Annotated in this window: 98 protein-coding genes and 4 pseudogenes (1 of these 102 running past the window's edge); 53 read left to right on the top strand and 49 right to left on the bottom strand. The window is 62.6% G+C overall.

All coding sequences use genetic code 11. From position 1 onward, the window contains the following. Positions 1-35: 35 nt before the first annotated feature. A pseudogene (locus APH36_RS14345) lies at positions 36-299 on the bottom strand (DUF3077 domain-containing protein). 197 nt (positions 300-496) lie between these two features. Here APH36_RS14345 and APH36_RS14350 point away from each other — a divergent pair. From APH36_RS14350 to dsdC, 3 genes are read left to right on the top strand one after another with little or no spacing between them, the layout of a single operon-like run. Continuing rightward, positions 497-1,840 (top strand): gluconate:H+ symporter, encoded by a 1,344-nt coding sequence (locus APH36_RS14350; protein ID WP_060499171.1) that lies wholly within the window; start codon positions 497-499, stop codon positions 1,838-1,840. A 34-nt stretch (positions 1,841-1,874) separates the two neighbouring features. Next, the gene (locus APH36_RS14355; RefSeq protein WP_060499172.1) at positions 1,875-3,224 is read left to right on the top strand and encodes a D-serine ammonia-lyase; all 1,350 of its coding nucleotides are present in this window, start codon (positions 1,875-1,877) and stop codon (positions 3,222-3,224) included. Between the two features lie 34 nt (positions 3,225-3,258). Next, positions 3,259-4,206 (top strand): DNA-binding transcriptional regulator DsdC, encoded by a 948-nt coding sequence (dsdC, locus tag APH36_RS14360; protein ID WP_060499173.1) that lies wholly within the window; start codon positions 3,259-3,261, stop codon positions 4,204-4,206. Positions 4,207-4,430: 224 nt separating this feature from the next. On the opposite strand, the gene APH36_RS32690 is transcribed toward dsdC, so the two are convergent. After that, the gene (locus APH36_RS32690; RefSeq protein ID WP_256219240.1) at positions 4,431-4,562 is read right to left on the bottom strand and encodes a hypothetical protein; all 132 of its coding nucleotides are present in this window, start codon (positions 4,560-4,562) and stop codon (positions 4,431-4,433) included. On the opposite strand from APH36_RS32690, the pseudogene APH36_RS14365 reads away from it, so the two are divergent. Next, positions 4,545-4,798 (top strand): annotated as a pseudogene (locus APH36_RS14365) (hypothetical protein); the annotation flags it as partial. The gene APH36_RS32690 and the pseudogene APH36_RS14365 sit on opposite strands and share 18 nt — an antisense overlap. Before the next feature lie 168 nt (positions 4,799-4,966). On the opposite strand, the gene APH36_RS14370 reads toward APH36_RS14365, so the two are convergent. The 9 genes from APH36_RS14370 to pedF form a co-directional block, all read right to left on the bottom strand. After that, complete coding sequence (locus APH36_RS14370) at positions 4,967-6,631, bottom strand: NahK/ErcS family hybrid sensor histidine kinase/response regulator (RefSeq protein ID WP_060499175.1); 1,665 nt, start codon at positions 6,629-6,631, stop codon at positions 4,967-4,969. Further along, entirely contained in the window at positions 6,615-7,778 is a 1,164-nt protein-coding gene (gene ercA / locus APH36_RS14375) for an alcohol dehydrogenase-like regulatory protein ErcA (RefSeq protein ID WP_014591380.1), read from the bottom strand. The genes APH36_RS14370 and ercA overlap by 17 nt, the downstream gene beginning before the upstream one ends. Positions 7,779-7,922: 144 nt before the next feature. Continuing rightward, entirely contained in the window at positions 7,923-7,994 is a 72-nt protein-coding gene (gene pqqA / locus APH36_RS30820) for a pyrroloquinoline quinone precursor peptide PqqA (protein WP_010455123.1), read from the bottom strand. Between the two features lie 229 nt (positions 7,995-8,223). Beyond that, positions 8,224-9,744: an aldehyde dehydrogenase family protein gene (locus tag APH36_RS14380; RefSeq protein WP_060499176.1), complete on the bottom strand. Its 1,521-nt coding sequence runs from the start codon at positions 9,742-9,744 to the stop codon at positions 8,224-8,226. Between the two features lie 133 nt (positions 9,745-9,877). Next, complete coding sequence (gene pedH, locus APH36_RS14385) at positions 9,878-11,665, bottom strand: PQQ-dependent alcohol dehydrogenase PedH (RefSeq protein ID WP_060499177.1); 1,788 nt, start codon at positions 11,663-11,665, stop codon at positions 9,878-9,880. A 105-nt stretch (positions 11,666-11,770) separates the two neighbouring features. After that, positions 11,771-12,727: a quinoprotein relay system zinc metallohydrolase 1 gene (locus APH36_RS14390; protein WP_060499178.1), complete on the bottom strand. Its 957-nt coding sequence runs from the start codon at positions 12,725-12,727 to the stop codon at positions 11,771-11,773. Positions 12,728-12,766: 39 nt separating this feature from the next. Beyond that, positions 12,767-13,528, bottom strand: coding sequence for a quinoprotein dehydrogenase-associated SoxYZ-like carrier (locus APH36_RS14395; RefSeq protein WP_016714299.1), 762 nt, complete (start codon positions 13,526-13,528; stop codon positions 12,767-12,769). A gap of 9 nt (positions 13,529-13,537) precedes the next feature. After that, complete coding sequence (locus APH36_RS14400; RefSeq protein WP_060499179.1) at positions 13,538-14,413, bottom strand: ABC transporter substrate-binding protein; 876 nt, start codon at positions 14,411-14,413, stop codon at positions 13,538-13,540. 5 nt (positions 14,414-14,418) lie between these two features. Next, entirely contained in the window at positions 14,419-14,880 is a 462-nt protein-coding gene (gene pedF, locus APH36_RS14405; RefSeq protein ID WP_016714301.1) for a cytochrome c-550 PedF, read from the bottom strand. A 254-nt stretch (positions 14,881-15,134) separates the two neighbouring features. Here pedF and exaA point away from each other — a divergent pair, with 254 nt between their 5' ends. Continuing rightward, positions 15,135-17,030 carry a quinoprotein ethanol dehydrogenase gene (gene exaA, locus APH36_RS14410; protein WP_060499180.1) on the top strand — a complete coding sequence of 632 codons (1,896 nt, stop codon included), beginning with the start codon at positions 15,135-15,137 and terminating at the stop codon, positions 17,028-17,030. Between the two features lie 66 nt (positions 17,031-17,096). Continuing rightward, positions 17,097-17,756: a pentapeptide repeat-containing protein gene (locus tag APH36_RS14415; protein ID WP_060499181.1), complete on the top strand. Its 660-nt coding sequence runs from the start codon at positions 17,097-17,099 to the stop codon at positions 17,754-17,756. A 94-nt stretch (positions 17,757-17,850) separates the two neighbouring features. Here the strand turns inward: APH36_RS14415 and APH36_RS14420 are convergent, their stop codons facing one another. Next, positions 17,851-18,489, bottom strand: coding sequence for a response regulator transcription factor (locus APH36_RS14420; RefSeq protein ID WP_060499182.1), 639 nt, complete (start codon positions 18,487-18,489; stop codon positions 17,851-17,853). Further along, positions 18,489-19,763, bottom strand: coding sequence for a histidine kinase (locus APH36_RS14425; RefSeq protein WP_060499183.1), 1,275 nt, complete (start codon positions 19,761-19,763; stop codon positions 18,489-18,491). The genes APH36_RS14420 and APH36_RS14425 overlap by 1 nt, the downstream gene beginning before the upstream one ends. A 161-nt stretch (positions 19,764-19,924) precedes the next feature. On the opposite strand from APH36_RS14425, the gene APH36_RS14430 reads away from it, so the two are divergent. From APH36_RS14430 to APH36_RS14455, 6 genes are all read left to right on the top strand, one after another. Beyond that, positions 19,925-21,103, top strand: coding sequence for an ABC transporter substrate-binding protein (locus APH36_RS14430; protein WP_060499184.1), 1,179 nt, complete (start codon positions 19,925-19,927; stop codon positions 21,101-21,103). A 30-nt stretch (positions 21,104-21,133) separates the two neighbouring features. Then, a complete protein-coding gene (locus APH36_RS14435) occupies positions 21,134-22,120 on the top strand; it encodes a YVTN family beta-propeller repeat protein (RefSeq protein ID WP_060499185.1) in 987 nt (328 codons plus the stop codon). Further along, entirely contained in the window at positions 22,117-22,857 is a 741-nt protein-coding gene (locus tag APH36_RS14440; protein ID WP_060499186.1) for an ABC transporter ATP-binding protein, read from the top strand. Before APH36_RS14435 ends, APH36_RS14440 begins: the two co-directional genes overlap by 4 nt. Beyond that, the gene (locus APH36_RS14445) at positions 22,854-23,645 is read left to right on the top strand and encodes an ABC transporter permease (protein ID WP_060499187.1); all 792 of its coding nucleotides are present in this window, start codon (positions 22,854-22,856) and stop codon (positions 23,643-23,645) included. Before APH36_RS14440 ends, APH36_RS14445 begins: the two co-directional genes overlap by 4 nt. A gap of 123 nt (positions 23,646-23,768) precedes the next feature. Continuing rightward, the gene (locus APH36_RS14450) at positions 23,769-24,317 is read left to right on the top strand and encodes a PQQ-dependent catabolism-associated CXXCW motif protein (protein ID WP_060499188.1); all 549 of its coding nucleotides are present in this window, start codon (positions 23,769-23,771) and stop codon (positions 24,315-24,317) included. Between the two features lie 54 nt (positions 24,318-24,371). Continuing rightward, positions 24,372-25,037 carry a response regulator transcription factor gene (locus APH36_RS14455; protein WP_019096518.1) on the top strand — a complete coding sequence of 222 codons (666 nt, stop codon included), beginning with the start codon at positions 24,372-24,374 and terminating at the stop codon, positions 25,035-25,037. Between the two features lie 106 nt (positions 25,038-25,143). Here APH36_RS14455 and APH36_RS14460 read toward each other — a convergent pair whose 3' ends face one another. The 11 genes from APH36_RS14460 to APH36_RS14510 form a co-directional block, all read right to left on the bottom strand. Continuing rightward, positions 25,144-27,081: a NahK/ErcS family hybrid sensor histidine kinase/response regulator gene (locus APH36_RS14460; protein WP_374754798.1), complete on the bottom strand. Its 1,938-nt coding sequence runs from the start codon at positions 27,079-27,081 to the stop codon at positions 25,144-25,146. Then, positions 27,011-28,174, bottom strand: coding sequence for a nitric oxide-sensing protein NosP (gene nosP / locus APH36_RS14465; protein WP_060499190.1), 1,164 nt, complete (start codon positions 28,172-28,174; stop codon positions 27,011-27,013). Before nosP ends, APH36_RS14460 begins: the two co-directional genes overlap by 71 nt. A 130-nt stretch (positions 28,175-28,304) precedes the next feature. Further along, complete coding sequence (locus tag APH36_RS14470; protein ID WP_016714314.1) at positions 28,305-29,492, bottom strand: porin; 1,188 nt, start codon at positions 29,490-29,492, stop codon at positions 28,305-28,307. A 258-nt stretch (positions 29,493-29,750) separates the two neighbouring features. Then, positions 29,751-30,350, bottom strand: a complete 600-nt coding sequence (locus APH36_RS14475; RefSeq protein WP_060499191.1) for a hypothetical protein — start codon at positions 30,348-30,350, stop codon at positions 29,751-29,753. Continuing rightward, complete coding sequence (locus APH36_RS14480) at positions 30,350-31,048, bottom strand: hypothetical protein (protein WP_060499192.1); 699 nt, start codon at positions 31,046-31,048, stop codon at positions 30,350-30,352. The genes APH36_RS14475 and APH36_RS14480 overlap by 1 nt, the downstream gene beginning before the upstream one ends. A gap of 90 nt (positions 31,049-31,138) precedes the next feature. After that, positions 31,139-31,924, bottom strand: a complete 786-nt coding sequence (gene pstB / locus APH36_RS14485) for a phosphate ABC transporter ATP-binding protein PstB (RefSeq protein WP_060499193.1) — start codon at positions 31,922-31,924, stop codon at positions 31,139-31,141. 51 nt (positions 31,925-31,975) lie between these two features. Beyond that, positions 31,976-32,869 (bottom strand): phosphate ABC transporter permease PstA, encoded by an 894-nt coding sequence (gene pstA, locus APH36_RS14490; protein WP_016714318.1) that lies wholly within the window; start codon positions 32,867-32,869, stop codon positions 31,976-31,978. Then, positions 32,869-33,834 carry a phosphate ABC transporter permease subunit PstC gene (pstC, locus tag APH36_RS14495; protein WP_060499194.1) on the bottom strand — a complete coding sequence of 322 codons (966 nt, stop codon included), beginning with the start codon at positions 33,832-33,834 and terminating at the stop codon, positions 32,869-32,871. The genes pstA and pstC overlap by 1 nt, the downstream gene beginning before the upstream one ends. Positions 33,835-33,904: 70 nt before the next feature. Continuing rightward, a complete protein-coding gene (pstS, locus tag APH36_RS14500) occupies positions 33,905-34,936 on the bottom strand; it encodes a phosphate ABC transporter substrate-binding protein PstS (protein ID WP_016714320.1) in 1,032 nt (343 codons plus the stop codon). 140 nt (positions 34,937-35,076) lie between these two features. Continuing rightward, positions 35,077-35,310, bottom strand: a complete 234-nt coding sequence (locus APH36_RS14505; protein ID WP_016714321.1) for a hypothetical protein — start codon at positions 35,308-35,310, stop codon at positions 35,077-35,079. 80 nt (positions 35,311-35,390) lie between these two features. Beyond that, positions 35,391-35,822, bottom strand: a complete 432-nt coding sequence (locus APH36_RS14510; protein ID WP_060499195.1) for an MAPEG family protein — start codon at positions 35,820-35,822, stop codon at positions 35,391-35,393. Positions 35,823-35,928: 106 nt separating this feature from the next. On the opposite strand from APH36_RS14510, the gene APH36_RS14515 reads away from it, so the two are divergent. After that, entirely contained in the window at positions 35,929-36,747 is an 819-nt protein-coding gene (locus APH36_RS14515; RefSeq protein ID WP_025753189.1) for a helix-turn-helix domain-containing protein, read from the top strand. On the opposite strand, the gene APH36_RS14520 is transcribed toward APH36_RS14515, so the two are convergent. Further along, positions 36,737-37,522, bottom strand: coding sequence for a 2-keto-4-pentenoate hydratase (locus APH36_RS14520; protein ID WP_060499196.1), 786 nt, complete (start codon positions 37,520-37,522; stop codon positions 36,737-36,739). The two genes, APH36_RS14515 and APH36_RS14520, sit on opposite strands and share 11 nt — an antisense overlap. A 544-nt stretch (positions 37,523-38,066) precedes the next feature. Here APH36_RS14520 and APH36_RS14525 point away from each other — a divergent pair. Together APH36_RS14525 and APH36_RS14530 are read left to right on the top strand one after the other, a co-directional pair. Next, entirely contained in the window at positions 38,067-38,942 is an 876-nt protein-coding gene (locus APH36_RS14525) for a universal stress protein (RefSeq protein WP_060499197.1), read from the top strand. A gap of 252 nt (positions 38,943-39,194) precedes the next feature. Further along, positions 39,195-40,421, top strand: coding sequence for an MFS transporter (locus tag APH36_RS14530; protein ID WP_060499291.1), 1,227 nt, complete (start codon positions 39,195-39,197; stop codon positions 40,419-40,421). A gap of 77 nt (positions 40,422-40,498) precedes the next feature. Here APH36_RS14530 and APH36_RS14535 read toward each other — a convergent pair whose 3' ends face one another. Both APH36_RS14535 and APH36_RS14540 read right to left on the bottom strand, forming a co-directional pair. After that, the gene (locus APH36_RS14535) at positions 40,499-42,124 is read right to left on the bottom strand and encodes a methyl-accepting chemotaxis protein (protein ID WP_060499198.1); all 1,626 of its coding nucleotides are present in this window, start codon (positions 42,122-42,124) and stop codon (positions 40,499-40,501) included. Between the two features lie 140 nt (positions 42,125-42,264). After that, positions 42,265-43,155, bottom strand: a complete 891-nt coding sequence (locus APH36_RS14540; protein WP_060499199.1) for an alpha/beta fold hydrolase — start codon at positions 43,153-43,155, stop codon at positions 42,265-42,267. A gap of 226 nt (positions 43,156-43,381) precedes the next feature. On the opposite strand from APH36_RS14540, the gene APH36_RS14545 reads away from it, so the two are divergent. Beyond that, positions 43,382-44,626, top strand: a complete 1,245-nt coding sequence (locus tag APH36_RS14545) for a DUF1835 domain-containing protein (protein WP_060499200.1) — start codon at positions 43,382-43,384, stop codon at positions 44,624-44,626. A 4-nt stretch (positions 44,627-44,630) separates the two neighbouring features. Here the strand turns inward: APH36_RS14545 and APH36_RS14550 are convergent, their stop codons facing one another. Next, positions 44,631-46,115, bottom strand: a complete 1,485-nt coding sequence (locus tag APH36_RS14550) for a PLP-dependent aminotransferase family protein (protein WP_060499201.1) — start codon at positions 46,113-46,115, stop codon at positions 44,631-44,633. Between the two features lie 78 nt (positions 46,116-46,193). On the opposite strand from APH36_RS14550, the gene APH36_RS14555 reads away from it, so the two are divergent. After that, positions 46,194-47,882, top strand: a complete 1,689-nt coding sequence (locus APH36_RS14555) for an NAD(P)H dependent flavin oxidoreductase family protein (RefSeq protein WP_060499292.1) — start codon at positions 46,194-46,196, stop codon at positions 47,880-47,882. A gap of 291 nt (positions 47,883-48,173) precedes the next feature. After that, a pseudogene (locus tag APH36_RS14560) lies at positions 48,174-48,575 on the top strand (transposase); the annotation flags it as partial. A gap of 333 nt (positions 48,576-48,908) precedes the next feature. Here APH36_RS14560 and arsH read toward each other — a convergent pair. The 10 genes from arsH to dapA form a co-directional block, all read right to left on the bottom strand. Further along, positions 48,909-49,622, bottom strand: a complete 714-nt coding sequence (gene arsH / locus APH36_RS14565; protein WP_023048559.1) for an arsenical resistance protein ArsH — start codon at positions 49,620-49,622, stop codon at positions 48,909-48,911. 23 nt (positions 49,623-49,645) lie between these two features. Then, positions 49,646-50,116: an arsenate reductase ArsC gene (locus APH36_RS14570; protein ID WP_023048558.1), complete on the bottom strand. Its 471-nt coding sequence runs from the start codon at positions 50,114-50,116 to the stop codon at positions 49,646-49,648. A 14-nt stretch (positions 50,117-50,130) separates the two neighbouring features. Then, complete coding sequence (locus APH36_RS14575) at positions 50,131-51,414, bottom strand: arsenic transporter (RefSeq protein ID WP_019099351.1); 1,284 nt, start codon at positions 51,412-51,414, stop codon at positions 50,131-50,133. A gap of 29 nt (positions 51,415-51,443) precedes the next feature. Continuing rightward, positions 51,444-51,800 carry a metalloregulator ArsR/SmtB family transcription factor gene (locus tag APH36_RS14580; protein WP_025753212.1) on the bottom strand — a complete coding sequence of 119 codons (357 nt, stop codon included), beginning with the start codon at positions 51,798-51,800 and terminating at the stop codon, positions 51,444-51,446. A gap of 474 nt (positions 51,801-52,274) precedes the next feature. Next, on the bottom strand, positions 52,275-52,787 hold the full coding sequence (locus APH36_RS14585; RefSeq protein ID WP_060499203.1) for an AmiS/UreI family transporter: 513 nt from the start codon (positions 52,785-52,787) through the stop codon (positions 52,275-52,277). Positions 52,788-52,799: 12 nt separating this feature from the next. Continuing rightward, positions 52,800-53,384 (bottom strand): ANTAR domain-containing response regulator, encoded by a 585-nt coding sequence (locus APH36_RS14590; RefSeq protein ID WP_060499204.1) that lies wholly within the window; start codon positions 53,382-53,384, stop codon positions 52,800-52,802. Continuing rightward, a complete protein-coding gene (locus APH36_RS14595) occupies positions 53,381-54,538 on the bottom strand; it encodes a transporter substrate-binding domain-containing protein (RefSeq protein ID WP_060499205.1) in 1,158 nt (385 codons plus the stop codon). Before APH36_RS14595 ends, APH36_RS14590 begins: the two co-directional genes overlap by 4 nt. Positions 54,539-54,559: 21 nt before the next feature. Then, positions 54,560-55,681: an AAA family ATPase gene (locus APH36_RS14600; protein WP_060499206.1), complete on the bottom strand. Its 1,122-nt coding sequence runs from the start codon at positions 55,679-55,681 to the stop codon at positions 54,560-54,562. A gap of 54 nt (positions 55,682-55,735) precedes the next feature. Then, positions 55,736-56,779 carry an aliphatic amidase gene (locus APH36_RS14605; protein ID WP_060499207.1) on the bottom strand — a complete coding sequence of 348 codons (1,044 nt, stop codon included), beginning with the start codon at positions 56,777-56,779 and terminating at the stop codon, positions 55,736-55,738. A 186-nt stretch (positions 56,780-56,965) separates the two neighbouring features. Then, entirely contained in the window at positions 56,966-57,832 is an 867-nt protein-coding gene (dapA, locus tag APH36_RS14610) for a 4-hydroxy-tetrahydrodipicolinate synthase (protein ID WP_060499208.1), read from the bottom strand. 469 nt (positions 57,833-58,301) lie between these two features. Between dapA and APH36_RS14620 the strand changes: the two genes are divergently transcribed. After that, positions 58,302-60,155, top strand: a complete 1,854-nt coding sequence (locus APH36_RS14620; RefSeq protein ID WP_060499209.1) for an ABC transporter ATP-binding protein — start codon at positions 58,302-58,304, stop codon at positions 60,153-60,155. 3 nt (positions 60,156-60,158) lie between these two features. Here the strand turns inward: APH36_RS14620 and APH36_RS14625 are convergent, their stop codons facing one another. Next, positions 60,159-60,986: an IclR family transcriptional regulator gene (locus tag APH36_RS14625; RefSeq protein WP_025753220.1), complete on the bottom strand. Its 828-nt coding sequence runs from the start codon at positions 60,984-60,986 to the stop codon at positions 60,159-60,161. Between the two features lie 249 nt (positions 60,987-61,235). Between APH36_RS14625 and APH36_RS14630 the strand changes: the two genes are divergently transcribed. The 8 genes from APH36_RS14630 to APH36_RS14665 all read left to right on the top strand — a co-directional run bounded on the left by APH36_RS14630 (position 61,236) and on the right by APH36_RS14665 (position 69,192). Further along, positions 61,236-62,255 carry an ABC transporter ATP-binding protein gene (locus APH36_RS14630; RefSeq protein ID WP_060499210.1) on the top strand — a complete coding sequence of 340 codons (1,020 nt, stop codon included), beginning with the start codon at positions 61,236-61,238 and terminating at the stop codon, positions 62,253-62,255. Further along, complete coding sequence (locus APH36_RS14635; protein WP_060499211.1) at positions 62,252-63,121, top strand: ABC transporter permease; 870 nt, start codon at positions 62,252-62,254, stop codon at positions 63,119-63,121. Before APH36_RS14630 ends, APH36_RS14635 begins: the two co-directional genes overlap by 4 nt. A gap of 4 nt (positions 63,122-63,125) precedes the next feature. Further along, on the top strand, positions 63,126-63,920 hold the full coding sequence (locus tag APH36_RS14640) for an ABC transporter permease (protein WP_016714351.1): 795 nt from the start codon (positions 63,126-63,128) through the stop codon (positions 63,918-63,920). 14 nt (positions 63,921-63,934) lie between these two features. Then, positions 63,935-64,225, top strand: a complete 291-nt coding sequence (locus tag APH36_RS14645; RefSeq protein WP_060499212.1) for a (2Fe-2S)-binding protein — start codon at positions 63,935-63,937, stop codon at positions 64,223-64,225. Further along, the gene (locus APH36_RS14650; RefSeq protein WP_060499213.1) at positions 64,222-65,580 is read left to right on the top strand and encodes an NAD(P)/FAD-dependent oxidoreductase; all 1,359 of its coding nucleotides are present in this window, start codon (positions 64,222-64,224) and stop codon (positions 65,578-65,580) included. The genes APH36_RS14645 and APH36_RS14650 overlap by 4 nt, the downstream gene beginning before the upstream one ends. Further along, positions 65,577-66,713, top strand: coding sequence for an FAD-binding oxidoreductase (locus APH36_RS14655; protein ID WP_060499214.1), 1,137 nt, complete (start codon positions 65,577-65,579; stop codon positions 66,711-66,713). The genes APH36_RS14650 and APH36_RS14655 overlap by 4 nt, the downstream gene beginning before the upstream one ends. Next, the gene (locus APH36_RS14660) at positions 66,710-67,753 is read left to right on the top strand and encodes a polyamine ABC transporter substrate-binding protein (RefSeq protein ID WP_019099336.1); all 1,044 of its coding nucleotides are present in this window, start codon (positions 66,710-66,712) and stop codon (positions 67,751-67,753) included. The genes APH36_RS14655 and APH36_RS14660 overlap by 4 nt, the downstream gene beginning before the upstream one ends. A 194-nt stretch (positions 67,754-67,947) precedes the next feature. Beyond that, a complete protein-coding gene (locus tag APH36_RS14665) occupies positions 67,948-69,192 on the top strand; it encodes an OprD family porin (protein ID WP_060499215.1) in 1,245 nt (414 codons plus the stop codon). A gap of 112 nt (positions 69,193-69,304) precedes the next feature. Here APH36_RS14665 and APH36_RS14670 read toward each other — a convergent pair whose 3' ends face one another. Then, entirely contained in the window at positions 69,305-70,075 is a 771-nt protein-coding gene (locus APH36_RS14670; RefSeq protein WP_060499216.1) for an IclR family transcriptional regulator C-terminal domain-containing protein, read from the bottom strand. 154 nt (positions 70,076-70,229) lie between these two features. Between APH36_RS14670 and APH36_RS14675 the strand changes: the two genes are divergently transcribed. From APH36_RS14675 to APH36_RS14690, 4 genes are read left to right on the top strand one after another with little or no spacing between them, the layout of a single operon-like run. Then, entirely contained in the window at positions 70,230-71,039 is an 810-nt protein-coding gene (locus APH36_RS14675; RefSeq protein WP_060499217.1) for a shikimate dehydrogenase, read from the top strand. A gap of 4 nt (positions 71,040-71,043) precedes the next feature. Further along, positions 71,044-72,777: an FAD-dependent oxidoreductase gene (locus APH36_RS14680; protein ID WP_060499218.1), complete on the top strand. Its 1,734-nt coding sequence runs from the start codon at positions 71,044-71,046 to the stop codon at positions 72,775-72,777. Continuing rightward, a complete protein-coding gene (locus tag APH36_RS14685) occupies positions 72,762-73,082 on the top strand; it encodes an NIPSNAP family protein (protein WP_025753224.1) in 321 nt (106 codons plus the stop codon). The genes APH36_RS14680 and APH36_RS14685 overlap by 16 nt, the downstream gene beginning before the upstream one ends. 39 nt (positions 73,083-73,121) lie before the next feature. Beyond that, positions 73,122-74,804, top strand: a complete 1,683-nt coding sequence (locus tag APH36_RS14690) for an FAD-dependent oxidoreductase (RefSeq protein ID WP_060499219.1) — start codon at positions 73,122-73,124, stop codon at positions 74,802-74,804. A gap of 18 nt (positions 74,805-74,822) precedes the next feature. Here the strand turns inward: APH36_RS14690 and tssM are convergent, their stop codons facing one another. The 3 genes from tssM to vasI are packed head-to-tail and all read right to left on the bottom strand — an operon-like array spanning position 74,823 to position 80,547. Further along, positions 74,823-78,449: a type VI secretion system membrane subunit TssM gene (tssM, locus tag APH36_RS14695; RefSeq protein WP_060499220.1), complete on the bottom strand. Its 3,627-nt coding sequence runs from the start codon at positions 78,447-78,449 to the stop codon at positions 74,823-74,825. Beyond that, a complete protein-coding gene (gene tssA, locus APH36_RS14700; RefSeq protein WP_060499221.1) occupies positions 78,446-79,909 on the bottom strand; it encodes a type VI secretion system protein TssA in 1,464 nt (487 codons plus the stop codon). The genes tssM and tssA overlap by 4 nt, the downstream gene beginning before the upstream one ends. Next, positions 79,897-80,547, bottom strand: coding sequence for a type VI secretion system-associated protein VasI (gene vasI / locus APH36_RS14705; RefSeq protein WP_082426398.1), 651 nt, complete (start codon positions 80,545-80,547; stop codon positions 79,897-79,899). The genes tssA and vasI overlap by 13 nt, the downstream gene beginning before the upstream one ends. A 327-nt stretch (positions 80,548-80,874) precedes the next feature. Between vasI and tssB the strand changes: the two genes are divergently transcribed. From tssB to APH36_RS14785, 16 genes are all read left to right on the top strand, one after another. Then, positions 80,875-81,378 (top strand): type VI secretion system contractile sheath small subunit, encoded by a 504-nt coding sequence (tssB, locus tag APH36_RS14710; protein ID WP_060499222.1) that lies wholly within the window; start codon positions 80,875-80,877, stop codon positions 81,376-81,378. A gap of 17 nt (positions 81,379-81,395) precedes the next feature. Next, the gene (tssC, locus tag APH36_RS14715) at positions 81,396-82,886 is read left to right on the top strand and encodes a type VI secretion system contractile sheath large subunit (RefSeq protein ID WP_060499223.1); all 1,491 of its coding nucleotides are present in this window, start codon (positions 81,396-81,398) and stop codon (positions 82,884-82,886) included. Continuing rightward, entirely contained in the window at positions 82,883-83,293 is a 411-nt protein-coding gene (gene tssE, locus APH36_RS14720) for a type VI secretion system baseplate subunit TssE (RefSeq protein WP_060499224.1), read from the top strand. Before tssC ends, tssE begins: the two co-directional genes overlap by 4 nt. A 3-nt stretch (positions 83,294-83,296) precedes the next feature. Next, positions 83,297-85,063 carry a type VI secretion system baseplate subunit TssF gene (gene tssF, locus APH36_RS14725; RefSeq protein ID WP_060499225.1) on the top strand — a complete coding sequence of 589 codons (1,767 nt, stop codon included), beginning with the start codon at positions 83,297-83,299 and terminating at the stop codon, positions 85,061-85,063. After that, positions 85,027-86,043, top strand: a complete 1,017-nt coding sequence (gene tssG / locus APH36_RS14730) for a type VI secretion system baseplate subunit TssG (protein WP_060499226.1) — start codon at positions 85,027-85,029, stop codon at positions 86,041-86,043. The genes tssF and tssG overlap by 37 nt, the downstream gene beginning before the upstream one ends. Next, complete coding sequence (locus APH36_RS14735; protein WP_060499227.1) at positions 86,040-86,609, top strand: FHA domain-containing protein; 570 nt, start codon at positions 86,040-86,042, stop codon at positions 86,607-86,609. Before tssG ends, APH36_RS14735 begins: the two co-directional genes overlap by 4 nt. Then, the gene (gene tssJ / locus APH36_RS14740; protein WP_060499228.1) at positions 86,606-87,406 is read left to right on the top strand and encodes a type VI secretion system lipoprotein TssJ; all 801 of its coding nucleotides are present in this window, start codon (positions 86,606-86,608) and stop codon (positions 87,404-87,406) included. Before APH36_RS14735 ends, tssJ begins: the two co-directional genes overlap by 4 nt. A 56-nt stretch (positions 87,407-87,462) precedes the next feature. Further along, on the top strand, positions 87,463-88,800 hold the full coding sequence (tssK, locus tag APH36_RS14745) for a type VI secretion system baseplate subunit TssK (RefSeq protein WP_060499229.1): 1,338 nt from the start codon (positions 87,463-87,465) through the stop codon (positions 88,798-88,800). Position 88,801: 1 nt separating this feature from the next. Continuing rightward, the gene (gene icmH / locus APH36_RS14750; protein ID WP_060499230.1) at positions 88,802-89,665 is read left to right on the top strand and encodes a type IVB secretion system protein IcmH/DotU; all 864 of its coding nucleotides are present in this window, start codon (positions 88,802-88,804) and stop codon (positions 89,663-89,665) included. 132 nt (positions 89,666-89,797) lie between these two features. Further along, positions 89,798-90,313 carry an Hcp family type VI secretion system effector gene (locus APH36_RS14755; RefSeq protein WP_060499231.1) on the top strand — a complete coding sequence of 172 codons (516 nt, stop codon included), beginning with the start codon at positions 89,798-89,800 and terminating at the stop codon, positions 90,311-90,313. Positions 90,314-90,387: 74 nt separating this feature from the next. Next, positions 90,388-92,556: a type VI secretion system Vgr family protein gene (locus tag APH36_RS14760; RefSeq protein WP_060499232.1), complete on the top strand. Its 2,169-nt coding sequence runs from the start codon at positions 90,388-90,390 to the stop codon at positions 92,554-92,556. Further along, on the top strand, positions 92,553-93,485 hold the full coding sequence (locus APH36_RS14765; protein ID WP_060499233.1) for a DUF4123 domain-containing protein: 933 nt from the start codon (positions 92,553-92,555) through the stop codon (positions 93,483-93,485). Before APH36_RS14760 ends, APH36_RS14765 begins: the two co-directional genes overlap by 4 nt. After that, positions 93,478-96,468, top strand: coding sequence for a T6SS effector BTH_I2691 family protein (locus tag APH36_RS14770; RefSeq protein WP_060499234.1), 2,991 nt, complete (start codon positions 93,478-93,480; stop codon positions 96,466-96,468). The genes APH36_RS14765 and APH36_RS14770 overlap by 8 nt, the downstream gene beginning before the upstream one ends. Positions 96,469-96,470: 2 nt before the next feature. Then, a complete protein-coding gene (locus APH36_RS14775; protein ID WP_060499235.1) occupies positions 96,471-97,364 on the top strand; it encodes a DUF6708 domain-containing protein in 894 nt (297 codons plus the stop codon). Beyond that, the gene (locus APH36_RS14780) at positions 97,361-97,618 is read left to right on the top strand and encodes a PAAR domain-containing protein (RefSeq protein WP_060499236.1); all 258 of its coding nucleotides are present in this window, start codon (positions 97,361-97,363) and stop codon (positions 97,616-97,618) included. Before APH36_RS14775 ends, APH36_RS14780 begins: the two co-directional genes overlap by 4 nt. 196 nt (positions 97,619-97,814) lie before the next feature. Continuing rightward, on the top strand, positions 97,815-99,143 hold the full coding sequence (locus tag APH36_RS14785) for an MFS transporter (RefSeq protein WP_060499237.1): 1,329 nt from the start codon (positions 97,815-97,817) through the stop codon (positions 99,141-99,143). A gap of 106 nt (positions 99,144-99,249) precedes the next feature. Here the strand turns inward: APH36_RS14785 and APH36_RS14790 are convergent, their stop codons facing one another. The 3 genes from APH36_RS14790 to APH36_RS14800 form a co-directional block, all read right to left on the bottom strand. Next, complete coding sequence (locus APH36_RS14790; RefSeq protein ID WP_060499238.1) at positions 99,250-100,065, bottom strand: sugar phosphate isomerase/epimerase; 816 nt, start codon at positions 100,063-100,065, stop codon at positions 99,250-99,252. Between the two features lie 29 nt (positions 100,066-100,094). Beyond that, positions 100,095-101,147: a Gfo/Idh/MocA family protein gene (locus APH36_RS14795; protein WP_082426399.1), complete on the bottom strand. Its 1,053-nt coding sequence runs from the start codon at positions 101,145-101,147 to the stop codon at positions 100,095-100,097. Between the two features lie 139 nt (positions 101,148-101,286). Then, entirely contained in the window at positions 101,287-102,063 is a 777-nt protein-coding gene (locus APH36_RS14800; RefSeq protein ID WP_060499239.1) for an IclR family transcriptional regulator, read from the bottom strand. Between the two features lie 195 nt (positions 102,064-102,258). On the opposite strand from APH36_RS14800, the gene APH36_RS14805 reads away from it, so the two are divergent. The 6 genes and pseudogenes from APH36_RS14805 (at position 102,259) to APH36_RS33215 (ending at position 109,836) form a co-directional block, all read left to right on the top strand. After that, positions 102,259-103,971 carry an FAD-dependent oxidoreductase gene (locus APH36_RS14805; RefSeq protein ID WP_060499240.1) on the top strand — a complete coding sequence of 571 codons (1,713 nt, stop codon included), beginning with the start codon at positions 102,259-102,261 and terminating at the stop codon, positions 103,969-103,971. Between the two features lie 424 nt (positions 103,972-104,395). Beyond that, entirely contained in the window at positions 104,396-105,865 is a 1,470-nt protein-coding gene (locus tag APH36_RS14810) for a benzaldehyde dehydrogenase (protein WP_156866776.1), read from the top strand. An 18-nt stretch (positions 105,866-105,883) separates the two neighbouring features. Next, positions 105,884-107,008 (top strand): NAD(P)-dependent alcohol dehydrogenase, encoded by a 1,125-nt coding sequence (locus APH36_RS14815; protein ID WP_060499242.1) that lies wholly within the window; start codon positions 105,884-105,886, stop codon positions 107,006-107,008. Between the two features lie 61 nt (positions 107,009-107,069). Beyond that, the gene (locus tag APH36_RS14820; protein ID WP_060499243.1) at positions 107,070-107,960 is read left to right on the top strand and encodes a transporter; all 891 of its coding nucleotides are present in this window, start codon (positions 107,070-107,072) and stop codon (positions 107,958-107,960) included. Positions 107,961-108,597: 637 nt separating this feature from the next. Next, positions 108,598-109,464 (top strand): annotated as a pseudogene (locus APH36_RS33210) (sigma-54-dependent Fis family transcriptional regulator); the annotation flags it as partial. Positions 109,465-109,749: 285 nt separating this feature from the next. Further along, the gene (locus APH36_RS33215) at positions 109,750-109,836 is read left to right on the top strand and encodes a helix-turn-helix domain-containing protein (protein WP_371920925.1); all 87 of its coding nucleotides are present in this window, start codon (positions 109,750-109,752) and stop codon (positions 109,834-109,836) included. Between the two features lie 3 nt (positions 109,837-109,839). On the opposite strand, the gene APH36_RS14830 is transcribed toward APH36_RS33215, so the two are convergent. The 3 genes from APH36_RS14830 to APH36_RS14840 all read right to left on the bottom strand — a co-directional run. Beyond that, positions 109,840-112,728 carry an HD domain-containing phosphohydrolase gene (locus tag APH36_RS14830; RefSeq protein ID WP_060499244.1) on the bottom strand — a complete coding sequence of 963 codons (2,889 nt, stop codon included), beginning with the start codon at positions 112,726-112,728 and terminating at the stop codon, positions 109,840-109,842. A 315-nt stretch (positions 112,729-113,043) separates the two neighbouring features. Continuing rightward, entirely contained in the window at positions 113,044-114,492 is a 1,449-nt protein-coding gene (locus APH36_RS14835; RefSeq protein ID WP_060499245.1) for an NAD-dependent succinate-semialdehyde dehydrogenase, read from the bottom strand. 62 nt (positions 114,493-114,554) lie between these two features. Further along, positions 114,555-115,343: the final stretch of a thiamine pyrophosphate-binding protein gene (locus APH36_RS14840; RefSeq protein WP_060499246.1), read on the bottom strand. It continues 897 nt past the right edge of the window; only the last 789 of its 1,686 coding nucleotides appear in the window; its start codon lies beyond the right edge, outside the window — the gene reads right to left on this strand; it ends in the stop codon at positions 114,555-114,557.

The following is a 115,343-nucleotide window of genomic DNA, read 5'->3' on the forward strand; positions in this document are numbered from 1 at the left end:
CTAGTGCCAGTGAGCCTCAGCACAAAGCCGGTGACTCACTTCATCATGCCCAACTCGGCATCATCCATGAGTGCCTTGGCCAAGGCACACAGGTAATGCGAGGCCCAAATCAGCTACGGTTTGTCTTCCATCAAGCCATCCAGGGTCATGTCCCGTGCGTAGCCCATCAACTCTGAAGCCTGCTCGCGAGCGCTCTGGCAAGGAATGCCGGCCTCGATACGGAACAGGGGATGGGTCTGGTTTTCACCTTGGTAGAAGGTGGTTTTGCCGACGGTGAATTTGTTTTTCTGTGTGTACATCGCACTGTGTTCTCGGGAGGGCCACCGCCAACCCGCTGTCAAACGGAAAGGTGGCAGCTGTGTATCAGCATGCATGACATGCATTCATCCATGCTGTGAGGAGCCATCGTTTGAGTCGATCAAATCGCTGAAATCTAATGGGTGCAAACCAACAAGAAGCTCGCACGGAAGCGATCAGCGATAGAGATAACTACACGATGACTCCAACGTTCTCATTATTCGTCCTGGGTACTGCAATACTCCTGATCGTAGCCATGATCAGCAAATTCAAAGTCCACCCTTTTCTCGCGTTGATGGCCGCAAGCCTGGTGGTAGGTGTCGGCACCGGCATGGCGCCCACGGCAATTGTGGCCGCATTCGAGAAAGGCATGGGCGGCACGCTGGGCTTTCTCGCCGGTATCATCGGCCTGGGCAGTATCCTCGGCAAATTGCTGGAAGAGTCTGGAGGTGCCAAACGCATCGCCACCACGCTTTTGAACACGCTGGGTGAACGCAATGCCTCCTGGGCAATGATGCTCGTTGGCTTCATCGCCGGCATCCCGGTGTTCTTCGAGGTTGGCTTCGTCCTGTTGATTCCGCTGATCTACGTGGTCGCACGTCAAACCCGCATCAGCATGCTGTACCTCGGTGTGCCACTGGCCACCTCGCTGATGGTGGTGCACTGCATTCTTCCACCACACCCCGCTGCCACGGCCATCACCGGCATGCTCAATGCGGATATCGGCACTGTCATCCTGTACGGGCTGATCGTTGGCCTCCCGACCGCCATCGTCGCGGGCCCGCTGTGGGTGCGTTTCACCTGCCGACGTGAAGCCAGCGAATCCCAACAGGCCTTCCTGTCTGCACGCACGGTGACTCAAGCAGAAGAACAGCCAATGCCCGCCTTCGGCATCACACTCGCCACCGTACTGCTGCCGCTTCTGTTGATGGTTGGCAAAACTCTGGCAGTCACTGTTCTGGACAAGGGGTCTGCGCTGTATGAGTGGGTGGCGTTTTTCGGCAGCCCATTGATTGCCCTGACGCTGTCGGTGGTGTTCGCCTACTGGGCGCTTGGCTTGCGTCGCGGCCTGCACATGGCTGGCCTGCTGAGCCTGACCCAGCGCTGCTTCCCTCCCCTGGCCGGCATTCTGCTGATCATCGGTGCCGGTGGCGCCTTCAATGACATGCTCGTGGGCAGCGGTATCGGCAAGGCACTGGCCGATGTGCTCAACCATACGCAACTCAATCCGATCATCCTTGCCTGGTTGATTGCCGGGATCATGCACTTTGCCGTCGGCTCGGCCACCGTTGCAATGATCAGCGCGGCCGGCATGGTCATGCCGATGCTTGGCCAGCATCCGGAATACAACCGGGAAATCCTGGTGATCGCTATCGGCGCCGGGGCCATCGGCTGGACCCACATCACCGACTCGGCGTTCTGGGTGGTGAAGGAATACCTGGGCCTTTCCCTGAGCGACGCACTGAAGAAGTTCACGGCCGCTACAGTACTGGCCTCGGTAGTTGCCTTGTGCCTGACCCTGCTCCTTTCGAAGATTGTCTGATCTACTCTGCACATACTGCGCAACAGGTGAAATCATGATTCACGGAAAAACCCTTGAAGCCTGGCAACAAAGCCACCCGATCATCGCCGACCTGGTTGCCCTGAAAGAGACCAGCTGGTTCAACCCTGGTATCGCCGGAGCTGCCGAGGCCCTGCACGACGTAGGCCTGACGGCTGCTGACGTGCTAGCGACAAGCGTACGGTTGCAGCGATTTGCACCTTACCTCGCCACCGTGTTCCCCGAGACAGCCGCTACCGGTGGTGTCATCGAATCGCACATCACGCCGCTGGCGCAGCTTCGCGAACTTCTAATCGAGGAAGGATCACTGCAAAACGTGGGCAGCCTGTGGCTCAAGGCGGACAGTGACTTGCCTATTTCCGGCTCGATCAAAGCCCGGGGCGGTATTCATGAAGTGCTCAAGCACGCCGAAGACCTGGCCTTGGCGGCCGGCTTGATCACGCCAACGGATGACTACAGCAAACTGGCCAGCGACCAGGCCCGCGCATTCTTCAGCCAGTACAAGATCGCCGTAGGTTCAACCGGCAACCTCGGGCTGTCGATTGGCATCATGAGCGCCAAGCTGGGCTTCCAGGTAAGCGTGCACATGTCGTCTGACGCAAGGCAATGGAAGAAGGACAAGCTGCGTGCCAACGGCGTAACGGTGGTAGAGCATGCCTCCGACTACAGCGTGGCGGTCGAGCAAGGGCGCCAGCAGGCGGCTTCTGACTCCAGCTGTTACTTTGTCGACGACGAAAACTCCCCGCAGCTGTTCCTCGGCTATGCCGTTGCCGCCGAGCGCTTGGCACGCCAATTCGACCAGGCCGGCATCCAGGTGAACGCAGATCATCCGCTGTTCGTGTACCTGCCGTGCGGCGTCGGGGGCGGCCCCGGTGGTGTCGCATTCGGGCTGAAGCTGGTGTTCGGCGATGCGGTGCACTGTATCTTTGCCGAGCCCACCCACTCCCCCTGCATGCTGCTGGGTGTCTATACCGGCCTGCACGATGAAACCAGTGTGCAAGACTTCGGCATCGACAACATCACCGCCGCCGACGGCCTAGCGGTCGGTCGCCCCTCCGGATTTGTCGGCAAGGCCATGCAGCGGCTGATCGATGGTTACTACACGGTGACCGACGAAGCGCTGTACCGCTTGATGGTCATCGCCTATGAGCAGGACAAGGTCAAACTGGAACCCTCTGCCCTGGCCGGCGTACCCGGTATGGTACGGGTACTGCAAGCAGGTGAGTACCTGGCGCGCCAGGGCTTCACCCCCGCTCAGCTTCAGCAGGCCACTCACCTCGTCTGGGGCACGGGTGGCAGCATGGTACCGGACGATGAGTTTAACGCCTACCTGGCGAAGGGGTACAGCTTGCAGGCAAACGTGTAACCGCAGTCAGTACATTGTGCGAAAGGATTGATAGATGAAAAAAACCGGCGCCGCCGCCGTGAAACTCAATGGCTCGCACCTGGGCAGCCTGCATGTTTTTCTGGTGGCCGCACGGCACTTGAGCTTTTCTCGGGCCGCGGATGAGCTGTGCCTGACGGCCAGCGCGGTAAGCCATCGCATCAATCGCCTCGAAGATGAACTGGCGCTCAAGCTGTTCCATCGCATGCCGCGCAAGGTCAGCCTCACCGAAGACGGCGAGCGCCTGTTCGCGGTCATGCAGCGGACCATGGATGAGCTCAGCGAGGCCGTGCAGGAACGCGCTCACGCCGAGATCGCCGGCCAACTGACATTGTATGTACGCCCGTCAGTAGCACAATGCTGGCTGGTGCCGCGGCTTGCGCAGTTCACTTCCCGCTACCCTGATATCCAGCTGGATATCAGGGTGGGCAATGAGAGCATCGACTACCGCACACGCAAGATCGACCTGGTCCTCTGTTACTCGGATGGCCATCACCCCGGGCTCAAGACCCTTCACTTGATGAACGAGCGGATCGCCCCCGTGTGCTCCCCCCATTACGCAGAAATCCATGCATTGACCGGCGACCTGCACCGGCTGGACCACTGCACCGCCTTGCATGACGTAGCAGCCTGGGACAATGCTGCATTCGATGCAGAGTGGCAGCTGTGGGCCAGCACCACAGGCGCCGGTATCACCCCTCCACACCGGTTTCTAACATTCGATCGCTCCGACCTTTGCACACTCGCAGCGCTGAACCATGCCGGCATCGCCATCGGCCGGGAACAACTGGTCAGAGAGCGCATTGCACGCGGTGAGCTGGTCCTGCCGTTGGGTGGTTTCGTCGAGACCCCCAGCTATGGCTACTACCTGGTCTACCCGCCTCATGACCCGATGCCCAGACGGTTGCAGGTGTTGATCGACTGGCTTGTGGAATGCGCCCAAGCGCCCGACTCAAGCCATTGACTTGCTCAACCACGGATGCACTGCGCAAAAACCAGTTCCAGCAAATAGGCCACATTGAACCGGGTCCAGGGCGTCACGGCCTTCTGGTTGGTCCGGAAGATCGCCCCCGGCGGTAGCTTCCCGCACCCGGTTCTGGAGGCGCATCGGGTGCCGCAGGTAATGCCCTTCGCTGAGGATCACATCCGCCGTGCGTTCGCACTGTTCCGAACAACTGGTGTGCAACCTCATCTGCAAGTCGGCCAACTCGTCGATGACGGGTAGTAGCCCGGGTTTTCCACCAGCACCGCATCGCCCGGTACCACGAAGCGGCGAATGATCAGGTCCAGCGCATGGTTGGCGCCAAGCACATGACCCACGCCGTCCCCACGGCATTGCTCGGCATCCCCGGCGACACCATGGCACCCCCCTGATGCGCGAAGCCAACTTCCTGCGCAACCTGGGCGTACCGCATATCGCCCTGCGCAAGATGATCTCCGGTGCGGTCATCGCTGCCCTGGTGGCAGAGCCGTTGGCAGTGCTGTGGGCCTCGGTGCTGGCGCTGCTGCCCTTCGTGCTGGCGATCATCGCCTTGCAGACCCTGACCGGCCAGCACTGCCTGAACACCACCACCGACCAGCGTTATTTAAAGTCACGTTAGTGAGTAGACTAACATTCTACAATGCTGACCGAAGAGCAAGATTTTACTCACAACTGGATCCAAAGTTAACGGTGTGCCCTGATTGCTCTAGTTCGCTGTAGGTCGTTAACGGGCGATGATGAATTACCCCAACAACTGGCTCAATACCGCGCGCAGTTTCCCCGGTTTAACCGGCTTGTTCAGCAGCGGCGCCCCCAACTTCTGCAAGCCCCGACGGCACTGGTCGCTGCGGTCGGCGGTAATGATCACCGCTGGTATCGCAACCGCAAAATGCTCACGCAAGTGCTTGACCACCTGGCAGCCCACCACCCCATGGTCGAGGTGGTAGTCGGCCAGGATCAATTCCGGAGCCCGCCCCTGCAACGCCAGCAAAGCTGCCTCCTGATCGGTTGCAGTGACCACTTCACAGCCCCACTGCTCCAGCAACGCGCCCATGCTCTCGAGGATGCTCACTTCGTTGTCCAGCACCAGCAAGCGGCGGCCCGGCAGCGGGTTGCCGGCACTTGGCAGCGGCACAGCCTGGTGAACGGCCAGCGGCACTTCTTTGCCAATCGGTACCTCGATACTGAACATCGAGCCGCGCCCCGGCCATGAACGTACCTCGATCCGGTAACCGAGAATCTTGGCAATCCGTTCAACGATAGCCAGCCCCAGCCCCACCCCTTTGCGATCCGCAGCACGGCCGACGTCCAATTGGTTGAATTCGAGGAAAATGGCATCCAGCCGATCCGCAGCAATGCCCCGGCCAGTGTCCCACACCTCAAGCCGCAGATGCTCGCCACGGCGCCTGGCACCTAGCAGTATCCGGCCTTCGTCGGTGTAGCGGCAGGCATTGCTGAGGAAGTTGCGCAGAATGCGCGTCAGCAACCGCAGGTCGGTGCTGATGGCATGGTCAGCGATACGTGCGTGCAGCGTCAGGCCTGCCGCATCAGCCACTGTGCGAAACTCCGAGACCAGCGGCGCGAAGACTTCGTCGAGACGGTACACGGCCACGTCCGGTTTGACCGCTGCCTGGTCGAGCCGGGAAATGTCCAGCAGGTCGGTCAGCAGGTCTTCGGCGCCTTCCAGGGCCTGGTGGGTGCGCTCCACCAGCACATGCTCGGCCTCTGGCAATGGCCGTTCGCGCAAGGTAGAGATCAGCAAGCGGGCGGCGTTCAGCGGTTGCAGCAAGTCATGGCTGGCGGCGGCAAGGTATTTGTCCTTGCTGCGGTTGGCGGCCTCTGCGGCATCCCGGGCCTCCAGCAATTCATCGGTACGCGCAGCAACCCGTTGTTCCAGTTCGTCGTTGAGCTGTTGCAAACGCTGCTGGGCCTGCTTGCGTTCGGTGATGTCGGCGACAAAACCTTCCACCAGCCCTTCCTGCCCTGGCTTTAGCAGCAGGTTCATCAGCACATCCAGGTGGCTGCCATCCTTGCGGCGCAGGCGGGTTTCGTAGCCGTGCAGGCTGCGCTCACGGGCGAGGATCGCGGTAATCGCCTGCAGTTCTTCGGCGCCGCCGTCAAACAGGTGAGTGGCCAGGTCAGTCAGGGAAAACAGCACCGCTTGCGGGTCGTCGTAGCCAAGCATGCGCGCCAACGCCGGGTTGGCGGCACGCATGCCGTCCTGCAGGCTGGCCTGGAAAATGCCGTGCACGGCGTTTTCGAACAGCCATTTATAGCGGTTGCGTTCGGCTTCCAGTTCGTCCAGGCGGGCAGAAAGCTCCGGATAATGGCTTTTGCGCGCCGAGTGGTCGCCGAGCCCCAGCAGCCCGGCCAGCGCCCGCTGCTGCTCGTCAGAGGGCCTCGCCATAGACCACCTCGACATCACGCTGGCTCGACGCGCGGGGGTTGGTGAGAATGCACGGATCATCCATCGCATGCTGCGACAGGAACGGAATATCGGACGTGCGCACGCCGTGCAGGCCCAGGGTTTCGTGGAAGCCGATGGCGTGCTTCAGGGCGATCAGGTGTTCCACCAGGCGCCCGCAAATCTGCCGGTGGTTGAGGCCACGGCAATCAATGCCGAACACCTCGGCAATCACCTTGAAGCGCTCCGGCGCCGAGCTGTAGTTGAACGCCACCACGTGCTCCACCAGCACCGCGTTGCACAAGCCATGTGGCAGGTCCAGAAACCCGCCAAGGCTGTGCGACATCGCGTGCACTGCACCCAGGATCGCGTTGGAAAACGCAAGCCCCGCCTGCATGCTGCCCAGCATGATCTTCTCGCGCAGGGCGATATCGGTGGGGTTGGCGATCATCTCCACCAGGTTGCCATTGATCAGGCGCATGGCTTCCAGCGCGTGGGGGTCGGTCAGCGGGCCATGGCCGGTGGACACGAAGGCCTCGATGGCATGCACCAGCGCATCGATACCAGTACAGGCCGACAGGAACGGGTCCATGCTCAGGGTGGTTTGCGGGTCGATCAGCGACACATCCGGCACCACCGCCTTGCTGACGATGGAGAACTTCATGCGTTCCTGCTGGTTGGAAATGATCACGAACTGCGACACGTCCGCCGAGGTGCCGGCGGTGGTGGGGATCAGGATCAGCGGCGGGCTGGGCACGCGGATCATGTCCACGCCTTCGAATTCGAGGATGCTGCGCCCATGGGCAACCACGATGCCGATGGCCTTGCCGCAATCCATCGGGCTGCCGCCGCCCACGGCGACGATCACGTCGCAGTGGTTTTGCCGGTAGATTTCGGCGCCGAGCATCACCTCTTCCACCCGTGGGTTGGGCGATACAGCCGTATACAGGCAGTAGTCGATGCCCTGCGCCTGCAGGCTGGCTTCCACATCCGCCACCCAGCCGGCGGCAATCACGCCGGGGTCGCTGACCACCAGCACCTTGCGGGCGCCGAAGGTTTTGGCGTAATTGGCAACGTTATGCCGGCAACCGGCACCGAAGATGATTTCAGGCGATACAAACTTGCGAAGCGGGCTGAAACTCTGGCTCATCGTGAAGCCTGTTCTTATTGTTCTGGAAGGTAACTGCCAGCGTAAAGCATCCCGCAGCGAAAGCAACCAGACCAAAGCGTGGCACTGGCTCAACCACAGGGAATCAGGGGGAACCGGCCACCGTGGCGATGGCCGGGCGGCACATCAACGATTGGCGAAATACATCGTCACTTCAAAGCCGATGCGCAGGTCGGTAAAGGCGGGTTTATTCCACATGGGCAATCCTCTTCTTATGCCGGGGGATTCCGGTAGAGGCATTAATGCACGGGAACGGACTGAGCCGAATGCTACTTTGGAAGGAAGTTGCAGAGTGCATTGGTAGGAGGGAGAAGATACCTGTGCCGGCCTATTCGCGGGTAAACCCGCTCCCACAGGTACCGCACAAGTCTTGAAAATTGTGCAATCCCTGTGGCAGCGGGTTTACCCGCGAAGAAGGCGACGCGGTTTAGAAGAAGCCCAATGGGTTGATGTCGTAGCTCACCAGCAAGTTCTTGGTCTGCTGATAGTGGTCAAGCATCATCTTGTGGGTCTCACGGCCCACCCCCGACTTCTTGTACCCGCCAAACGCCGCATGCACCGGGTACAGGTGATAGCAGTTGGTCCACACGCGGCCAGCCTTGATCCCACGACCCATGCGGTAAGCACGGTTGATATCGCGGGTCCACAGGCCGGCACCCAGGCCAAACTCGGTGTCGTTGGCGATCGCCAGCGCTTCGGCTTCGTCCTTGAAGGTGGTCACGCCCACCACCGGCCCGAAGATTTCCTCCTGGAACACGCGCATCGCGTTGGTGCCCTTGAGCAGGGTCGGCTGGATGTAGTAACCCGTGGCCAGGTCGCCTTGCAGCCGCTCGGCAGCACCACCGGTGAGCAGCTGCGCACCCTCTTCCCGGGCGATATCCAGGTAAGAGAGGATCTTGTCATATTGCTGTTCCGAAGCCTGGGCGCCCACCATGGTCTCGGTGTCCAACGGATTGCCCCGGGTGATCTTGGCGATCTTTTTCATCACCTCGGCCATGAACGGCTCGTAGATCGACTCCTGGATCAGCGCCCGCGACGGGCAGGTGCACACTTCGCCCTGGTTGAAGAACGCCAGCACCAGGCCTTCGGCGGCCTTTTCGATGAACGCGGGCTCCGCCTGCATGATGTCTTCGAAGAAGATGTTCGGCGACTTGCCGCCCAGTTCGACAGTAGACGGGATGATGTTCTCGGCGGCGCATTTCATGATGTGCGAGCCCACCGGGGTGGAGCCGGTGAAGGCGATCTTGGCAATGCGCTTGCTGGTGGCCAACGCCTCGCCAGCCTCACGGCCAAAGCCCTGGACGATGTTCAGCACGCCGGCCGGCAGCAGGTCGGCAATCAGCTCAGCAAAAATGGTGATCGACAGCGGTGTCTGTTCAGCCGGTTTGAGCACTACGCAGTTGCCGGCAGCCAGGGCCGGGGCAAGCTTCCAGGCTGCCATCAGCAGTGGGAAGTTCCACGGGATGATTTGCCCGACCACACCCAGCGGCTCGTGAATGTGATAGGCCACGGTGCCTTCGTTGATCTCGGCCGCCCCGCCTTCCTGGGCACGAATGCAGCCGGCGAAATAGCGGAAGTGATCGGCCGCCAGCGGCACGTCGGCATTGAGCGTTTCGCGCACGGCCTTGCCGTTGTCCCAGCTTTCGGTAACGGCCAGCACCTCCAGGTTCTGCTCGATACGGTCGGCGATTTTCAGCAGCACCAGGGCGCGGTCCTGCACCGAGGTCTTGCCCCAGGCTTCAGCGGCGGCATGCGCAGCGTCCAGCGCCCGATCGATGTCCTGAGCGGTGGAGCGCGGGAATTCGGCGATCGGCTGGCCATTGACCGGCGAGCTGTTGGTGAAGTACTGGCCAGCCAATGGCGGTACGAACGCGCCGTTGATGAAGTTGCCATAGCGTGGCTTGAAGGACACGACGGCGCCTGGAGTTCCGGGTTGTGCGTAGATCATGCTGAGCCTCTGTGGGTCGATGCCTGTCCAGCGACAGGCGATGCAGCGATGGTAAAAAGCCCCGCGTGCCAGGCGAATGCATCGTTGGCAGCGGGGCTCTCCTCATTTGGTAGTAGGCGGCAGGGCCGCAGCCTTACGGCTTGGCGCTGGCCGTTTGCTGCAACTGCTTGGGCAGCTTGAAGGTCCAGAGCATGCCGCCCTGGTTGAAGTCCTTGACCCGCTTGGCCACTTCGCCGCCCCACAGCGGTACGGCGCCGCCCCACCCGGAAACCACCGACACATATTGCTCGCCGTCCATTTCCCAGGTCACGGGCGAGCCGAGCACGCCGGAGCCGGTCTGGAATTCCCAGACCTTGTCACCGGTCTTGGCGTTGAAGGCCTGCAGGAAACCTTCCGGCGTACCGGTAAACACCAGGTTGCCCTTGGTGGTCAGCACCCCGCCCCACAGCGGCGCGTAGTTCTTGTGGCGCCACACTTCCTTGCCGCTGATCGGGTCGATGGCACGCAGCACGCCGATGTAGTCTTCGTTGAGCGGCTTGATGGTGAAGCCGGCACCGAGGAACGCCGCACCCTTCTTGTAGGCAATGCCTTCGTTCCAGATGTCCATGCCCCACTCGTTGGACGGCACGTAGAACAACCCGGTGTCCTTGTTGTAGGCCATCGGCATCCAGTTCTTGGCACCGAGGAAGGCCGGCGCGACGAACACCGAGCTGCCTTTGGCCTCGCTACCCGGTGCGCCCGGGCGGCTGGCTTCGTTGTAGATCGGCCGCCCGTCCTTGTCCAGGCCGGTGGCCCAGGTGATCTTGTCGACGAAGGGGAAGCCACGGATGAACTTGCCGTTGGTGCGGTCCAACACGTAGAAGAAGCCGTTACGGTCGGCGGTGGCGGCGGCCTTGATCTCTTTGCCGCCGTCCTTGTAGTTGAACGAAATCAGCTCGTTGACGCCGTCGAAGTCCCAGCCGTCATGCGGCGTGCTCTGGAAGTGCCACTTGATGGTGCCGTCGTCCGGGTTCAACGCCAGGCGCGACGAGGAATACAGGTTGTCGCCAGGGCGCAGGTGCGAGTTCCATGGCGCCGGGTTGCCGGTGCCGAACAGGATCAGGTTGGTTTCCGGGTCGTAGTAACCGCCCAGCCACGGCGCAGCGCCGCCGGTCTTCCACAGGTCGCCTGGCCAAGTCTTGCCCGCCTCGCCGCCGGAGATACCGTTTTCGATGGCCTTGCCGTCTTTGTACACGTAGCCCATATGCCCTTCCACGGTAGGGCGCATCCACAGCAGCTCGCCGTTCGCCGGGTTGTAGGCCTGGATCTTGCCCACCACGCCGAACTCGCCACCGGCCACGCCGGTGATCAACTTACCGTTGACGATCATGGGCGCGGCACTGATGGAATAGCCTTCCTTGTGGTCGGCCACCTTCTTGCTCCACACCACCTTGCCGGTGTCCTTGTTCAAGGCCACCAGCTTGGCGTCCAGCGTGCCGAAGAACACCAGGTCGCCGTACAGTGCCACGCCCCGGTTGATCACGTCGCAGCACGGGCGAATGTCATCCGGCAGGCGCGCATCGTATTGCCACAGTTTCTTGCCGGTGCGGGCGTCCACGGCAAACACCCGCGAGTAGGAGCCGGTCAGGTACATCACCCCGTCCTTGATCAGCGGCTGGGCCTGCTGGCCGCGCTGCTTCTCACCGCCAAAAGAGAACGCCCAGACCGGGCGCAGTTCCTTGACGTTGTTGGCATTGAGCAGGTCCAGCGGGCTGTAGCGCTGGCCCTGCACGCCCAGGCCATTGGTCACGATCTGCTGCGGGTTCTTCGGGTCCTGAAGGATTTCTTCATTGCTGACAGCGGCGTGGGCCGCACCAGCAAGCAGCATGGCGCTGAGCACCAGGCTCACGGCGAACAAGGGGCGACGCGGGGATCGGGTCATGACGGCTACCTTTGGTTTTTTGTTGTATCCGGGAAAATTTCCCGGTGTGCCGGGAATTCTTGGTCCCGACCCGGTTGCCAACAATTGCCCGCAGTGCGGAGATTTCTAGTTCCTTGGTACAAGGCTGGCGGACGGTTCACTATCAACGCGCTGTAAACGCTGACGCTCATAACGCGGATACAGGTGACTGACGCTGCGGATCAACTCGTACCGCGTCAGGCTGATACCGGCAAATCGCGCGGGGATGGGGCTGCGGATCATCTCGGCCATGTCATCACCACGGGCCGCGCCGTCGCGCATCAGGCCATCCAACCAGCCCAGGTAGTCGCGCATCTGCGCAAAGGGCCGGGCATCGCTGGCAACCGGACCATGACCCGGCACCAGCTGCTTCCAGGGCAGCGCTTGCAAGGTGTCCAGATCCTTGAGCCACACCTCCAGCCCCGGGCTGTTGGGCGTGGTCAGGGCACGCTCGTAAAACACCAGGTCGCCGGCGAACAGCACGCCGGTCTTTTCATCCAGAATCGCCAAGTCGGCACCGGTATGCCCGCCCAGGGCCAGCAGACGCAGCCGGTGCCCGCCGACCTCGTGGATACCCGCCTCCAGCACACGGCTGGGCAGCACGACTTCGGTGCCGCGCATCCAGTCGCCGACCAGGCGGTACATGTTCTCGGCCATGGCATCGCCCTGCTGGCGCAACAAATCACCGGTACCGGCCAATGCCCCGATAGGGACATCGGTGAAGGCCTGGTTGCCCAGCACATGGTCGGGGTGATGATGGGTCAGCAGCACCTCCAGCACCGGCTTTTCGGTGGTGGAGGCGATGGCCTGGCGCAGCGCTTCGCCGTAGCGTTTCGAGGGGCCGCTGTCGATCACCACCACACCGCTGTCGGTGACGATGAACGCGGTGTTGACGATGTTGCCGCCGTTGCTCCTGGCGAAATTGTCGGTGCTGCCTTCCAGCAGCCAGGTATCTGCGGCTATTTGCCGAGGTGCAAGCCGATATTCAAAGTCAGCCCAGGCCGGCAGGCCCAGGCACAGCAGCAACAAGGGTATCCAACGCATACAGGCGCCTCTGGTCACAGGTGAAGTCGGGCAACAGGGTCAGGGCACCGCCGCCTCGAACTGGTTGCCACTGTTGTCCTGCAGCACCAGCCGGGTCGGCCCGGGGCCCTGGATATCGAACCCGAGGTTGGGGTTTTCGCTGACGGCCGGGTACAGCTCGAGGTGGGCCAGGCGCTGGCCGTTCGCATCTTGCAACTCGGCCTGGTTGAGGAAGAATTCGGGAATGCCGCTGACCAGGCCGTTATCCATCGGGTGAGCCACCTGCAGGCGCAAGCGGCTGCTGTCGCCACGCGGGTAGCGCCCGCCCAGCACTTCGCCGAGGTGCTCCTCCCAGCCAGGTTGCGTGCGCACCACACTGGGTGCGGTGCAGCCACCGCCAGCGGCGTCGATCAGGGTCGAGCCGACGTGCCACAGGCCGTCACGCGTCTGCACCGCAGCGCGCAGCGGCGTGGCCTGTTCGATGCGGATGCGGATCGACAACCAGGGCAGCACGCGCTCGCCGGGCTGGAAATCGACAATACGCGGCAAAGGGTTCAGCTCCGCCCAGGCGATGATACGTACCACATCGCCAGAAAACGCCCGGGCATCGATCTCCAGCGGCACCTGGCGCGCGTCCTCGGCAAACGGCGGCGCCAGCAGCTTGACCCGGTCGTCGAAGACGAACGCGGCCTGGCCCAGTAGCTGCTTGTGGTAGAAGTCCCACATTACCGAGGGTACCGGGTCTGTCTGGGTACCTTGCGTGGCCGCCAGGGCCGCACAAGGCATCCAGCAGGCCAGCAAAAAAGTCGCTCGCCAGTTCATGGCCTGCTCCTATTGATACATCTCCGGGACCTCGTAACGCAGGCCGTAAGCAGCATACATGGCCTTGAGCCGGCCATCACGGATCATCGCTTCGAGGGCTTCTTCCACGGCATAGGCCAACTGGCGATTGCTTTCATGCACCGCCATGCCAATCTCCCAGGCCTGCTTGCCCAGGTTGGGGTAGGCGTTTTCCGCCAGCGCCAGTTGCGGATCGGCAGCCTGGTGCAGTTGCCAGTCAACCTCGCCGCGCATGGCCATCACCGCGTCCACCTGCCCGGCCTGCATCGCGGCGAACGCCTGTTGCACACCGGGGTAATGGTGGGTTTTGGCACTGAGCATGCCGTTGAACACCGACGTCAGGTAAAACGACGGCACGCTGTCTACCTCGACCCCGATGGGGTGCTGCTGGAACACTGCCACACTGGCCACCGATGCCAGTCGACGGCGGTCGTACGCGACTTGCCAGCGCTCTTCCTGATAGGGGCCGAACATCACCACCTCGCCGTTTTCCAGTTCGCCCACCTCGTTGCGTTTTTGCGCATAGTCGTGGTCGTAAGGCACCCGCATCATCAGGTCGGCCAACTGCTGGTGGCGCAGCGGGCTGCCGCGCCAGATATAATCGCGCAGGTCATCGTCGAGCTTTTCCCCGGGCGGCGCCCACATCAGATGCAGGCGCACCCCCATGGCCGTGGCCAGGGCCTGTGCCAGCTCCACATCCACACCGCGGGGCTTGCCGTGGTCCTCGAAACTGTAAGGGGCAAAATCCTTGTACACCGCCACCTTCAACTCGCCGGCAGCGATGATCGCGTCATAGTTGCGCACCTGCGCCTGGGCTGCTGCGCAACACAGCAGCAGGCCGCTCAACAGCACCGCCCACAGACGCATGGCCGTCACTCCTCGACGTGCACGCTGTCCAGATAGGTACGTACCGCCCACAAGGCTTCCTGGCTCAGGTAGTCGGCCATCTTCGGCATGTACACGCGGCCGTCGCGAACCGCGCCATGGCGTACCCGCTCGACGAACCACTCATCGCCCGCCTCACCCGCATCAAGCATGCGCAGGTCGGGCGCAATGCCACCGGATTTCGCTTCAAGGCCATGGCAGGCGGCGCAATTCTGGTTGTAGGCAGAAGCGCCGATTTCCACGGCCTTGTCGTGCTCCGGCGAAGTACGGTACGGGTTGACCGCCGCCCAGCCGTCGCCGTCCAGGCTTACGCCAGCGTCCTTGATCGGGGTCAGGCCTTTGGTCTCCACCGCCTGGGGCACCACGTTGCCATGAGCCCAGGCCGTACCGCTCAGCACAGCCGCAGCCAGCAGCCCTGTAGCCAGCAACACATTGCGTTTTGTTGTCATTGTTATGCCCTCACCATTGCACGCAAAGCCTCAACCACAGAGGCCGTGCCGCCATCTTAAAAACAGCCCGCAGGCGGTCGAATGCTGCTTTGGTGGCCGCGCCTTACTCCCTTGGTAGTAGGGCTTGTGGTGAAGGGCCAATTGAGGTGCCGCTCGGGAACTATTCCCGGCAAGGGCGGGATATTTTCCGTATCCGGCCAAGGCTGCATCGCCGCACCCTGTGCAGGCCAAAACCTCCACAGGGAACTGCAACCATGACAACAAGAACGCTACCCGCCCTTTCTCCTCTGGCCCTCAGCGTGCGGGCCCTGCTGCTGGCCGGTAGCCTGGCCCTGAGCAACGCGGCCATCGCGGCCACCCCCCCAGCGGCACCTGCCGGCAAGAACGTGACCTGGGAAGACATCGCCAACGACCACCTGACCACCAAGGACGTGCTGCAATACGGCATGGGCACCAATGCCCAACGCTGGAGCCCGTTGGCCCAGGTCAACGACAAGAACGTGTTCAAGCTCACCCCGGCGTGGTCCTATTCCTTCGGTGACGAGAAGCAGCGCGGCCAGGAATCCCAGGCCATCGTCAGTGACGGCGTGGTCTACGTCACCGGCTCCTACTCGCGGGTATTCGCCCTGGATGCCAAAACCGGCAAACGCCTGTGGACCTACAACCACCGCCTGCCCGACAACATTCGCCCGTGCTGCGACGTGGTCAACCGCGGGGCGGCGATCTACGGCGACAAGATCTACTTCGGCACCCTGGACGCGCGGGTCATCGCCCTGGACAAGCACACCGGCAAGGTGGTGTGGAACAAGAAGTTCGGCGACCACAGCGCCGGCTACACCATGACCGGCGCCCCGGTGCTGATCAAGGACAAGACCAGCGGCAAGGTGCTGCTGATCCATGGCAGCTCCGGCGATGAGTTCGGTGTGGTCGGCCAGCTGTTCGCCCGCGACCCGGAAACGGGTGAAGAAGTGTGGATGCGGCCCTTCGTCGAAGGCCATATGGGCCGGCTGAACGGCAAGGACAGTACCCCGACCGGCGACGTCAAGGCGCCGTCCTGGCCAGATGACCCAACCACCGAGACCGGCAAGGTCGAAGCCTGGAGCCACGGCGGCGGCGCCCCTTGGCAAAGTGCAAGCTTCGATGCCGAGACCAACACCATCATCGTCGGCGCTGGCAACCCCGGCCCCTGGAACACCTGGGCACGCACCTCCAAGGATGGCAACCCCCACGACTACGACAGCCTCTACACCTCGGGCCAGGTCGGCGTCGACCCAAGCACCGGCGAGGTGAAGTGGTTCTACCAGCACACGCCCAACGATGCCTGGGACTTCTCTGGCAACAACGAGCTGGTGCTGTTCGACTACAAGGACAAGGACGGCAAGGTGGTCAAGGCCACCGCCCACGCCGACCGCAACGGCTTCTTCTACGTGGTCGACCGCAACAACGGCAAGCTGCAGAACGCCTTCCCGTTCGTGGACAACATCACCTGGGCCAGCCACATCGACCTGAAAACCGGTCGCCCGGTAGAAAACCCTGGCCAGCGCCCACCCAAGCCGCTGCCGGGTGAAACCAAGGGCAAACCGGTGGAAGTGTCACCGCCATTCCTCGGTGGCAAGAACTGGAACCCCATGGCCTACAGCCAGGACACCGGCCTGTTCTACATCCCCGGCAACCAGTGGAAGGAGGAGTACTGGACCGAGGAAGTGAACTACAAGAAAGGCTCGGCGTACCTGGGCATGGGCTTCCGCATCAAGCGCATGTACGACGACCACGTCGGCACCCTGCGGGCGATGGACCCGACCACCGGCAAGCTGGTGTGGGAGCACAAGGAGCACCTGCCACTGTGGGCCGGCGTGCTGGCCACCAAGGGCAACTTGGTGTTCACCGGCACCGGCGACGGCTTCTTCAAGGCCTTCGACGCCAAGACGGGCAAGGAGCTGTGGAAGTTCCAGACCGGCAGCGGCATCGTTTCGCCGCCCATCACCTGGGAGCAGGACGGCGAACAGTACATCGGCGTGACCGTGGGCTACGGCGGCGCCGTGCCGTTGTGGGGCGGTGACATGGCTGAGCTGACCAAGCCGGTGGCCCAGGGTGGCTCGTTCTGGGTGTTCAAGATCCCGAGCTGGGACAACAAGACCGCGCAGCGTTGATCGCCAGCGGGGAGCGGGCCAACCCCCTCCCCGCTTTTGCTCATCTTCCGCCAGGAGCCTTCTACCATGAACTACCTGCCCTATGCCTTGCTGTTGGTACTCTCCCCCGCCATGGCGGTAAGTGCCGACGACGATGGCAACGATGCCCCCTTGACCGTCAACGGTTGCGTGATTGCCGAAGCCAGCCAGTGCCCGGGGGCCAACCTTCGCGGCGCCAACCTGGCCAACCAGGACCTGCGCAAGATGAACCTGGCCGGCGCCGACCTGCGTGAGGCCGACCTGCGCCATGCCCGGCTGGACCTGGCCAACCTGGAAAAGGCTCGCCTACAAGGCGCCAACCTGACCCGCGCCAGCCTGCAGCAGAGCAACCTGCGCCTGGCTGACCTGAGCAACAGCAAGTTGGTCGCCATCCAGGGCTGGGGCATGTTCGCCCAAGGCGCGCAGTTCGAGAAAGCCGACCTCGGCGCGGCCTACTTGCAGTTCGCCCGGCTGTCAGGAGCAAAGATGCACCAGGCCAACCTGCAGGCCGCAGATCTGGAAATGGCCTGGCTGAGCAAGACGGACCTGCAGGAGGCCAACCTGGGGGACGCTAATCTGCAAGAAGCCAAATTTGGCCAGAGCAACCTGGAACGCGCCGATTTGCGCGGGGCGCGGCAGCATTACGGGAATTTTCAGGAGGCCAACATGGAGGGGTGCAAGGGGTGCCCTGAGACTTGGGATAATTGAGCGAAGGGTTCGCCGGTGCATATTCAGCGCCTGTGAGATCAAGCGCCGCGCGGGCGGCGCTCGGTCTCACAGGCGCCGCAGCTATCACGTCGAATCACCCCGCCACCCGCACCACCCCCAGATCAATCCCCAGATGTACCAGCTCGGCATGCGAGCTGACCTGCAACTTGCTCTTGAGCAAGGTCAGGTGATTGGACACAGTCTTGCCACTGATACACAACTGCTCGGCAATCACCCGCGCCGGAGTGCCTTTGGCCAACATCGTGAAAATCTCCAACTCACGCTGGGTCATGCGCTGCAAACGCGGGTCATTGGCACTTTGTTGTGACGTGCAAGCCAACTGGGTAGCCAAAGGCTGTTCGATATAAGCATGCCCGGCCAACACCCGCTGCACCGCCTCGATCAACACCTCGGGCGCCGAGTTTTTGGTCAGGTAACCCAAGGCCCCGGCTTCAAGCGCCTGGCGCACCAGCGGCAGCTCATCGTGCATGCTGAAAAACAGCACCCGCAACTGGGGCAGGCGCTGGCGCAGGCGGCGGGTGGTTTCAAGGCCGCTAATGCCAGGCAGGCCAAAATCCATGATCACCAGGTTAGGCACTTGCTCCTGAACCCGGGCCAAGGCCTCTTCGCCACTGGCAGCCTCACGCACTTCCATCGTGGGCAACACCGCCCGCAGCAGGCTGGCATAGCCCTGGCGGACCACGGCATGGTCATCGACCAATACAATATTCATCACACCTCCAAGGGAATATTCAGAGCCAATGCCCAGCCAGCCCCGGGGCGGCTGAAAATGCGCAGTTCGCCCCCCAGGCTGCGGGCGCGTTCGGCCATCGAATGCAGGCCTACGCCGGGCCGCTGCGGCTGACGGGCTCCACAGCCATTGTCGCGAATCAGCAGGCGCAGGCCCTTGGCGCTGCGCTGCAGGCGTACCCGCACCTGGCTGGCACCGGCATGCCGGGCGACATTGGTCAGCGCCTCTTGCAGCAACCGGTACAGGTGCGTGCGGCTCGTCCCGGGCAACGTTGGCAAGCGCTCGCCAACCTGGAGGCGACAAGCGATACCCTGGCTGGCCTGCCACTGGTTGACGAGCAGGTCGAAGGCTTCAGCCAGCGGCATGTGTTGCAACGCCACCGGATACAGGTCACGCACCAACGCACGAAAGCCCTGTTGCAGGCGTTCGCAATTGAGTGCCAGGGCTTGCGCCGTCTGTTCCACCACGGTCGGCTGGTCGGCCACCATGCGCAAAAGGCAGATCTGGGCACGGATACCTGCCAGGTATTGGCCAAGGTCGTCGTGCAGCGTCTGCGCCAGGTGGGTGCGCTCCTGCTCCTGCACCGCCAGCAGGGCCTGCGTCAGTTGCGTATTGTCGGCCTGGGTCTGCTCCAGGGTGGCGGCCATGCGGTTGAAGTGTTCCGCCAGCTGACGGGCCTCCGGCAGGCCGGCCTCGCGCAGGCGGGCCGTCAACTGCCCGCCCGAGACCTGACGCAAGGCTTGCAGCAGTTCATCCAGCAACCCCATGCCACGCCGTACCGCCCAGCGGATGGTCAACAGGCTCAATAGCAATGCCAGGCCGAACAAGCCGAGCAGTTGCTGCAAGGCATCCCAGACCTCGTCGATCTCATCCCGCGCATCTACAGCAATCAGCACCCGGGCCCCGTCATTCAGGTCCAGCAGCCGGCTGCTACTGTGCCGTTCACCCAACAGCTGGCGGCCCAGCCAGGCATCCAGGCCGCTCTGCGCCGGTAGCTGCGGTGCTTCCCCCACCGCCAGCCAGTGTACCCGCACATGGCGCAGGCTCTGGGTCAGCCGTGGTTGCAGGCTTGCCGGGTCACGTTCGGCGGTGTCGCCGAGGTAAGCCACCACGGCTTCGGCAGACTGCAACTCACGCTCAACATCCGCCACCGCCTGGTGCAACAGCACGCCGGCACAGGCCAGCGTCACCAGGGCAAAGCAGCAGGTGACCCAGAGGTTGATCCGCCACAGGGCCGACAGGTTGACAGGGCGCACAGGCGATTCTCCTTGGGCGTTTTAGCCCATCGTGTTTCCCATCGTAAAGCCGCAGCACCTAGGCCGAATTACTACCTTGGTACCGGCCGGGCGCTACTTTCTGCATATTTCCCCCTCCCAGTGGGCTTCCTATGCTGGCGCCATCTGCCGTGGAGTATGTTATGCGCCAGCCTGCCCCTCTTGCCCTGACCTGTCTGCTGGCCCTGGCCGCAGCGCTGTGCGCACCGCTGGCATCCGCCGCAGAACCCTTGCAGGTACGCATCGGCTACCTGAGCTATCGCCCCGACCCAGGCCCGTTGTTGTCCAACATCATCCCCGAGCCTGCCGATGCCGGGCTGCAAGGCGCGGAATTGGCGATTGTCGACAGCAACAGCACAGGGCGCTTCCTGAAGCAGCAATTCCAGCTGGCCAAGGCCACCGCCGACAGCCCCGAAGCCTTGCTGCAGGCGGCCAAGGCCCAGCACGACCAGGGCCTGCGGCTGTTCGTGGTGAATGCCCCGGCCGCCAGCCTGCGCGCGTTGTCTGCCGCCCTGCCCGACAGCCTGCTGTTCAATGCCGGCAGCCCCGACGACAGCTTGCGCAGCAGCCAGTGCCCGGGCAATGTGCTGCACAGCCTGCCGAGCCGGGCCATGCTGGCCGACGCCCTGGTGCAGTTCATGGTATTGCGCAAATGGCAGCGGGCGCTGTTGGTGGTCGGCCAGACCGAGGACGACCAGGCTTACGCCGCCGCCCTGCGCAGGGCCATGAAGCGCTTTGGCGTGCAGCTGGTTGCAGAGAAAGCCTGGACCTTTGACAACGACCAGCGCCGCAGCGCCCAGGCCGACATGCCGTTGTTCACGCAAACCGCCGAATACGATGTGGTGCTTGTGGCGGACGAACGCGGCGACTTCGGCGAGTACCTGCCCTACCAGACCTGGTACCCGCGCCCGGTGGCAGGCACCCAGGGGCTGACCCCCACCGGCTGGCACAAGACCGTGGAAACCTTCGGCGCCGCGCAGCTGCAAAAGCGCTTCGAAGCCCAGGCCGGGCGCTGGATGAACGACCGCGACTTTGCCGCCTGGATGGCCGTGCGCAGCGTCGCCAGTGCAGTCAGCAAACTGCGCCAGACCGAACCACGTGCGTTGCAGCAACTGCTGCTCAGCGAACAGTTGCCGCTGGACGGGTTCAAGGGCCGCAAGCTCAGCTACCGCCCGTGGAACGGCGAACTGCGCCAGCCAATCCCGCTGGTACAGCCGCGCGCCCTGGTCAGCACCTCGCCGCAGGAAGGTTTCCTACACCCCTTCAACGAAATGGACAGCCTGGGCTACGACAAGCCCGAAGTGACCTGCAGCTACCCCTGACCCGATCACCACAACAATAAGGAATTCGCCATGCGCCGCCTCTTTCACAGGGCCCTGCTTTGCCCCAGCCTGCTATCGGCCGCCCTGGCACTGGCCAGCGGGCACACCATGGCTGCCACTGCCTGGGTCTCCAACGAGAAAGACAACAGCCTCAGCCTGATCGACATGCAAACGCTTGAAGTCACCGACACCTTGCCGGTCGGCCAGCGCCCGCGCGGCCTGCTGCTGTCCCACGACAACAAACTGCTGTACATCTGCGCCAGCGATTCGGACCGGGTGCAGGTGATGGACGTGGCCACCCGCAAGATCATCAAGGAGCTGCCCTCCGGCAAGGACCCCGAGCAGTTCGCCCTGCACCCCAACGACCGCTGGCTGTACGTGTCCAACGAGGATGACGCACTGGTGACAGTGATCGACACCGTCACCGACGAGGTGCTGGGGCAGATCGACGTTGGCATCGAACCCGAAGGCATGGCGGTCAGCCCTGACGGCAAATGGGCAGTCAACACCAGCGAAACCACCAACATGCTGCACTGGATCGACACCAGCACTCAGACGTTGGCCGACAGCACCCTGGTCGATCAGCGGCCACGCTTCGTCGAGTTCAACAAGGACGGTTCGCGGCTGTGGGCATCGGCGGAAATCGGCGGCACGGTGACCATTCTTGACGTGGCCACGCGCCAGGTACTCAAAACCCTGAACTTCCAGATCAAGGGCGTACACCCGGACAAGGTCCAGCCGGTGGGCATCAAGCTCAGCGCCGATGGCAAGTACGCCTTCGTCGCCCTGGGCCCGGCCAACCATGTGGCGGTGATCGATGCCAACACCTACGAGGTACTCGACTACCTGCTGGTCGGGCGACGGGTCTGGCAGCTGGCGTTCACGCCGGACCAGAGCCAGTTGCTGGCCACCAACGGCGTCAGCGGCGATGTTTCGGTCATCGATGCGAAAAACCTCAAAGTGCTCAAGTCGGTGAAGGTCGGGCGCTACCCCTGGGGTGTGGTGGTCACACCATGAACGCCCTCGACGTCAGTGACGTAAGCTTTGCCTATGGCCAGCGCGCGGCACTCAAACAGGTCGGGTTCAGCCTGGCGCCAGGGCACTTCGCCGCATTGCTGGGCCCCAACGGTGCTGGCAAATCGACACTTATCGCGTTGCTTACCCGCCTGTACGACCTGCAGCACGGCGACATCCGCGTAGGCGGCTGCTCGCTGCGCAATGCCGCACGCCCGGCTTTGCGCCAGCTGGGCGTGGTGTTTCAGCAAAGCACCCTCGACCTGGACCTGACCGTTGAACAGAACCTGCGCTACCACGCGGCGCTGCATGGCCTGTCGCGGCACCAGAGCAACCAACGAGTCGACGCCGAACTGGCCCGTCAAGGGCTGGGCGAACGTCGGCATGAGCGTGTTCGTGCGCTGAACATCGGCCATCGGCGCCGGGTGGAGATTGCCCGCGCCCTGCTGCACGAACCACGCCTGCTACTGCTTGACGAAGCCAGTGTCGGCCTCGACCCGGCCAGCCGCCTGGCGCTCAACCAGCACGTACGACGGCTGTGCCGCGAGCAGCAGCTCAGCGTGCTGTGGACCACCCACCTGCTGGACGAGGTCCAGCCCAGCGATGACCTGCTCATATTGCATCAAGGCCGCCTGGTAGCACGCGGTACCGCCGACGCCCTGAGCCTGGAGCACGGTGGCGACCTCGACAGTGCCTTTGCCCGGCTGACCAGCGCGCCCTCAGGAGCCAACGCCCAATGAACGCTTACTGGCAATGTTTCAACGGCATCATGCTGCGCGAATGGCTACGCTTCGTGATGCAGCGCACGCGCCTGCTCAGTGCGCTGGTGCGCCCGCTGCTGTGGTTGCTGGTGTTCGCCGCCGGGTTTCGTGCGGCCCTGGGCATTGCCATCATCGAGCCCTACGACACCTACATTCCCTACGAGGTGTACATCATCCCGGGCCTGGCCTGCATGATATTGCTGTTCAATGGCATGCAGGGCTCGCTGTCGATGGTGTATGACCGGGAGATGGGCAGCATGCGCGTGCTGCTGACCAGCCCATTGCCACGGCCGTTCCTGCTGGGCAGCAAGCTGTTGGCGACCGCGTTGATTTCCCTGCTGCAGGTGTATGCCTTCCTCGCCATCGCCTGGCTGTACGGCGTACAGCCGCCCGCTGCGGGCCTGCTGCTGGCACTGCCGGCAATGCTGCTGGTTGCGTTGATGCTCAGCGCCCTGGGGCTGCTGCTGTCGAACGCGATCCGCCAGCTGGAGAACTTTGCCGGGGTGATGAACTTCGTGATCTTCCCGCTGTTTTTTCTGTCGTCGGCGTTGTACCCGCTGTGGAAGATGCGCGAGGCCAGCCAGTGGCTGTACTGGCTGTGTGCGGTGAACCCGTTCACCCATGCGGTAGAACTTGTGCGCTTTGCCCTTTACGAGCGCCTGAACCTGCTGGCGTTGGTGGTGTGCCTTGGGTTGACGGCGCTGTTCACCCTGCTGGCGATCCTCACTTTCAACCCCCAGCATGCGGCGCTGCGCAAGCCGCGTTGAACCTGTCGCCCATATACCTGAGCATTTTTCTACTACTTTAGTACTGCCTTTGCTGTCTGATCGTCGCATTCACAACACACCACCGCTGGCATGTAATGGGCCTATAACAAGAAGGATAAAACCATGCCACGTGCCCCGCACCCTTTGCTGGCTGCCCTTTCGCTGTTTCTGTCACTGGGTATCGCCCAGGCCGACACCACCCCGCTGTTTTCCGCCGAAGGCTACCGCGCCACCCTCTACCGCAGCCCGACCCCGCAACAGGTCGAGGGCGGCCAGGTCATCGACACCGCCGCGCTGCAAACGCTGCTGGCAAACAGCCCCAGGCCCGTACTGATCGACGTCTATCGCCGCCAATGGCTGCAAGGCCAATTCATCGAAGACGAACCGCACGCCAACCTCCCCGGTAGCCTTTGGCTGGCCAACACCGGCGACGGCGAGCTGAGCCCGGCCTGGCAGGACTACTTCGTGCGCAACCTGCAAAAAGCCACTGCCGGGCACCCGGAGCACCCCCTGGTTTTTTATTGCCGCTCCGATTGCTGGTTAAGCTGGAACGCGGTAAAACGCGCTAGAGCCCTGGGCTACAACAACCTGTACTGGTACCGCGACGGCCTGGACGCCTGGCAGCAGGCCAACCTGCCGCTGCAGCCAGCACAACCCGTGCCCTTTCCCTGAACTGCCTGCAAATGCGTGCCCCGCCCCCTCCAATAAAAACAAGGTGAAAAGGCCATGTACAAAATTTTGATTGCCGACGATCACCCGCTGTTTCGCGAAGCCATCCACAACGTCATCAGCGATGGTTTCCAGGGCAGCGAGGTCATGGAAACCGCCGACCTGGACAGCGCCCTGGCCCTGACCCAGGCGCACGACGACCTCGACCTGATCCTGCTCGACCTGAACATGCCCGGCATGCACGGCCTTAACGGCCTGATTACCCTGCGCAACGAGGCGCCGACCACCCCGGTGGTGATCGTTTCGGCCGAGCAGGAAAAGCAGATCGTGCTGCAGGCCATCACCTACGGTGCCGTGGGTTTCATCACCAAGTCCTCGCCCCGTTCGCAGATGATCGAAGCGATCGAGCAGATCCTCAACGGCAATGTCTACCTGCCGCCCGACATCATCCGCGCCCAGAAAAGCAGCACCAGCCGGCGCCACAACGAGGCGCCGAGCTTCCCGCCGGAAATGCTCCAGGCCCTGACACGCAAGCAGCTGTTGGTGCTGGAGCGCATGACCAAGGGGGAGTCGAACAAGCAGATTGCCTATACGCTGGATATCGCTGAAACCACGGTCAAGGCCCATGTTTCGGCGATCTTGCGCAAGCTCAATGTGCATAATCGGGTCCAGGCCATCTTGAGTGCTGGTGATATTGATTTTGCTGATTACCTGCGGCGTTAGCCTGTTCTGGCCTCTTCGCGGGCAAGCCCGCTGCCACAGGGATTGTGCAGCTTTGAAGCCTGTAGAATTCCTGTGGGAGCGGGCTTGCCCGCGAAGAGGCCGGTAGCTATGTCCCGCTGTTTGCCAGCAGATGACTCATCGCCGTCTTGAGCTTCATCGGCCGCACCGGCTTGTGCATCAGGGTGTGGCCCAGCTCGCGAATCTGCTGCTTGAGGTCGTTGCTGTAGTTGGCGGTTATCATCAACGCCGGTAATGGCTGGGTGCGCCGGGCATTGATCCGCGCCACGGCGTCGACACCGTTGCAGTCGTTGTCCAGGTGGTAATCCGCTATCAACAGGTCGGCTTCGGCATGGTAGTTGTCCACCTGGCGCGCCAGGTCTTCCTCCGACAGCGCCGTGACCACCCGGCAGCCCCACCCCTCCAGCAAGGTGCGCATGCCGGCGCAAATCGCCGCGTCGTTATCCAGCACCCACACCCGCGCCCCGCGCAGGCGCTCGAGCATCGGCTCGCTGACCACCTGGCTCGGCTGAGTTTTGGGCGCGGTGGTGCTCAGTGGCACTTCGACGGCAAATACCGAGCCTTTGCCAAGCCATGAACGTACCCTTATCCGATGCCCAAGGATGCCGGCGATCTTTTCTACAATCGCCAGGCCCAGGCCCAAGCCACGGTCCTGGTCCGGGCGCTGTACATCACCGCGCTTGAACTCCTGGAACATGTCGTCCAGGTGCTCTTCGGCAATGCCGATGCCACTGTCCCACACTTCGATCCGCAGACCGCCACGCAGGCGCCGGCAGCCCAGCACCACACGCCCGCTGCGGGTATAGCGAATGGCATTGCTGAGCAGGTTGCGCAGGATCCGCGCCAGCAGCTGGATGTCACTGCGCACCACCGCCGAGCAGCCCACGAAATGCAGTTCAAGGCCTTCACTGCGCGCCACCTGTGCGTATTCGGCAGCAAGGTTGTCCATCAGCTCGCGCAGGGCAAACGGGGCGACATCGGCTTTGATCACCCCGGCATCGAGCTTGGAAATGTCGACCAGAGTGCCGAGCAGGTTTTCCACATCTTCCAGCGAATTGCTGACGTTACGCACCAGGTGGGCACTGTCTTGCGGGTCGCGGCGCTCCAGCAATGCGCTGGTGAACAGCCGCGCCGCGTTCAGCGGTTGCAGCAGGTCGTGGCTGACCGCTGCGAGGAACTTGGTTTTCGACAGGTTGGCCTGTTCGGCCTCGCGCTTGGCCTCGCGCAGGCGAGCCTCGGCTTGGCTTCGCTCTTCGATTTCACGCAGCAACTGGTCGTTGAGGCTGGTGAGTTCGGCGGTGCGTTCACGCACCCGCTGCTCCAGGTGCTGATAGGCCTGGTGCAGCGCCTGGGCAGTGTTGCGCCGCTCGGTAATATCGCGGATCAACACGAAGATGCCCACCACCTCGCCGCTGGCCAGGCGGTTCGGCACGTAGGAGCGCAGCATGTAGCGTTCCTGGCCATTGATATTGGTTTCGGCAAATTCGAAGGTAACGCTCTCCCCCGCCAGTGCGCGTGCCACATAGGCTTCCAGGCGCTGATAGTGCTGCTCGCTGTGGGCCTCGCGCAGGCTCTGGCCGAGCATCACACCGTGCGGCCAGCAGTACCATTCCTCGTAGACCTTGTTGGTGAACTCGTAGACCAGATCGGCGTTCAGGTAAGCGATCAGCGCCGGTACATTATCGGTAATCAGGCGAATCTGGTGCTGGTGGGCGGTCTCGGCCCGCTGTCGGGCCTCGCTGAGCAAGCGGTTGACGGCCTTGAGCTCGGCCATGGCCTGGTTCAGGGCATCGGTGCGTTCACGTACCTGCTCGGCCAGCACCACGGAATGCTGAAACGCCGCATAGGGATCGTTGCCCCGGGTTACCCCAGACTCGATGCGTTCGATCAACGCACCGTTGATCCGCTGCAGCTTTTGGTTTTCGTGCTGCAGCCGGGTGACCTCGGCCTGCAGTTCAGCGCCCGACAGGAGGCCGGTTGCGGGCAATGGCGACCCCGGTGAAGGTCTGGTTGATGTGCATGCCATTGAACTGTTCTCCGTAGGTGTTGAAGCCGATCACCCGCTGCTCACGCAGAAACGCGCCGACCGGTTCCAGGCCCTGCCGGGCCTCCAGTTCCAGCCGCCGCAGGAAGCAATCACAACCAATGGTCAGCAGCAGCGGGCCGAGGCGCTGGCGCAGGCCGTCGAACAGCTGGTGCAGGTTGGGCAACAGCGGGCCCGGGGTCATGGCCGTGAGCACGATGCCGTTTTCCACTGCACAGTAAAAACTCAGGCTCAGGTCCGGGTGCACCTGCTGGATCGCCCGCACGTAGTATTGGTCGTGAATACGTACAGCCAGCGGGTGGGCAGCGAACACCCGATGGTCAAGCGCAGCCACGGGTACGCCGATGTGGCGGGCGTACTCTTCGGCTGCGGGCTCGGCATTCAATTCGAAAACCCGGCGCTGGGCGCTGTCGGCGCCGGTTACCACCAGCTTTTCCTGGCGCGGCAAAATGTGGTGCGTGGTGAACACTTCAAAATCGAGCCAGGTGTTGACCAGCACCACCACAGCCGCCCCGTTGTGAAAGGCGCCGCCGTAGTACACATGGGTGCGTGTCAGGTAGTTGTCGTCACCGGCAGAGCCCCCGAAATGCGGAATGTCACCTAATGCCGCGCTGAGCGCGGCAAGCACCATTTCCTCGCGGCTGGACAGGCCGTCGAGCAAGGTCAGGGCAAAGCTGTGACCCTTGATGGGTGCCAACGTATTGCTGCGGCAGGTGCCGACCAGGCGCTCGACCATCTGCTGCGCGTCGATCAGGCTGAAGTGCTCCATTTCATCGATCAGCGCGGTGGCGATGGAAAAGTGCCGGTGATCAAAGCCTACCGCTGTGACGCAATTACGGCCGTACCCCTGGGGCGTGATTTCGCCGGCGCTGGTGCAGCCGACCAGGCGGATGCCGCCAAAACCCTGCTCCAGGGCCTCACCCAAGGCCTGCAAGTCGTATTCGGCGGAACAGAAGAACAGCACGAAACCCAGGTGCGGGTGCAGCAATTGCCGCGCCAGGTCCTGGGCGGCCAACCGGGCGTCGGTGGCCTGGGACATGGCGCTGACCACACCGTCGTTTTGAGCCTGCTGCATTGGGGTCTCCGGCGCGGGGTGGCTGAGGGGTCAGTGTACGAAGGTGTTTGCGGGGGACGAATGCTACTTGGGTAGCGGGTGGGCGGTTCCATGGGCGTAAATGTTGGGGCCGCTTTGCGGCCCCGGGTGCCTACCAGGTCAGCACCGCACCCACTGCAAAGGTATCGGTGTCTTCGTTCTGCGCACTGGTGTCATGCCCATCGATGGAAAACTGGTTGTACTCGGCCACCAGCTTCAGGTTGTCGTTGACATCATGGAACAGTGCCACGCCACGGGTCTCGTAGTCCGCACCGCTGCCCACCGCGCCGTTGCCGTCGTCCTTGGTCTTGCCATACGACAAGGCAATGCGGTTCTTGCCGACCTTGTACGAACCCTGCAACAGGTAGCCGTCACTGTCGACGTTACGCAAGACCGGTTCGCCGGCATTGTTGGTAAAGAACGGGTTGATACCCTTGGCCTGGAACCCCGAGCCGGTCAGCGACAGCCCGCCCATCTTCGCCTGCACGCCATAGCCAACACCTTTGGACGTGATCGTCTCCACCGTCGAGTCGGTATTGTCGGAGGTCTGGTAGCTGCCGTTGACCCAGCTGTAGATCTGCGCCCCGCCCAGGTCGAACTGGTAGGTAATTTCGCTCTCGGTACGCGGATTTTCCTGGTAGGCCTTGCCGGTCGGGCTGCTGTCGTTGGTGTCCACCGGGTCCATGATGCCCACCGCCACGCGCAGGCCGTCCATTACCGGGGTGCGGTAGGTGATCTGCGAGGTGGGGAACGGGTATGGGTAGCCACTGCCGATGTTGCCGAACGACACCCCGCCGCCGTCCACCAGCCCCAAGGTGTCACTGACCTGGCCGTAGCCGGCCAGCAGTTCGTCGAGCAGGATGTTGGAACGGGCGAACAGCCCGAAGTCCTTGCCGATCAACACCTCGCCCCACTCGGGATTGGCCACGGTGCCGTAGAACTGGCGCACGTCGATGGCGGTGTCGGTGCCGTTGGTTTCACTGTCGTTGATGGTGACCCAGAACGAGGCACGTGCGCCGAGCTTCAGGTCATCCACCTGCTTGCCCATGTTGAAGCCCAGGTAGTTGGGCAGGAAGCCCATTTTCACCCGCGACTGGCGGCGATCGAACTGCTCGCCTTCGCGGTCGACCTTGCTGTTGACGTAGAAGGCATTGATGTAGCCGTCGGTGGAAAAGGTGGTCTGGTCTTTGTCATACAGCATGATCTCGGCTTCGGCGACGCCACTCAGGCCCAGGGCAGAAAAGCTGGCGATGGCGGCGGCGAGGAAACGAGGCGGCAGGTGCTTATTGTTGTTGTACATGGCGCGCTCCAAACAGGGGACTGGATGTCGGAGGCGATTATCAGAACAGGGCAAATTGCCAGATACGCTGCTTTGGGGCGGGGTGTTGGGTGCTTTGGGGTGGCGGGGGTGGCGCAGTGATTAGGTGCTGGTACCTGCTTGGGTCGGGATGCAAGACTTAGGACGTATGTATAAATGGTCGGCGGGTATTGATACACCTGAACGAACCGGGGCTGCAAAGCAGCCCCAATTACGCTATCTGAGAGCTATCGCTTAGCTTCAGGAAGCAAGCACCTGCGAACGCTGGCGCAATGGCATTTCATAGCGGTGCGGTTGCTGCCAGGCCAGCCGTGCCTGCACATCGACCGCCGCGTCCTTCACCTTCTGTGTCCAGTTCTCATCCTTCGGGCACACGACCACAACGCGGAACCCGTGGTCGACGCCTTCCAGCCGCACACCTTCGGAGTCATCGACATGCAGGTCGATATCGAACGCCGAGGGTAACTTCGAGGGGGAATTCTCCAGGCCTTTCTGGGCCAGGATGTGTTGGTGCCGGTCGCTGTTGACCACGCCATCGACATGGATGCCATACAACATCAGCCAGCGGCGAATGTAGGCCGGTGTGCGCCCCGAAGAGGTATAGATCCAGATGCTGCACCCCTGGCGGCGCAGGTCGCGAATCAGCGAACGCGTGCCACTGCGCAGGGGTTCGCCCAACCAGCGGTGGACGAAGCCCGGCAGCTTGCTGTCTTCGGCATCAGCGTGCTCAGGCAAGCAGGCGAGCGTGTCGTCGATATCAAAGGAAATGCGCACCTGGCCACGTTTGAGCTTGCGCTCGATGGCTTGGCGCCCGCGCTGGAGCATGGATGAACGAAGCATCAGCGGCTCCTCTCGCAGGCAGGCACAGGCGTACTGCTCAGAAAGAACTTGTCGGGCTCAGGCGCCTTCGCTTCAAGGAAAGCGGCGTACTTTTTCTTGATTTTGGGTAGTTCGTACAAAGCCTTGACACCGTGTTTGGCGGAGTTGCGAATGACCGAGGACGGGTTGAAGTAACCCTCGGCGTTATCCAGCGACAGCACGAATGGCGGCAGCCCGGCACGCATCAGCAAATAGCTGACAATGAGCGAACCCGTGCGGTTGTTGCCTTCGATGAACAGCTGCGGCTTGCTGAGGATACGTACATACACACCGGCAGCCCGCTTCCAGACCGAATCGCTGCGGTACGCGCAGTACCAGTTGTACAAATCCTTGATGCCACCTTCGACGTTGTTGAAAAAGTGCGCCTCGGTTGCAGCCAGGTGGGGGGCGAACTCCAGGCGGCGGGCCTGGTCGCTGCCGCACAGCACGGTGGCATTGATTTCCAGCATCAGGTTCAGCTGTTGCAGGTCGAACAGGTCGATACCGCGAGCGACATAGTCGTCAATCAGGGCATAGCCTTCAAGCACATTCAGCAGCACCTCGTCGGTGAACGGGTCCCTCGGTTCGGTGAAATGCTGGCTGAGTTCGGCAAAGCGGCCTTGCACCTCGCGCAGTGCGCGCTCTACCGCTGACAGATCAAGACGACGCATCGCTCGCATTGGAAATCCCGGGTAACACTTTAACGGAAGGTAACGCGGCCGGGCGTTGCACCCTTCCTGTCTGCAACGCCCGGCCACCTTGAAAAGCGATCAGCTGAACTTGCCGCTGATGTAGTCGGCAGTCAGTTGTTCACGCGGGTTCTGGAAAATCTGCGTGGTCGGGCCCATCTCGACCAGGTAACCGGTACGGGTACCCTGGGAGATATCGACCGAGAAGAACGCGGTGGTGTCGGCGACACGAATCGCCTGCTGCATGTTGTGGGTGACCAGCGCGATGGTGTAGTCCTTCTTCAGTTCGACCATCAGCTCTTCCACGCGGCGGGTAGCGATGGGGTCGAGTGCCGAGCACGGCTCGTCCAGCAGCAGCACCTCCGGTTCGGTGGCAATAGCACGCGCAATACACAGGCGCTGCTGCTGGCCGCCGGACAGGGACAGGCCGCTGACCTTGAGCTTGTCCTTCACTTCGTCCCACAGGGCGGCGCCTTGCAGGGCGTGCTTTACGCGGTCACCCAGGTCGCCCTTGTAGCGGTTCAGGCGCAGGCCAAAGGCAACGTTGTCGAAGATGCTCATCGAGAAAGGGTTGGGCTGTTGGAACACCATGCCGATGTAGCGGCGCACGACTACCGGGTCGACGCCCTTGCCGTAGACATCCTGGCCCAGGAAGTGCACATGCCCTTCGAAGCGGAAGCCTTTGACCAGGTCGTTCATGCGGTTGAGGCTACGCAGCACGGTACTCTTGCCGCAGCCGGACGGCCCGATGAAGCCGGTGATCTCGTTCTTGCGGATCGGCACATGGCTGTCGCGTACGGCCATGAAGTTGCCGTAGAAGATCTTGTCCAGCTTGCAGTCCATGACGATGGGGGCTTCGTTGACCATGGGAGCGGCCTTTTGTGCTGTGGATACGTTCAAGTTTGGATGCTCCCTTTCTCAATACTTGGGCTTGCCGAATACACGGCTAAGAATGTTGATTACCAGCACGATCATTACCAGTACCAGCGAGGCCGCCCAGGCGAGCTCCAGCTGATTGTCGAACGGCATGCCGGAGAAGTTGTAAATCAGTACGGCCAGCGAGGCAGTCGGGTTCATGACCGCCAGGCTGCCGTCGTGATAAATCCAGTAGTTGCTGAACAGCGCGGTGAACAGCAGCGGCGCGGTTTCGCCAGCGGCGCGGGCCACGGCCAGCATGACGCCGGTCAGGATGGCCGGCAGGCCGGTGGGCAAGACGATCTTCCAGATCACCTGTGCACGGGTGCAACCCATGCCGTAGGCAGCATCTTTCATGATCTTGGGCACCATCTTCATCGACTCTTCGGCGGTCAGCACCACGATCGGCAGCATGAGTACCGCCAGGGCCACGCCACCGGCCGGCGCCGAATAGGTACCGGTGGTCATCACCACCAGGGCGTAGGCAAATACACCGGCCAGGATCGACGGCAGGCCAGTGAGCATCTTGGCGGCAAAGCGCGCGGCGTTGGCCAGCTTGCTGTCCGGCCCGAGCTCGGCCAGGAATACCGCCGCCAAGATGCCAACCGGTACCGCGATGGCTGCGGCGATACCGACCATGACGAAGGTACCGGCCATGGCGTTGCCGAAGCCACCGCCCATCTCGAAGCCGGTGGGTGGCAGCTCAGTGAACACTTCCAGGTTAAGGCGTGCACCGCCGCGAGTAACCAGCATGTACAGCACGGAAATCAGCGGCACGCTGGCCACCAGTGCGGCCACCCAGGCCAGGGTGGTCAGTATCAGGCTGCGCAGGGCACGGCCTTCCAGCTTGCGCTGCAGGCTGGGCAAAGCAGTTGTTGGGGTGCTGAGGTCCGTCATTATTTGTTACCCCGCTGGGCGTAGAGCATGATCATCGAGCCGAGCACGTTCACCAGCAGGGTGATGAACATCAGCACCAGTGCGGCGTACATCAGTACTTCGACCTCGTTCGGGCCGGCTTCCGGGAAGTTCAGCGCCAGCAGCGCCGCCAGGGTGTTGGCCGGGGCGAACAGGGACACGGAAATGGTGTTGGCATTGCCGACCAGCATGGCCAGCGCCATGGTTTCACCCAGGGCACGGCCCAGGCCCAGCACTAGCGAGCCAAAGATGCCGGTGGCGGCGGATGGCACCATCACCTTGAGGATGGCTTCCCAGTGGGTAGTCCCCATGCCGTAGGCCGCCTGCTTGGTTTTCATCGGTACGCTGGTGAGCGCATCCTGGGAAACGGCGGCAATGGTCGGCAGTATCATGATGGCCAACACCAGTGCCGCAGGCAGCAGGCCAGGGCCACTCAGGGAGGTGCCGAAGAACGGGATCCAGCCCAGCTCGCTGCTCAACCAGGTGGTCAGCGGGCGGATGGCCGGGATAACGACGTAGATGCCCCACAGGCCATACACCACGCTGGGGATGGCGGCGAGCAGCTCGACGATGGTGCGGAACACGGCAGCCAGCCGTGCCGGCAGGAAATCCTGGGTAAGGAAAATGGCCATGCTGACGCCAAAGAAACCGGCGATCAACAGTGCGATGAAGGCGCTGTAAAGCGTGCCCCAGATCGCTGGCAGAATACCGTACTTGCCTTGGTTAACGTCCCAGACCGTGCCGAACAGCACGTCAAAACCGTGTTTTTCAATGCCTGGCAGTGCCTTGCGGCCCACTTCGTAGACCAGCGCGACGACCAGCGCCAATACCAGCACCACACCAATGCGTGCAAGCGCACGGAAGGTACGGTCAACCAGGAAGTCTTTCGCAGACGGTGGCTGGCACGCGGAGTCGGGGTTATCCGGTATGGCAAAGGGTGTGTTCATGGGCAAATTCCGGGACAAGGGACAAACACGCCCGGCACGGCTTCACTGCCATACCGGGAGCGCCTGGGTATTACTGGATGTTGGCCGACGCTTTGCGCACCTGGTCGACAACCGACGGTGGCAGCGGGATGTAACCCATCGAATCGGCGATGGTCTGGCCTTTGGTCAGGCTGTACTCGACCATTTCACGCATGGCTTTGGCCTTGGCCGGGTTGCCGTTGTCCTTGCGGAAGATCATCCAGGTGTAGGAGGTGATCGGGTAGGACTTGGCACCGGTCGGGTCTGGCAGCCAGGCCACCAGGTTTTCCGGCATGTTCACCGCAGCCAGTGCTTCGGCACCGCTCTCGGCGTTCGGCACGACGTATTGGCCAGCCTTGTTCTGCAGCACGGCGAAGTCGACCTTGGCCAGCTTGGCAAAACCGTACTCGATGTAGCCGATGGCGCCTGGGGTCTGGCGGACGGTGGCGGTTACGCCATCGTTTTTCGGCGATTTGATGAACTTGTCAGTGGCCGGCCAGTTAACGGTGTTGCCTTCACCCAGCCCTTGCTTGAAGTCAGCGTTGATGGCCGACAGGTGCTTGGTGAAGACGGCGGTGGTACCGCTGGAGTCGGCACGCACCACCACGGTGATCGGGGTGGCAGGCAGCTTCAGCTCAGGGTTGGCCGCAGCGATTTGCGGGTCGTTCCACTGGGTGATCTTGCCGAGGAAGATGTTGGAGTACACATCGCGCGGCAGCTTCAGGCCTTTAGGGTTGCCCGGCAGGTTGTAAGCCAGCACGATTTCACCGGCGGTCATTGGCAGCAACTGCACGCCTTCGCCAACCTTGGCAATGTCTGCTTCGCTCATGGCCGAGTCGCTGGCGGCGAAGTCGACGGTCTTGTTCAGGAAGTCCTGTACACCCGCCCCGCTCCCCTTGGACTGGTAATCAACGGTGACGCCAGCGGTGTTCTTGCTGAAGTCCTTGAACCAGGTCAGGTAGATGGGTGCAGGGAAGCTGGCACCGGAACCGGTCAGGCGAACGTTTTCGGAAGCAAAGGCTGCCGAAGTGGCGCAGAGGGAAACGGCAACAGCGAGTGCAGCAGACTTCATCAGGCGTTTCATCAAAATGTGCTCCGTGTGATGGCCGGCACACTTTGCATCAGCTGTGTTACAGCTTTGTGACTATTGAATGGCAGGCCGCACGTTAGAGCTTTCTGGTTGCGCCATCACGACAGATTGATGCCATGCGCGGCTCACCGGCATCAACCAAGGCCGGCAATACCCCCCTCATCTGTTTCTGGGCAGCGGTTACGGCATAGGCACTCGAACTCCGCCGCAGCCCGGGTCGGAAAGTTGAGGCTCAGGCGCATCTTGTCTTGCGTGTCATAAAGGTCGTAGCCCTCCCCCAACACGGCAGGAAAGCCGAGGCGGCGCGGGTAGATTTCTTTCTGGAGCGGCACGGCAGGAACCACAACGAAGCGCGTCTGCATGATCATCCCTCTTCGGCAGTGCTTTAGTATTAGTACTGCTAGAGGAAAGCATCAAGCTGACTCATGCAAAATTGCGCGGGCGGTCATCAGGCCCGGTAAAGGCTGAATACCCTCATCAGGATGAGCACGCAAAAGCCCAGCAGGCAGAGCACACCGATACCATAGAAAAGTGTTCGCCAAGGCTGCAGCGCCGCCAGGTAGGCCCCTGTGTGCAGGCCCCTGGCCAAGGTGAACACGACGCACAGCCAGGCAGTGAGTGCGGCAGGCGAATCCAGTGCAATGGCCAGCCCGCCAAGGGCAAAAAAAGCCGGGATGTTCTCAAGATCATTGGCCCACACTCTGGCGGCGCGGATTACCTGCGGGCGCTCCGCTGGCTGAGGGGCGCGCTTGAAGACAGCGGCATCCTCCGGGTTGGTGAACGCGACAACGCGCAAGCGGTGGTAACCCTGATAACAGGAGACCAGGAACATCTTCAGGAACAACGCGGCCACGCAAAGCGCAAAGACATGCAAGCCCATCGTCCTCTCCTTGGTAGGGTTTGCCAGCACAGTAGTGATAGGGTTGCTTGCGCTCAATGACCCGTGAGGTCATGGACATTGCACTCAAGGACGATCAGGGCAACGCATGAATCCGCATCTTTTCCATCGAAATACCCCTGCCCCACAGACCACGGCGGGCCAGCATCTGCGTCAGCTGCGCCGGCAGGCCAACCTCAGCCAACTGGAACTGGCGCTGCTGGCGGGGCTGTCGCAGCGTCATCTGAGCTGTGTGGAAACCGGGCGCGCCAAGCCCAGCCCGAGCACCTTGCATGCCCTGCTTTCGGCGCTTGGCGCGCCGCTGGCGTTATGTAATGAGGTGTTCGTCGCCGCCGGGTACGCGCCCCGCTACGCGGCCTCGCCACTCGATGCGCCTGAACTGGCCTTGGTACACACCGCTATCGACCATATCCTGCAGGTGAACAACCCCGCACCGGCAATCGTCATCGACAGCAACTGGGACGTCATCGCCGCCAATACCAGTACGGGTCTGCTGTTGGCGATGGCAGGCGTTACGGCACAACCGGTGACAGGGCTTAACCTCTTGCAAACACTGCTCTGCCCTGGCGGCCTGGGCGACCACCTGGCCAATGCGCAAGAGATCCGCGCCGCTGCCTGGCAGCGCGCCACCAGGGAGGCCGCCGGCAACCCGGCACTGGCCGAGCGCTTGCACAGCCTGCCGGCCCCGGCCAGCCCACTTGAAACGGCGGCGGCGGCTCCCGTGTTGCTCACCCGTGTATGCACGCCTTACGGTGTGCTGACGTTTCTGTCCACCTTCACCACATTCGGCATGCCGCAGGACATTACCGTGCAATCACTGCGCATCGAGCACCTGATCCCTGCCGACCCGCAGACACGGCAGCGGATGCAGGCGGCATTCGAACAGTGGTCGGCCGTTACAGGGTGAACGACAACGTCTGGCCAAGGAACCTGGCACTGACCTGATGCCCGGTTCCATTCAGGTCGAACGGCTGGCACATCGCCCCGGTGGTCACCACATCACCCGCCTTCAGGGTCTGCCCACGCTCGGCGGCGTGGGCATAAAGGTGAGCCAGCGATACCAGCGGGTCGGTTGCCGCATCGCCAGACAAACCCCGCGCCCGACATTCACCGTCCACGTAAACCTCGGTGGTTTCCGCCAGGTCGGCCAACAGGGGTATGTCGATACCTGCGCCCAGGCTGTCGCTGACCACCAGTGCTTCAAACCCGACGTTGTCCGCGACAAAACTCGGCCAGCCGACAGCCTTGCGGTCAACGAAACGCGAACGCACCACTTCGAACGTGACGCAGGTGGCGCGGATATCTTCACTGACCGGCACCCGCCCGGCTTGCGGGGGGATATCACGGTCGAGCACGAAGGCGACCTCGCATTCGACAGTGACGGGCGTTACAGCAGGCAGCTCGATGTGCGCACCGCTTGCGTGGCAGCGCTTGGCTTCCAGCTGGCCAATCAGGGGCCGGGACAAATTGGCTGCACGCATGCCCGCAGGGCTGCCGACACCCAGCTTCCACCCGGCGCGCTGCCCAGCGGCGGCAGCAAAAAACTGGTCCTGGCTGTCGTAGCCTTGCGTCAGCGTCTCGGGCTTGAGGCTGGCGGGCAGCTCCGTCAGCAGGTCACCGCTGTGCCAGTGCTGCAAAAGCAAGGCTGCGGTACGTTGGTGTACGAAGAGCGGACTGTTCATCAAGACCTCATGAAGATGGGTGATGGCGGACGACAGATGCTAGGGCCTGAAATTGATAAGGATAAATATAGTGTCGTGATACCTGGCATCACAAACTGTTCGGCTACACCGGCAGCTCGGTGCAGTGGTGTCCTGGTCCTGACGTTACCGCACCCTGGGGCCACATTTGACCCAAGAGCTGAACGCTGCACCTGGCTGCGTGCTGATTGCCTTGAGTGCACCGTAGTTCGTTTGCGGGCACCCGGCGGACCTGATTGCGCAAGGTAATCACCATTAGGCTTTGTACGAAAAGCCTTGATACTTGGTCATTATGGTTTTCCTTCTTGCCGGTGGTGGCGTTTGCCATTGTCGTCACAGGGGTGCTGCGCGTGCTGTTGCCCGCATGATCCGCTGCGGCTTCTCCATTCCATTGACACACATCAAGCCCTCGCGCCGGGTTCGCGCGACGATGGTTGCAAGCACGGAATGACGCAAGCACCGCCAGGCGCACGGTGCCAAGGTTCACCCTTGACCCTTGTGCGCAACCTTGGACAAGGAGCCCCACATGAACCCGCTGAAACACATACTGGTTGCCACCGACCTGTCCCCCTATGCCCGCAACGCTGCGGAGCGCGCCGCCTACCTGAGCAAGGCGCAACAGGCCTCGCTTGACCTGCTCTACGTTGCCAACCCTGCACCCTTCGAGCGCCTGAAGCAGTTGGTAGTGCCTGACGACGACCTGTTGAAGCGCGTACTGGATAGCGCCGGGGAAAAAATCCACGCGCTGGCCGCCATGTTGTTCCAGCGCTACGACATCTCTGCAGGTGTGCAGGTTGCCAGCGGCTCGGTAACCACGGAAATCACCCGGGTGGTACAGGACAAACACAGCAGCCTGCTGGTGTGCGGCGCCAGGGGCCAAAGCGTGGCTCGGCGCCTGCTGCTGGGCTCGACCGTGCAGAAAATGCTCAGCCGCATGCCCTGCCCTTTGCTGGTGGTCAAGCCTGCCCCTCGTGATGCCTACCGCACGGTGCTGGTTCCCGTCGACTTTTCCCCCGTATCGCTGCGCGCCATCGCGTTGGCCAGGCGTATTGCCCCACAGGCCGAGATCATCCTGTTACATGTGTACGAAGCACCGTTCGAAAGCAGCGTGCGCTTCGCCCATATCGACCACGACACCCTCACCCACTACCGCAATGTGATCCGCAAGGATGCAGTGACACAGCTCGCCGCCCTGAGCAAGGCAGCCGGCATGCCCGATGCACGGCAGATCGTGGTGCATGGCGACCCCGGCTGGCGCATTGCCGAACAGGAACAGGAGCTGGAATGCGACCTGATCGTGGTCGGCAAGCAGGGTACCAGCGCGCTGGAGGAGCTGTTGGTGGGTAGCGTCACCAAGCATGTACTGAACGAATCGCAGTGTGATGTGCTAGTGTCGCCATAACACCCCGGACCAAGCGGGCAGCCTCCTTCCGAAGGCTGCACTGCCTACGGGCAGCATTCCCAAGTCCAGAAACTAATATGTACAGTGGCATTGCCATTGCAAGCGCTCTGCTCAGGGCGTTTCATCGATTGCGCTGATGTTTACTATCAAGCCGCCTGCCTGTCGGCCTGACAAGGCCGTCCCTATAATCCCCAGCAAATCCCCCCGCTCCTGCGCCTGCTACAGGCGATATCCCTCATGGAACCGAACCCCATGCCAAGCAACCGCCAGGCCCCTCGCGGCCTTCCCGAACATAGTCAACAGAGTGTCCTGCAGCAATGGCTGGCAATCCTCTCGGTCGCCGTGGGTGCCTTCGCCCTGGTCACCAGTGAGTTCCTCCCGGTGGGGGTGCTCAACGATGTGGCCAGCGACCTGGGCATCAGTGCCGGCCTTGCCGGCCTGATGGTGACCCTGCCCGGCATCATGGCCGCATTGGCCGCACCCTTGATTTCCGTCGGCGTGGGTGCGCTGGACCGGCGCTACCTGCTGACCGGCCTGACGCTGATCATGATCATCGCCAACGCGACCGTGGCCTATGCCGGCGACTTCAACCTGTTGTTGGTCGGCCGTGTGCTGCTGGGCGTCAGCATTGGTGGTTTCTGGGCGACCGCCATCGCCCTCAGCGGCCGACTGGCACCTGACGGCATGGGCGTGGCCAAGGCCAACTCCATCATCATGGCTGGCGTAACCCTGGCAACCGTCGTGGGTGTACCCGTGGGCACCTGGCTGAGTGGCCTGATGGGCTGGCGCATGACCTTCCTGGTGACTGCGCTGGTGGGCGTGCCCGTGCTGCTGGCGCAAATGTTCCTGCTGCCGCGGCTGATGCCGGAAAAGGCCATTCGCATCAGTGACCTGCCGGCGCTGTTCATCAACCCGCAAGCGCGGGTCGGCCTGATCGCCGTGTTGCTGATTGGCCTGGCGCACTTTGCCGCATACACTTACGTTGCACCGTTCTTCAAACAGAATGCCGGCTTCGACGGGCCTACGATCGGCTCCTTGTTGCTGCTGTATGGTGTGGCCGGCTTCATGGGTAACATCTTCGCCGGCTTTGCAGCCAACCGCAGCGTGCGGCATACCCTGATGCTGGTCGCGCTGATGATCGCCGTCAGCACAGCCCTGTTCCCGCACTTCGCCACCGGCATGACCGGCGCCGCGATGCTGATTGCATTGTGGGGCTTCGCCTTCGGTGCGTTCCCGGCCTGCGCCAACATCTGGATGTTTGTCGTAGCCCCCAAGGATGTCGAGCGTGGCATGCCGCTGTTCGTGGCCATGTTCCAGGTGATCATTGCCGTGGGCTCGTTCTTCGGCGGCCAGGTGGTCGACCACATGGGCACAGCGGTGCTGCTGAGCCTGGCTACGGCGCTGGTAGGCTGCGGCTTTGTCACGGTGTTGGTGCTGGGCCGCAACGTCAGCAACAGCCTGGCGGCGCAGCCAGGCTGAGTTGTAGTGCCGGGGCTGCTGTGCAGCCCCTCGCGGGTAAGCCTGCGTCTGCATACAGGCGCTCCCTGCACTGACCGTCATAACCTGAACCTACCCGCCAGCGCTGTCATCTGCCCGACCAACCCCGACAACGCCTTGCTCGCTTCGCTGGTTTGCTGTGCGCCCGCCGCCGAGTGGTTCGACAGCTCACGGATGTTCAGCAAGTTACGGTCCACCTCCCGCGCCACCTGGGCCTGCTCTTCGGCCGCACTGGCAATGACCAGGTTGCGCTCGTTGATTTCGCCGATCGCACTGTAGATGCCCTCCAGCACCTGCCCTGAGGCCATGGTCACGTCCAGCGTCGACTGGGCACGGTTGGTGCTGGCCTGCATCGAAGCCACTGCGGCCTCGGTGCCCGCCTGCACGCGGCCGATCATCTGCTCGATTTCCTGGGTCGACTGTTGTGTGCGGTAGGCCAACGTGCGCACTTCATCCGCCACCACAGCGAAGCCACGGCCGGCCTCACCTGCGCGGGCAGCCTCGATGGCCGCATTAAGCGCCAGCAGGTTGGTTTGCTCGGACACCGAGCGGATCACCTCCAGCACCTTGCCGATATCCCGTACCTGCCCGACCAACTGCTCAAGGTGCGCACTGCTGGTCTGGATCTCGCGGGTCATGGCCTCGGTGCCGTCGATGTTGTCGCTGACCTGACGACGGCTTTGTGCGGCCAGCTGGTTGGACTCACTGGTGGTCTGCGAAGTGGTGATGGCATTACGTGCAACCTCCTCCACAGCCGTGGTCATTTCGGTCACGGCGGTAGCGGCCTGCTCCAGCTCTTGCCCCTGCTGGCGCAGGTTGTTGGCGCTTTCCTCGGTGACCGCGTTCAATGCCGTGGCAGCAGCGTCCAGCTGCCGGGCGCAGTGGTCGATTTGCCCAAGGGTATCGCGCTGGCTCTGCTGCATGCGTTGCAGTTCATGGAACAGCTGGCCGATCTCGTTATTGCCCTGCCCTTGCACCGGCACGCTCAGGTCGCCACCGGCAATGCGCTGGAAATGCCGACCGGCTTCACGCAACGGGTGCAGTACCCGCTGGGCAATGAAGGCCCAGCACAGCACCGCCAACAGCAAGGTCACACCCAGTAGGCCCAGACTCAACCATTGCGCACGAGCCAAGCGCCGATCGGACTCAAGCATGATCTGCTGGCCACGTTCACTCAGTGCGCCCACCAGTTGCTGACGTAACGCTTGCAACCGGCCCATGGCATTGCCGGCGTCGCTGTTGACCTTGAAGTACTGCTCCAGCGAACGCTGGCGGGTCGCTTCCCGCTGCCCCGCCACTGCCTTGGCGTACTCGGCAAAGGTAGACTGCAACTCGGTTGCCAACGCGCGAAGGGCCGGCTCGCGAGCGTTTTCGACAAACGCGTCGACCAGCTTCTGGCTCTTGTCGTTCAGCTCGACCGACAGCGCCATGCGCTTGCCTGCACTCTCGTCATGGCCACCCAGCTGCTCGATGAAGCCCGAGGACACATTGGCACTGGAACGAATCGCCATGAGCAACGCATTGTTCAACCGGTCCGACTGGTGTGCGGTCTGGTCCAGTTCGGTGATCTGCTGGTCACTGCCCACCGCTGCCCACCAGGCGCTCACGGTAGAAAACAGCAAGGTCAGGCTGAACAGCGACAATACCCAGAACATTCCGGTACGTATCTTCAGGTTGGCAAGCATGCGGGCAGTACTCCTGGTTGGCACCACTTCTGGTCGATGATTCGACGGTGGGTGTGCTGCTATCGGAGGTGCCGGCGCAGGCTTGAGGTGCCTGGAGGCGGTTATGGGCGGTAACCGAACAGATTACGAAGAGACCAGCCTCAACGCCCGAGGAAGTCGACCACAGCCTCAGCGAACGCCTGGGGTTGATCCAGCATGACGAAGTGGAAGCTGCCGTCGATCCGCTTGAAACTGATGCCCCGCGTGCCGGCATAGGCATTAGCGAAGGTTGCATCGACACTGGCCGCAGGTATGCCATACAGCGGGTCATAGGCATACACGACCTCTACCGGCGCCTGGATACGGCCAAGTTCCGGGCGCAAGTCGGTGATCATCAGTTCATGGGTGGCATCGGCTACCGTCTCGCGGTCCGAGCGCAGCGCTGCATCAACCAGTGCCGGCCTGGCCGCTGCGGTCTTGGCTAACCGGTCGATGGCTGCCCGCTGCATCGTTTCGGCCTGCGCTGCCGGTGCCGCCAACATCGCCTCGCGCAAGGCGCCAGCCTGTGATGCTGCGGTTTCAGCGGTTGCCGCCGGATCGATCAATAACGTGTAGAACGGCAGCGCGTCGACCACCATCAGCCGCCCCACCTGCTCAGGGTGACGCGCGCCGAGCATCAGCGCAACCTCGCCGCCCAGCGAATGGCCAATGATGGCCGGTGCCTCCAGGTGCTGGCTGCGGATATAGCCTGCGACTGCCTCGGCCACGGGAGCTGCCACACGCCCCTGCGCAGCGGGCACGGCAGGCGCGCCGGCAAAACCTGCAACCTGCACCAGATGCAGGCGGTGCTGCTGGCGCAGCACACTGGCGAGCCCTGCCCATACCTCACGCGATGAGGCCAGCCCAGGTATCAGGATAACGTCTGGCCCGGCGCCCTCGACCTGCACAGAAATGCGTTCATCAGCCGTAGGCACTGGCTGGCCTGGTGCGGCTAACGCCGAAGACAGGGCAACGCTGGCACCGATTGCCGCAAGCAGGGTTCGTACACGCATAGTGGCCATTCCTTTGACTTGAACCTGGAAAAGCCCGCCACTATAAGGCGTGCCACGCGGCATGGGTAAACTATCGTTTGCAACCCGGTGCGCTACACCGTTAAAGTCGGGGCCTGGGCGCCGGCTGCGCCTGCGGTCCGCGCGAAGGGGTTGCCCGAGCCATACACCCCTACATTTTCGTACCAGCTCCCGGCTTGTCGGCGGACCGAGCCCCAAAGGAGTTGGCATGCCCGCCATCAATGCATCTCGCCACCACGGCCTGCTCGACCTGCCTGCCTTGCGCAAACGCGCCAAGCGCTTGCTGACTGCACTGAAAAACCACGAAGCCGACGACACCCGCGAGCAATTGCGCACGCTTGGCCTGCCCGGCCCCGACTACCGGCTTGCCGACACCCAATGGCTGGTCGCCCGCGAGGCCGGATTTGCCAGCTGGCCCAGGCTCAAGGCCCATGCCGATGCCGTGGCGTTCGCCGCGCGCCATCCCGGTTTTACTGCGGATGACGAGGCTGCCGTACAGCATTGGCGCTGTGGCAACGACATCGCCCACAGCTTGCGCACCGCCGGGTTTACCGGCGCCTTCCAGATGTTCGAAGACCCGATGGTCATGGGGCCGGTACCGGCATTGCCCGAGGCACAGTACTGGCAGGTGCGTGGTGCCTACGTGCAGCAGGCGTTCAAGCTGACCCCACAAGACCTTGAGCAGCGCCAGGCGGTACAGCGCAATGCATTGGCCGGGCTGAGCCACGACAGCCAGCTCGTGTTGTGGTGCGAGGCCGACGCCTACGACCAACTGTTCCTGATTCGCGTGCTCGCCAGCCTGCCCGGCCTGCCCCGTCGGCTGGAGCTGATCGAAATTGACCAGGTGCCCGGTATCGAGCGCTTCATCGGCATCGGCCAACTGGCCCCCGACCTGCTGGCCTGGCTGTGGCCACAACGTCGCGCACTGGGCGAGGATGCACTGGCCCTGGCGCGCCAGGCATGGGCGGCCTACACCGCACCTGATCCACAGGCCTGGGCACGCCTGGCTGGCCGCCAACATACGGCCTTGCCATTGCTGGGTCGGGCACTGGCGCGCCAGCTGCAAGAGCTGCCGGGAGCGATCGATGGTTTGAGCCTTACCGAACGCCTGCTGCTGCGTGCACTGGCGTCACGCGGCGAGATGGCGGCCGGGCGCGTGTTTGGCCAGTTGATGATGCAGGATGATCCCCTGCCTTACTTGGGCGACATGATGTTCCACGTCCTGCTGCAGCCCCTGATCCATGGGCCGCAGCCATTACTGCTGGAAGGTCCTGGAGAGGCCTGGGCACAGCGGCGGTTGCAGCTGACCCCGCTCGCCGAACAGGTGCTTGCCGGGAAGGTCCACTGGCTCGATTGCCACCCCGCACCGCGTTGGGTTGGCGGGGTGCTGATCGACGCGGCGGACAGGCCTTGGGTGGTCAGCGAGCAAGGCGAGGTGTGGCGGCGTCGATAGCGGTTCAGCAAGGGGGCCGCTGGGCGGCCTGCGCCAACCGTTGCGTGGCCAGCCGGATCTCATCCACATCCAGCGAAGCAAACCCCAGGCGTAGGGCGTTCTCGGCATGGCCAAACGGGGAGAACTGCCGCCCACTGCGCACCACCAGGTCCAGCTCCAGCGCTTTCTCGACCAACTCATCCACATTGATTGCGTCGGCAAAGCGCACCCACAGCGCCAGGCCCCCTTCCGGCTCCTGTACGCAAATGTGCTCGCCAAACGCTTCGTGCAAGCACGCCAACAGGGTCTCCCGGCGGCGTCGGTACTCGCGGTTGACCCGGCGCAAGTGCTTCTTCAGCTCGCCCTCATTAATCAAATCCGCCAGCATGCGCTGCATCACCGCATCGCCCTGCCCCAAGGTCAGCGTCGCTCGGCGCTCCAGCACGGCAATCACCTCCACGGGCGCCACGATGTAACTGCAGCGAAACGTACTGCCCAAGGGCTTGGACATCGTGCCGATGTAGATCACATGCCGCTGCTGGCGGTCGCTGGCCAAAGGCAGGTAGGGCCGCCCGGAGAAGTGGTATTCGTAGTCGTAGTCTTCCTCGACCACGCAAAAGTCGTGCTGGCGCGCCAGCTCCAGCAACTGCTGCCGGCGCCCGGCCGGCAGGCTGACCGTGGTGGGGAACTGGTGATGAGGCGTGATGTACATCATCCGTACCTTGTGCTGCCGGCACAGGGCATCGAGCTGATCCACCCGGCAGCCTTCATGGTCCAGTTCCACGGTGACCAGCCGGGCACCCAGCTGACGGAAGATTTCCCACGCAGGCGGATAACTCAGGCGCTCGACCAGCACAACATCACCCGGCTTGAGCAACACGCTGGCCACCAGCGACAACGACATCTGCACCCCCTGTGTCAGGCAGATATGCTCGGCGCCAACGTTCAGGCTGCGATTGTGCCGCAGCATGTCAGCCAGGGCGCTGCGCAGGTAGCGGCTGCTGCATTCACTGCCGTGGCGCACGCTGTTGCTGATGAAACTGCTGCGCAAGGCATTGCGGTAATAGCGGTGCAGTACAGCCTGCGGCAGCAGGCGGTGGTCACAGGCACCGTTGTCGAAAAACAACGCACCTGGGCGCCCCTGCTGCGCGGCGGCCTGCTCGTTCGCCGCAAAGTAGGCAACAGCGGGTTCCTCGGGCAGCGCCAGGGCAAAGCGCCGGGTGGCATCCGGTTCGGCCCGCGCACTGGCCGCCAGCTGCTGGCTGACAAAGGTGCCCCGGCGCTGCACGCTTTGTAGCCAGCCTTTGGTTTCGGCTTCCTCATAGGCCAGGATCACCGTCTTGCGGTTGACGTTCAGCAATTGCGCCATCTCCCGCGTGCCCGGCAAGGGCGTGCCAGGGCGCAGGCGACCCTCACTGATCGCGGCCACCAAGCCCTCGACAATCTGCCGGTACGAAGCTTGCGCCCCGTCGAGTTTGAGCAGCGGCTGCCATTTACGAAGCTGGACCATGTAAATTATCCAAATCTGGAGGTTCTGCTGGTCCTGGACTATAGCAACAATCAAAGCTCCATTTGAGCCGAGGTGTTCATGCAAAGCCGCCACGTCATTGAATTGTCGCCCTCGGGCAAAACCTTCGAAGCCAGCCACGAGTTGCTGCTCGATGCCATGCTCGCCAGCGGCTTGCCGGTACCCTTCTCCTGCCGCCGTGGCGCCTGTGGCTCGTGCAAGGTCAAGGTGGTGTCGGGGCAGTATCACGACAAGCAGCGAGATGCGGACACACCGGCCCCCTCCTATCCCCTGGCTGCCGACGAGATGCTGCTGTGTCAGAGCCACGCCTGCAGCGACATGTGCCTGGAGATACCCGGCTGGTCACTGGATACCCCGGCACTGGAAGTCCGCGCCCAAGTGGTTGACCGGCGCGCGCTGAGCACGGATATCGTCGAGCTCGTGCTGCAGCCTGCCCAGCCACTGGATGTTCGGGCCGGCCAGTATGTGCGGTTCCAGCTGGGCAATGGCGACAGCCGCTGTTTCTCCATTGCCAACCTGCCAGCCCAGGAACAGGGGCAACTGGTGTTTCACATTCGCAAGGTCAGCGGTGGCCTGTTCACCGAAGGCGTGTTGCCCACCCTGCAAGCAGGTGCTTCAGTAACGCTCGAAGGCCCACTGGGTGCCTGCACCTGGCAACACGAGGACCAACGCCCGTTGGTGCTGCTCGCCACCGGCACAGGTTATGCCGGCATCAAGCCCTTGCTGCTGACTGCCTTGGCCCGCGATGCCGAGGTCACGTTGTATTGGGGCGGTTCATCGCAAGCGGACTTCTACGACCATGAGTTTCTCGAACAGGCCAGCCATGCGCACCCACGCTTTCGCTGGCACCCGGTACACTCGGACCAGGCGCGAGTGCAGCAGGCGGCGCTGGCCCACCCGCATCGCTGGGACGATACCCAGGTCTACGCCTGCGGCAATGCCACAATGATCAGCCAGGCCCGCGAACACTGCATTGCGGCAGGCGTACACCCCCATCGTTTTGTCGCCGAAGCCTTTGTCGCCAGTGGCGCACCGGCAGCGCAGGCCTCATCGGCCAGCACACTGCACCCGGAGCTGGAAAAGGTCGGCCCGCGCTATTCGCTGGACGGCATGCTCGCAGCCCGCGAGCAGTCGGTACGGTCCGTGGCCGCGATAGCCAGCCAACTGCAGGTCGGCATGACCACTGCACAGGCGCTTGAAATGGCCGCGCAAACCCTGCAGGCGATGGGTGCGTCGCACACCTGGCACCCCACCTACATCCGCTTCGGCGATGACACCGTGCGTACCCCACGGCAAGGTATTGATCTGCAACGCGTATTACGTACCACGGATATCGTCGTGGTCGACGTCGGCCCGGTCTGGGATGGTTACGAAGGTGACTATGGCGACACCTTCGTGTTCGGCCAGCACGAACTGCACCACGCCTGCGTCAAGGCATTGCATGAGGTGTTCGACGAAACCCGTCAGGCCTGGGGCCTTGGGCTGACCGGGCGCGAACTGTATGACTTCGCCGAACGCAGTGCCCAGGCCAAAGGCTGGCAGCTCGAGCGCAACTTGGCCGGGCACCGCATCGCCGATTTCCCCCATGTGCTGTATGGGCAGGACAAACTGGCCGAGGTAGAGATCGTCCCTAGCGAGGTGGTATGGGTACTGGAAATACAGCTGTGCCACCCTACCGAACCCGTCGGGGCGTTTTTTGAAGACATCCTGATTGGCGAGGCCAGGCCTGTCGTGGCGACCACAGCTTGAAACGACCGTCAGGACGCGAGGTGCGCGTCAATCAGGCGCGCAACCCCTTCGGCATGCCTGTGGCCCAAGCCATGACCGGGCTGATCGAGTCTGCGCCAACGCAAGGCGGAATCTCAAGGGTTGTTGGCTCTGATGGGTTTAGACCTACTGAAGTGCCCAAATCAGCAGCGAACGCTATGCCTGCCAAGGGCGAAAGCGGACACGCGTGAACGGCTGCTTTCGACCCAGGCTGTGTGAAAACACCTGCGATTGTCTAACCTTCTGATCGTCGAGATCGTGGCGGGGACGATCATGAAACGGTTCATTGAAGGTGAAGCCCGGACGCAAGTCACGCTGCTGCCGGAGTGCCTGGATGATTACATCACCGAAGAAAACCCAGTTCGGGTGGTCGACGTTTTCGTCGATGAACTCGGGTTCGAGGGTGTCGATCCGGCTGCAACGGGTCGTCCGGCCTACCATCCAGCAGTCCTGCTAAAAATCTACATCTATGGCTACCTCAATCGGATTCAGTCCAGCCGCCGGCTTGAACGCGAGGCAGCGCGCAATGTCGAGCTGATGTGGTTAGCGGGCCGGTTGGCGCCTGACTTCAAAACGATTGCCGACTTTCGCCGAGACAACGGCAAAGCCATTCGCAGCGTCTGCCGGCAATTCGTAGTGCTTTGCCGCAACCTCAATCTTTTCTCCCCAAGCGTTTAATGCGTCCGTATACGGCTATCTGGGCCGCTGCCGCGGCCCAGATAGCACAGGCAGCGCCTGGCGCCCGACTGAGTGAGACCTGCACTTAGATCTGCTGAATTTACAGGCTGACCCAGCTTCTTTCGCTCCTCGACGTACTTACTTGCGTTTTCACACAGCCTGGACCCACAGCAGCCGTTCGACGTGTCTACGGAACCATCGGCGATTCAGCTCTGTATCCGACATCAGGGTAACCATCGCCACGGCGTGCCCGGACAAGGCGTAAAAATCAGTTCACCCGGAGTATGGGGCAACGATTTCAATGAGTAAGAATACGACATGCTCATGACCTCAAATAGACCGGATATTGACTCTCTTGGATAGTTCTTCCGCCGACTCTTTGCGCTCGGAGTAGCGATCTACCAAATAATCCTGGCGATCACGCAGCAGCAGCGTGAACTTGGTCAATTCCTCCATCACGTCGACCAGCCGATCGTAGAAAGAAGACGGCTTCATGCGCCCGGCCTCATCGAACTCCAGGAAGGCTTTCGGCACCGACGACTGGTTCGGGATGGTAAACATACGCATCCAGCGGCCAAGCACACGCAGTTGGTTCACCACGTTAAAAGACTGCGAGCCACCGCAAACCTGCATCACGGCGAGGGTCTTGCCCTGGGTCGGGCGAACGGCGCCCATGGCCAGCGGTACCCAATCGATCTGCGCCTTGAAGACAGCACTCATTGAGCCGTGACGCTCGGGTGAGCACCACACCTGGCCCTCGGACCACTGCATCAGCTCGCGGAGTTCCAGCACCTTCTCGTGGGAGTCCGGAGCGTCATCCGGCAGCGGCAGGCCGGAAGGGTCGAAAATACGGGTTTCGGCGCCGAACTCTTCCAGCAGGCGCGCAGCTTCCTGGACCATCAAGCGGCTGAATGAGCGTTCGCGGGTCGATCCGTAAAGCAGCAGGATGCGCGGTTTGTGTGTGGAAGGATCCTTCGGCGCCAGCCGCTCCAGCGACGGCAGATCAATCAGTTCTGGTTGGACATTTGGCAGGTGGTCGTTCATTTCGGTCTCCATTGGTCCAGGGCCTAAAGCGCGCCGATGCGGGCAAGCTCGGCTTTCAGTTCGTCCTGGCTCAGTTGCGAGAAAGGCAGCGCAATGAAGGCGCGCACGCGCTCATCGATCTTCGCAAGTGTTGTCTGGAAGGCTTCTTCGATTTCTGCCTCACTCCCGGTGACCGCCGAAGGGTCGGCCAGGCCCCAGTGGGCTTTGAGCGATGGGCCAAAGAAGATCGGGCAGGCCTCGCCGGCAGCACGGTCGCACACGGTGACAACGATGTCGGGAGGAGAGCTCTCGAAGGCATCCGAGGCCTTGCTTGAAAGACCAGCGGTGGGGATACCGGCGGCTTCCAGGGTATTCAGTGCCCGCTCATTGACCTTACCGCTTGGAAAGCTGCCCGAGCTCACAGCTTCCATACCCTCGGGGGCCAGGTGATTGAACAGCGCCTCGGACAGGATGCTGCGGCAGCTGTTGTGGGTGCACATGAACAAGACTTTCATCAGGTATCTCCGGTTCAAAAGCTCAGGCGGATGGCCAATGCGGCCAAGGTGGCAAGCAGGATCGGCAGCGTCAGGACGATGCCGGTGCGGAAGTAGTAACCCCAGGTGATGACGATGTTCTTGCGGGCCAGCACGTGCAGCCACAGCAAGGTGGCCAGGCTGCCGATGGGGGTGATTTTCGGACCGAGGTCACAGCCGATGACGTTGGCGTAGATCATGGCCTCGCGCACAATGCCGGTGGCTTCGGCAGAATGGATCGACAAGGCCCCTACCAGCACAGTGGGCATATTGTTCATGACCGACGACAGGCCAGCGGCGAGCAACCCCGTCCCGAGGGATGCGCCCCAGATCCCGTAGCCGGCGAAGACATTGAGGATCTGCGTCAGGTACTCGGTGAGGCCGGCGTTACGCAGGCCATAGACCACGAGGTACATGCCAAGTGAGAACACCACGACCTGCCAGGGCGCGTCCTTGAGCACCTTACGGGTAGAAATAACGTGCCCGCGCGCGGCGATCAGGTAGAGGATCAGCGCACAGGCAGCAGCGATGGCGCTGATCGGTACACCCAGCGGCTCGATGGCGAAGAAGCCGACCAGCAACAGCGCAAGCACCCACCAGCCGGCAACGAACGTCGCCTTGTCGCGGATAGCGGCTTCGGGAGCCTTCAGTTGGTCGAGTTCATAGGTACGCGGCAGGTCCTTGCGGAAGAACCACAGCAGCATGCCCAACGTGGCGGCGATGCTGACCAGGTTCACCGGCACCATGACCGAGGCGTACTCGCTGAAGCCAATGCCAAAGTAGTCGGCGGAAACGATGTTCACCAGGTTGGATACCACCAGCGGCAAGCTCGCGGTATCGGCGATGAAGCCCGCCGCCATGACGAATGCCAGCGTCGCCGCCGGGGAGAAGCGCAGGGCCAGCAGCATGGCGATGACGATCGGGGTCAGGATCAGTGCCGCACCGTCGTTAGCGAACAGCGCCGAGACGGCGGCGCCCAGCAGGATGATGAAGGCGAACAGCTTGCGGCTGCTGCCATTGCCCCAGCGGGCCACGTGCAATGCCGCCCACTCGAAGAACCCCGCCTCATCCAGCAGCAGGCTGATGATGATGACGGCGATGAAAGTGGCGGTAGCGTTCCAGACGATCTGCCAGACCACGGGGATATCGGACAGGCTCACGACGCCCGCCAGCAGTGCCACGACGGCCCCCAGTGCGGCGCTCCAGCCCACGCCCAGGCCTTTGGGCTGCCAGATGACGAGAACGATCGTCACCAAGAAAATCAAAAAAGCGATCAGCATGGCTACAACTCAATCAGCGAAGGGAAGTCTTAAGCACAGGCAACAGGGCTCTGCGGCCGCTCGCCCATTTCGGCAAGGCGCAATGCATCGGGGCTCAACCATTCCTGGTTGGCTTCGACAACGCCCTTCAGTATCGCGTCCACCCACTGCGGCAGTTCGGGGTGCAGTCGGTAGTACACCCACTGACCCTTGCGGCGATCCATCAGGATTCCAGCCTCGCGCAACTGAGCCAGGTGCCGGGAGATCTTCGGCTGGCTCAGTTCCAGCGCGTGGGTAAGTTCGCAGACACAGAGTTCGCCTTCACGGGCGATCAGCAGGGTCATCCGGGCCCGGGTGTCATCAGCCAGGCATTTGAAAACGATGGGGGGTGTCAGTGTTTCCCGCATGTGACCTCCTGGGAAATGCGTGTACGGCCAATATCTGCAAAACCGAATATATGACGACTCGAATATACGGTAAAGTAGATATTTACAATCGACTCGCCTTACGGGACGTCATAAAAACCGGAAAATGCCCGCGCTCTGGGCCCTATACTGGCCGTCGATACCATCCCCAGACTCTCCAATGAACCAGCCTGATATCTCTGTCCGGTTGCTTGGTACCGATCAAATCCAAGGCCTGGCTGAGCATCTGACTGCAGCGGGCTTGCCGACCCAAGACCTTTTGCAGCCCGAAGGTGGGACATCACCGTACCCGCAAGCACCAGATGCACCATGCCCAGCGGAACGGTTTTCTTCGGGTTGTGAATCTCGTGAGTCGCACCTCAGCCATGAGGCAGCCTCTGAAGGCTGAGACCTGTAGTAGCGGGTTTACCCGCTCCTACAGGAATCGGGCCCTGTTTCAGGGCGATAGTGTTGCCCCTAGCCCATCTGCTGCCACAGGATCAGCAGCCCAGGCACCCAGGCGGTGAAGATCGCGCATACCAGGGTCATCACCGCCACCAGCCGCTGGATTTTCCTGGCCAGTGCCAACAACAGGAAAAAGCTGAACCACAAAACCGTCCACGCGGCCCAGTTCAGCACATCCCACACCTTCATCAGGCCCTCGGCGCCCGGGATGGAGCTGACCGTCACCACCAGCGCCGTCACGCTGACGAACAGGCAGAACCAGCCCAAGCCGCGGCCGTCGACCTGCAACAACTGGTTGGCGGCCACCCACAGGTAGGTAAAGGCGAACAGGATGGTCAAGGCACCCGCCTTGATGCCTTCGGCCGCGCCCACCACGAAAATCAGGTAGACCGCCACCAATAGGCTGAGCAAGCCGACAAACAGGTTGATCACCGCCACTTCACGGTCGGTGATACGCCCCATCAGCCAGATGCTGTTGATGAACAACACCGCACCCACATACAGCAGAACCAGTCCGTACAACATGGCAACCTCTTCTCATTCGAATTGTTTAAGGGTTTTTCTTGCCATTTCCAACATCGACAACCGCTGTTTCATTGCCTCTTTCGACAGGTAGGCATGGGCTTCAGGCTCCTGCCAGCCCTGAGCCGCCATCAACAGGACCTTGGCCTTGTTGATGTCGGCTTGGTGTTCCAGGCGCTCCTGCAACTGGGCGTTCTTCTGCATCAAACGGGCGTGGGCTTCGCTATTGCTCCTGGCGCACACCAGCGCCGGCAGCACCTTGTGGCTGTCCAGCGGCAGCACGATCACGCCATGGCACCCCAGCTCCAGAATCTGCGAGAGGATGGTCGGGCTTTCGTACTCCACCAGCGCGACAGCGGTCAGGCGAACCCCGCCCTGGGCCAGCAGCTTGCCCAGTTCGCCATGGTGGCGCCCTTCGAACACCCCGCAAAACACCAGGTCGGTGTGGGTGTCGAACGCCTTGGGCGGTGGCCAGTACTGCTTTACCGAACAACCGATGCGCATCAGTTGCAACACCAGGGCATCGGTGATTTCACTGGGCGGGCAAACAATGCCTACATGCAGCTCACGCAGCGTATTCAGGATGTTCGTGGTGCTCATGAGGGGCCGCCTCCCGCCATGCTCGCCGTCCAGTCATCGAGGTTGTGCACCACCACATAGGGATCGGGGCGGATAGCCACGGGCGACTGCCATTTGATGCAGATCTGCCCGCTCGCATCGATCTCGCCTATGCGCGCGAACAGGTGCGAATGGTTGTTCTGCTGCTCCACATGCACCCTGCCCTGGGGGCTGTCCAGGCTCGCGTGGTACAGGTGATTGCGGATCACCTCCACCTCAAGGCTTTCGGTGGCATTCACCGCCTGGCACAACATGCGCATCTGGCTGTAGGCGGCCTCGGCCCAGGCAGTGATGCGCACATCAGCCGGGAAAAACGCCCGACACGCGCTGACGAACGCTTGGCTTTGTGGCGAGTCGACACTGGTGAAATACGGCGCCACGACGATGTTGCCACAGGCCACCTTGGCGCCCATCTCGGCGATTTCGGCCTCACTGGTGGTCAGGCTGGCAATGGGCGGCCGAGGACCATTACCGTAACGCTGCGCCAATGCCTGATAGAAACTTGCCGTACCCGTACCGACCACGGTCGAGAACACCACATCCGGGGCAGCGCGAACCACCCGCTCCACCACCTGGGCCAGGTCATCGGCCGAGGGGTACAGTGGCATGTAAGCCTCCTCCACCACTTCGCCGCCATGCTGCTTGTACAGGTGGCGCATGACGTGGTTGCTTTCCCGGGGGTAGATGTAGTCCGAGCCGACGAAGGCGACCCTGGCGCCATAATGGCGGGTCAGGTAAGCCGCCAGCGGCGCGCTGTTCTGGTTGGGTGCCGGCCCGCCATAGATGATGTTGGGTGAGTACTCGAACCCCTCGTAAGGCGTGGGATAGAACAGCAAGCCATCCGCGCGCTCGACCACCGGCATCACGGCTTTACGGGTATGCGACATGTAGCAGCCGAGCATCAGGCGCACGCCGTGGTTGCGCACATAGTCGTCGCACAGGTTGCGGTACCGGTCCGGGTCGCCCCCGGGGTCACCGACCAGGGTCAGCACCGGCTGGCCAAGCACACCGCCTTCGCGGTTCACCTGTTCTGCCGCCAGCAACGCGCCGCAGCGCTGCGAGCGCTCGATGGCTGCGGTAACGCCGCTTTCGGCGAACAGCAAGCCCACCTTCAATTGCCTGTCTTGTCTACTCATCACACTGTCCTGTTGCAGCCATCATGTAGACACCGAAAAACGGATACGCCCGCGTTCGAGGTGTCCGGCCACCGTGATGCAGGCCACTTCGGCCCGGCAGGGGATGCGGTTGCCGAGCAGGTACTCGGCCAGCGGCACCTCCAGTTCGTGGCGGATGAATCGCTTGAGTGCGCGGGCGCCGAACTCCACGTCATGCCCTTCGCTGGCCAGCTTGCCGACCACTGCCGCATCCAGTTGCAGGCGGCAGTGATGCTTGGCCAGACGCCGGTTCAGGCGCGACACTTCAAGCTCGACGATGCGCTCGCTCACTGCCTGTTCGATGGCGTTGAACACCACGGTGCTGTCGATGCGGTTGACGAACTCGGCAGAAAAACGCTTCACCAGGCGTCGCCGCACAAGGGCCAGCAGACGCTCCCGTTGCCCTGCCCGCTGCCCCAGCAAACGCCGCAGCGATACCAGCGGGCCAAGCCGGTGCTGGCGTATTTCGTCTGCCGCCAGGTTGCTGGTCATGAACACCAGGGTATTGCGGAAATTGAAGCTCTTTTCCCCGGAAGCCAAGCGCAGCAGGCCATTGTCGAACACATTGAGCAGCGCCTGGGACACCTCCTTGCTGGCCTTTTCCAGCTCATCGAACAGCACGATCCCCGGGCGCCCCTGGCTGCCGTCCAGCAGCGCCTGGTCGAACAGCGTGCGGCCCTCCTTGGCGCCAGCATAGCCCGGCGGCGCACCGGTCAGGGCAGCGGCGTAATGCTCCTGGGCCAGCGTGTTCATGTCGACCCGGCAGAAGGCATCGGCATCACCGTGCAGTGCGCGGGCCAGGGCGCGCACGATCTCGGTCTTGCCAACCCCGGTCGGGCCAAGGAACAACGCCGTGAACAATGGCCGGCGCGGGTCGAGAATATCCGCACGCACCACCGTGAGCACATCTTCGATGGCCTGCAGGGCTTCGTCCTGGCCCAGTACTTCGCTGCGTAACACCTGCATGATAGCGGCGACGTCGAAGCGGAATCGCGACTGCAGGGTGTCTTCGCTACGCAGGTGGGTTTCGACGATTGTCCGCGTGTGGCAGTTTTCGGCATTCAGTGCAGCGCTGGAGGACGCGTCGCGGCGCGTCTGCTCCAGCAGGTCGTTCAAGAACGGCATGGTCTTCCCCTCAACGGTGAAACAGCGTGCCCGCAGGCACGCCGGGCACGCCCTTTAACGGGCTTCCTTTTCCTTCGCGTCGTAAGGAAGGCTGCCAACCGGGCACTGCGCCACCCCCGAGGTGCGCCGGGTAATGGCCTCGACATTTTCGCGGGCCTTCTCGGCATCCAGCACCCAGGTGCGGTAGAAGTCGAACGGGCATTCGGCGATGCCACGGTCACCGTCTCCGGACAAATGCATGCCGCTGTAACCGCGGTGCAGAATCTTGTACAGGTGGTTCTGCGACTGGTCGTTTTGCCGTGCATCGCGAATCTGCGAGATCGACAGCTGGGCGTACTGAATGCCCATTTCCTCTTCACCGCACTCGCCCAGGGTGCGGCCATCGAAGCCGATGATCGCCGAGTGGCCGAAGTAGGAATACACACCATCGAAGCCGGCGGCGTTGGCCACTGCCACGTAGCAGTTGTTGGCCCAGGCCATGGCCTTGGCCATCAGCACCTGCTGGTCCTTGGCCGGGTACATGTAGCCCTGGCATCGCACGATCAGCTCGGCGCCTTTCATGGCGCAGTCGCGCCAGATTTCCGGGTAGTTGCCGTCATCGCAGATGATCATGCTGACTTTCAGGCCCTTGGGGCCATCGGCAACGTAGGTCTGGCCGCCCGGGTACCAGCCTTCGATCGGGCACCAAGGGATGATCTTGCGGTACTTCTGCACGATCTCGCCGTTGTTGTCGATCAGCACCAGGGTGTTGTAGGGCGACTTGCGCGGGTGCTCTTCATGGCGCTCGCCGGTCAGCGAGAAAACGCCCCAGACATTGGCCTTGCGGCAGGCCTGGGCGAACACTTCGGTTTCCACGCCGGGCACGACCACGGCGGTTTCCATCATTTCTGCCGGGTCGTACATGATGCCCTGCAGGCTGTACTCCGGGAAAATCACCAGGTCCATGCCCGGCAACCCCTGCTTCATGCCGACAATGATGTCGGCGATCTTCCTGGCGTTTTCGAGCACTTCATCGCGGGTATGCAGGCGCGGCATCTTGTAGTTGACCACGGCCACACCGACGGTGTCGTTGCTGCTGGAAATATCACCATGACGCATGTTGAACACCTCTTGTTGTTATTTTTCAGGGACGACAAAAAGCCCTCTCCGCATGCGGAGAGAGCTCATTTGCTCTTTGGGGTTCGGGGTGGAGGCAGCGGCATCGCCATTGATGCGCAGCTCCTGACAACCAACGGTATATGCCGGGTGTGGCGGCTTGTCAACCCGGCAACAGCTGCTGCCTCTTCAGGCGCCGAGTGAGCCCAGCACGCGTTGCAGCCTGTCCCGGGTTGTATCCGTGCATGCTTGCATCGGTTCGCGCAGCTCGTCTGCCATCAGGTTTTGCAACTGCAACGCTGCCTTCACCACCGCCGGGTTGGGCTCGGCAAACGCCAGCTTGATCCAGGGCAGCAACCGGAAGAACGTACCACGCGCGGCAACCCAGTCACCGCTGTCGACCTGCTGCAGCATGCGCACATACAGGTCGGCGCGCACGTGTGCGGAGGCCGAAATGGCCCCGGCCCCCCCCAGGCACAGGTTGTTGAAGATCTGCAGGTCTTCACCGGCCAGCACCTGGGCATGGCCATCCTCGATCAGGGCCAGGGTAGTCTCGCTGTCGCCGCCGCAATCCTTGACGGCCGCAATGCGCGGGTGGCGCACGATACGGCGCAGGGTTTCACGCTCGATGCGCACCCCAGTGCGATAGGGAATGTCGTACACGATCACTGGCACGCGGGCGGCATCGGCTACGGTAGCGAAGAAGGCTTCCAGGCCGGCCTGCGATGGGCGGATGTAGCACGGTGCGGGGACCAGCAGCCCGCCAATATCACGCTGCTGAATTTCAGCCTGGAAGACCAGCAGCTCACGCAGGTTGTAACCCGAAAGGCCCATCACCACCCTGCCCGGCTCCACCCAGGCCAACACCGCATCCAGCACCGCCAGTTGCTCGGCCTTGGACAGTGCCGCCGCCTCACCCGTGGTACCGCACACCACAAACCCGGCCACGCCGTCCTCGAGCAGCTTCTTCACCAGCTTTTCCAAGGCGGCAAAGTCGATTTCATTGGCGCGCATTGGCGTGACGAGGGCGATCCAGATACCACGGAAATTCGACATGCAAAAACTCCTGATGTTGACCGAAAGTCAGCGTCAGAGGGTGAAGAGTCGAAGTGGTCTGGCAGGGATACCTGGCGCCTTCTGTCTCGTCAGCCCACCTGACGAGACAGCGCGCCTCGGTCAGATGAGCGGCTGTTTCTTGGATTTCTTGGCAACGGCAACGCACGCGCCTGCCTGGGCAATGAAGCCCGAAGCGAAGATGGCGTGGTTGGACATGGACATGGGGGAAGCCCGTTGCGCGAATTAGGCTGGATAATGGTGGAGCGACACGCGCGGTGTCAACCCTCGACCTTGCTGTAGCGTCGCAAAGCTCGAAGCCGGCTCAGTGCAGAAGCCTGAACTTTCGTTCACCGTGCATACAGCGACATTTGGGGCGATGACTTGATGAGGAGAGGGTATGTCGGCAGGCGAATGCCTGGATGTGCGGTATGGTTACCCGGTAAGCAAAACCTGATTTGCGGAGACCCACATGTTTCGTGTTTTTGAACGCTGGCTCGACCCCTTCCCCCCTGACGAAGTGCCGCCACCCCCGGTGGGCCTGCTGCGCTTCATGTGGGCCTGCACCCGGGGCGCTCGCGGCTACATCCTTGCCCTTGCATTGCTCAGTGCCGGGGTGTCGGTTTACGAAGCCTGGCTGTTTGCCTTCCTCGGCCAGGTGGTCGACCTGCTCTCGAACTGGCAGGCCGGGGGCGCCGTAGGTGCTGAGGAACGCCGTGTGCTGTGGGGCATCGGAATCGTCCTGGTGGCCAGTATCGGGCTGGTGGCATTGCGTACCATGGTTCAGCACCAAGTGCTGGCGATCAACTTGCCGCTGCGGTTGCGCTGGGACTTTCACCGGCTGATGCTGCGCCAGAGCTTGTCGTTCTTCTCTGACGAGTTTTCGGGCCGGGTCACCACCAAGGTGATGCAGACAGCCTTGGCGGTACGCGAGGTGCTGTTCACCGTCATCGAAATACTGCCCGGCATCGGCGTGTACTTCATTGCAATCATCGCCCTGGCGGGTGGTTTTGCCCTGAAGCTGATGCTACCGTTCATTGCCTGGCTGGCGCTGTTCGGGCTGGCCATGCTGTACTTCGTGCCACGCCTGGGCAAGGTCGGGCAGGAACAGGCCAACGCGCGGTCGTCGATGACCGGGCGGGTTTCCGATGCCTACACCAACATCACGACGGTAAAGCTGTTCTCGCACTCCAGGCGCGAAGCGCACTTCGCCCGCGCGGCCATGGAGGACTTCAAGCAGACCGGCTTTCGCCAGATGCGCCTGGTCAGCCAGTTCGAAATCGTCAACCAGGCGCTGGTGGTGGGCTTGATCTTCGGCGCCGGCGGCTACGCACTGTGGCTGTGGCACCAAGGCCAGGTCGGCACCGGTGCCGTCGCGGCAATCACCGCCATGGCCCTGCGTATCAACGGGATGTCGCACTGGATCATGTGGCAGATGACCTCGTTGTTCGAGAGCATCGGCACCGTGCAGGACGGCATGGCTACCCTCACCCGCGGCCCCAAGGTGCAGGATGCAACCGATGCAGGCGAACTGGTGACTCAGGGCGGCGCAGTAACGTTCGACAAGGTCAGCTTCAACTACAACGGCGAGCGCCAGGTGCTGAACGACCTGAGCCTGCACATTCGCCCAGGCGAAAAGGTCGGGCTGGTCGGCCGCTCTGGCGCAGGCAAATCCACCTTGATCAACCTGCTGCTGCGCTTCTATGACGTGGACAGCGGCGTCATACGCATTGATGGGCAGGACGTCGCCAAGGTCACCCAGGACAGCCTGCGCAGCGCCATCGGCATGGTCACACAGGACACCTCGCTGTTGCACCGTTCGATTCGCGACAACATCGCCTATGGCCGCCCGGACGCCACCGAGGCGCAGATACGCGCTGCTGCTGCCAATGCTCAAGCCGACGGGTTCATCAGCCAGCTCAGTGACCGCCAGGGCCGCAGCGGCTACGACACCTTGGTGGGCGAACGCGGTATCAAGTTGTCCGGCGGCCAGCGCCAGCGCATCGCCATTGCCCGGGTGATGCTGAAGAACGCGCCGATCCTGCTGCTGGACGAAGCCACCAGCGCGCTGGACTCGGAGGTGGAAGTTGCCATTCAGGAAAGCCTGGATGAAATGATGCAAGGCAAGACCGTCATCGCCATCGCCCACCGGCTGTCGACGATCGCGGCCATGGACCGGCTGATCGTGATGGATGAAGGCCGCATCATCGAGCAAGGTACCCACGCTGAGTTGCTGGCGAAACAGGGCACCTATGCCCGGCTGTGGCAACACCAGAGCGGCGGGTTCCTGGGTGAGGACCAAGGTGTGGCCGAGGCGGTGGAATAGGCCTTAGCCAAACACATGCGAGGGGCGGCGCAGCACCGGGTCGAACGGGTTGACCCGTTCGCCGATCGCCGCCGCCTCACGCTTGAGCAAAGCCACCACAGTCGGCATGCGGTTAGGCCCAAGGCGGTCACTGATGGTCGCCACGCTCAGCGCAGCCACAGCGTGGCCGTTGCGGTCGAGAATCGGCACAGCCAGGCCGGCCATGCCGTCTAGCACGCCGGTATTGCGCCCGGCATAACCCAGGCTGCGCACATTGTCGATTTCGGCACGCAGCAGCACTTCGTCGTAATGGTGAAAGTCCTTCAGCCGCGGCAGGTTGTAACGGATTACCTCGTCACGTTCTTCCTCAGGCAGGAAAGCCAGAATGGCCAGGCTGCCCTGCCCCACGCCCAAGGCCACACGGCCGCCGATGTCGCCGGTAAAGGTGCGGATCGGGTAAGGCCCTTCGCTGCGGTCCAGGCACACGGCGTCAAACCCCGAACGCGCCAGCAGAAACAGCGAATCCCCCAGCGAAGCCGACAGCCGCAGCAGGCTGGGGCGCACCACATCGCGCAAATTGCCGGCCTGCCCGGCCTTGGCCGCCAGGGCAAAGAAATCCAGGCTCAGGCGGTAGCGCTTGCTGGTCGCACACTGGTCGACCATGCCCTCTTCGATCAGGCTGCGCAGTAACCGGTGTGTGGTGGGCTGTGCCAGGCCAACCCGCTGGGCCAGCTGGCTGACCTTCTCGCCCTCGCCACCGCAGTCGCCCAACGCACGCAACACGGCGAACAAACGGGACACGGCACTGACACCCACTTCCCTGGCTTGCTCATTTCGTTTATCGGAATCCATTTTTCGCTAAACCCTCTCAAATTTCATTGAGTGGAATAATTTCAAAATAGCTGTCACTCAGTGAAATTACCCTTTGTCGCCATCCTAATCATTGCCCTACTCTCCGGTCCATAGGGCGATATCACAACATCGGCCGCCGCCACAGAAGCGAGCGCCAACGTCCGTAAAAGCATTGCTTTTCGCCGCTGGCGCTCTGCCCACCCTGAAACTGCCGGTTTACCCCGGTTCCGTTTGCGATGGAGCACAGCCATGACCTTTCTGTTGATCGACAAACTCTGCAAGCGCTATGGCGCCACGGAGGCCGTGGCCAGTTCGTCACTGGCCATCGAAAAAGGCGAGTTTGTCTCCCTGCTCGGCCCTTCCGGCTGCGGCAAGACCACCACCCTGCAGATGATTGCCGGCTTCGTCGAGGTCACCAGTGGCCGCATCGTGCTCGATGGCCGCGACATCACCCACGCCAAACCGGCCAGCCGCGGCCTGGGCGTGGTGTTCCAGAGCTACGCGCTGTTCCCACACATGACCGTGCGCGACAACGTTGCCTTTGGCCTGCGCATGCGCAAGGTGGCCAATGCCGACATCGCCCGCCGCGTCGACCAGGCGCTGGCGCTGGTGCGCCTGGACAAGCACGCCGACCGCTACCCCCGGGAACTGTCCGGCGGCCAGCGCCAGCGTGTGGCACTGGCCCGCGCGCTGGTGATCGAACCGCCCGTGCTGCTGCTGGACGAGCCGCTGTCCAACCTGGACGCGCACCTGCGTGAAGAAATGCAGTTCGAGATCTGCCGTATCCAGCATGAAATCGGCATTACCACGTTGATGGTCACCCACGACCAGGCCGAAGCCTTGTCGATCAGCGACCGGGTGGTGGTGATGGAAGCCGGGCGCATCACCCAGGTCGATGACCCTTACCGCCTCTACGAACACCCGGGCACGCCGTTCATTTCCGACTTTGTCGGCAAGGCCAACCGCCTGCGTGGCGTCACCGGCCCCGGCGGCCAACCGCAGGCGGCGGCCCAGGGGCCGCTGACCCTCAGCCTGCGCCCGGAAAAAATCAGCCTCGGCCCGGCGGGCAGCGGCAAACTGGCAGGGCGCATCAGCTGCCGCTACTTCCTCGGCAGCCAGTGGCTGTACCGCGTTGATACTGCCCTGGGCAACCTGGCCGTGGTCCGCGCCAACGATGGCAGCGCGCCGCTGGACGAAGGTGCGCCGGTCGGCCTGGACTGGAACGATGCCCTGCTGCGGGTACTGAACGCGGCCGAGGTGGCGGCATGAGTACGGCAAAACTGCGCAACAACGCCTGGGGCTACGGCCTGAGCAGCCCGGCCCTGCTGTTGTTCCTGGCCTTGCTGGTGATACCGCTGGGGTTGACCGTGCTGCTGTCGTTCAACGCGTTCGACTACACCAGCGGCATCCAGGCCGGCCAGTACACCCTCAGCCATTACCTGAGCCTGGTGACCGACACCTATTACTACGAGATTTTCTTCCGCACCTTCTGGATCAGCGCCCTGGTCACCTTGCTGTGCGTGCTGATCGGCATCCCCGAGGCCATGGTGCTTAGCCGCATGGGCGCGCCGTGGCGCTCGATCTTCCTGATCCTGGTGCTGACCCCGCTGCTGATTTCGGTGGTGGTGCGCGCCTTCGGCTGGAGCCTGCTGCTGGGCTCTGACGGCTTGATCAACCAAGGCATCAGCGCCCTCGGCGGGCAGCCGGTCAAGCTGCTGTACACCCCGTTTGCGGTGATCATCGGCCTGGTCCACGTGATGCTGCCGTTCATGATCATCCCGGTATGGACCTCGTTGCAGAAGCTCGACCCGGCCGCCGAGCAGGCTGCACTGTCGCTGGGCGCCAGCCAGTGGACGGTGTTCCGTCGCATCGTGCTGCCACAAATCATGCCCGGCGTGCTGTCGGGCACGCTGATCGTGTTCGGCCTGGCGGCCAGCTCGTTCGCCATCCCCGGCCTGCTGGGCGGGCGCCGATTGAAGATGGTCGCCACCATGATCTACGACCAGTACCTGGCCGAACTGAACTGGCCGATGGGGGCCACCCTAGCGGTCGCCCTGCTGCTGATCAACCTGCTGGTGATGCTCAGCTGGAACCGGCTGGTGGAACGCCGCTACAAACGCGCACTTGGAGTTTGAACCCATGACCCGTAACGGCCCGCTGGCCCTGTCTTTTCACGCCCTGGTGATGCTGTTCATGCTCGCCCCGCTGGTGGTGGTGTGCCTGGTGGCATTCACCCCGGAAAACACCCTGAGCCTGCCCACCGCCGGCTTCTCGCTGCGCTGGTTCAGCGCCGTATTCGAGCGCGCCGACTTCCTTGACGCGTTCTACAACAGCCTGAAACTCGCCGCCCTGGCGGCCTCGCTGGCCACCTTGATCGCCGTGCCCGCAGGCCTGGCGCTGACCCGCTACAGCTTCCCGGGCCAGGGCTTTGTCAACGGCCTGCTGCTGTCACCCATCATCATCCCGCACCTGGTGCTGGGTGTGGCCCTGCTGCGGCTGTTCGCCTTGCTTGGGGTCAATGGCAGCTTCGCCTGGCTGGTGTTCGCCCATGTGGTGGTGATCACCCCCTACGTGCTGCGCCTGGTGCTGGCTGCCGCCATTGGCATCGACCGCAGCGCCGAGCAGGCCGCACAGAGCCTGGGCGCAGGCCGGGTCACGCTGTTCTGCAAAGTGACGCTGCCAATGATCTTGCCGGGGGTGGCCGGTGGCTGGCTGTTGGCGTTCATCAACAGCTTCGACGAAGTCACGCTGTCGATCTTCGTCACCTCGCCCGCCACCCAGACCCTGCCCGTGCGCATGTACGTGTACGCCACCGAATCGATCGACCCGATGATGGCCGCCGTTTCGGCGCTGGTGATCGCCGTCACCGCCCTGACCATGGTCGCCCTGGACCGGGTATACGGCCTGGACCGCGTACTGGTGGGCAAGCAATGACAAGGAATGCCCCTATGCCCCTGTTCAAGCGCGTGGCCGAGCACGACCGCGAGCCGCTGCCCTTTTTGCTCGACGGCCAGCCAGCCCAGGGCATGAACGGCGACACCCTGCTGACCGCCATTCTGACCAACGCCACGCACCTGCGCGGCAGCGACTTCAACGCCGAGCCGCGCGCCGGTTTCTGCCTGATGGGCGCCTGCCAGGACTGTTGGGTACGCCTGCAGGATGGGCGCCGGGTGCGCGCCTGCTCGACCTTTCTGGAAGCCGGCCAGTGCATCACCCGCGACCCGGGGCGCCGGCCATGACTGCAATCGTGATCATCGGTGCCGGCCCCGCCGGCATCCGCGCCGCGCAAACCCTGGTGGCCCATGGCGTGCGCCCGGTGCTGCTGGACGAAGCCAGCCGCGGTGGTGGGCAGATCTACCGCCAGCAGCCGGCCAACTTTCGCCGGTCGGCCAACGCGTTATACGGCTTCGAGGCCGCCAAGGCACAAGCCGTGCACACCACCCTTGAGCAACTGCGCGGGCAACTCGACTACCGCCCGGATACCTTGGTGTGGAACGCCGAGCAGCAGGTGCTGGACACCTTGCAGCAGGGTGAGTTGGCCGACCGCCTGGCGTTCGACCGGGTGATTGTCGCCACCGGCGCCACCGATCGCGTGTTGCCGATCCCCGGCTGGACCTTGCCTGGGGTCTATACCCTGGGCGCTGCACAGATTGCCCTGAAGTTCCAGGGCTGCGCCATCGGCGAGCGGGTGGTGCTGGCAGGCAGTGGGCCGCTGTTGTACCTGGTGGCCTATCAGTACGCCAAAGCCGGCGCCACGGTCAGCGCAGTGCTCGACACCTCGCCGTTCAGCGCCCAGGTACGTGCCCTGCCACGCCTGCTGCTGCAGCCGGGGACCTTTGCCAAGGGCCTTTACTACCGCGCCTGGCTTGCCCGCAAAGGCGTACCGGTGCACCAGGGCGTAACCCTGCTCGGCATTGACGGTGAACAACGCGCCAGCGGCGTTCGCTGGTCACTCAACGGCCAGCAGCATCAACTGCCCTGCGACGCTGTGGCCTTCGCCCACGCCCTGCGCAGCGAAACCCAGCTGGCCGACCTGCTGGGCTGCGAGTTTGCCTGGAACGCCCTCAACCGCGCCTGGCTACCGGTACGTGACCCCCAGGGCCGCGCCAGCTGCCCCGGCGTGTACCTGGCCGGCGACGGTGCCGGCATCCTGGGTGCCGATGGTGCGGAAATGACCGGCGAACTGGCAGCCCTGACGCTGCTGGCCGACCTCGGCAAGCCTGGCAACCCGCAACGCCAGCGACAGCTGGAAAAGCGCCTGGCCACGTTGCAGCGCTTTCGCCAGGGCCTGGAGCAAGCCTTCCCGTTCCCCGAACAATGGGCCAGCCAAGCCTCGGACCTGTTGACCGTGTGCCGTTGCGAGCAGGTCAGCGCCGGAGAAATCCGCGCTACCGTGCGCGCCGGGCACTGGGAAATCAACCGGGTCAAGGCCATGTGCCGGGTCGGCATGGGCCGCTGCCAAGGCCGTGTGTGCGGCGCCGCTGCCGCCGAGCTGATCGCCTGCGAAAGCGGTCGGCCCATTGATCAGGTCGGGCGTTTGCGCGGCCAGGCACCCGTCAAACCGCTGCCCTTTGGTCTGGAGATAAAGCCATGAGGCTGCTTGAAATGGACGCCATCATCGTCGGTGGCGGCATCGTCGGCAGCAGCGCTGCCTTGACCCTGGCCCGTGCTGGCCAACAGGTGGCGCTGCTGGAGCGCGACTTCTGCGGCTCGCATTCCAGCGGGGTGAACTATGGCGGCGTGCGCCGTCAGGGACGCTCGCTGGCCCAGCTGCCGTTGTCGATGCGCGCCCATGCCATCTGGGGGCAGCTGCGCGAATGGATCGGTATCGACGGCGAGTATGCCCGCAGCGGGCACCTGAAGCTGGCCCGCAGCGAAACCGATTTCGATGCCCTGAGGGCCTATGCACGCCGTACCCAGGCCTTTGACCTGCGCCTGCAACTGCTGGAGCGCCGTGAACTGCGCCAGCGCTTCCCCTGGGTGGGCGACATCGCCGTCGGTGCCTCGTATTGCCCCGAGGATGGCCACGCCAACCCTCGCCTTGTATCGCCGGCGTTCGCCGAGGCGGCCCGGCACAGCGGGGCCGAGGTGCACGAGCAGTGCAAGGTGCTTGATGTAGACCACGACGGCCAGCGCTTCAGCGTACTCACCAGCAACGGCCAGTGCTTCAAGGCACCCTGGCTGTTGAACTGCGCCGGCGCCTGGTCGGCGCAGCTGGCCGAACAGTTCGGCGAACCGGTGCCACTCACCGCCGCCCACCCGGCCATGCTGGTCACCGAGCCGCTGCCGCTGTTCATGACCGCCAGCACCGGGGTCGAAGGCGGCGGTATCTACGCCCGCCAGGTAGCGCGCGGCAACTGCGTGCTCGGCGGCGGGCGAGGCTTTGCCCTGACCCCGACCACCGCACGCCCGGGCCAGGCCGCCGTGCTCGACATATTGCGCAACGCCACCGAACTGTACCCGGCCCTGGCCGGCGCCCAGGCCATCCGCACCTGGAGCGGCACCGAAGGCTACCTGCCCGACGACGAACCAGTGCTTGGCCCCAGCCTGCGCCAACCCGGCCTGCTGCATGGCTTCGGCTTTGCCGGCGCGGGTTTCCAGATTGGCCCGGCGGCGGGTGAAGCACTGGCGCAATGCATCCTGCAGGGCGCACCCGACATCAGCCTGGCGGCCTTTTCCATCCACCGTTTTCAGCCCAACTACCACCACAAGGAAAACCTGTCATGACGCACAAGCAACGTTTGCTCGCCCTGTTCTGCACCGTGCCCGGCCTGTTCGCCTGCCTGCCCGCCATGGCCCAACCCACGCTGTACCTGGGCATGAACGGCGGCACCATGGAACGGCTGTTCAGCGACAACATCCTGCCCCGGTTCGAGAAGGCCAACGATGTAAAGGTGGTGATCGTGCCCGGTACCTCGGCCGACATCCTGGCCAAGGTCCAGGCTACGCCGAACAAGCCGTCGATCCATGTGATGGTGCTGGATGACGGCATCATGTACCGCGCCATTGGCATGGGGCTGTGCAGCACGCTCAAGCCCAACCCGACCCTGGCCCAGCTGCCGGAAAAGGCCCTGATCAAGGACAAAGCCGCCGCCGTCAGCCTGGGGGTAACCGGGCTGGCCTACAACAGCCGCCTGTTCAAGGAAAAGGGCTGGGCCGCACCCACCTCGTGGAATGACCTGGCCGACCCGCGCTTCAAAGACAAGGTGGTGTTCCAGTCGATGGCCTCGTCCACTTTCGGCCTGCACGGTTTCCTGATGTACAACCGCCTGCACGGCGGCACCGATACCGACGTCAACCCGGGCTTCGCGGCCTGGAAGCAGAACGTTGGCCCGAACGTGCTGGAGTACATCCCCAACTCGGCCAAGCTTTCGGAAATGGTGCAAACCGACGAAGCCGCGCTGTTCCCGCTCACCCCCACCCAGGTGACGGCACTGAAGCTCAAAGGCATCCCGGTGGAGTACGCAGCGCCCAAGGAAGGCGCCGTGGTGCTCAACCAGGCCGAATGCGTCACCGCCAACAACGACCAGCCGGAGCTTGCGCAAAAGCTCGCCGAATTCCTGCTGAGCCCCGAAGCGCAGGCACCGGCTCTGGAGCTGGGTGACCAGATCCCGTCCAACCCCAACACCCCGACCAGCGACAAGACCCGCGGCCAGGTCGAGGCCATGCAGACCTACCTGCAAACGGCCGTGACCATCGACTGGGACCAGGTCAACACCCAACGTCCGGAATGGAACGCCCGCTGGAATCGCCAGATCGAGCGATAGGCCGAGGCCACCTGGCCCGCTGCCGGTACCTCAGGTGCCGGTCGGCGGGCGCACCACCCGCTTGAGCCCTCTGTAAACGTTCGAATGCTCTGCCCTGCACAGGCGCGGACAGGGCTTCTGCACGCCTGCAAAACGGCTCAGGCCCCCCTTGCATCACGCTGCCACCTAACTAGAACAAGCAAACGGAGCATGAAATGAGCATCAACACACTCGGCGTCACCGCCCTTTTGCTGGCGTCTGCCAGCCCCTTGCTGCAGGCCAGCGAGCAGTCCGAATCGGCAGGGTTCATCGAAGGCAGCAAGCTGTCTGTCAAGGCACGCAACATGTACATGCAGCGTGACAACCGCGCCAGCGGCGCACGGCAAAACTACGGCGAGGAATGGGCCCAAGGATTTATCGGTACCTTTCAGTCCGGCTTCACCCAAGGCACCGTCGGCGTTGGCATCGACCTGATCGGCCAGTACGCCTTCAAGCTCGACACGGGTGACGGCCGCACGGGGGGCGGTACGGGCTTGCTGGAGCAGGACAGCCATGGCGCCAAGCAAGACATGAGCAAAGCCGGCGCAGTGCTGAAAATGCGCGCGTCCAACACCGTGCTCAAATACGGCACGCAGGTCATGGCAGTGCCTGTGCTGGCCACCTCCGACAGCCGCCTGCTGCCGGAAACCGTCGACGGTTTCTCGCTCACCAGCAAGGAAATCCGCAATCTGCAGTTGGACGCGGGGCACTTCACCGGCCTGACCAACCGCAACCAGTCATCCCGAGACAGCGGGCACATGACCGCCGTGGACTACCTAGGCGGGGTGTACACGTTCAATGAGCGGCTCTCCAGCAGCCTGTACTACGCCAAAACTGCCGAGCACTTTCGCAAGTACTACGTGAACACCCGCTACCTGTTGCCGCTGGGTACCGGCCAGTCGCTGAAGTTCGACTTCAACGCCTACGACACGCAAAGCATCGGCCAGGCCCGCAGTGGCAACCTGGACAACCGCATCTGGAGCCTGGGCGGTACCTGGACGCTGGGTGCTCATGCCTTCACCCTGGCCTACCAGAAGGTGTCCGGCACCGGCGACTACGTGTACGGGCCAGACGGCAACGCGGTCTACAACTTTGCCAACTCGGTGCAGTATTCGGACTTCGACTACGAGAACGAAAAGTCCTGGCAGGCCCGCTACGACCTGAACATGGCCGCTTATGGCGTACCGGGGCTGAGCTTCATGACCCGCTATGTGAAAGGCACCGACTTCAAGAGCGGCACCGGCGGTGACCTGAATGGCAATGCCTGGGAGCGTGACGTTGAAGTGCGCTATGTGGTGCAGGCCGGCGTAGCCAAGGACCTGTCGTTCCGGGTGCGGCAGGCCAGCTACCGTAGCTCGGAGCGTGGCGGCCAGATTGATGAAGTGCGGGTGATTACCGAGTACCCGCTCAATATTTTCTAAGGGCATGTACCGCCCGCTCCTAAAGGGTTGTGCAAGCAAGGCACCCTGCACGATACCTGTGGGAGCGGGCTTGCCCGCGAAGAAGGCAACGCAATTCCCCAGCCATGCCGCCTCAAGCCATCACTGGCTGCAACAACGCCTGCGCCTCATACAGCGTCGGCAGATACCGCAACCGAATTTCATCCACGCTCAGGCGCGAAGCATGGGTCGTAATGGTGAGCGTTGCTTTCAGCTGCCCGGCCCGATCCAGCAGCGGTACCCCCAACACACGCATACCCACCTCGTATTCCTGGTCGACCATGCAGAAGCCTTGCGTTTTCACCCGCAGCAACTCCGCCTCCAGCAGCCCACGGTCGATCTGTGTGTAAGGCGTCAGTGCCCGCAGCTGGTTGCGTGCAAAGTAGTCATCCCACTCGTTTTCATCCAGCCAGGCCAGCCATATCCGTCCCCCCGCCGTGCAATACATCGGCACCCGCGAGCCTGGCCTGATCGACAGCGACGCTACATGGCTGTAGCGACTGCGCACCAGGTGGATGATCTCGTCGCCATCGCGGGTGCCCACTGATACATGCTCCTGGGTCTGCCGCGCCACCTGCTCGACAATCGGCCGCAGCATGCGCGGCAATTGTGCCGAGTCGACATACGCCTGGCCAAGGCGTAACGCCTTGGGCGTCAGCCAGTACTCGCGGCTGTCGGTTTCGGCAAAACCCTCATGCACCAAAGTGAGTAAAAAGCGCCGGGCAGCGCTGGGCGTAAGGCCAGACAGCCTGGCTGCCTGCGGCACGCTCAGCCGTGGCTGCTCGGCGCTGAACAGTTGCATCAGGGCCAGGCCTTTCTGCAAGCCGGCAATCAGGTCACGGGGGTGAATGGCGGGAGTGTTCATGCCTTCAACTCGCTAGCAGGGAGAAAAACAGCCGATTATCGCGATAACCGAAACATGGCTGCGATTATCGCACTAAACCACCGATCAGCGCATTGTTGCCCACGCCCCGCTGCTTCACGCTGACCGCCATAACAACGCCAATAAGGAGGTCAGCATGATTCGTGGTTCCACTGAACTGGTCGCCATCGTCGGTTCGCCCATCGCCCAGGTGAAGTCCCCGGAAAACTTCAACACCTGGTTCACCCACAACAATTGCAACCTCGCCATGCTGCCCATCGACCTGCACCAGGCGGCGCTGGACAGCTTTGCCGACACCCTGCGCGGCTGGCAAAACCTGCGCGGCTGCGTGGTCACCGTGCCGTACAAGCAGGCCCTGGCCAACCGCCTGGACAGCCTGAGCGAACGCGCGGCGGCACTGGGATCGGTCAATGTGATACGCCGCGAGCGCGACGGACGCTTGCTGGGCGACAACGTGGACGGCGCCGGCTTCCTGGGCGCTGCGCATAAGCATGGCTTCAAACCGACGGGCAAGCGGGCATTGGTGATCGGTTGCGGCGGTGTTGGCAGCGCCATCGCCTATGCGCTGGGCGAGGCAGGTATTGCCGGCATTACCCTCAGCGACCCCAGCACAGCGCGCATGGGGGCGGTGTGCGAACTGCTCGGCAATGCCTTCCCTGCGCTTACGGTCAGCACACAGTTCAGTGGGCTGAAAGACTTCGACCTGGTGGCCAACGCCTCTCCGGTCGGCATGGGCACAAGCGCAGAGCTGCCGCTGCGCGCCGCCCTACTGGCTACCCTGCAACCCGACACCCTGGTGGCCGACGTGGTCACGTCGCCCGAGATCACCCCACTGCTGAACCGCGCAAGGCAAGTTGGCTGCCCGATCCAGACAGGGCCGGAAATGGCCTACGCCCAACTCGGCCACCTTGGCGCCTTCATGGGCGTGACGCCGCTGGAGATCTGAAGCCATGGCGACCCTTGAACACACACAACACAGCGTTGACCTGGTGGTACTGGGCAGTGGCGCAGGCGGCTTGGCTGCGGCTGCCACCGCCGCCTGCCGCGGGCTGAAGGTGCTGGTCGTGGAAAAGGCCGAACGCTTTGGCGGCACCTCGGCGATTTCCGGCGGTGCGGTATGGCTGTACGGCACCGATCAGGCCCGTGACGCGGGTGCCGAAGACTCCCCCGAGGCCATGCGCACCTACCTCAAACACGTCATCGGTGATGGCTACGACCCCATGCTCTGCGACGCTTTCATCGAGCATGGGCACCAGGCGCTGCGCTGGCTGGAGCAGCACACCGAACTGCGCTATGCCTTGCGCCCGCACTCGCCCGACTATTACCCGGATGCGCCCGGCGCCACGCAGTTCGGCCGCGCACTGGAAATGGTCGAGTACGACGGCAAGCACCTCGGCCAGCGCTTCAAGGACCTGCAGATGCCACCGCACGGCATGCTGCTGTTCGGCGGCATGATGGTCAACCGCGTGGATATCCAGCATTTTCTCAGCATTCGCCGCTCGCCCAGTTCGCTGTGGCATTGCCTGAAACTGATGGCGCGCTACGCGCGGGACCGCCTGCAGCACCCGCGTGGCACTCGGCTTACCACTGGCAACGCCTTGATCGCCCGCCTGGCCACCAGTGCCTTCGCCCATGGCACGCAACTGTGGTTGCGCAGCGAAGCCGAAAAGCTGATTGTCGAGCACGGCGTGGTGACCGGCGTGGTTGTACTGCACGAGGGCCGACGTCAGCGGGTAATGGCACGTGGCGGTGTGGTGTGCGCCATGGGCGGGTTCGCTGCAGGCGCACTGGCCGCCAGCTACCGCCCCGCCCAAGAGGCGCCGCACCTGACCATGTCGCCCGCCAGCAACGACGGTGCCGCCCTGCGCCTTAGTCAGGCGGTATCGGCCGCCGAGGGCGAAGGCCTGGCGGCCAACTTCTTCTGGGCGCCGGTTTCCGAACGGCGTCATGCCGGTGGCCAGCGGGAACGCTTCCCGCACCTGGTCACCGACCGCGCCAAACCTAGCGTGATTGCGGTAGACCCGACCGGGCGGCGCTTCGTCAACGAGTCCGACTCCTACCACCACTTCGTGCAGACCATGTTTGCCAACGGCATCGCCAGCTGCTGGCTGGTGTGCGATGCCGAGGCGATGAACCGTTATGGGCTCGGCCTGGCGCGGCCGAAGCCTGTAAACAACCAGGCGTTGATCGACGCCGGCTACCTGTACCGGGCCGCTACACCGCAGGCCCTGGCCCAAGCCATTGGTGTAGAGCCCAACGTGTTCGCGCAAACCCTCGAGCAGTTCAACACGGATGCCCGCAATGGCATCGACCGTGCGTTCGGCAAAGGCGGCAACAGCTACAACCGCTACATGGGCGACCCGCAACACACGCCCAACCCCTGCCTGGCGCCGTTGAGCAACGGGCCGTTCTACGCCATCCGCATTCACACCGGCGACCTCGGGTCGGCCCGTGGCCTGATGACCAACGCCGATGCCAACGTGCTTGACCGTAGCGGCCAGCCAATTGCCGGGCTGTACGCGGTCGGCAACGACATGAACTCACTGATGAAGGGCACCTACCCCGGCCCCGGCATCACCCTGGGCCCTGCCCTCACCTTCGGCTGGCTCGCTGCCAACCACATCAACGCGCGCCTGCAGGCGCCGGCCACCCCTACGGAGACCCCGGCATGTACTACGAACTGAGAACCTACACCCTCGACCCACTGAAAATGGCCGACTGGCTAGCCCTGTACCAAAGCCACGCGCTGGACGTGCAAAGCGAACACCTGGGGAACCTGGTCGGCTTTTTCACCAGCGAGTTCGGCGACGTCAACCAGGTGGTGCACATCTGGGGCTATGCCAGCCTCGACGATCGCATCGCACGGCGCACAGCCATGGCAGCGGACCCGCGCTGGGCAGCCTTTTCGCGGCTTAACCGCGAGCTCGGGGCCGTTGTGCGCCTGCAATCGCGGCTGCTGCGGCCCACCGGTTTTTCGCCGCTGCAGTAAAACGCGCCATCCTCTACCAACGCCTGAGCGGACCCCTTCATGCAACCCCTCGAATGTGACGTACTCGTCATTGGCTCCGGCGCTTCGGGCCTGGCTGCCGCCGTAACCGCCGCGCATCACGGCCTGCATGTGATCGTTGCGGAAAAAGCCCGCCAGCTGGGCGGCACCAGCGCCTGGTCGGGGGGCTGGTTGTGGATACCGCGCAACCCGCTGGCCATCGCTGAAGGCATCGTCGAAACCGACGATGCCCCAGAGCGCTACCTGCGTGCGCAAACCCACACCCACGAACTGGACCCGCGTCAACGTGCGTTCCTGCGCCATGGCCCGGAAATGGTGGCGTTTTTCCAACAGCACACGGCGGTACAGTTCCAGAGTGGCAGCCGCATGCCCGACATGCGTGAAGGCGATGGCAGTGCACACGGCGGTCGATCACTGTGTGCCCTGCCCTACGACGGGCGCCAGCTCGGGCCTTGGCTGCACACATTACGCCCACCGCTGGACATCGTCAGCCTGGCCGGCATGGGCATTACCGGTGGCACCGACATGGCCGCCTTCTTCAACGCCACACGCTCGGCCAAGGCGGCGCTGCATGTCAGCAAGCGCCTGCTGCGCCATGGGCGAGACCTGCTGCTGCATCGTCGCGGCCAGCAGTTGGTCAATGGCAACGCGCTGGTGGCGCGCCTGCTGCGCAGCGCCTTGGACCTTGATGTGACACTGCTGACCAACAAACCGGCCAGCCACCTGCTGGGCGAAGGCCGGGTCAGTGGCGCACGGTTTGCCGACGGCCAGGTCATCCAGGCACGCCGTGGGGTGGTGTTGGCCTGCGGTGGCTTCCCACATGACCGCCAGCGCATCGCGCAACTGATGCCGCATGCGCCGCAGGGTGACCAGCACTACTCCGCAGCACCCCGGGAAAACAGCGGCGACGGCCTGCGGTTGGGTGAACAAGCCGGTGGCCTGGTCAGTACGGCACTGGCCCAGGCTGGCGCCTGGGCACCTGTATCGAAGGTGCCACGCGGCGATGGCAGTTTCGGCCATTTCCCGCACCTGATCGACCGCGCCAAACCTGGCTTCATCGCGGTACGTCGCGATGGCCGACGCTTCGTCAACGAGGCCGATTGCTACCATGACTTCATGAACGCACTGTTCGCCGCTACACCGCACGGCGAAACACCTGAAGCCTGGCTGATCTGCGACCACGCAGCACAACGTCGTTACGGCATTGGCTGGGCCAAGCCCTTTCCGTTCTCTACCCGCTTCTATCAACGCCGCGGTTACTTGCACAGTAGCGCCAGCCTGGCGGAACTGGCGCAGCGCTGCGGGATCGATGCCGCGCAGCTGCAGCGCACGGTGCACGACTTCAACCGGCATGCAGCCCAAGGTGAGGACCCGGTATTCCAGCGTGGCGCATCGGCCTACAACCGGGCTCAGGGCGAACCGTTGCAAGCCCCCAACCCGTCGCTGCGGCCCTTGCTGCATGGGCCGTTTCACGCCGTGAAGCTACTGCCGGGCAGCCTGGGCACCTTCGCCGGCCTGGGCACAGACGCCTCCGCCCGTGTGCTGGACCCCGCTGGGCAGCCGATACCCGGGTTGTTTGCGGTGGGCAACGACATGCACAGCGTGATGGGGGGGCACTACCCCAGCGGTGGCATTACCCTGGGGCCGGGGATGACCTTCGGGTATCTGGCCGGTAGGGCGTTGAGCGGCTTAAGCTCGCCATGACCTCAGCAAGACATGGCGTCATAAAGGCTGTTCATGCGGTTGCCCCGATTGAGCAACCTTGGGGGACGATTGCAACAACCCGCGTGGCAAGCGGAAACCTTTGAATGGTTGCTGGGTAATGGGGTTAAAGGCCTTTTCAGCATTCAACCGATAGCGCATTACACCGTCACCCGTCCTGAAGCTCAGGTCCACGCTGGTCGCCGTCCGCCCATTGAGCGAGCCGCGGCTAAGCAAGCGGAACATCGACCATGGGCCACGGTATTCGAGGCTGCTGCTATTGCCGTTCTGCCTGAGTAACGTCAGGTTGCTGCGTACCTGTTGACCCATGGTATTGGGCCAGACAATACCGGTGATCCGGCTAGGCCCATGGGTGTAGGAGATCAACTGGCCATCCAGGTCCAGCAGGCTGGTACGCTGGTTCGCACTGAGCCCCAACGGTTCGATACTGAACTGCACACTCAACTTGCCGCGCTGATCGAAGAAGGTTTCGCGAATCCGTTCGGCCAGCTCGAGCTGCTCGATCACGTCGGGGCGAATCAGGGAATGCCCGTGCTGGCCAGACTGCAACGCCTCAAGGTTGTCCTTGAGGAAGACCTTGAGATACTGATCATCAAACTGCTGCAGGCGCCCTTTGGGCCCGAAGAATGCTTCGAAGTCATCCAGTGAAGCATCAGGCGCCCTCACCACAAAGGGGTAACGGCCTGCCAGACGTTGCTGGAAGAAGCTGTACACCTCAGCATCCCAACGTCGCTCCAGTTCGCGCAATGCTTCAACGTTCAGCACCTGGGCTGTCTGGTCGGCAAGCTTTCTGACCTGGTGGTTGATCGGCTCCGGCAAACCTGTGGCAACACGTTGCAGGGTGCCAATCGGGTCCTGCCCGGTCATCGAGAAGCGCTGATGCACAGCTTGCAGTGCAGCCTTGCCGCGGTCCGGGCTGTCCTGTACGGCCTTGGCATAGTCCAGCACAGCCGATACGGCACCCAAGGTTTCGTCGTAGTAGCTCGGTTTGTCTCCTGTCACCTGCAACATAGCGCCCAGGCCTGCAAAAGCCCGCTGGATGGCCTGTGCTTGCTGTTGCTCGGGCTTGCCCGTTACTGGCAGCAACGAACCCGCCTCGCCCGGTGCCTCGACAACTGCAGGTGACGCAAGCGACGTGTTGTCCCTGACCGTATGCAGCAGCCGCTGCAACGGTGCTGCCGGGCCAGTCAACTGTTCCAGGACAGTGACACCATGGTCCAGATCACGGAAGTCCGCCACGGTGAAGGCGTTCAAGGCGCGACGCCAGCTGTCGACGTAATCGGCGCTGTAAAGGTTGTGCAGCCGTTCGGTCAGCGCCTCTCGATCAACGCTCGAATAATCGAGCTGGGCACGCTCCCCCAGCGCCCACTGATCGATCATCGCCATTTCAGCGAACCGCTGGCTGCGCGGTTCAAAGTACTCCCTGAAGCCTTTGGCTGTGAGCATGGGGGACAGCTGTACATCCTCCTCCCCATGCCCGGCCCCGAAAGATGGCTGATACACGACATCGAAGGCAGGGCCTACCTGGTGACGCAGGTTCAGGCCGGTGTGCAATTGCTCGTGAGCCTGTTGCTTCAGCCCCTCATAAACCCGCTGTGGCAAAGGCAATTTACGCAATGCCTGCTGCACTTCGCTGACACGCTCACGGTACTGCGGCAAATCGGTGTCAGCGTTGGCCAGGGCGTATTTCAAATGGTGCATGAGGTCTCGCTGCAACTGCCCCTGGCCAGGGAACGCCTTTTGCCATTGGCGCGCCATCCAGTCCTCCACCCATTCAGGCCGGCGACTGTGGCGGTCCTCGATCATCCGGTAAACCCTGAGCGCCGCCATTTGTTGCTCGCTGCCCGGCGGAGCTGCGTTCATGGCATCGATCACGCCGCTGGCCAAGGCCGGCAAAAAACGCCTGGACAACAAGCTGAGGTACGCTTCGTCAACCGTGGGGCCAATGTTGCGCCCTTGGTAAAGGCCAAGATCGGCAACCCCTGGCCATGCCACGCGATAGTCGCCAAACACCGCCACCGCATCGCGGATCTGGTCCAGTGGCGCCAACAGGTTGCGCCCGCTCGGGTCAAGGCGCTGATCGACCTGGTGATGGCTGTACTCCTGGCTTTTGGCGAGCACGCTGGCGGCCTTGGAGCCATTGATATCGAAATAGCGTTGCCAACTCGCCACGGCGATGCTGAACGCAAGGATGCCCACGCCCGAGCCGACCCACAGCAGTTGACGCTTGCTGCGCGCCACCCGAACGTTGTCGCCCGCCAGGCCGGCCTCCTGATAGATGACCCGCCTGAAGGCTTGCTGAATGAAGTAGGCCAATGCCTTGCCTTGTGCCTTGCCTTCACGCAGCGGAAGTTTCGTCTTGTAGGGCTGTGCGGCTTCACGGACAAAGGCATTGCGCATGTCGCCTTGCTGCATCACAGACGACCAATACACACCGCGTACCAGAGCAGGCGTGGAGTAACGGTCACTCACCAGGGTTTCGCGCAGAAATGCCAGCAGTATGGGGCGCAACCCGACCAGCTGCCCATACAGCGAAAACAGGCGCCCACACGGTGGTGCGTTCACCAGCACATCCAGTTGATCGATGAGCTGCTCCTGCAAACTGACGAGAAACCGACCGTAGTGCTCGTCATACTCATCCAGCCAGGCGTCGAACGCGTCAACCGCATCCAGTTTGAAGGTGAACCCCAACAGGTTTTCGCGCCTGGCGGCCGAAAGCTTGCTGTAGAACTGATCGAAGCCGTCCAGCAAATCGAATTTGCTCAGTACCACGTAGAGCGGCAAGCGCGAACCCAGGTGGCTGCTCACTTCGTACAGGCGGGTGCGCAACCTGTGGGCCAACGCAACGCGCTGCTCAGGCGTGCCATGCAGCAGTGCCGGCAAATCGACGACCAGCACCACGCCGTTAAGCGCTCGCTGGCTGCGATTGCGCAGTAGCCAGCCCAACAGGTGGTCCCACAACCTGGCCTGGGCCCCCGGCACAAAAGAGGACGCTGACTCAGCGGGAGCATCAGCTGCCGAGCCCGCCGCTGGCTGCTGGCGAATGAACGCACCGGGTGGGTCGATGAGCACAGCATCGTCGCTGACCCACCAGCCCACCGGATAGGCCAGCGCTTCAGTCTGTCGCCCTTGTGCCTGGACCTGATCGATACGCGTCAGGGTAAAACGCTGATCGGTGCAGTCGATGAAGCTGGTTTTACCGGCCTGTTCATCACCTATTACCAGGTACCAGGGCAGCCGGTACAAGGCACGTGGCCCACCGGCATTGTCAAGGTACCGGTCAAGCCCCTGGCTCAGCGCCTTCTCTTGCGCCTGCACCAACGGCAGCGTGCGATCTTGTTCGGCGGCCCGTGCCTGCCGGCGTTCCGCTTGCAATCGGCGAAAGCGTGTACGCAGCACCACCAGCCAGCCTATGAGCGGCACGAGCATGAGTACCAGGGTTGCCACGCTGCGGTGCGCCACACTGGCCAGTGGCTGTTGCTCACGCCACGTCCATTGCGGGCCGAGCCACCAAATGGCGACCAGCAGCAGCGTTGCCGTCAACCCAAGCAACAGCGGCAGCGCCAGGCCAATGCGCGTTACCCACGGCAAGCCCCAGCCTTTGAATTGCTTCCATATATGATTCATCGAGGCTCCTGGTCCTTGTGTTGATCAGCCAGCGCTGGAGCGACTGCGTACTGCTGAAGCCGCTGGAATACCTCTGGCTCCCACGCACTGGCGGTGGTTTGCTGCATCGTTCGGGCAACGCCGGCGCACAAGTCCTGGGCCAGCCAGGACACGCCCCGTGCGGCCAGCAAGTCGGCTGCGATCATGGTGGTATGGCAGCGGTCCCGAGGGGTACCCAGGTCCGCCTGCAGTGCTTGCAGCCTCAGCAGCACGGGCTCTACGCCGCCGCTGTCCAGTTGCCCGGCCAGTTCCTCGTGCAGGCCACCAAACGCGTGGGGTGCGGCCGCTTGGCCAGAAGGCCCTTGCGCGCCCTTGAGCCACGCCAGGCATTGGTCATCGACAAATACCAATCCGTCGCTGAAGCACAGCTGCTGAAGGGCCGGCATGCGCTGTACAAACCGGGCGGTCGCGCAACGGATGGCCTCAGCCACATCGCTCATCGCCAGCCGCGTGGCGACGGTTGCAGCCAGAAAGCTGCCACGAATCCAGTAGGGGCACGCCGCCACGCTCTTTTCGATGCGCTGAAGCAAGGCTGGGTCTATCGCTGTGCTGGCAATGGCCTCTTCATAGACCCGCGTGATATCCAGAGGCACCGCCATCAATTCTGTGCGGCTGCCTTGCCTGGCCGCAGGCGCCGCCTGAATGTGTGCCCACAAGCCAAAACGCCGCAACTGGTAGCCGGTTGGGTCGTAAGGATCCTGCTGGTTGATGAGTTCGGCCATGGCCAATATGGCGCGTCGTGTCTCACGTTCAGTGCCCATCGACACACGCGGCATGGGCGCGGCGATGACATCGGCCAGCGGCGCAGGCTTCACGCTTGCAGCCGGCGCCTTGGGCACGTCAACCTCGCCGGCACCGCTGACACGTTCAATGTGTTGGCACAGCAGGCGCTCCAGCCCATCGAGAACAGCAGCCTCCAGCTGTGCTGCGTGCTGTTGTTGCAGGTGTTTCAATGCCGCCTGCGCTGCTGCTGCATGGGCAGGGGTATAAGTGAAACGGTCGAGACGCGGCAGCGCCTCGGTCAAGCGGTTGATCACCAGCCCGACCAGCTTGCGCTTGGTCAGGAAACCTTTCGGCCCTGGCTTGGGGTGGGCGGGTTCCCAATAGCACTCGATCATGCGGGCCAGCAACGCCAAGGTATCTCCCCAACGCTCCCAGCAGCGGCTGCGTAACCAGGCGGCACTCAAGTGCGCGACGATTCGCAGGTGCTTGCATTGCTGGCTCAGGTACTGACAGGACGCCTCTTCGATGTAAACCCAGTCGATCATCGCCTCCTGCAGCCCGCCCAGCTTGACCATCTCCTGGTCGATTGCCTGGTAGGTTTCGTCCTCGACATCGAACAGCCCAGCCGGTACTGCGGGATCGATCGGCGCCAGCAGTCGCGTGAGCTTGCCCTCTGACACCTGCGCTACCACCGGCATGTGCTTCGCGCCTGGCTTATCAACGGGGTCAGCCCTTGTGCATCGAAGATCAACCCGTCGAGCTCGCTGTGCTCACTCACCACTTCGATGCGATGGGCACCAATCAGCTTCCTGATCTGCTCGATTGCCGGCAAACCCCGGCCGGCATCGATTACCTGCCCGTTCTCCATCACCTGCCAGGGTGTTTCACGGGTAGACCAGCCCTGCCCTGTCAGCCGTACCTTGACCCAGCTTGCCTCGATCGGGCGTTTGGCAATCAGTTGCAGCCGGGAGATGGCCTGGATGCAACTGATTGCCAGGTAAGCGGGTTCGTTACCCGATGCGATGGCAGGCGCTGATATCACGAGCGCTGAAACGCCGGCACCGTCATCGGTTCGGCTACCGATGTGAAACGTCAGGTCATCTGGCGTCCGCGCCGCTTCATTTGCCATCACGCGCAGCACGCTCGGGGCCTGCTGCTCTGGTGCAGACCACTGCCGTTCTGTCGTGTATGCCGGCGTGTTCGCAGCCTGGTCGAAACAGGCCAGTCGCTCGACGTTCGACACAATCCGTGAACAGTCCCGCGTGGGGCCTGCCAGTACCGGCTGCAAACAAAACAGCAACGAGAGACCGGCGCCATATACAGAACGGTTAATCATCCTGATTCACTCTCCAAAAACAGTACAAACGCCTATATGGCCGCGCCCACTTTCCTACAAACACATATCGGCTCACGCGCCAAAAAAACAGCCAACCAAAACAAAACCGGACGGAGACTAATACACAGCGACGACTGCATACAAACAAATATTTACTTACATCTTCATGCTCGACCAAAGAGCACTTCACCCTGCATGGTTTTTATAGGAACAAGGCAACTCACCCCGCCAGATAAACATATACAAGAAACTTCCTACAAGAGAAACAGCACATTAAACAACCCCCACAATTAAACATCCTACAAACCAACAGGGAGTTACGTACCGATGTCTAGAAATACGGGTTCTGTCGCGCCTAAAGAACGCGTCAATATCAAATACGTCCCCGCTACGAGCGATGAGCAGGCTGAGGTAGAGCTGCCCCACAAAATGCTGGTACTGGGCGACTTCGGCCTGGATGAAGACCGCGCGCTCGAAGACCGTCAGGTGATGCGTGTCGACAAACACACGTTCAACAGCGTGTTGAACGACGCCAACGTGAGCCTGGCGGTATCTGTGCCTTCCGTGCTCAGTGCCGCCCCGGATGCCGAGCTGGCGGTCCATCTGCAGTTCAGCTCCATTAACGATTTCGGGCCGGACCGAATCGCGCGGCAGGTCCCCGAGCTGAACAAGCTGCTGGAACTGCGCGAAGCGCTGGTCGCCCTGAAAGGCCCGCTTGGCAACGTCCCGGCCTTTCGCAAGCAACTGCAACACCTGCTGAACAACGAGCAAACCCGTAAACAGCTCGCACAAGAACTGGACCTGTTACCTGATGCACCAGAAAAAGACTGAGACAACGGAGCGTCCCCATGCCTAAGCCAAACACCACCACCGTCACCACAGACGCAACCCACGATACATTGGGCAATGGCACCTTGCTCGACCAGATCATGGCAGAAACCAAACTGGTACCTACGCAGGAGGGCTATCAGGTTGCCAGACAGGGCGTATCTGCCTTCATCGCCGAAATCCTCAAAAGCAATGACCCAGATCAACTGATCAACAAACACCGGGTCGATCAGATGATTGCAGAGGTTGACCGGGTTCTCGGCAAACAGATGGATGCCATTTTGCATCAACCCGAGTTCCAGCGGCTTGAGTCCTCATGGCGTAGCCTGAAACTTCTGGTCGACCGCACGAATTTCAGGGAGAACATCAAGCTTGAAATTTTGCACATCAGCAAAGAAGACTTGCTCGACGACTTCGAAAATGCCGCAGACATTACCTGCAGCGGCCTCTACAAACATGTTTACACCGCTGGGTACGGCCAGTTCGGGGGAGAGCCGGTTGCGGCCATGGTAGGTAACTACAACTTTGGCCCCGCCTCTGCGGACATCAAACTGTTGAGTTACATGGCCTCCGTAGGTGCCATGTCCCACGCGCCCTTCCTTGCCGCACCTTCCCCCGAGTTTTTCAACTTGAGCAGCTTTGAAGAGTTGCCCAACCTCAAGGAAATAAAAGACCTCTTCGCCGGCCCACGCCATGCCAAGTGGCGCGCTTTTCGCGAAAGCGAAGACGCTCGTCATGTCGCGCTGACCGGGCCACGCTTCATGCTGCGCTCCGCCTACCACCCGCAAGAAAAGCCAATCGAGAGTTTCAACTACAACGAAGACATAGCCGGGCGGCATGACCACTACCTGTGGGGCAATTCCGCCTTCCTGCTGGCCAGTTGCATCAACGACAGCTTCGCCCGCTACCGCTGGTGCCCGAACATCATCGGCCCGCAATCGGGTGGTGCGGTCGAAGACTTGCCAGTCCACCTGTACGAGTCACTGGGGCAATTGCAGGCCAAGATTCCTACCGAGGTGCTGATTTCCGATCGCAAGGAGTTCGAGCTCGCCGAAGAGGGCTTCATCGCCCTGACCATGCGTAAAGACAGCGACAATGCGGCGTTCTTCTCTGCCAACTCGGTGCAAAAACCCAAGAACTTCCCGAAAACCCCCGAAGGGTTGGAGGCACAGACCAACTACAAGCTGGGGACCCAGCTGCCCTACCTGTTCATCGTCAACCGGCTGGCCCACTACATCAAAGTGCTGCAACGCGAACAGATCGGCAGCTGGAAGGAACGCCGAGATCTTGAATCCGAGCTGAATAAGTGGATCAAGCAGTATGTCGCCGACCAGGAAAACCCGTCTGCCGATGTTCGCAGCCGCCGGCCGCTACGTGCCGCCCGCATTGAAGTCTCGGATGTTGCCGGTGACCCAGGCTGGTACCAGGTTTCGATCGCCGTGCGTCCGCACTTCAAGTACATGGGCGCCAACTTCGAGATCTCTCTGGTTGGGCGGCTCGATACGCAATGAGTGGTTTTTTTGAACGCTTGACGGTGGACCCTAGTTCCCGTCCCCAGGCCACTCGACAGGAAAGCGCTGCGGACACCTTCGCCACCATCAAGCGCCACCTCGAAACGCTGCTCAACGCCCGCCAGGGGTGCTCTCAGAGCAGTCCTGAGCTGGGCTTGCGTGACTTCAACGGGCATGACGTGAACCGCGGCGACTTGCTCTTACAAGTGAGCGCGGACATTCGCCGCACCCTTCAGCGCTTCGAACCACGCATCCAGATACGCACGCTCAAGGCAGTGCCCGATACCCATGCCCCGCTGGAGCTGCATTTCAGGCTCGATTGCCAGGTGCAGGTCAACAACCACGCAGAGCAGCTGCAACTCGAGCTGCTGGTCAACGGGCACAACCGCTACACCCGAGTGAGGTGACCGATGTCACTGAAAGACCGCTTCAGCGAAGAGCTGCGTTACCTGCACGAACTGGGGAACGACTTCGCCAAGGACAACCCACAACTTGCAAGGCTGCTTGGCACAGGTGCCAGTGACCCCGATGTCGAACGCCTGATGGAAGCCTTTGCATTCCTGACCGCCAAACTGCGGCTCAAACTGGAAGACGACCTGCCGGAGCTGACTCACCCCATGCTGCAGTTGTTGTGGCCCAATTACCTGCGGCCCCTGCCCAGCGCGACGATCATCCAGTTCACCCCGGTCAAGCAATCCCTTAGCCAGTCCCAGCACATTCCGAAGGGGTCGAGGTTGTGCTCGGAACCCGTGGACGGCGTAGCCTGCGAGTTCCGCACGTGCACTGCGGTGAGCATTCATCCGTTCAAGATCGACACGGTGAGTGCAACCCAGACACTCGACAACGCGGTGATAAGCATCGGCCTGCAGGCACTGGTCGACCGGCCACTGAACAGCCTGGGCTGCTCCAGCCTCGACTTTTACCTCAGCGGTGATGTCCGCACGGCCCGGACGTTGTACCTGTGGGTTTCTCAATACCTCAAGCACATCAACGTGATCGTCAAGGGTGAAGTTCGTCGGCTGCCGGCCGGCAGCATCTCCTTCCCGGGATTTAGCCCCGACGACGCCTTGCTGCCCTACCCACAAAACGTCTTTGATGGCTACCGGATCCTGCAGGAGTACTTTGTCTTCCCCCAGCGCTTCCACTTTTTCAGCGTCACCGGACTGGATCGAGCCTGGCCAGCGCATGACAGCCTGGCGGTAAACCTCGAGTTTCACTTCACGCGCCAGTTACCCGACACACTGCGTGTCAGCAACGCAGATTTCAGTTTGTTCTGCGCACCTGCAGTCAACTTGTTTCAGCACAGTGCCGAGCCCATCGACTTGTCCAGCGAGGACGCCTTGGTCCCACTAAAACCCAAGGGAGCGGAGCCACACGGTTACGAAATTTTCAGTGTCGACCAGGTCATCAGCACGCGAACGACGACCGACGGGAGTGTCGGTGAGCACCTGCGAACGTTTCGGCCCTTCGAATCGTTCGCCCATGAAATCGAGCACGCTCAAGGACGCACTGCGCTGTATTACCGCTACCAGTTGGAGGCGTGCCTGCGCGGCGATGGCGTCACGCACCGCATCGCGTTCGTTCGTGCCGATGCCAACAGCTATATCGGCGAGCTGGAAACCGCATCCATCGACCTGACGTGCACCAATCGAGACCTGCCGCTGGCGTTGGGCATCGGTGACATCAACGTGCGTACCGAGTTTACGCCGCCACTGGCCACCTACACCAACATCTGCAAGCCCACCCGCCCTTGTCGCCCGGTGCTGGACGGCCAGTTGCAATGGGCATTGATTTCCAACATGTCGCTCAACTACCTGTCCCTGCTCTCGATCGAGCCGCTCAAAGCGGTGATCCGCGCCTATGACTTCGTCGCCCTGCACGATATCCAGCAGGCGCGTACCACCCAGAAGCGCCTGGACGGCATGCGCGACATTCATACACAGCCTATGGACTGGCTAATCAAGGGGCAACCCATTCGCGGCCTGCACACCCGGCTGAAGCTGGACCAGGCCGCCTTCCTCTGCGAAGGCGACCTGTACCTGTTCAGTTGCGTGCTTGCCCACTTCTTTGCCTTGTACGCCAGCATCAATTCCTTCCATCAGCTGGAAGTGATCAACATCACCAACAACGAGCACTACACATGGCCAATACAGACCGGCAAACAACCGCTGATCTAGCCGACAGACTGCTCACCGAGGCGCACCAGTACAACTTCTTCCAGTTGCTGGAGCGGCTGCATGGGCTGCATGGCGACGATCTGGAACCCCGTTGGCCTGACGAGGCTACCCGGTTGCGCGTGCGTCTGGCCTGTGACCCACGGCTGACCTTTCCCGTATCGGATGTTTACAAAGCCCAACGCATGCCCGACGAAGAGGCGCGCTACCAGGTCGTCGCCACGTTCCTCGGGTTACACGGTACCGATTCACCCTTGCCCACCTATTACCTGGAGCAGGTGGCCTATGAACATGCGCAAGGCAGCGGTGTACGGCCGGCATTCTTCGACTTTTTCAATCACTACCTGCTCAGCCTGTTACACCGCAGCTGGCGCAAATACCGGTATTACATCCGCTTCCAGCCGGGCGCCCGTGACGGGTTCTCGCAGTACGTTTTTGCCCTGCTGGGGCTTAATGACAAGCAACTGCGGGGAGATACGGCACTGCCCTGGAGCCGCCTGCTCAGTTTTGCCGGGGTCATCGCCAGCCGCAGCCGTGCGCCTGGCACCGTGGCCGGCATCATTGCGCACTGCTTCGACCTCAAGCATGTGCAGATCCGCGAATTCGAAACGCGCTCGGTACCCACTGCGGCCGGGCAACGCGTAAGCCTGGGGCGCGCCAACGGCCTGCTGGGCAGTACGTTCATGATCGGCAGCCGTACACGCACACGCAGCAGCAAGTTCACCATCGTGATCAGCGAACTCGACCAGACGCAGCTGCTGGACCTGCTCCCCAGCGGCATCAACTTCGGCCGTTTGCGTGCACTGATCGACGTTCTGCTGCGTGACGGCCTTGCCTACGACCTGGAGCTGCGCCTGAAGCAGAACGCGTTGTCACCCTTCTGCTTGCACCGCAGCAAAGGCGCCTACCTGGGCTGGACCAGCTTCATCGACGACCGGCATGGCCAGAACAGTCCCGTTGTACGGTTCAGGGGGCGCTCATGAACACATTGACCGTGAGCATCATCAACCTGGACCAACTGCGACATGGCGTTATTGCCAGGCACCGATTCGATTGCAAGGGCGGAACCATTGGCAGCGCACAGACAAGCTGGCGACTCGACGACCCTAATCAGAGCGTTGCGCCCATCCACTGCGAGATCCGCTGGATAGAAGGCAGCTTCTGTGTGATCGATCATTGCCAGCGCACCTATCTGAATGGCAGCACCACCAGCCTGGGTGCACACCCACCCAGACGCCTGCTTGAAGGCGACCAGCTTCGTGTGGGTGCTTATCGGCTACAGGTTCAGTACGCCCAGGACCCCGCCACCATGCGTTCGCTGGAGGACATGTTCTATCCGGATCAGGGGGTAATCGACCGCCTGATAGCCGAAGAAACAGCAACCCCTTGGCCGATCGAACCCTCTGCTACCCAACCGGCTGCCGAGATCTACTCGGCCTTCGAGCCCGCCATGGGCAACGATCCCTTGGCAGCGTTGGATGCAGCCGCTGAGTCGGTGGCTTCCCCGTCGAGCCCGCTGCTGCGGCTGATTGCCGGAGAGCGCCCATGACCCGCCAACCGTTGCTGGTCGCGGCCCTGCTGGTTGCAATGTTCGGGGGTGCCGGCTGCACCTCGTTAAGCAGGATGAGCCAAGTTGCCATGGACCACACGTTGCCCATCGGGCAGCCGAAGGATCATCCGACCGAAGTTGCGTTCAGCATCAACGCGAGCCCTACCCTCAATGGTAATCCGAACAGCCTTGAGGTAGCGGCCGAAGAACAGCACAGCACCCTGGAGCCCAGCCCCTACGCCGTAACCCTGAGTGCGGGCGACCCTTATGCACTGACGGAAAAGATCGTGACCCTGCTGGAATACCTGCACGAGCAGTTTCCAGCCATGTCCCCCATCGAGGTGGATGAGGAAGGCAACGATGACCCAGCTCGCTCTCCTCTGGAAGAGAGCACCCCCGGTAGCTACGACGACCCGACCGTAACGTTGACCTTGCCGCACACCACAACCATGGCCTCGGAACCCGTCGCCACGCCGATTGCCATCAAGATCCTGCAGCTGCGCGACGACTCGCTACTGCGCAACACCGTGTACCAGTTGCTGGACCAGGACCCGGCCAAAGCCCTGCGCAGTACCTACATCCGTGATGACGATTACCTGCTGCGCCCTGGCCAGTTCAAGTACATCCCGTTCGAACCCATCCATGCCGAAACCCGTTTCGTGGCGGTGATTGCCGACTACCGAGGCCTTGAGGACGCCAGCTGGCGGCAAGTGCTGCGCATTCCGCCGCGTGGCCGCCAGATCATGCTGTCGGTGTTGGTCAACGACACGCACATCGTGCTCAAGGAAGAAGACTGATGGCACGTCTACTCCCCTTTGCCCTTCCCGCTTACTCACGCTGACATGGAGTGTCCATGAGTTCACGCAATCCCGTTCTTTGGCCAGAAGGCCTGTTCGTAAAACCACAGCATTTCCAGCAAGCAGCCCGGGCGGGTGAAGCAGCCCTCCACCAGCGCCTTGCCAGCCTGAACGCAGCCTTCTACGGCTTTAGCGAGCTACAGCTGAACGACGAGTACCTAAGCCTGGGCAAGATCGCTATCACCCGGGCGCGGGGCGTGATGCCGGACGGCACCGTGTTTGACATCCCCGCCGACCTGCCACCGCCGCCGCCGCTGGAAATCGACGGCGACGCGTGCAAGGACAGCGAGGTGTATCTGTGCCTGCCGCTGCGCACCGAGGGCGGCTGCGAAGTGAGCTGGCCCGACACTGCCGCCAACTACCGCTACACCGCCCAGCCACAGGAGATCAAGGACACCCACTCTGCGAACGGTGACCTGGTACAGGTAGACCTTGCCATGCCCAACCTGCAGCTAAAACGCAAGGCTGAAGACAGCAGTGCCTACACACGCCTGGCCATGACACGCATCCTGGAGCGGCGCCCTGACGGCAGCCTGCAACTGGACGAAACCTTCTACCCCACCAGCGTGTCAGTGCGGGCGGTGCCGGCACTGCAGCGGTTTCTTGACGAAATGACCAACACCCTGCGCGAGCGAGCGCGAGGCCTTGCCAAGCGTATTGGCGCCTCGGGCCAGTCCGGTATCGCCGACATTCGCGACTTCAACCTGCTGCAGGCCATGAACCGCTGGTGGCCGTGCTTTCAGCACCTGGCTCGGCAAGCGCAAACGCACCCCGAGCAGCTTTACCTGTGCATGAGCCAGGCCTGCGGCGAGTTTGTCACGTTCACCGACGAAAGCAGGCTCCCGCAAGATTACCCCGCATACCACCACACAGCGCTGCGCACTTCGTTCAAGCCGCTGGAAGACACTTTGCGCCGCGCCCTGAGCACCGTCCTGCAGCCGCGCGCCATTTCACTGCCGTTGGTGAACGAAGCGTTCGGTGTGATGACGACCAGGCTGGAAGACCGCCGTCTGATCGACGAAGCCGACTTCATCCTTGCCGTGCGCGCCGACCTGCCACCGCAGGTGTTGCGCCAGATGTTCATCCAGAAAGCCAAGATCACCTCACTGGAGTCGCTGTACGACCTGGTGCCGCTGCAACTGCCGGGCATCCCCTTGTTGCTTTTGCCGGTGGCGCCGCGCGACCTGCCTTTCCACGCGGGCTTCAGTTACTTCGAGGTGAACAGGCGCGACCCGGCCTGGGCGTGCATGGCCGAGGCCAATGGCTTTGGTCTCCACATCGCGGGCGAATTCCCCGGCCTCGAACTGCAGTTCTGGGCGATCAGGAGTCAGTGAGATGGCAAATGACACGACTACCCCCACCGATGCAACAAACGCTGAAGTCAGTCAGCTGAATGCAAACCTTAAACCATCAGTACCCGACCACCAGGCCGCGCCGGCCAATGGGCAAGCCTCTGCGCAAAAGCCTGAGCCTGTGTATGAAGGCTATCCCGCCGACCCGCAGTTTCAGCTGCGGGGCGGGTTCGCCAACCTGATGCTGGATGCAGCATCACCGCTGTTTGGCCTGGTCATACGCCTGCGTACGCTGGACGAATTGCCAAATATCAAAGATGTGCACCAGCAAGTGCGCAACCAGATCGACAACATTCAGGAAGAAATGCGCCAGCACGGGTACGAGCCCGCTCAGCTGCTGGCGTATACCTACGGCCTGTGCCTGTTCATCGACGAAGCCGTCATGGAGCGGCCCTGGGGCAAAAGCAGTTGCTGGAGCCAGGAACCCTTACTGAGCATCTTCCACGACGAGACCTGGGGCGGAGAAAAGATCTTCACCGTGATCTCGCGCCTGATGCAGGAGCCCAAGCGTTATCAGGACGTGCTGGAGTTCATGTACTTCGCCCTTTGCCTTGGGCTGAGGGGCAAATATGCGCTGGCGCCGAAAGGCGAAGAAACCGTCACTGCACTGATTCACCAACTGCACGGGATCATCCGCGAACTGCGTGGCCCCACCCCTGAAGAAGTCTGCGACCCCTACACCAATGTGGCCCCACGCAACTTCCGCATGAACCGGCAATGGCCCTGGTGGAGCCCTTTGGTGATTTCCGCCATCGCCATGGCCGTGGCCTACGGCATCTACAGCTACCGGTTGCACCTGATTACCACAGAAGTACTGGAGTCGCTCAACGCCATCCTGCAGCAGTAGGCGAAGGCTACATGCACCCACCGAATTCACCCCATTAGCGAGGCATCTGCCTCATTGAAAAGCCCATCGTTTTCGATGGCCACGCCACCTGTGGTGTGCGTGTTAATCCACATGGACGCAGGAGAAACTGCCATGCCAACACCCGCTTACATCAAGATCGAAGGCAAGACCCAAGGCAACATCACCGCAGGTGCATTCACGTCCGACTCCGTCGGCAATGTGTTCGTTGAGGGCCATGAAGACGAAATTCTGGTGCAGGAAATCAAGCACCAGGTAACTGTCCCGACCGATCCGCAAAGTGGCCAGCCTGCCGGTCAAAGGGTGCATAAGCCCTTCGTTTTCACCAGTTCATTGAACAAGGCCACACCACTGATGTACCAGGCCCTGGCCAGCGGCGAAATGCTGCCGACCGTTGAAGTGAACTGGTACCGCACCTCAGTGGAAGGCAAGCAGGAGCACTTCTTCACCACCATGCTGGAGGACGCCACCATCGTGGACATCAATACCGTCCTTCCGCATGCCCAGAATCAGAAAAACGAGCATTACACGCAGCTTGTCGAAGTGGCCCTGTCATACCGCAAGATCTCATGGACACATGTGACCGCAGGTACCGAAGGCTCTGACGATTGGCGTAAACCGATCGCCTGATCTAACGGAAAAGCCCGGGCAGTCATGGTCTGCCTGGGCACTTCGAAGTCTCAGACGACGGACAAGAACTGCTTATGCCCAGCCAATCTGACTTGCGATACAGCCTCCAGCCCCTCGTTGGCAACGCTGAGTTCGAAGTGGTGTCATTCAAGCTCGAAGAAGCGCTCAGCCAACCATTTACGTTGACCCTGGAGCTGATCAGCTTCGAACACGACATCGACTTCGGCCACCTGCTCGACAAACCCGTGCTCTTCACCATCTGGCAGGGTGAACGCCCTGTACGGTACGTACACGGCCTGGTCAGCCGCTTCAGCCAGGGCGAGAGTGGCTTCTGCCGTACCTACTACCATGCCTTGGTCGAGCCCCAACTGGCCCGCGCCAGGCTGCGCTCGAACTGGCGCATCTTCCAGCACAAGACCGCCCCGCAAATTCTCGAACTGATGCTCAAGCGTCAAGGTATCGTCCAGTATCAATTCGGCACCGGTTTCGACTACCACGTCCGGGAATTCTGCGTACAGGCTGGCGAAACCGATCTCGACTTCTTTGCCCGCATCGCTGCTGAAGAAGGCATGGTCTATCGGTTTGAGCACACTGAAAAGCAGCACAAACTGATCATCACCGACCGGCTGCTCACATTGGGGCATATCGAGTGCGACACAGCCCATGGCGAGGACGATGACGAAGGCTTCGTCGAGGGTAACAAACCAGCCAGACCTTCCACCGTGCTGTACCACGCCAACAGCGGGGGCATCCGACACACCCCTTGTCTGCAATACTTGCGCTACAGCGAACACGTGCGAACCGCACGCCAGGTTCAGCGCGAGTACACCTTCACCCACCCGGCCTATCGCCAGGAACATCGGGCCTCGGGGCCCCATCTGGAACACCAGTCCACAGACTATGAGTGCTTCGACTACCCCGGCCGCTACAAACGCGATGCCGTCGGCAAGCCGTTCACCGAAAACCGCATCACCGCCCTGCGCCACGACGTGCGCATTGCCGAAGTCCGAGGCGACGATGTACGCCTGCAACCGGGCCTGAGTTTCACCCTGACCGGCCACCCCCGGGAAGACCTGAATGTGCACTGGCGGGCAAGCACGGTCACCCACGAAGGTAGCCAGTTCACCAGCTTGCAGGAAGAGTCGGCCGGTGCCGACCAAGGCACACGCTACGAACAAAAAGCGCTACTGGTGCCAGGCCGAACTGAATGGCGCCCTGCCCCGCTGCCCAGGCCACGGGTTGATGGCCCCCACATGGCGACCGTTGTCGGGCCGCCAGGTGAGGAAATCTATTGCGATGAGTGGGGCCGGGTGAAGGTCAGCTTCCCCTGGGACCGCGAAAGCCAGGACAACGCGTTCAGTTCATGCTGGGTACGGGTATCCCAAGGCTGGGCCGGCGGTAGCTGGGGCTCGATGGCTATCCCGCGTGTCGGCCAGGACGTGATCATCCATTACGTCAACGGCGACCCTGACCAGCCAATGATCACCGGGCGCACCTACTGCGGTGACCAGCTACCGCCTTACGACCTGCCCCGGCACAAGACCCGCATGACCATCAAAAGCCAGACCCACAAGGGGGATGGTTTCAATGAACTGCGTTTTGAAGATGAACTGGGCCAGGAAGAGGTGTTCATCCATGCCCAGAAAGACCAGAACAACGTGGTCAAGCACGACGAGACGACACAGGTCGGCAATGATCGCCATGAACAGGTCAGTAACGACGAAACCATTCTGATCGGCCGTGACCGCACGGAAACGGTTGGCAATGATGAGCGCGTCTCCATTGGCCAGGATGCCGCGCTCGATATAGGTCGCAACCAGACCATCAATATTGCCAAGGACCGCGTTGAAACCATCGGTAATCACCGCCACGACCGGATCACCGCCAATCACCACACCCTTATCGGCGGTAACCTCTATCAACAGGTCGAAGGGCTTGCAGCGCTTGAAGCCCGCGAGGAAATCCGCAGGCGAACACGCCGCTATGAGCTTCGCACGGCGGAAGCGGTGATCATCCAGGGGCCAGGGGGCGCCATCCGGATCGACGAGACAGGCATCACACTGGACAGCCCGACGATTCGCATCAACGGCCAGATGCTCAAGTCTGCAGACGGGGCAACCAACCCCTTCTCAATCAGCGGCACGCCGGTCACTGGCAAACCTCTGGAGCGCCAGTGCGGGCGCCGCGCCGATGGCACCTGCGCCATGCCCGACTGCCGCTGTATGCGAGGGCCAGGCCAATGATTACAACAACCACCCTCTCACAACCGAGCGAGCACTTCGGGAAGAACGCTCGCTTTCTGCTGCTCGAAAGCCGCGTGATCGAGCACTGGGCCTACCGGCCTATAACCCAAATACTTGCCAATGGTGAGCTGGTACCCGCCTATGCCCCTTCGGTACTTGAGCTTATCAATGATGTCAGCCTGAACACCCAGCATGCGTGGCTGTGGAGGCGCAGCGCTCTGGACGAACGCCATGACTTCGGCCCGTTGCTGGTAGCTGTGTCAGATGCACCAGAACTGCTTGCCCATGCAATCGCTACCTGGATGCCCGTTGGTGGCGTCATTGCGCTGGATGCCGACATTGGGCTTGCCCAGTTGGCAGACCATTTCACCAGCCTTGTGCAAATCTCGCTTCCGGATCAGGGGCTGGCCACTTTCCAGTTCAACCCGGACCACCTGGCGGCCTGGCTGGATGCACTGGATGAAGAGCATCGAAACGAATGGCTTGGGCCTGTGACTTCGTTGGCCTGGCGAGTCAACTGGGGACCCGCTCACGCGTGGAAATCACTCAAACGCAGCCCGACCCCTGCACGTTCCTTTTCGCAAGCCCCGCTCTCACTTGGCAGGCTTGAACTTGAGCGGCTGCAAGCAGGCATGCACGAGCATTTCGTGCTCACGTTGGCACACGAGGTGGTAGCCCTGCCACAGCACGCCACCCACACATTGGCCAACATCAGGCAATGGATTGAGAGCCTGCTGCCACAACTGAAAGCCCTCAACTTTCGCGATGAGGAGGTCGCTGGAGAGTTCATCAGGCTGATTGCCAGGCACATGTGGCTCATGACCGATGACCAGGCCGGGAAGATCTACACCAACCTCGAGGAGTCTCCACAGGGCCGCCTCTACGAACTGCACGCCTTGGTCGAGAGCAAGGAATCCAACCATGAATGACAACAGTGTCAGCAGCGCCACCTCCGGCCCTGCCTGCAGCGCACGCGTCCCCATTCTGCCCATTCGCTATGCCATCGTGCCGCGCACCGCTGACGCGCCCGCCTGCCGTTACGCCGAATCATGCTTCAACCTGGAACAAGGCTTCGCCCCGCTGCAGCACTCTGCCTATACCCTCCGCGCACTGCGCCCGGGTTATGTCTACGTGTTCATGAAAGGCACTCTGGGCCAGAAGCTGGTCATCCATGAGTACGTTGGCGCGGGCCTCTACAAGGAACTGCTCTACAAAGGGCTGGATGGCTACCACCGGCGTGACCGCTATCTGTCCAGCCGCCCCATGGGCTGGGTGTGGGCCGACACCTGCCCCGATACCGCCAGGGAGGTGTGGATCGGCTACAGCCCGCACCTGCGGACCAACGCCATGACCGCCCGCATCACCGGCTCGTCCGCCCTGCTCAAACGGCACATGCGCCGGCTGGACATGGCCGAACTGATAGCCGGCAATCGGGCACCCTCGACCCAGCCCCATGTCTTGCCGGTCAGTGCCCTGCAAACCTGGGTCGAAGACTTCAAGCCCACCGAGCGGCGCATGCCGCTGAGCTGGAGCAGCGACCCGATCACCGACACCTTGCCCATCGGCAACCTCGTCGCCGTGGCCCGGCACTATCCCTGGACCCAACCCAAAGTGCCAGTGGTGGTCGCGCTCGCCGACGCCGAGGGCATGGCCCTGGACCTGAGTCTGTCGGTATCGGCTTACCAGCACCAATTGCGCGACCTGATGCCCGCCGAGCAGCTGCAACACACCAAACCCGCCCAACCACCCGAGCACGAACGCGTGCCGGCGTGCTTCCAGCTGGATGCCGAACAGTTGAGCACGCAGAGCCGTGATTTTCACCATCGCAACCTGGTGGCCATGCTGCTGAACAAGACTCTGGAGAGTATGTATCCGGCCGACGCTGCCTCGCCCGAACTCGCCGCGTTCCGGCTGGGCACGGAACGCCGGGGCCCCGCCCTGTCGCCCGCCGAGTCACATTTTCAGGCCCTCACCCACAAGGATTACTCCCCCCACGGTGCGCGCCTGGCACAGCGCCTCGATCTGGACAAATACCGGCGCTTCCTCGCCGAGCGCGACGCGCTGGGACGCCGGATGGCCGCCCTGCGCAACCAGGCCTTGCACGCCAGCAACGACCATGACGCCTGGCTGGCGACGGCCGAGCCCGAGCATATCGACAACCCCTACAGCCTGGCCGCCGCCCTGGCCTGCTACGACCGCGACGAAATCGTGTCCGCCCGTGGCCTGGAAATCTCCCTGGCGCTGCTGATCCACCCGATGGGCCAACCGACGCCGGGCGCCGAAGAACTGGATCGGCGTTTCAAACGCCTGGAGCAGTGGCTGGACCGGGACGACAGCCCGCTGTACACCGCCCTGGCGCCGTTCAACCCGTTCAAGGACAAGGCCGATTCGATCGGCAGCCTGTTCGGCGCCAGCGACAACGTGATCGAAGGGTTGGCCGGTCGCTTCCCGGCCATGGCCGACATCACCGACCTCACCGCCCAGTCGGTCAATACCGTGGTGCTCAAGCGCCTGCGCGGGCAAACCCGCTGGGACGCCAGCCATGGCCTGCGCCAGCAGGTGTTGTTGGCGGCGCGTGAAGCGAATGCCGAGAAAGCGCTGGGGCTGTTGGCAGCGCGCTACCGAGTCACCGAGCAGGCCATCAAGAACAATCCGTTCAGCCAGGAGGTGGAGAAGTACCTGAAGAATGGCATGGCGCAGGTTGAGGAGATAAAGCAGTTGCGCATTTCGGGGAGCCGGACGGTCTCGATCGAAATGACCACCACAGCACGGGTGAAGCCCAACTTTCTCGGGATGCTCACCTCGGGTGGAGGCGGAGGTTTGAACGCGGGGATGCTGTGGTACAACATCCTATCGCTCCAGACGGCCTACAACAGCCTGCAGAAAAGCAATGCCCCGGAATACACGTTGGGTTTTGCTTCGTCGATTTTCGGGGTGATCGGTGCAGCAGCGGCGACGCTGGTCAGCGTAAGGGCGACGCAGAAGGCCGTCATGCTGCGGTTAAGTTCGACAGCACCGGGCATGGCGTTTGGCAACGGAATTATCAAGTTCTTAAGTAGCAACCTGTTCGCGCGGTTAGGCGGATACCCGGCAATAGTATTTAGCTTGTTTTCTGATCTCTCCAAGGCTGGGCGTCAGAGGTCGAATGGCAATCGAGCGGCTGCCGACTACACCGTGACTGGTAGCTTAACCATGGCTGTTGGTTCCGCTGTCGTCCTTGAAGCAGGACTTGCCGTTGCCGGCGCGACATCAGTTGTGCCGTTCGCCGGCTGGGCCGCAGCTGCCCTTGTCCTCGTAGGTGTAGCAATCATTGCAGGAGGTCTTTATTTAAACGCCAAGGCACACGAGCACCTTCACAGCCCAATTGAGCTTTGGGCAGCACGCGGTATCTTCGGCAATCGCATCAATGATGGAGAGGCACGTCCCGACATCACCTTGGACTATGAGAAGAAACTCCCTGCTTTCGCCTCGCTACAAACTGAAGTCAAAGCTTGGCACAACGAGCATTACGGACCCAAGCTACTATCTGCCGAGCAGGCCCTGTCACTGGGTATAACTGACGTTGACACGAAATGGCATCTAAATAATCACTGGTCCCTACCAAACTGGACCGCTATCACACACAATGAAGTAGCCACACCTCAACCAACCGTTGAGTTCACCGTGCTGCTGCCTGGCTTTAGGTTAGGCGTAAGTGAATGGTCAGGAAGCTTGAGTTCCCTCCGTGACGACCAAGGAATGGACGTATTCCCAGTCGCCCCAACGGGCCACATCGTAAATGCCGGCCTGGTTCTGCATTTCAAAAACACGTTAGTCAACCAGAAACATGTCTCATTACATCTAGGCTACAGCGCCAATCAAGGCCTGAACGAAGACAATGAGACCCAATCAATATTTCGTCTGGAGCGCTGATTATGGCAACCACCTGGGTATTCAATTCAACGTCAGACTCTGGGCACAAACCTGCAATTGGGGGACAACTGGCAAGCGTATCCGAGAATACTTTATGCCTACGAAACCCTTGGGTAACAGACTCAGTCTTCATGGGGAAATTGTACTGCGCAATGACTCTCGCATTGATGATCGGCTTTTACCCTTACTTACTATCGAGCGAAGCCTGGAACCCACACATTTTCAGCCCGACCTTTATAACCAGCGTCGCAATTGGACCGTTCATATTCCTTCCTTTTTTATTTTATCGTATATATTTCATAAAACGCTTATCAAGCTTCTGCCTCAACCGCTCAACTCAAAAAATCTACTACCGACGTTTGAGCAAAGTATTAGTCTTTGAGTGGAGCAACACCGGCGGTGGCCTTTTCAAACGCACCGAATATGGTGGTTCATCCTTCAGCACCAGCTACGCCCTCGCCTTCGCTCCGCGCCGAGCAGACGGTAGCCTCCACCAAAAAGACTGCCTCTGGGTCGACAGCAACGAGCCCACCGAACCCGGCGTCAGACACGTCGCCGAAGTCTGGGAATACCTGCGCCACTTCATGGCCCACGGCCCCGACAAACTCCCCCCTCCCGGCGAACCCAACTGGTGGCACAAGCCCCTGCATGCCATCTGCCTAACCCCGGCTGAAGCCTGGCGCCACTACGCCCCCTGGCGAACCGGCGAACCCGGTGAAATGCAGGGCAAGAAAAACTGGCAACTGCCCTTCTGGGCCGTGCTGTTCCCCTACAACCTCACCGTCGCCATCTGCTGGTACGGCATCTGCCGCCTGTTCAACGTTCGAGCCGCGCCACCGCCCCCTGCCGCCTTCGAAGAAGCCCCTGCTAAATTCAACAAAAGGAAACGCAAATGAGACCCATCGTATTGGTAGGCCATCGCCACAGCTGCCCGATCCATGGCGAAGGCACGGTGCAAAACGGTGCAAGTGCAACCTTCGTAGACGGCAGAGCCGTGGCGCGCGTGGGCGACCGCATCAGTTGTGGCGCCGTCATCGAAACGAGCGCAGCTTGCACGATCATCGAGGGCCAGCCCGCAGCAAGGGAGGGGGGCACCACCAGCCATGGCGGCACGCTAGTCGAGGGTGACCCGGGTTGGCTCATAGACTGACAACGACTATCAGCACGTTAGCCAATCTGTTTTTCACCTCGCAACCGTTCGATAACCGAACAGTAGCCCGTCTCGTGAATTGACGCTGCCATCTTCACTGCGCACCATGCACCGGCCTTGCGTGCCCCCCTGCCTGGGAACCGGCCACGTACCTGTCGTACCGCAGCTGAATACAATTTCAAGAAACGAGCCGTTTATGAACCACTCCAAGATCACCCCCGCCGATCGAACCCGGATGCACCCGGGTTCGATCGGCGACAAGCTTCGCGGCGCGTTCGGCGTCGGCAAAACCCGTTGGGGCATGCTTGCCCTGGTGTTCTTCGCCACCACCCTGAACTACATCGACCGTGCCGCGCTCGGCATCATGCAACCCGTGCTGGCCAAGGAAATGAGCTGGACGGCGATGGACTACGCCAACATCAACTTCTGGTTCCAGGTCGGTTACGCGATCGGCTTCCTGCTGCAGGGCCGGCTGATCGACAAGGTGGGGGTAAAACGCGCCTTCTTCTTCGCCGTGCTGCTGTGGAGCCTGGCCACCGGTGCTCACGGCCTGGCGACTTCGGCCGCCGGCTTCATGGTCTGCCGCTTCATCCTGGGCCTGACCGAGGCCGCCAACTACCCGGCCTGCGTCAAGACTGTACGGCTGTGGTTCCCGGCGGGTGAGAGGGCGATTGCCACCGGGCTGTTCAACGCCGGCACCAACGTCGGCGCCATGGTTACCCCGGCCCTGCTACCGCTGATTCTGGCCGTGTGGGGCTGGCAGGCCGCATTCATCGCCATGGGCAGCCTGGGCCTGGTGTGGGTGGTGCTGTGGCTGCTGAAGTACTACAACCCTGAAGACCACCCCAGCGTGCGACAAAGCGAGGTGCAGTACATCCAGCAGGATGACGAACCCGAGCCGACCCGCGTGCCGTTCAGCCGCATCCTGCGCCTACGCGGGACCTGGGCTTTTGCGGTGGCCTATGCGATTACCGCGCCGGTGTTCTGGTTCTACCTGTATTGGCTGCCGCCGTTTCTTAACCAGCAGTACAGCCTGGGCATCAACGTGACCCAGATGGGTATCCCGCTGATTATCATCTGGCTGACGGCGGACGTTGGCAGCATCGGCGGCGGCATTCTGTCGTCGTGGCTGATCGGACGCGGCGTGCGTGCCACGACGGCGCGGCTGGTATCCATGTTGATCTTTGCCTGCACCATGCTCAGCGTCATCTTTGCCGCCAACGCCAGTGGCCTGTGGGTGGCGGTGGCGGCCATCTCGCTGGCGGTGGGCGCGCACCAAGCGTGGACGGCGAATATCTGGAGCCTGGTGATGGACTACACGCCAAGGCACCTGGTGAGCACGGTGTTCGGCTTTGGCAGCATGTGTGCGGCAATTGGCGGCATGTTCATGACACAGATCGTCGGTAGCGTGCTGACCGCTACCCACAACAACTATGCCGTGCTGTTTACCATGATTCCGGCCATGTACTTCCTGGCGCTGGTGTGGATGTACTTCATGGCACCGCGCAAGGTCGAAAGCGCCTGAGTGCGCTAGTCACTTTCCTCTACGGGGCCCTTGCGGGCCCTTTTTTTGGTCTGGTGATCAGGCCATGACAGCGCGCCGTCGGTGTGAGCGCGCCGCCTGTTCGAAGTCAGACTGTGGCCAACACAGCCTTGGCCTTCTCCAGCGCCATACGCGCGCGCTGTTCGCCGCTGATGCCTTGTTCCAGCAACTGCCGCGTGGGAATTTCCAGGCTTAGCGGTACGTTCGACGGCAAGGCGCGCAGCAAGCCTGCAAGGTCGGCATCACCCTCGCCCGGGAAGCGTCGCTCGTTACGTGCCTGGCGCAGGATCTCGTCCATGTCGGCCGGTACCGGGCCGGCAACGTCGCACAGCTGGGCATAGCGCATGCGCTGCGGCGCCAGTTGCGCCAGGTCGCCCAGTGAAGACCGGGAGCGGTTGAAATGGAACGCGTCCACCAGCACACAGCCGTTGGCGCGGTCGGCGTTGGCTACCACCCGCATGGCCTGGCGCAGGTCACGTACGTCGGTCCAAGGCATGAATTCCAGGTGCGGGTGAATGCCATAGCCCGCCGCCAGCTCACACAGGGCTGCAAAACGCTCGGTCAGGCGTGCTTCATCGGGGTCGTTGCCAGCCACCAGCAGTTCAGTGCCACCCAGTTCGGCGCCCACCGCAAGAATCGGTTCGAAATCAGCCACACATGTCCCCGGCTTCAGGCGCAGGATTTCCAGGTCGAGCACCTTGATGCCGGTGTCACGCAGGCGCGCCTGGGTCTGCCGGCGCAACTCGGTATCAGCCACCAGCGGGAAGTGCTGCTCCTGCTCGGTGGCGGGCACCAGGCGCAGGCCAACGTGGCTATAACCGGCACGGGCTGCCGCCTCGACCATTTCTGGCGGGGACAGTTCGAGTACCGTCAGGGCGGCAAGGGAGAAAATACGGTCAGTCATTTATCGTCACCAAAAGCGTAGAGGTTGCGTCAGGCGATGTGCTCGGGCGCGCAGGCCCGGCCCGTTTCCGCCGCCTGGCGGATCGCTTCGATCAGCGCCAGCGTGCGGCCACCGTCGGCGGCATCGATCAGCGGTGCCTGTTCGCCCCGGGCAACCCGCACGAAGTGCTGCAACTGCAGGGTCAAGGCCTCGCCGGCGGGAATGCTCTCCTCGCTTTGAAGCAGCGGTGTGTGCCAGCCCGAGCCCGCCTCGGCGTAGTGCCAGCGCTTGAGCTGGGGAATGCTCAGCGCCCCTTGAGTGCCGGCCAGCAGGTAGCACGGCTGGCCATCCTGACGCGGATACACCGGGCTTTCGCCAGCGTCCAGCTCCCAGCTCCACGGCGCCGCCACCGCGTCGGAGCCGGTCAGGCTACCCAGTGCGCCGTTGGCGAACTGCAGCAGCACCGCCGCGCTGTCTTCGTTGGCAAACCCACGTACATCGTTACGGGTGAATGCCTGCACCTGTACCACCTCGCCGCACAGATGGCGCAGCAGGTCGAGGTCGTGGATCAGGTTGGTCAGCAGGAAGCCGGCGCCCGGTTCGCGGCGCCATGGGGTTTCGAAATAGCTGTCGGGTTTTTGCAGCTGCCACAGCGCGGTGACATTGATCAACCGGCCCAGCTTGCCGTCGGCAATCACCTGATGGGCCTTGGCGATCAGCGGGTTGTGCCGTCGGTGATGGCCGACCAATACGGGTACGCCACAACGGCGCGATGCTTCCACCAATGCGCGAACCTCATCCAGGTGCACGCCCACCGGTTTTTCGACCAGCACCGGCACGCCGGCTTCGACGCAATCCAGGGCGGTCGCCACATGCAGGTTGTTCGGGTTGGCGACAATTACTGCCTCGGGGCGTGCGCGCTCCAGCATCTGCCGGTGGTCGGCAAAACAGGGCACGCCGCATTCGGCGGCAAAAGCCTCGGCCTGCGGGCCGGGGTCGGCCACCGCACACAGCTGGGCGTGTGGCACATTGCGCAAGTGCTGATAGTGCTGGCGGCCCATGATGCCGGCGCCGATCAAGGCAATACGAAGGGGTGCGTTCAACAGCCTGTCCTCTTGTCATTGTTGTTGTATGAATTATGAAATTCGATTCCACAATTCATACAACACAATTTAGAACCAAGTTCAGCTTTTCAGAAGAACCCGCAGGACAAGCTGTTCGGTAATCGACCGGAAATGCGCGTCAGGCAAACAATTCGCTTGCCCGGCTGGCCGCCGACAGCTCTTGTGCAGCAGCCAGCAGTAGCGGCGCCAGCTCTGCCAGGCGGCTTTGCGCCATCCGTGCACTGGGCCCGGCAATGCTCAATACGCCGATCACCTCGTCAGTGTGCGGGCGGCGCACCACGGCAGCCAGGGCCGAGGTGCCGATGGCCGAGGTTTCCTCGACCCAGGCATAACCACGCTCGCGGGCACGGTGCAGGTAGGCGAGCAGCTCGTCGGTGGAGCGCGGTGCGTTGGGGCCGAACTGCGCAGGGTCGGCAATACCTTGGCGCAACACCATCTGCAGCGCCTGCTCATCGTCCAGGCTGGCCAGCCAGGCATGCCCGGACGCGGTGTAGAACAGCGGCGCATCGCGGCCCATGTCCGGGTCGTAGCGCAGCCCGGAACGGGCGCCCTGAGACTTGGCGATCCAGGTCTGGCGGGCACCGTCGATCACGCCAAGGCGCACCAGCTCACCGCTGTCCTGGGCCAGGCGGTCGAGAATCGGCTGGATGATGTCGGCACCGTTGCTCGACAGGTAGCGAAACCCCAAGGCCACCAGTTTGGCCGACAGTTGGTAACGGCTGTTGTCGCGGTTCTGCCGCACGTAGCCCAGCCGCACCAGCTCGGTGAGCATGCGGTGGGCGGCGCTTTTGGGAATGTCCAGGCGCTCGGCCAGGGTTTGCAACGGCAGCCCCCGGGGTTCGCCGGTAAGGGTTTCTACAAGACTGAAGGCGCGTTCGATCTGACTACCAGCCATGACTACAGGTCCCTGATTTTTTTGCGGATTCTAGAAGATGATTCCATATGAGCGATAGCGGCCGCAGCGAAGTCGCGCTGAAGTGTCCGGTTATCGCCCAGTTGTTGCCTGCCCGGGCTGCCACGCCCTTGCGGGTAAAGGCGCTGCTGATAAAAATATGGAACCTTGTTCTAATAAATATACAGGAATGCCGCGATGCCCTCAGCTGCTCTGGATACCGAATACGATGTACTGGTCATAGGCTCCGGCGCCGCCGGGCTCGCTGCGGCCGTGACGGCGGCCTGGCATGGGCAGAGGGTGATCGTGGTAGAGAAGGAGCCCGTGTTTGGCGGTGCCACCGCCTGGTCCGGCGGCTGGGCGTGGGTGCCACGTAACCCGCTGGCACAGCGGGCCGGCATCGTGGAGGACATCGAGCAGCCGCGAACTTACCTGCGCCATGAACTGGGGACGCACTACAACGCCGAGCGCGTCGATGCCTTTCTTGAGGCTTGCCCGCACATGGTGGCGTTTTTCGAGAAGCATACGGCGTTGCAGTTTGCCGATGGCAACGGCATCCCGGACATGCATGGCGACACACCGGGCGCAGCCCAGGGCGGGCACCAGGTGATCGCCGCACCTTATGATGCCCGCGAGGTAGGTGCCTTGCTGCCACGCCTGCGCAAGACCCTGCGCGAAACCTCGTTCATGGGCATGCCGATCATGGCCGGTGCCGACCTAGCAGCCTTCCTCAACATGACCCGTTCGCCCAAGGCACTGTTGCACGTGTGCAAGCGATTTGGCCGCCACCTGTATCACCTGGCGCGGTATGGTCGGGCGATGCACCTGGTCAACGGCGTGGCACTGGTGGCGCGGCTGGCCAAATCGGCACAGGACCTGGGTGTGCACCTGCAGGAGTCGGCGCCGGCCAAAAGCCTGCTGGTCGAAGATGGCCGGGTGTGCGGGGCTCGGGTGGCCACACCGCAGGGCGAGCGGCAGATCCGTGCCAAGGCAGTAGTGCTTGCAGCAGGTGGCTTCCCCAACGACAGCGCCCGGCGCCAGCAGCTGTTCCCGCGCGATGCCAGCGGCCACGACAACCTGGCCCTGCCGCCACAGGGGTGTTCCGGTGACGGGCTGCGCCTTGGCGAGGCGGCCGGCGGCGTGGTGGCCACCGACCTGAAATCGCCGGTGGCCTGGGCGCCGGTTTCGCGCGTGCCGCACCGCGATGGCAGCATCGGCCACTTCCCGCACATCATCGAGCGCGGCAAGCCGGGCATCATCGGCGTGCTGGCCAACGGCAAGCGCTTTGTCAATGAAGCGCATGGCTATTACGACTATGTGTCGGCCATGGTCGCGGCAGTGCCGCAGGGTGAAGAAGTGTGCTCGTGGCTGGTGTGCGATCATCGCTTCTTGCGCCGATTTGGCCTGGGCCATGCCCGCCCGGCACCGCTGCCGGTGTGGCCGCATGTGCGCAGCGGTTATCTCAAGCGGGGTGTCACGCTTGAAGCGCTGGCGGACGCCTGTGGCATTGAGCCGGCCGGGTTGCGCGCCACGGTCAGCGACTTCAACAAACATGCACGAAATGGCCAGGACCCGGCATTTGGCCGTGGCTCCACGCCGTTCAACCGCAAACAGGGCGACCCACAGCACAAGGGCCCCAACCCGTGTGTGGCGCCCATCGAACACGGGCCGTTCTATGCGGTGAAGGTGCAGCCTGGCTGCTTTGGTACCTTTGCCGGGTTGCGCACCGACGGCAGTGCCCGGGTGCTGGATGAAGCCGGGCAACCCATCACAGGCCTGTATGCGGCGGGTACCGACATGGCCAGCGTGTTTGGTGGCTGGTACCCGTCGGGCGGCATCAACCTGGGGCCAGCGCTGACCTTTGGCTATGTGGCCGGCCGGCACATTGCCGGGGTGCAGGCGTATGAGTGAGGTACGCCGAAAGGTTTGAGCCGGCCATCAGATCGAGCGCCGCCCGCGCGGCGCCTCGCGATCTGTGCTCGCTCCTACGTTTGTTTCGGGCCAGTTACGCCTATGGCAGACGCGCGCGACCGCCTTGTTTATCGGCGCTACATCGCCATGCGCCAAGGTGTTCGCGCGCAAAAACACAGAATTAATTGGCCCGAAACAAACGTAGGAGCGAGCACAGATCGCGATGCGCCGTGCGGACGGCGCTCGGTCTCGCAGACACTTCAAACCTTAAGGCGTAAAGCGCTGTGTCCAGCAAATGAACACCCGAAAAACCGGCATGTGTTCAGTATGTGAACACCCCCCCACCACAAGCCCGGCATTTTGCACCCGCACCGCGTTGGCATGCCCCCTGCAACAAGCATCCGTGAACACAACAACACACAGGATGCTTTGCGTGAATACCTTACTGCCCAACGAACTCTGGAATGAGCGGCTGTTCACCGGTACCTGGGTACCCGGCGAACTGCCCGCTACCGCAATCACCTCACCCGGCAATGGCCAGGCACTGGGTACCTTGGCCAACGCCGGGGCCAGGCAGGTAGAGCAAAGTGCCCGCGTGGCCGCCACGGCCCAGCGCGGCTGGTATGCCCTGCCCTACGATGAACGCGCCAAAGTCCTGCGCAAGGCCGCCGCCATCGCCGAGCAGTACCAGGCCGAAATCGCCGACTGGATCGTCCGTGAAAGCGGCTCCACTCAGGCCAAGGCCGGCTTTGAAGCGTCCATCACCCTCAAGTCGCTGCACGAAGCCTGTGCCCTGCCCTCGCGCAGCCAGGGCGAAGTACTGCCGTCCAGCGCCGGCCGCCTGAGCATCGCCCGGCGCCGTCCGTTAGGTGTGATCGGGGTGATTTCGCCGTTCAATTTCCCGCTGTACCTGGCCATGCGCGCGGTTGCCCCGGCACTGGCCACGGGCAATGCGGTCGTGCTCAAGCCCGACCCGCGCACCGCTGTGTGTGGCGGCCATGTCATTGCCCGCATTTTCGAGCTGGCCGGTTTGCCGGCGGGCGTGCTGCATGTGCTGCCGGGCGGCGCAGAAGCCGGTGCTGCACTTACCGCGTCACCCAGCGTGGCAATGATCCAGTTCACCGGCTCTACCGCAGCCGGCCGCAAGGTTGGCGAGGCCGCCGGGCGCCACCTGAAAAAGGTCTCGCTGGAACTCGGTGGCAAGAACTCGCTGATCATCCTCGACGATGCCGACCTGGACCTGGCCATCGCCAACGCTACCTGGGGGGTGTACCTGCACCAAGGACAGATCTGCATGTCGACCGGCCGGGTACTGGTGCAACGCGGCATTTATGACGCCTTCGTCGAACGCCTGGTGGCCAAGGCACGCAGCCTGACCGTGGGTGACCCGGCCAGTGGCCAGGTTCATCTGGGCCCGCTGATCAACGCCGCTCAGCGCGACAACGCCTTGCGTATCGTCGAGGCCGCACACGCTGCCGGTGCGACGCTGGCAACCGGTGGTTCGGCAGACGGGCTGTTCTTCCAGCCGACCGTGCTCAGCGACGTTCAACGTGACAACCCGGCGTTTCATGAAGAGATCTTCGGCCCCGTGGCCGTGGTGGTGCCGTTCGACACTGACGCGCAGGCGGTGGACCTGGCCAACGACACCGACTACGGCCTGAGCGCTGCCATTTTGTCGCGCGACACTGGCCGTGCCCTGCGCCTGGGCGAGCAACTGCGCACCGGGCTGCTGCACATCAACGACCAGACCGTCAACGACGAGGTCATCAACCCCTTCGGCGGCGTCGGTGCATCCGGCAATGGCACCAGCATCGGTGGCGCCGCCAACTGGGAAGAGTTCACCCAATGGCAATGGCTGACCCTCAAGGGCGAAGCACCTGCCTACCCCCTGTAACCCCGGAGAACAATAACAATGACAACCCCTCTTATGCGCCCCATTCAGGCTGCCGTTACCCGTGGCAAAGGCGCCCCCTTCGTGCTGGAGCAGGCACGCATTCGTGCACCGCAAGGTGACGAGGTGCTGGTACGCATCGTGGCCACAGGCATGTGCCACACCGACATGATCGTGCGCGATCAGTATTACCCCGTGCCGCTGCCAGCGGTACTCGGCCACGAGGGCTCGGGTATCGTCGAGGCGGTTGGCCCGCTGGTGCAGAACCTGGCCGTGGGCGACCATGTGGTGATGACCTACGGCTACTGCGGCCACTGCCTGGCCTGCGACGCCGGCCAGGCGGCCTACTGCCAGGACTTTTTCGGGCGCAACTTCAGTGGCGCCGGCCCCGAAGGCGAGCATGCCCTGCAGGACGAACAGGGCCACGCCCTGAATGACCACTTCTTCGCCCAGTCGTCGTTCGCCACCTACGCACTGGGGCGTGAGAACAACACCGTACGCGTGCCCAAGGAAGCCCCCATCGAGCTGCTCGGCCCGCTGGGCTGCGGCATCCAGACCGGTGCAGGTGCGGTGATCAATTCGCTGAAAGTCACGCCCGGCAGCGCCTTTGCCGCTTTTGGCGGTGGTGCGGTAGGCCTTTCGGCCGTGCTGGCCGCACAAGTGGCAGGCGCCGCCACCATCATCGCGGTCGACGTGGTGCCTTCGCGCCTGGCCCTGGCGCTGGAGTTGGGCGCCACCCATGTGGTCAACAGCCGCGAGGCCGACCCGGTCGCCGCCATCCGTGAAATCACCGGTGGCGGTGTGCAATTTGCACTGGAGTCCACCGGGCGCCCGGAAGTGCTGCGCCAGGCCGTGGATGCCCTTGGCAGCCGGGGCGCGCTGGGGGTGGTGGGCGCACCGCCGCTGGGCACCACCGCGCAATTCGACGTCAACGACCTGTTGCTGGGCGGCAAGGTCATTCGCGGCATCGTTGAGGGTGACAGCGTGCCGAAGAAGTTCATCCCCGAGCTGGTCAACCTGTACCTGCAAGGCCGCTTCGCCTTCGACAAGCTGGTGCGCTTCTACGACTTCGAGCAGATCAACCAGGCCGCCGAGGACAGCGAGAAAGGCCTGACCCTCAAGCCGATCATCCGCATCCAGAAATAAACCCTCAGGGGGCAGCCACGCGCTGCCCTCACCCCATAACAAGAACAAGGGAAACCCTGACATGACACGACTCTCCAGCCCTGCCTGGGGCGCGCTGGCCTGCGCGCTGGTTTCGGCCAAAGCCCTGGCCGTAGATGTGAATGCCGGTGACTACACCGCGCTGCCGCCAGGTACCAACGTCGCCGCCTGGTACCAGCAGTTCAGCCGCGCCGACCGCTTCAAGGGCGACGGCGCGCCCGACGCCACACACAACACCCGCCTGCGCGCCAACATCAGCATCCTGCGCCTGATTCACTTCACCGAAATCGGCGGCATAACGGTAGACCCGCAAATACTCCTGCCCTTCGGCCATGTCTACGACGTGAAGGTGGGCGGGCAGCCGCTGGGCAGCAACAGCGGCATGGCCGACCCGATCATCGGCGCCACGTTCTGGCTGGTGAACCAGCCGGGTGTGGGTGCCAGTGGCCGCTACTTCGGCATCACCCCGCTGCTGTACCTGCCATGGGGGCAGTATGACCGCGACGCCGGTGTGAACCTGGGCGAAAACCGCTGGAAAGGCGACCTGCAACTGGGCTGGGTGGAGCCGCTGTGGGGCCGCTGGTCGATGGAGTGGTATGCCGATGCCGTGCTCTACGGCAGCAATGACAAGGCCGGCAGCGGCAGCCAGACCTTGCGCCAAAACCCGACCTATCAGCTGCAGACCAACCTGCGCTATGACTTCAACCCGGCCCAGCGCCTGGCCTTGGGCTTCTCAGCCAGCGAGGGTGGCAAGCAGCACCTGTCAGGCGACTACACCGGGCAGAAGACCGAAGTGCAGCAAGTGCGCCTGGAGTTCCAGCAGATGGTCGGCAAGACCGTACAACTGAGCGGCCAGCTGACCCACGACACCCGCGTGATCGGCGGTTTCCAGGAAGACACCGGGGTCAACCTGCGAGCGCTGTTGCTGTTCTGATTGGCCCGCCAGCCTTGACGCGCTGCTGGCAGCGGCGCAACGCGCGCAGTCAGTAGCGTGCCGTCAACCCTCACAAGGTGTACCCATGGATCGCCTACAACTCCAGCTGCACAGCGCCCGCCAGCAGTTTGCCGACGGTTTGCCATTGCCCGCCGGGCTACTGCCCGAGCCTATCGAGCGCTCGTGGGAGCGTTCCAGGGCTGCCGGGCTCAGCCCCTGGCAGCCACGCCTGGCGCGCGGGCAACTGGATGTGCAGGCACTGACCGACGCAGACACCCAGCTGGCCGCCTGCGTGCAGCCCGAGCTGGAGCGCTTGTGGGAGCTGATTGGCGATTCCCACTGGATGCTGTTTTGCGTCAACCCGGAAAACCGTATTGTGCAAACGCGCAAGCCGGGCGGTATCGACAGCCCGCTGTCGGCCCTGCACGCCGGGCGCAGGGTCAGCGAGGTGGACGTCGGCACCACTGCCCCGGCCTGTACGCTGATGGACGGCCTGCCGGCCATCGTGGCCGGCAACCAGCATTACCTGCAGGAGTTTGCTCGGTTTTTCTGCGTCAGCGTGCCGCTGCGCGGGGTGAATGGCGAGTTGCTGGGGGCGCTGGACCTGACCGGTATCGGCACCCGTAATGCCGGGACCATGCTCGAACGCCTCAAGCATGCGGCGCTGGCCACCGAGAACAACTTTTTCCACGCGTTGCCGGGCTGCCGCATCCTGGAACTGCAACACGACCCCAGGCTGCTTGGCTCGCCGCTGCAGGCGTTGCTGGCCGTGCAAGACGATGGCACGGTGTACGCGGCCAACCGCGCCGCGCAACAATTGCTGGGGGTACCCGACTACCGCCCTGAGGGGCTGACCCTGGAGCACCTGTTTGACCGCCCCGGCCACAACGGCCTCGACGGTTCGCCGCAGTTGCTGGCCCTGGCCGATGGCTCACGCCTGTATGGTCGGCTGTTGGCGCAACCTGCGGCCAAAACTCGGCCACTTCGGCCCAGCCACACGCCGCTGGGCAGCGATCGGCGGGTTAATGCCCGCTTCGAAGACGCCTGCAAGGCCGTGACCGGTAACTTGCCGGTGCTGATCACCGGGCCAACCGGTTGCGGCAAGGAAGTGTTCGCCAAAGCCCTGCATGCCCACTGCTGCCCTCAGGCCCCGTTCGTTGCGATCAACTGCGCGGCCCTGCCCGAAAGCCTGATCGAAGCTGAGCTGTTCGGCTATACCGAAGGCAGCTTCACAGGCGCCCGCAAAGGCGGTGCCATGGGCCTGCTGGAGTCGGCCGGGGACGGGATCCTGCTGCTCGACGAAATTGGCGACATGCCGCTGGCCCTGCAAAGCCGGTTGCTGCGGGCACTGCAGGAACGGCAGGTCACCCGCATTGGCAGCACCACAGCATCGCCCTTCAACGCCCACATTGTCGCAGCCACACACAAAGACCTTGGCGCGCTGGTAGCCAACGGTGGTTTTCGCGAAGACCTGTTCTACCGCCTGGACGGCCTGCGTGTCAGCCTGCCCGGTCTGGAGCAGCGCTTGGATAAACAACAACTGATCGAAGCCTTCTTCCAGCGTCCGGGCTTTGCGCCGCTGCAGGCCGAGGCCAGGCGCCGGCTGCTGGCCTACCACTGGCCGGGCAACCTGCGGCAACTGGAGAACGTGGCGCGGCTGGTCGGGGTGCTGGCCGCGGGTGAGCCCAGCATAGGCGTGCAGCACCTGCCAGAAGACCTGCAAGGCCAGCCGGTCGCGCCGCCGCGCTCGCTTTCAGAAGCCACCCACGACGTGATCGAGCGCGCTTTGCTGGCCCATGAGGGCAATGTCAGTGCTGCCGCCAAGGCGCTGGGTATTTCCCGTACCACCTTGTACAAGCGCCTGGGTTCGCGCTAGCACTCAGGCCGGGCAGCGCATCTGCGCCAGCCAGTACGGCACATCCACCTCGTCGATCTGCTCGGCACGCAGGAACCGCTCGGCATACTGGCGGTACACCCCGCTGCTGAGGAACAGCGCCAGCAGTTGCCCGTCGATGTGCCGGTCACGGGCCATGAACACCAGGATCTTCACCGATTCGGACAACGTCTTCGGCGGCTTGTAAGGCCGGTCGGCCGCCGTCAGTGCTTCAAATATGTCGGCAATGGCCATTACCCGCTCGGCAATGCCCAGGTCATGCTCACCCAGCCGGCGTGGGTAGCCGCTGCCATCCAGCTTTTCATGGTGGTTGCCGGCGATGGCCGGTACGCGTCTCATCTGACGCGGAAACGGCAGCGAGCTGAGCATGATGATGGTTTGCACGATGTGCTCGTTGATCTTGAAACGCTCCTCGTCATTCAGCGTGCCGCGCCGGATCGACAGGTTATACAGCTCGCCGTGGTTGCTGGCGTGGGCTGGCAGGCGCATGTCGAAGCCCCATCGGTTGCACGGGTCGCCCTTAGTCACCGGGGGCTTGCGTTCGCCCCAGGGCACCCGATGCTCGGGGCGGTCGGCCAGCAGCGGTTCGTCTACCGGCAGCACGGGTTGCGGCACGCCGGAATAGCGCTGCGCCTCATCGCGGGAGATACCCAGGCGGTTGTCGAAGTGGCGCCGCCAGCGCTGCTGGCTGATCTGCTGCAGGCGTTCGATATCGGCATCCTGCATGAACTCGCCGCCGATGTTAGCCTGGGCGACAAAGGCGAAGTCATCCTGCAGCCGGGCCTGGCTATGGGCTAGCGCGGTTTGCAGCACCTTCGGGTCGGCGCCGCTGGCCAGACCTTGCCAGTAGGCCAGTTCGGCATCACGCCACAGCACTTCAAACCGCATGCGTATTTCATGGATACGGTTGTACAGGGTCTCCAGCTTGGTCGCCTTGTCCACCACGTACTCCGGGCTGGTGACCTTGCCGCAGTCGTGCAGCCAGGCCGCTACGCGAAATTCGTAGCGTTCGGCTTCAGTCATGCTGAAGCTGGCATAGGGGCCGCTGTCGGCGGCCACCACCTGGTCCAGCAGCATCTGCGCCAGTTGCGGCACACGCTCGCAGTGGCCACCGGTGTAGGGGCTTTTGGCATCGATGGCGTCAGCCAGCAACTTGATCATGGCATCCATCAGGCGTTGCTGGGCTTCGGCCAGCTGGCGTGTCTCGATGGCCACTGCCGCCACGCCAGATAGCTCTTCGACAAATTGCCGGAACGGTTGGCCCAGCTGGTCGCGCGCCTGCGCTTCATCCAGTTGCAGCACCAGAATGCCCAGCAGCGCCTGGCTACGGTCTTTCAGCACCACGGCCTGGCTGCGCTCGTCCAGGCCGAGGGCCTGCGTCACCGCTGCGGCCAGCGTGCGCCGGGCGCCCTCATCCACGGCAAGCTCGCCGGGGTACTGCTCACCCCGGCAGGCGGCGGCCAGGCGCAGCAGCGCGTGCTCGGCGTCGAACAAATACACCACACCGGCCTCGACACCGGCAGCGTGCACCAGGTGAGCCAGGACGCCGTCGAGCATACGCGCCAGGTCACGCTCGCGGCTGAGCGTGAGGGTAATGGCCTGGAAACCGCGAATGGTGCCGGCCATGCGGCTCAATACATGGCTCAGCTCTCGTACTTCGGACACCTGCGATTTCACCCCCACTTCGCGGCTGAAATCAAAGTTGGCCAAGCCCTGCACCTGTTCAGCCAGCACCTTCAGCGGGCGGACGATACGCCGGCCGAGCACACCGCCAAGTACCAGCAGCACGGCCATCAACGCCAAGGTCCAGAGCAACTGCTCGAACAACACCTGGCGCGCACCGGCCAGCAGTTCATGGCCTGGCACGGCAATCAACACCTGCAGATCCTGCCCGGCCAGGCTGGTCAGCGGAATGCGCATGCCATACCAGGTCTGGCCGTCCACCTGATACGGCTGTGCCTGCGTGCCTGACGGCAGGTCAGCGTACAGGTGCTGCAGGCTTGCAATGTTCAGCTCGCTGATGCGCGACAGGCGCACGCCCTGCCCTTCACGCACGATCACCCGCTGCAAGTCCGGGTAGGCCACAACATTGCCCTGGTCGTCGAGCACGGCAATTTCGGTGCCGGGGGTGATGCGCAAGCCCTGGGTTTCGCTGGCCAGGTCGTTGACCGAAACATCCATGCCTATCACCGTTTCTCCGTCAACGCTGCGCTGTGCCAGGGTCAGGCCGATTTCACGGGTAGTGAAGAACACGTACGGCGGCGTCAGCACAGTGGCGGGCTGCGCACTGGCTTCGGCAAACCACGGGCGTGTACGCGGGTCGTAGCGGTATTCGGGTTTGGCCTGGGCCTGCAACAGGTTCAACGCCTGGTCGTAGTAGCGCCACTCGCCCTGCACTACCCCGCCCTCGCCACGGCTGACACGCTGCACCAGAAACGCCGTGCCCGGCGGCGCGGCGAAGCGCTGCAGCAACTGCGGGTCACGCAGCCGGCGCACCAACAGGAAATCGCCGCTGGGGTAGCCCATGTAGGCGGCACTGAGCATGCGGTTGGCATTCAGCGTTTCGACCAGTTGCGGCAGCCGTTCCAGGCGCTGCGCCTGGGTATGCGCAGCAGGGTTGTGAGCTAGCAGGCGGATGCTGCTTTGCACCGGGTCGATCAGGCGCCGGGCGCGCTCGTCGATAGTCTTGCCCACCTGCTGGGCTGTATCGCCGGCGGCGGCCACCAGGGTCTGGCGGATACCGCGATAGCCCTGCCAGGCCAGCGCGGCACCCAGCAACAGCATGCCCAGCACGATGGCCAGCGCCACCAGCCATTGCAGTGAAATGCCACGCCAGGTCCTCCCGGTATCACGACCCGTCGACACGCAGCCCATCCCAGGTACTCCATGTGAGGCAAATTGAGGGAGCAGCCAGGACGATCATGCGGGCCGAAGCCATTCGCAGGCAGCGAGATGGGCCGAATGGTGGCCAATAGCCCTGGCCCATCTTGACAGGAGTGTAGAGTGCGGCTGGGGGTTCTGCCGGTTTGGCAGAAAAAAATAACGTGGCGGGTCATAATCCCGTCAGGTAGACGCGCGCTGCTCCAGCATCACCAGCGCGCCGACATCACCTTGCAGCGCCAGTGCCGGCCCTTTCGCGGGTAAGACCGTGCAATGGCCGGCAGAGGCTCTCAGCCTCTCAGGCACGATTCAAAGCCCAAGGCACACATACTTGAGCTCCAGGTAGTCCTCGATCCCGTAACGCGAGCCTTCCCGGCCCAAGCCCGACGCCTTCACCCCACCAAACGGCGCGACCTCGGTCGCCACCCCACCGACGTTAACCCCGACCATGCCGTACTCCAGCGCTTCGGACACGCGCCAGATGCGCCCGACGTCCCGGGCATACAGGTAGCAGGCCAGCCCGAACTCGGTGTCATTGGCCTGGGCAATCACCTCCTCCTCGCTGCTGAAGCGGAAGATCGGCGCTACCGGCCCGAAGATTTCCTCACGCGCTACACGCATGTCCGGTGTGACATCCGCCAGCAAGGTCGGCTCGAAGAAGGCCTCGCCCAAGGCATGCCGATGCCCACCCGCCACCACCCTCGCTCCGGCCTCCACAGCCTCGCCCACCAGCCGCTCGACACCACTGGCCGCACGTCCATCGATCATCGGCCCGACCTGTGTGCCAGGCGCATCACCCTGCCCGACTACCAATTCCCCCACCCGTTCGGCAAACCGCGCCACGAAACGCGCGTAGATGCCGTCCTGGATGTAGAAGCGGTTGGCGCACACGCAGGTCTGCCCGCTGTTACGGAACTTGGCGATCAGCGCACCTTCCACCGCCTTTTCCAGGTCGGCATCGTCGAACACGATGAACGGGGCGTTGCCACCCAGCTCCATGGTCACCTTCTTCACCGTCGCCGCCGACTGCTGCAACAACTGGATGCCGATGGGCGTCGAGCCGGTGAATGACAGCTTGCGCACCGTCGGACTGGCCGTCAGCTCGCCGCCGATGGCTGCCGAGTCACCGGTGACCACGCTGAGGACACCCGCCGGAATGCCGGCACGCTCGGCCAGCACACACAGCGCCAGCGCACTGAATGGCGTTTGCGAAGCGGGCTTGAGCACCAGCGTGCAGCCAGCCGCCAGGGCCGGCGCCGCCTTGCGCGTGATCATCGCTGCCGGGAAGTTCCACGGCGTGATGGCCGCGCAGACGCCGATCGGCTCTTTGGTCACGATCAAGCGCCGGTCACGGTTCGGTGAAGGGATCACATCGCCATAGATGCGCTTGCCTTCCTCGGCATAAAACTCCACATAAGCCGCGGCAAAGGCAATTTCGCCACGGGATTCTGCCAATGGCTTGCCTTGTTCAGCGGTCATGATGCGCGCCAGGTCTTCCTGATGGGCAAGGATTTCGCGGAACCAGGCTTGCAGCCGGGCTGCGCGCTCCTTGGCGGTCAGTGCCCGCCACACCGGCAAGGCGCGCTCGGCGGCGGCGATGGCGCGGCGGGTCTCATCTGTGCCCATGCGCGGCACATGGCCGAGTACTTCGCCTGTGGCCGGGTTGGTCACGGCAATGCGCTGGCCGCTGTCTGCGGCCAGCCATTGTCCATCGATATAGCAAACTTCACGCAGCAGATCACGATCGGCAAGGTTCATGTCGATTGGCTCGTTCGAAGGATGAAAAAGATGGGGCCGGACCGCACCCCACCTGAGGTGAATCAGCGTTTGGCCTGCAGGGCCTTGTCGCGGATCTGGCTGAGGGTCATGCGCGGGGTCAGGGCTTCAGGGTCGACCTGCACGTCGATCAGCGCCGGCTTGCCGGACGCCTGGCAACGCTCGAAAGCGGCGGCGAAGTCCTCAGTGCGAGTGACCGTTTCACCGTGCAGCCCATAGGCGCGCGCCAGGGCGGCAAAGTCCGGGTTATGCAGTTCGGTGCCAGACACCCGGCCCGGGTAAGTACGCTCCTGGTGCATGCGGATGGTGCCGTACATGCCGTTGTTGACCACCACCGTGATCACCCGGGCGTCGTAGTGCACCGCCGTGGCCAGCTCCTGGCCATTCATCAGGAAACAACCGTCGCCGGCAAACGCCACTACCGTGCGCTGCGGGTAGGTCAACTTGGCTGCTACTGCTGCCGGCACGCCGTACCCCATGGAGCCGTTGGTAGGCCCCAGCAGCGTACGGAATACACGGTGTTGGTAGCCACGGTGCACCCAGCCGGTGTAGTTACCGGCACCGCAGGTAAGGATGCTATCGGCCGGCAAGGTCTTGTTCAGCCAGGCGATGACTTCGCTCATCTGCACATCACCCGGCGAACGCGGGGTTTCGAAGTTGCCCCGGTAGCCGCAGTTCAGGCTGGCGACCCAGTCGGTGAACGCCGCCGGGCGCACGGCGGGCAAGGTGGCGGCCTGGTTCAGGAAGCTGGCCGGGCCGGCATTGATGCCCAGGGTCGGTTGGTAGACGCGGCCAATTTCCTCGGCGCTGGCGTGCACATGCACCAGTGCCTG

This window comes from Pseudomonas sp. NBRC 111133, from assembly GCF_001320605.1.
Classification (GTDB): domain Bacteria; phylum Pseudomonadota; class Gammaproteobacteria; order Pseudomonadales; family Pseudomonadaceae; genus Aquipseudomonas; species Aquipseudomonas monteilii.

Coding starts and splice junctions, on each gene's coding strand:
- APH36_RS14350 (WP_060499171.1), top strand. CDS start 497: ATGACTCCAACGTTCTCATTATTCGTCCTGGGTACTGCAATACTCCTG.
- APH36_RS14355 (WP_060499172.1), top strand. CDS start 1,875: ATGATTCACGGAAAAACCCTTGAAGCCTGGCAACAAAGCCACCCGATC.
- dsdC (WP_060499173.1), top strand. CDS start 3,259: ATGAAAAAAACCGGCGCCGCCGCCGTGAAACTCAATGGCTCGCACCTG.
- APH36_RS14370 (WP_060499175.1), bottom strand. CDS start 6,631: ATGGCGAGGCCCTCTGACGAGCAGCAGCGGGCGCTGGCCGGGCTGCTG.
- ercA (WP_014591380.1), bottom strand. CDS start 7,778: ATGAGCCAGAGTTTCAGCCCGCTTCGCAAGTTTGTATCGCCTGAAATC.
- APH36_RS14380 (WP_060499176.1), bottom strand. CDS start 9,744: ATGATCTACGCACAACCCGGAACTCCAGGCGCCGTCGTGTCCTTCAAG.
- pedH (WP_060499177.1), bottom strand. CDS start 11,665: ATGACCCGATCCCCGCGTCGCCCCTTGTTCGCCGTGAGCCTGGTGCTC.
- APH36_RS14390 (WP_060499178.1), bottom strand. CDS start 12,727: ATGCGTTGGATACCCTTGTTGCTGCTGTGCCTGGGCCTGCCGGCCTGG.
- APH36_RS14395 (WP_016714299.1), bottom strand. CDS start 13,528: ATGAACTGGCGAGCGACTTTTTTGCTGGCCTGCTGGATGCCTTGTGCG.
- APH36_RS14400 (WP_060499179.1), bottom strand. CDS start 14,413: ATGCGTCTGTGGGCGGTGCTGTTGAGCGGCCTGCTGCTGTGTTGCGCA.
- pedF (WP_016714301.1), bottom strand. CDS start 14,880: ATGACAACAAAACGCAATGTGTTGCTGGCTACAGGGCTGCTGGCTGCG.
- exaA (WP_060499180.1), top strand. CDS start 15,135: ATGACAACAAGAACGCTACCCGCCCTTTCTCCTCTGGCCCTCAGCGTG.
- APH36_RS14415 (WP_060499181.1), top strand. CDS start 17,097: ATGAACTACCTGCCCTATGCCTTGCTGTTGGTACTCTCCCCCGCCATG.
- APH36_RS14420 (WP_060499182.1), bottom strand. CDS start 18,489: ATGAATATTGTATTGGTCGATGACCATGCCGTGGTCCGCCAGGGCTAT.
- APH36_RS14430 (WP_060499184.1), top strand. CDS start 19,925: ATGCGCCAGCCTGCCCCTCTTGCCCTGACCTGTCTGCTGGCCCTGGCC.
- APH36_RS14435 (WP_060499185.1), top strand. CDS start 21,134: ATGCGCCGCCTCTTTCACAGGGCCCTGCTTTGCCCCAGCCTGCTATCG.
- APH36_RS14440 (WP_060499186.1), top strand. CDS start 22,117: ATGAACGCCCTCGACGTCAGTGACGTAAGCTTTGCCTATGGCCAGCGC.
- APH36_RS14445 (WP_060499187.1), top strand. CDS start 22,854: ATGAACGCTTACTGGCAATGTTTCAACGGCATCATGCTGCGCGAATGG.
- APH36_RS14450 (WP_060499188.1), top strand. CDS start 23,769: ATGCCACGTGCCCCGCACCCTTTGCTGGCTGCCCTTTCGCTGTTTCTG.
- APH36_RS14455 (WP_019096518.1), top strand. CDS start 24,372: ATGTACAAAATTTTGATTGCCGACGATCACCCGCTGTTTCGCGAAGCC.
- APH36_RS14460 (WP_374754798.1), bottom strand. CDS start 27,081: ATGGCATGCACATCAACCAGACCTTCACCGGGGTCGCCATTGCCCGCA.
- nosP (WP_060499190.1), bottom strand. CDS start 28,174: ATGCAGCAGGCTCAAAACGACGGTGTGGTCAGCGCCATGTCCCAGGCC.
- APH36_RS14470 (WP_016714314.1), bottom strand. CDS start 29,492: ATGTACAACAACAATAAGCACCTGCCGCCTCGTTTCCTCGCCGCCGCC.
- APH36_RS14475 (WP_060499191.1), bottom strand. CDS start 30,350: ATGCTTCGTTCATCCATGCTCCAGCGCGGGCGCCAAGCCATCGAGCGC.
- APH36_RS14480 (WP_060499192.1), bottom strand. CDS start 31,048: ATGCGAGCGATGCGTCGTCTTGATCTGTCAGCGGTAGAGCGCGCACTG.
- pstB (WP_060499193.1), bottom strand. CDS start 31,924: ATGGTCAACGAAGCCCCCATCGTCATGGACTGCAAGCTGGACAAGATC.
- pstA (WP_016714318.1), bottom strand. CDS start 32,869: ATGACGGACCTCAGCACCCCAACAACTGCTTTGCCCAGCCTGCAGCGC.
- pstC (WP_060499194.1), bottom strand. CDS start 33,834: ATGAACACACCCTTTGCCATACCGGATAACCCCGACTCCGCGTGCCAG.
- pstS (WP_016714320.1), bottom strand. CDS start 34,936: ATGAAACGCCTGATGAAGTCTGCTGCACTCGCTGTTGCCGTTTCCCTC.
- APH36_RS14505 (WP_016714321.1), bottom strand. CDS start 35,310: ATGATCATGCAGACGCGCTTCGTTGTGGTTCCTGCCGTGCCGCTCCAG.
- APH36_RS14510 (WP_060499195.1), bottom strand. CDS start 35,822: ATGGGCTTGCATGTCTTTGCGCTTTGCGTGGCCGCGTTGTTCCTGAAG.
- APH36_RS14515 (WP_025753189.1), top strand. CDS start 35,929: ATGAATCCGCATCTTTTCCATCGAAATACCCCTGCCCCACAGACCACG.
- APH36_RS14520 (WP_060499196.1), bottom strand. CDS start 37,522: ATGAACAGTCCGCTCTTCGTACACCAACGTACCGCAGCCTTGCTTTTG.
- APH36_RS14525 (WP_060499197.1), top strand. CDS start 38,067: ATGAACCCGCTGAAACACATACTGGTTGCCACCGACCTGTCCCCCTAT.
- APH36_RS14530 (WP_060499291.1), top strand. CDS start 39,195: ATGCCAAGCAACCGCCAGGCCCCTCGCGGCCTTCCCGAACATAGTCAA.
- APH36_RS14535 (WP_060499198.1), bottom strand. CDS start 42,124: ATGCTTGCCAACCTGAAGATACGTACCGGAATGTTCTGGGTATTGTCG.
- APH36_RS14540 (WP_060499199.1), bottom strand. CDS start 43,155: ATGCGTGTACGAACCCTGCTTGCGGCAATCGGTGCCAGCGTTGCCCTG.
- APH36_RS14545 (WP_060499200.1), top strand. CDS start 43,382: ATGCCCGCCATCAATGCATCTCGCCACCACGGCCTGCTCGACCTGCCT.
- APH36_RS14550 (WP_060499201.1), bottom strand. CDS start 46,115: ATGGTCCAGCTTCGTAAATGGCAGCCGCTGCTCAAACTCGACGGGGCG.
- APH36_RS14555 (WP_060499292.1), top strand. CDS start 46,194: ATGCAAAGCCGCCACGTCATTGAATTGTCGCCCTCGGGCAAAACCTTC.
- arsH (WP_023048559.1), bottom strand. CDS start 49,622: ATGAACGACCACCTGCCAAATGTCCAACCAGAACTGATTGATCTGCCG.
- APH36_RS14570 (WP_023048558.1), bottom strand. CDS start 50,116: ATGAAAGTCTTGTTCATGTGCACCCACAACAGCTGCCGCAGCATCCTG.
- APH36_RS14575 (WP_019099351.1), bottom strand. CDS start 51,414: ATGCTGATCGCTTTTTTGATTTTCTTGGTGACGATCGTTCTCGTCATC.
- APH36_RS14580 (WP_025753212.1), bottom strand. CDS start 51,800: ATGCGGGAAACACTGACACCCCCCATCGTTTTCAAATGCCTGGCTGAT.
- APH36_RS14585 (WP_060499203.1), bottom strand. CDS start 52,787: ATGTTGTACGGACTGGTTCTGCTGTATGTGGGTGCGGTGTTGTTCATC.
- APH36_RS14590 (WP_060499204.1), bottom strand. CDS start 53,384: ATGAGCACCACGAACATCCTGAATACGCTGCGTGAGCTGCATGTAGGC.
- APH36_RS14595 (WP_060499205.1), bottom strand. CDS start 54,538: ATGAGTAGACAAGACAGGCAATTGAAGGTGGGCTTGCTGTTCGCCGAA.
- APH36_RS14600 (WP_060499206.1), bottom strand. CDS start 55,681: ATGCCGTTCTTGAACGACCTGCTGGAGCAGACGCGCCGCGACGCGTCC.
- APH36_RS14605 (WP_060499207.1), bottom strand. CDS start 56,779: ATGCGTCATGGTGATATTTCCAGCAGCAACGACACCGTCGGTGTGGCC.
- dapA (WP_060499208.1), bottom strand. CDS start 57,832: ATGTCGAATTTCCGTGGTATCTGGATCGCCCTCGTCACGCCAATGCGC.
- APH36_RS14620 (WP_060499209.1), top strand. CDS start 58,302: ATGTTTCGTGTTTTTGAACGCTGGCTCGACCCCTTCCCCCCTGACGAA.
- APH36_RS14625 (WP_025753220.1), bottom strand. CDS start 60,986: ATGGATTCCGATAAACGAAATGAGCAAGCCAGGGAAGTGGGTGTCAGT.
- APH36_RS14630 (WP_060499210.1), top strand. CDS start 61,236: ATGACCTTTCTGTTGATCGACAAACTCTGCAAGCGCTATGGCGCCACG.
- APH36_RS14635 (WP_060499211.1), top strand. CDS start 62,252: ATGAGTACGGCAAAACTGCGCAACAACGCCTGGGGCTACGGCCTGAGC.
- APH36_RS14640 (WP_016714351.1), top strand. CDS start 63,126: ATGACCCGTAACGGCCCGCTGGCCCTGTCTTTTCACGCCCTGGTGATG.
- APH36_RS14645 (WP_060499212.1), top strand. CDS start 63,935: ATGCCCCTGTTCAAGCGCGTGGCCGAGCACGACCGCGAGCCGCTGCCC.
- APH36_RS14650 (WP_060499213.1), top strand. CDS start 64,222: ATGACTGCAATCGTGATCATCGGTGCCGGCCCCGCCGGCATCCGCGCC.
- APH36_RS14655 (WP_060499214.1), top strand. CDS start 65,577: ATGAGGCTGCTTGAAATGGACGCCATCATCGTCGGTGGCGGCATCGTC.
- APH36_RS14660 (WP_019099336.1), top strand. CDS start 66,710: ATGACGCACAAGCAACGTTTGCTCGCCCTGTTCTGCACCGTGCCCGGC.
- APH36_RS14665 (WP_060499215.1), top strand. CDS start 67,948: ATGAGCATCAACACACTCGGCGTCACCGCCCTTTTGCTGGCGTCTGCC.
- APH36_RS14670 (WP_060499216.1), bottom strand. CDS start 70,075: ATGAACACTCCCGCCATTCACCCCCGTGACCTGATTGCCGGCTTGCAG.
- APH36_RS14675 (WP_060499217.1), top strand. CDS start 70,230: ATGATTCGTGGTTCCACTGAACTGGTCGCCATCGTCGGTTCGCCCATC.
- APH36_RS14680 (WP_060499218.1), top strand. CDS start 71,044: ATGGCGACCCTTGAACACACACAACACAGCGTTGACCTGGTGGTACTG.
- APH36_RS14685 (WP_025753224.1), top strand. CDS start 72,762: ATGTACTACGAACTGAGAACCTACACCCTCGACCCACTGAAAATGGCC.
- APH36_RS14690 (WP_060499219.1), top strand. CDS start 73,122: ATGCAACCCCTCGAATGTGACGTACTCGTCATTGGCTCCGGCGCTTCG.
- tssM (WP_060499220.1), bottom strand. CDS start 78,449: ATGAATCATATATGGAAGCAATTCAAAGGCTGGGGCTTGCCGTGGGTA.
- tssA (WP_060499221.1), bottom strand. CDS start 79,909: ATGCCGGTGGTAGCGCAGGTGTCAGAGGGCAAGCTCACGCGACTGCTG.
- vasI (WP_082426398.1), bottom strand. CDS start 80,547: ATGATTAACCGTTCTGTATATGGCGCCGGTCTCTCGTTGCTGTTTTGT.
- tssB (WP_060499222.1), top strand. CDS start 80,875: ATGTCTAGAAATACGGGTTCTGTCGCGCCTAAAGAACGCGTCAATATC.
- tssC (WP_060499223.1), top strand. CDS start 81,396: ATGCCTAAGCCAAACACCACCACCGTCACCACAGACGCAACCCACGAT.
- tssE (WP_060499224.1), top strand. CDS start 82,883: ATGAGTGGTTTTTTTGAACGCTTGACGGTGGACCCTAGTTCCCGTCCC.
- tssF (WP_060499225.1), top strand. CDS start 83,297: ATGTCACTGAAAGACCGCTTCAGCGAAGAGCTGCGTTACCTGCACGAA.
- tssG (WP_060499226.1), top strand. CDS start 85,027: ATGGCCAATACAGACCGGCAAACAACCGCTGATCTAGCCGACAGACTG.
- APH36_RS14735 (WP_060499227.1), top strand. CDS start 86,040: ATGAACACATTGACCGTGAGCATCATCAACCTGGACCAACTGCGACAT.
- tssJ (WP_060499228.1), top strand. CDS start 86,606: ATGACCCGCCAACCGTTGCTGGTCGCGGCCCTGCTGGTTGCAATGTTC.
- tssK (WP_060499229.1), top strand. CDS start 87,463: ATGAGTTCACGCAATCCCGTTCTTTGGCCAGAAGGCCTGTTCGTAAAA.
- icmH (WP_060499230.1), top strand. CDS start 88,802: ATGGCAAATGACACGACTACCCCCACCGATGCAACAAACGCTGAAGTC.
- APH36_RS14755 (WP_060499231.1), top strand. CDS start 89,798: ATGCCAACACCCGCTTACATCAAGATCGAAGGCAAGACCCAAGGCAAC.
- APH36_RS14760 (WP_060499232.1), top strand. CDS start 90,388: ATGCCCAGCCAATCTGACTTGCGATACAGCCTCCAGCCCCTCGTTGGC.
- APH36_RS14765 (WP_060499233.1), top strand. CDS start 92,553: ATGATTACAACAACCACCCTCTCACAACCGAGCGAGCACTTCGGGAAG.
- APH36_RS14770 (WP_060499234.1), top strand. CDS start 93,478: ATGAATGACAACAGTGTCAGCAGCGCCACCTCCGGCCCTGCCTGCAGC.
- APH36_RS14775 (WP_060499235.1), top strand. CDS start 96,471: ATGGCAACCACCTGGGTATTCAATTCAACGTCAGACTCTGGGCACAAA.
- APH36_RS14780 (WP_060499236.1), top strand. CDS start 97,361: ATGAGACCCATCGTATTGGTAGGCCATCGCCACAGCTGCCCGATCCAT.
- APH36_RS14785 (WP_060499237.1), top strand. CDS start 97,815: ATGAACCACTCCAAGATCACCCCCGCCGATCGAACCCGGATGCACCCG.
- APH36_RS14790 (WP_060499238.1), bottom strand. CDS start 100,065: ATGACTGACCGTATTTTCTCCCTTGCCGCCCTGACGGTACTCGAACTG.
- APH36_RS14800 (WP_060499239.1), bottom strand. CDS start 102,063: ATGGCTGGTAGTCAGATCGAACGCGCCTTCAGTCTTGTAGAAACCCTT.
- APH36_RS14805 (WP_060499240.1), top strand. CDS start 102,259: ATGCCCTCAGCTGCTCTGGATACCGAATACGATGTACTGGTCATAGGC.
- APH36_RS14810 (WP_156866776.1), top strand. CDS start 104,396: ATGCTTTGCGTGAATACCTTACTGCCCAACGAACTCTGGAATGAGCGG.
- APH36_RS14815 (WP_060499242.1), top strand. CDS start 105,884: ATGACAACCCCTCTTATGCGCCCCATTCAGGCTGCCGTTACCCGTGGC.
- APH36_RS14820 (WP_060499243.1), top strand. CDS start 107,070: ATGACACGACTCTCCAGCCCTGCCTGGGGCGCGCTGGCCTGCGCGCTG.
- APH36_RS14830 (WP_060499244.1), bottom strand. CDS start 112,728: ATGGGCTGCGTGTCGACGGGTCGTGATACCGGGAGGACCTGGCGTGGC.
- APH36_RS14835 (WP_060499245.1), bottom strand. CDS start 114,492: ATGAACCTTGCCGATCGTGATCTGCTGCGTGAAGTTTGCTATATCGAT.